The sequence below is a fragment of the Grimontia sp. THUN1695 genome, from assembly GCF_059704325.2.
This window is the reverse complement of the sequence record NZ_AP046577.1, coordinates 2,710,559-2,825,901: the sequence shown is the minus strand read 5'-3', so window position 1 is coordinate 2,825,901 and position 115,343 is coordinate 2,710,559. Positions and strand designations below refer to the sequence as shown.

Sequence of the window (115,343 nt, the reverse complement as noted above, 5' to 3'; positions counted from 1 at the left end):
CAAACCGCTGGCGCAACTGACCCAGTTTCTCGCCACCCAGTCCGGGCAGAGCGGGATCGTGTATTGCAACAGCCGTAAACGGGTCGAACAGGTGGCGGAAAAGCTGATGGGCAGCAACATCCGCGCTGCGGCCTATCATGCCGGGATGACTACCGATCAGCGCGCCTGGGTGCAGGAAGCGTTCCAGCGGGATGATGTGCAGATTGTGGTGGCAACCGTGGCATTTGGTATGGGTATTAACAAGCCCAACGTGCGCTTTGTGGTCCATTACGATATTCCGCGTAATATCGAATCCTATTATCAGGAGACAGGGCGTGCCGGGAGGGATGGCCTGCCGGCAGAGGCGATACTGTTTTATGACCCCTCTGATATTGGCTGGCTGCACCGTTGCCTTGAGGAAAAACCGGATGGCGAACAAAAACGGGTGGAAAGCCACAAGCTCAATGCGATGGGCGCATTTGCAGAAGCCCTGACCTGCCGTCGTCTGGTGCTGCTGAACTATTTCGGTGAATACCGCAACGAGCCTTGCGGCAACTGCGATATCTGCCTTGACCCGCCAACCCTGTTTGATGGCACTGAGCAGGCGCAAAAAGCGCTGTCCTGTGTGTATCGCGTGAACCAGAACTTTGGTATCGGCTATACCGTTGAAGTGCTGCGCGGAATGCAAAACCAGCGTATTAAGGAGCACGGACACGACAAAATCAGTACCTATGGCTTAGGAAAAGAATTCAGCCATGAGTACTGGGTCAGCATTTTCCGCCAGCTTATCCACCGTGGTTATCTGGTGCAGAACATTGCCCGAAGCTCGGTGCTGCAACTGACCGAAGAAGCCCGTCCTGTGCTGCGTGGTGAGATTGCGCTGGAGCTTGCCGTGCCAAGGCTGGGACTGTCTGCGCGCAGTAAAGCTGACAAACTTGGCAAGCGTAACTACGACAAGAAACTGTTCGCCAAGCTCCGCAAGCTGCGTAAAGCGATTGCCGATGAAGAAGACATCCCGCCGTATGTGGTCTTCAATGATGCCACCCTGATTGAAATGGCTGAGATGATCCCAACCTCGCAGGCAGAGCTTCTGGCGGTCAACGGTGTTGGCCAGCGTAAGCTTGAGAAATACGGCAATGTGTTTCTGGATGTGATTGAAGATCACATCACTCTTAACCATGACGAGACACGCTATGGATAACCCGACATTCCGCCTTTCGCATCTGGATGCGGTCGCCGGGCGTCTGGTGCTGGTCGCCGATACTCTCGATGCTGACAACGCAGAGCAGCATTTGCAGGCGCTTTGCCAGATGCTGGATGCCAGCGTGAAGGAAAAACAGACTGATGCAGATTTGCTCAGCTGGCTGATTGATTTTGAAGGTGTGGCCCTTGTGCTCCGCGCCGGGCATTACAGCGCCAGTGTCTGGCTGGAAACACTGGGCGATGAAGGTCAGGACGAGTTGGTTTTCCTGCATAGTTGGCTGAAGAAACAACTGGCTGGCTAGTCCGCCTCAGGCGGTTGGCAACCACAAAATTTGCTGTATAATTCGCCACCTTCTCAGGCGTCAGATCACCGTATCTGGCTGATTAGTAATTTGGGTTCCCTCACCCCCAATGACAAAAAGGTTCACAATGAGCACTTTTACACCCGCGCAGCAGCGCAACGCCCTCTCTTACCTCGTGGTTTTCCACCTGGTGATCATTGCATCCAGTAATTATCTGGTTCAGTTACCTTTTACCGTTTTTGGTTTTCACACCACGTGGGGAGCATTTACGTTTCCATTTATTTTCCTGGCCACGGATCTGACCGTCCGCATCTTTGGTGCTGCCCTTGCACGTCGAATTATCTTCGCGGTGATGGTGCCCTCCCTGCTGATCTCCTATGTGTTGTCAGTGTTGTTTTATCAGGGGGAATTTCAGGGACTGGGTCACCTGAATGAATTTAACCTCTTCGTTGCACGTATTGCGGCAGCAAGCTTTATGGCATACCTGCTGGGGCAAATCCTCGATATTCACGTGTTCAACCGTCTGCGCCAGACCAGACAATGGTGGGTCGCACCGAGTTGTTCCACCCTGTTTGGTAATGCGATAGATACCCTGGCATTTTTTGCCATTGCCTTCTACAACAGCCCGGATGCCTTTATGGCAGAAAACTGGGTGGAAATTGCGTTGGTCGACTATGCCTTCAAACTGGTGATTAGCCTTGGCCTGTTCGTGCCTATGTACGGTGTGTTGCTGAACTATATTGTCAGCCGCATTACAAAGGTGAACAACGTGGCTGAAACCAACCCGGTTTAAGCGACAAGCACGATAAAATAAACAGAGGGAAAGAGAGCCGGTCGGAAGGCTGGCTTTTTTACGTTTTCTATACTGAAAAAACGGCGTTCCGGCGCGAACCATTTTAAGGACAACCCCATGATTATTCGGGAAGGGACATTGGCTGAGGCCGTGAGCGTGCTTGGCCAGATAGAAGAATTTGCCCGTCAGGAAACACAGGATTCCATCAAAAAACGTCTCGGTGACAAACCTTCGCTAATACTGGTGGCAGAGATTGAGGGTGAGCTCTGTGGTGTCAAAATTGGCTACCAACTGGATGAAACGTGTTTTTACAGTTGGCTGGGAGGTGTGACCCAGTCAGGCCGTCGCCGTGGCATCGCGCAGGCACTGTTAAATACCCAAGAGCAATGGGTAGCAAAACATGGCTATACCAGCCTGCGTGTAAAATCACGCAACTGCTTCGCCGGTATGCTGTGCTTGCTGTTGAGTAACCATTACCAGATTGAGCATCTGGAGAAAAAAGAAACCTTGGCGCAATATCGCCTTCATTTTGTGAAAAAGATCACACCTGTTGAATAAAGACAAAAAATAAACAAAATATCGCTTGTCAAATAATAATGAGAATGATTATTATTTGAATTGTTCAAAGGCAAGTAAGGAGCTTGCTGCTGGACACACGACATTGCTCACATTGCTTCCAGTATATGTTTTTGCATAAGACTGTTTATATTTCGCAGTCATACCTGATGCAGGCGACGCCTCTCCCGAAGCGTCGCTTTTTTCTTTCTTGTCTTCCAGGTTTGTCTAAGCCAGTTCAACCAGCTTGGTTACCAGTTTGCTGATCCCGGCGTTGGCTTCGCTGATAGACGTCGCCAGCATATAGGCAGGCGTAGATAACAGGCGACGGCTCTGGTCGAGTACAAAATCATCAACCGGACAGTCAATATGCTCACCTCCCATGGCGTTAAATGCCTGGGCAACGTGTGGATCGTTGCCAATCGTGCCTTTGGCGCCTGGGCCATACACTTTAGGGATAAGCACAGGGGATATGCAGATATAACCCGCTGGTTTTTCCGCATTGGCGAAGGCTTTACACACTCTCAGCACCTCTTCTTCAATCTCCATCTCACCGCCCGCGGTAGCGAACGAGCTGAGATTCTTCGCAACGCCAAATCCGCCCGGCAACAGCAGGGCGTCAAACTCGTTGACATTGAGCGTTGACAGGGGGTGGATATTACCACGGGCAATGCGCGCCGCTTCCTGTAACACGTTGCGTGTGTCGCCAGAGGTTTCTCCGTCAGCATGGTTAATCACATGGTGTTGTTGAATATCTGGCGCGAAGCAGTGCCAGCTGGCCCCGGCCTGTTCAATCGCCAGCAGGGCCAATACAGATTCATGAATTTCTGCCCCATCGTAAACACCACACCCAGCCAGAATGACTGCCACTTTTTTCATAAATGTGTCCTCATCATCGTTTCCCAGACAGACGATAGCCTGAAATCCAGTCTGTTTGTTGGTTCAATCCAGAGTAGTTTATGTACAAATTGGTGGTGATTTGAATCTAACCGGATCACATCATCACACATCTGCATCTAATAATTGTTCTGGATAACGCGATCAATAGATGAATTTCTTTTTCCACAATCGATGATCAACGATCGATCCTGATCATGATCAATGACTTAGGTTTAACTATATAAATTTAAAAGAATTAAATTATTTTTTCGAGAGTGTATTGAAACCGACTTACAGCAGTAAAAATAAATACCAACAAACTTATCCACAACGATATTGGCGTAATACCTTGTGTATGAGGTTTATTCACAAGGTACTTAAGAGAGAGCAGAAAGCAGTTGAAAGGGAAATAAAACCCAAGCGTTTATCTTGGTCTTTCTGTCCTTTGCCTTGAAATCTCGGGTTAACAGTTTTGGGAAGTCATGGCATCCTAACCCATCAATCATTTACCGGTTAGCTTATAACGTTATGGCGACGACTCCTGATAACCCGTTGATCCTGGTCGACGGCTCTTCGTATCTTTACCGCGCGTACCACGCTTCTCCCAACCTGACCAATGCCAAAGGCGAACCGACCGGGGCGGTTTATGGCGTGGTCAATATGCTACGCAGTCTGGTGAAGCAGTATCCACAATCGCACGTGGCAGTCATTTTTGATGCCAAAGGCAAAACATTCCGTGATGACATGTATGCGGAATATAAAGCGCATCGTCCACCGATGCCGGATGATCTGCGTAGCCAGATTGCGCCGCTGCATGAGATCATTGAAGCCATGGGTTTCCCCATGCTGGTGATCGAAGGGGTTGAGGCCGACGATGTGATTGGTACCCTTGCTGTGCAGGGGTCGAAAGCCGGTATGCCTATCCTTATCAGCACCGGTGACAAGGATATGGCGCAGCTGGTAGATGACAACATTACCCTGATCAACACCATGACCAATGTCATCATGACCCCGCAGGGTGTGCACGACAAATACGGTTTTGGGCCTGAGCACATCATCGATTATCTGGCGCTGATGGGTGACAAAGTGGATAACATCCCAGGCGTGCCGGGTGTAGGAGAGAAAACGGCCACTGCCCTGATTGCTGGCATCGGTGGTCTTGATGATATCTATGCCAATCTCGACAAGATCGCCGATCTTGGTTTCCATGGTTCAAAAACCATGGCCAAGAAGCTCGAAGAGAACAAAGAAAATGCCTATCTCTCTTACCAGCTTGCCACTATCAAGCTGGATTGTGAGCTGCCGTTCAAACCAGAAGAACTGACCAACCGTGAGCCGGATAATGAAAAACTGGTGGCGTTGTTCACTGAGTTGAATTTCAAACGCTGGCTGGCCGAAGCACAAAATGGCGGTGCCGGTGTGACAGCCTTGTCAGAAAAAGCGGCTTCTGGCGCAACTGCAGCAAAATCCGCCGAAAAAGCTGATGTAGTGTTTGAAGCGGCAGCAATCGACCGCAGCCAGTACGACACTATCCTGACTGAAGAAGCGTTCCAGCGCTGGATGGAAAAGCTGAAAAACGCGGATGTGGTGGCGTTTGATACGGAAACTGACAGCCTGGATTATATGGAAGCCAACCTGGTCGGTGTCTCTTTTGCGGTTGCAGAAGGTGAGGCGGCTTACCTGCCTCTGGCCCACGACTATCTGGATGCCCCGAAACAACTCGACCGGGATTGGGTGCTGGCAGAAATAAAACCATGGCTGGAAGATGCCGGTGCGCTGAAAGTCGGCCAGAACCTGAAATATGATGCGAGTGTATTGGCCCGTTATGACATCGCAATGCGCGGTATTGCTTACGATACCATGCTGGAATCCTACGTGTTCAACAGTGTGGCCGGTAAGCATGATATGGACAGTCTGGCGCTTCGCTACCTGCAACATAAGTGCATCAGCTTTGAAGAGATTGCCGGCAAAGGCAAAAAGCAGCTGACTTTCAACCAGATTGAGCTGGAGCAGGCTGCCCCTTACGCGGCAGAAGATGCGGATGTGACGCTGCGTTTGCACAATGCCTTGATGGCACAACTCAACAATGACGAAAAACTGAAAGTCATTTTCGAGCAATATGAAATGCCACTGGTGCCGGTGCTTTCGCGCATGGAGCGCCATGGGGTTTTGATCAGCGCTGAAATGCTGGCGCAGCAATCCCAGGAAATCGCGGTGCGTTTGGATGTGCTTGAAAAAGAAGTGTTTGAGTTGGCCGGAGAGGAGTTCAACCTAAGCTCACCGAAACAGCTTCAGGTGATTTTGTTTGAAAAGATGGGCCTGCCTGTTATCAAGAAGACACCGTCAGGCACGCCATCAACCAACGAAGAAGTGCTTCAGGAATTGGCACTTGATTACCCACTGCCAAAACGTATTTTGGAATACCGTGGCCTGGCGAAACTGAAATCCACGTACACCGACAAACTGCCGAAGATGGTCAAACCGGCCACTGGCCGCGTACATACGTCTTACCATCAGGCGGTGACAGCAACCGGTCGTCTATCATCAACCGATCCTAATTTGCAGAATATCCCCATCCGCAACGAAGAAGGGCGCCGCATCCGTCAGGCCTTTATTGCGCCAGAGGGCAAAACCATTTTGGCTGTCGACTATTCGCAAATCGAACTGCGTATCATGGCGCATCTGTCCGGTGATGAAGCCCTGATTGACGCATTCCGTCACGGCAAGGATATCCACGCAGCGACAGCGGCAGAAGTGATGGGCATTGATATCAGTGATGTCACCCCGGAAATGCGCCGCCGGGCCAAAGCCATCAACTTTGGCCTGATTTACGGCATGAGTGCGTTTGGCCTCGCCAAGCAACTGGGTATTCCCCGTGGTGAAGCGCAGCAATACATGGAACGCTACTTTGAACGTTATCCGGGCGTGCGCCAGTATATGGAAAACACCCGTCTCCAGGCCGCTGAGCAGGGATACGTAGAGACTATCTTTGGTCGCCGCCTGCATTTGCCTGAAATCAAATCCAGTAATGCGATGCGCCGTAAAGGTGCTGAGCGTGCGGCAATCAATGCGCCGATGCAAGGAACAGCTGCTGATATCATTAAACGCGCTATGATTCTGGTGGATGCATGGATACAGCAACAACCAGAAGGCCGGGTTGCCTTGATCATGCAAGTACATGATGAACTGGTGTTGGAAGTGGATACCGAACACCTTTCTGATGTTGAGCAACAAGTGTGTAAGCTGATGGAATCGGCGGCATTACTTGAAGTCCCCTTGGTTGCAGACTCCGGAAGTGGGGAAAACTGGGACCAGGCCCATTAAATCTGGCTGGTTAAAGCCATTTTCCCACAGGTATACTTATATTCTATAGAAAAAAAAGCCTGTATTTACAGGCTTTTTTATTCATAAAATGAAACTGTATGCGTATATGAAATGTTCATTTTATAAATTGATGAAAAAAAACTACGTAAGGGGTTTTCTTCATCGATCATTTGATATACAGTAACAGTCGTAGGGTACAGAGGTAAGATGTTCTATCTTTCAGACCTTTTGTTTCACGTTATTGGATTTAGCTGATTCAGCAGCCCCGGTTGACAATTGTTGGCCGGGGCATTTTTTATTGGGATTTTTCTACACTCGCTTACGTCTTGAGTATTTCAATTAAATCCAGTTAATACAGCATGTTGAGTTTGTATTGTCTATGAGGACTATTTTCATTATATCATTTTAGAGTAATTACTTTAATTTGGTGAGATTGATATTATAATGACCACTGCTTCTTGTTCTTGATGTGCTAGGGGGGCTGTATTGCACCTTACGACAGGCTCCCCCCACATTCTTTCTGACCGGATTGAGATCTCATTCCGGTCTTTTTTATCTCACTCATTCTGTAATTCAATTCCAAAAATATTGGTGCTTAAAAACATATCGCATGTTTGATTTTTCTTTATGAAAAATAAGTTTTGTGAATGTTTTTAAACATAATAAAAATCAATATGTTGAATGAGTAATAACTCTGGCTGACGGTTAATTCAGGCAAATCTAACGATGGTTTTCAGCATGGGAACTTGCAGGGTGGGGGAAATTCGTTGACACTAATTCTATAACGATTAAAAAACCTCCTATTTCTCTCCCGTTACCCCACCTGCATGGTGGGGTCTTTATTTTTACAATGTTATTGATTGTCTTGTACGCTGTTGTCCTGGGCGTCTTCGATAACAGGCTGCGCTGGATGATACCAGGAATCCAGCTTCTGACGGAGTTTGTCGACGCCGATGCCCTTGAGTGAAGAGAACAGCTCAACCTCTACATCGCCGCCAAAATCTTTTGCTGCTTCACGCACCTTCAGCAGCTCCGCTTTCCGTGCCCCGCTTTTCAGCTTGTCGCATTTGGTCAGCAGTGCCAGCACTGGAAGTTTGCAATCCACCGCCCAGAAAATTAAATCCTGATCCAGCTCTTTGAGTGGATGGCGGATATCCATCAGTACCACCAGACCTTTGAGTTGATCACGTTTTTGCAAATACTCACCGAGTGATTTTTGCCATTTCTTTTTCATTTCCAGAGGCACTTGTGCATAACCGTAACCTGGCAGGTCAACGATGTGACAACCTTCGTCCACTTTAAACAAGTTGATCAATTGTGTGCGCCCCGGCGTTTTACTGGTTTTAACCAGGTTTTTTTGATCACAAAGCCGGTTAATTGAACTAGATTTACCTGCATTGGAGCGACCTGCAAACGCGACTTCAATTCCGGTATCCGGTGGTAAATGCCGGATATCTGGGGCACTGGTAATAAAGTGGGTCTTTCGATAGTTGAGTGAAGGATTCACTGTTAACTCCGTCTCGACTTTATGTAGTCGACTGATTACTTTTATGTGAAATTGTGTAAAATGACCGTGCTCGGTTTTTGCTCGATAATTGTATCATGATGGCGTGGGCATCGTGGTATTGGAAGCTTGATAATTATAAATGGAATGTCATGAAGATATTAGCGCTACTACTCACTTTATTCGCAAGCTTTACTGCCTTTGCTCAAGGCAATGCAGAAGCAGGTAAAGCAAAATCAGTTACTTGTGCCGCATGCCATGGTGCCGATGGTAACAGCGTCATTCCCGCCAACCCAACTCTGGCAGGCCAACATGAAAAATACCTTCTAAAACAGCTTAAAGAGTTCAAGCTGGGTATGACTACTGGTGGTGAACAGGGACGGAACAACGCGATAATGGCGGGTATGGTGGCTGCACTTTCGGAGCAGGACATGGCAGATTTGGCAGCGTTTTACGCATCTCAGACAGCAAAACCAGGTTCTACACCGGAATCTGCTATCGAAATAGGCGAAGCGCTTTATCTTGCTGGAAACCAAGAGAGAGGCATTGCAGCCTGTATAGCATGTCATGGCCCGCGTGGAAACGGCACCTCGCTATCAGGTTTCCCTAAAGTTTCCGGTCAACATGCTGATTACGTGAAGGCACAGTTGACGGCATTTCGTGATGGTCAGCGTAACAATGATCTCAATGGCATGATGCGCATTGTGGCAGCCAAACTGTCTGACAAAGAAATCGATGCGATTTCTAAATATGTGGGTGGTCTACACTAACAGCAGGTTGTGCAATAGAAAATGCATTCCGCAAGTGTATAAAAAGGTAGCGTTGGTTACCTTTTTTCGTTTCGGATTCGCTATTTTTCCTATCCCTTTTGTAAGCGTTCGACTATTGCACTCACAGACAGTAGATGAAAAATTTGCCGGATTTTTGTTCTTTGTCTTATTTTTCAAAAAGATAAATATTTGGTGTGGCAATGGTCTGTTTAAATTGTGAATAGCAGCCTGTTTTGAACTCGGTGAAAGCGTATACTTAATTCTGTCAGCAGGAGAATGACAGGGAAAAGGACCATCAGGACGATGACGCAGGGTTGCGGCAGGATTCAAATGGAGTTTGGCTGGGATAAGCCTTGGTAACCAGGAAGTTATATCGTCAGGAAGACGTATTGTGTGAAGGATTCACACGAGTATGGACCCTCTTCAGGAAGGAAGTCAGGACACACACCAGGACGGTGATGAAGACAGGACGTTACGAGTTAAACGCTCAAATAAAAATGGCAGGACGCCCAGGCACAAACGGACCTTTGTTCACCGGGAAGTGGTGTTACTGTTAGGGATGAAAACGGTAAATCCGTTCATTAGAACGCTATAGAGCGATAGGCTGTGCCTGTCGCTTTTTTCTTATTCAACTTTCTGCTACATTTCCGCCATTCAATTTGGTGTGAACTCCCCATGTCCCTTGAGTGCCCTCTTTGTGAATCAGCAGATATCACTGATTTCGAGCAGGATAAACGTCGCCGTTACTTCCGTTGCCAGCGTTGCTCACTGGTCTTTGCTGACCCCAACAGCCTGTTATCTGCTGAAGAAGAGAAGGCGATTTATAATCAGCATGAAAATGTGGTGGACGACCCAGGTTACCGACACTTTCTGAGCCGTATCGTGACGCCGCTTGGTGAAAAACTCGGGGATGTACCTTTGCAGGGGTTAGACTTTGGATGTGGCCCTGGCCCAGCACTGGCAGCCATGCTGCGGGAGGCTGGTCATGACATGGCGATCTTCGATCCCTATTTCTTTCCGGACGACGGGGTGTTGGAAAGGACCTATGACTTTGTTACCTGCACCGAAGCGATTGAACATTTTTACTTGCCTCACAGGGAATGGAGACAATTACTGGGCCTGGTCAGGCCGGGAGGCTGGTTAGCCATCATGACCAAGCTTGTTATCGATGCCGATGCATTTAAACGTTGGCATTACAAAAATGACCCAACCCACGTGAGTTTTTTCAGTCGCGAAACGTTCTGCTTTTTGGCCGAACGTGATGGTCTTGACGTGGACTTTGTTGGTAACGACGTAATTTTACTGAGGAAGAAAAACGAATGACCCGCAAGAAAAAAGCCCGCAAAGTTGGCTCTGAAGGTCCAGCACAATACAAAGAAAAAGCGCTGAGCAAAGAAGACATTGCCGCACTGGCCCGCAAACGCAAGAACAAACGCAAAGGGCTGAAAGCCGGCTCACGCCATTCTGAGGGTAAAACCGCACAACAGCGTCAGGCGCAGGCTCAGCGTGATCCGCGTCTTGGCAGCAAAAAGCCGGTTCCCCTGGTGGTGGAGACCAAGCCACATCCGAAATCAGCAGAAGGCAAAAAGGCCCGTCGCCTGAGTGCAGAGCAAGAACTGGAGATGCTGGAAAATGATGCACAACTGAATGTGCTTCTGGACCGTATTGAGAACGGGGAAAGCCTTGGCGCCGGTCTACAACAGTATGTTGATGAGAAACTGGACCGCATTGAGGTACTGATGAAACAGCTTGGCCTGCTTGACGAGGATGAGCCGGAAGAAGAAGCCCCGAACAAAAACAAGCGCCGTGGCGATGACGATCTGCTGGCGGAGTTTGAAAACCTCAAATTTGAACAGGAGTAAGTGTTGGAGACTCTTCCTACCGGTGTTGTAGCACTGGGTGTTGCAATTATTCTCGGACTTGCAGCGTATGCCGGCTGGTTGCTGTCGAAGCTTCGTCAGCAAACCCATATGCAGGAAAAGGCGATGGAGACGGCGATTAAACAACGCAATGAGAAGATCATTGAAAGTGTTGATGTCATTGCTATGGCAACCCTGCAAGAGCAGTGTGACCTGTCAGAGGCTGCAATTCGCCTCTATATGATCATGGATCACCTTCAGGGAGAAAAACGTGTGGAATTTCCAGAGCGCTTCCCTGCGCTGTATGAGCTCTATAACGTGGTAAAAGACATGCCGCGCGGCGATGATCGTAAGAAAATCGAAAAGCGCGAGCGCATGCGCCATGATATGGAACGCCTGAAGGCAGAAGCCCGATTGCAACAGGCCATTCATACTGAGCTTGAGGAAATCCTTGCGTTTACCGGTGCCAAAATGACACCGGTACATACCCTGTCGAGCTGAGTATTCAGTTTCAGGGTAAGATCTGACCAACACTTTTCCCGCTTATTGTGCGGGAATCATTCTTAGCAGCCGGAGAGTGTGGCAGTATTACATTGCTACCATCGTCCGGTTGTTTATTTTGGCGGGAACACACATGTCTAAGCAGCAAATTATCTGGGATCAGGCACTGATTGAGAAGTACAACTACTCAGGGCCACGTTATACCTCTTACCCCACCGCACTGGAATTCCATGAGGTCTTTACCGCGGCCGAGTTTGACATGGCGTGTACCCAGTACCCAGACCGCAACCTGTCACTGTATGTGCATATCCCATTTTGCCATACCCTTTGCTACTACTGTGGTTGCAACAAGGTGATCACCCGGCATGCGCACAAGGCTGACCAGTACCTCGATGCCTTGGAGCTGGAAATCCGCCAGCGTGCATTCCTGCTGGGTGACAGAAATGTCACCCAGTTGCACTGGGGCGGCGGGACACCCACTTTCCTGAGCAAAGCGCAAATCTCCCGCCTGATGTCTCTGTTGCGTGAAGAGTTCCGCCTTAATGCCGATGCCGAAATCAGTATTGAAGTCGATCCGCGTGAAATTGAACTCGATATGCTGGATCACCTGCGCAGCGAGGGGTTCAACCGCCTGAGTATCGGTGTGCAGGATTTTGACAAGACAGTACAAAAAGCGGTGAACCGGGAGCAGGACGAGGCATTTATTAAGGCCATGGTGGAACGTGCCAAGGCGCTTGGTTTCCGCTCTACCAACCTCGATTTGATTTATGGCCTGCCACACCAGAACAGTGAGACCTTTGCCAAAACACTGGAACAGGTGCTGACCATGCAGCCGGGCCGTTTGTCTGTATTTAACTATGCCCACCTGCCTCAGCTTTTTGCTGCGCAGCGCAAGATCAAAGAGGTCGATTTACCATCACCTCAGGAAAAGCTGGCGATGTTGGAACAGACCATCAATACCCTGACAGGTGCAGGCTACCAGTTTATCGGTATGGATCACTTCGCCCTGCCAGATGATGAGCTGGCGGTGGCGCAGCGTGAAGGTGTCCTGCATCGTAACTTCCAGGGGTACACCACCCAGGGCGATTGTGATTTGTTGGGATTGGGTGTGTCAGCAATTTCTATGATTGGTGACTGCTACGCCCAGAACCAGAAAGAGCTGAAAAAGTACTACCATCAGGTCGACGAGCAACGTCATGCACTTTGGAAAGGGGTGATGCTGGACGGCGATGATCTGCTTCGCCGTGAAGTGATTAAGTCACTTATCTGTAATTTCACGCTCAACAAGCGCGCCATTGAACAAGCGTTTGACCTCAGCTTTGACAGCTATTTTGCTGAAGATCTGTCATTGCTGCAGTGCTTTGTTGATGACGGCCTGGTAACAGTGGATGACGATACCATTCAGGTGACCCTGAAAGGGCGTCTGTTGATCCGCAACATTTGTATGTGCTTTGACACCTACCTGCGTGACAGGGCGCGCCAGCAACAATTTTCCCGGGTGATTTAACCCTCTGCCCAGATGACCAAAATGAAAAAAGCCGCATCTTGCGGCTTTTTTCATGGCTGGGAGTTAGGCACCGCTGCCGATGCTGAAAATGGCCAGCACCACAGCCAGTGCTGCTGCGGCCAGTTGTCCTGGGCTTGCGGCAACCAATTCATTTGCGGTAAAAAATACGTCGAACATGATACTTTTATTCGTATGGCTGATTAACTACGAGCTGCTGCTTTGGCTTTCAGCTCGGCTTTGTCGCTGTCAGACAGGAATGCGATTTCTATTCCATTCGTCTGAAGCTGGGTGATTTGTGCTTGGCTCAGGCCTGCCTGTGGTGCCGCAACTTCGTATTCGTAAGGCAGTTCGATACCGGACACTGCAGGGTCGTCAGTGTTCAGGGTGGCCAGGATACCTTCCGCCAGAAACGCCTTCACCGGGTGCGCTTCCAGTGAGGCTACGGTACTGGTCTGCATGTTCGAGGTCAGGCATGACTCAATACCGATGCGGTTTTTTGCCAGATGTTCCATCAGAGATGGGTCTTCAATGGCTTTCACGCCGTGGCCTATACGGGTTGCGCCCAGCTCGTTAATTGCCTGCCACATGCTTTCTGCACCGGCGGCTTCACCGGCATGGACAGTCACATTCAGGTCCGCTTTACGCACTTTGGCAAAGTGTTCCTTGAACTGATGCCCCGGTTGACCCAGTTCATCACCGGCTAAATCAATCGCGACCAGATACTCTTTCAGTGCCAGCAGTGCATCCAGCTCCTGCATGCAGGCATCGATGCCAAATGTGCGGCTCATGATACCGATAAGGTTGGTTTTTACACCAAAATCCCGGCTTCCTGCCTGAACGCCGTCAATCACGGCTTCCACCACGCCTTGTATTGGCAATTGGTGTTTCATTGCCATGTAATAGGGGGAGAAGCGCAGTTCCGCATAATCAATGCGCGCGTTGAGGGCATCTTCTACGTTCTCGTACGCGACGCGGCGTACCGCATCCAGATCGCCCAGTACCGCGACACCCCAATCCAGTTTGGACAGGAAGCCAACCAAATCCGGTTCGCTAGACATGACCTGAACATGTGGGCGCAGAGCAACAATGGTATCCGCAGGAAGTGACATACCGAATGCCTGACCCAGCTCCAAAATGGTGTTAATGCGAATATTGCCATCAAGGTGACGGTGAAGATCCGTCAAAGGAAGGTGGGTTGCGATCATGTGAATATCCTTAAATCAACTTTTGGCAAGTATAAGGGCTATTAATAGACGCGTCAGTAGGGGGAAATAGGGAAACCGCCTAAAAAGGCGGTTTCAGACTGCTGACAAAGCCCTGGCCATTTGGCTGGGGCTTTGATCTAATAAGGGATAAGCAAATCAATCATGGATGTGGTGACATGCTTAAAGACCCTGGCCCTCAGCAATATGAATTCGAGATGGTGACACTCGAACAGTTGGTTCCCAAAAACCATCTTGTTCGCAAAATCGATGCTGCCGTCGACTTTGAGTTTATCCGCGACGAAGTCGCCCATCTCTACTGCCACAACAATGGCCGTCCTGCGATAGACCCCGTTCGCCTGTTCAAAATCCTGCTCCTAGGCTTCCTCTTCGGTGTTAAAAGTGAACGCCAGCTCGTCAAAGACATCGAGGTCAATGTCGCTTACCGCTGGTTCCTTCGCATGTCACTCACTGAAAAGGTGATTGATGCGTCCACCTTGAGCCAGAATCGCCGCCGTCGCTTCAATGATACCGACGTGTTCGAACGCATCTTCATCCGTATCGTCGAACAGGCGATGAGCAAAGGTATGGTCGAGGGACGCGTCTTGTTTACCGACAGCACTCACCTGAAAGCCAATGCCAACAAGCGTAAATACCGTAACGAACTGGTGAAACAAAACGTCAGTGCTTATGCCGAGCTGTTAGATGAAGCGGTTGACGCTGACCGTGCAGCAGAAGGAAAACGCCCACTCAAACCGAAAGATGGTCACATTGAGAAAAACACCAAAGTCAGCACCACCGACCCAGACAGCGGGTTCATGACACGGGACCAAAAACCACAGGGCTTCTTCTACCTTGACCATCGCACCGTCGACGGCAAACACGGCATCATCCTCGACACCCATGTCACGCCAGGCAATGTGAATGACGCCCAACCGTATATCGCCCGTCTGGATACCACGTTAGCGCGCTTTACGCTCTCGCCTGTTGCCGCCGGGCTTGATGCCGGTTACTTCACCGCGACTATCTGCCATGAACTGGAGCAGCGCCAAATCCTGCCGGTGATGGGATACCGCCGGCCGCACCGTACGAAGAATCCTATCAAGAAAAAGCACTTTCATTACGACAAAGAGACGGACCGCTATCTCTGTCCTCAGGGACAGGAGCTGGTTTACAAGACCACCAACCGTCAGGCATACCGCGAGTATCACTCTGACCCACAGATATGCAAAACCTGTCCGCTGCGCGATGATTGCACCAAGAGCAAGAATCACAAACGGGTGATAACCCGGCACCTGTTCGAGAAATCGGTAGAGAATGCCAATGCCTTGAGGCTGACAGCCTGGGGAAAGAAAGTGTACCGACGACGGGCAGAGACGGTGGAGCGAAGCTTCGCAGATGCCAAACAACATCATGGCCATCGCTATGCGAGGTTCCGTGGTCTGTTGAAAGTACAAATCCAATGCTGGTTGGCGGCAGCAGCGCAAAACATCAAGAAGATAGCCTTACTGGAGGCTTATCTTCGAAAAATCGGGCTCAATACACGGCAAATAGTCCAGATAGTGACGCAATTTAGCGTCTATGGGCTAAAAGCAGCCTGAACATAACAATATGGAAAAATAGCGCGATCGCGGCCTTCGGCCGCTAACAAAAGAAAACCCCGCTTGAAAAAGCGGGGTTAGTCAGCAATCTGAAACCGCCTAAAAAGGCGGTTTTGAGGTATGTGTTAACCTGTGCTGTTTAAAATGCGAACAGCGTTGGGGTTTCTAGTGCATTTGAAGTTCTTTGAGTTTGCGGGTCAAAGTATTACGTCCCCAACCCAGCAATTTCGCGGCTTCCTGTTTATGGCCCCGAGTGTGATTCAGGGCCTCACGCAGTAAAATGCGTTCAAACTCCGGCAATGCTTCCTGCAGCAGATTGTCATCGCCATTATTGAGTGAGCATCTTGCCCAGCGGGACAATGCTTGTTGCCAACTGTCACCATCACCATGGTTTTCGAGGGTTTCTGGTTGCATCAGCTCTGGCGGTAAATCTTCAGGCAAAATTTCTTTACCACTCGCCATGACGGTCAGCCAGCGACAGGTGTTTTCCAATTGGCGAACGTTCCCGGGCCAGGCGAGACCAGACATTAAGTCCAGCGTGGTCGGATGCAGGGACTTCACTTCGATATTAAGCTCATCAGAGGCACGCTTCAGGAAGTGTTTGGCCAGTTGGCCGATATCCTGACGGCGTTCACGCAGTGGTGGCAGGTGAACCCGGATCACGTTCAGGCGATGGAACAGATCTTCCCGGAAGCTGCCTTCTGCTACCAGTTTTTCCAGATTCTGGTGGGTGGCGGCGATAATACGGACATCCACGTTGATAGCCTGGTGACCACCGACGCGGTAAAACTGACCGTCTGCCAGTACGCGTAGCAGGCGGGTCTGGATATCCAGCGGCATGTCACCGATTTCATCGAGAAACAGGGTGCCGCCGTTGGCTTGTTCGAAACGCCCCTGACGGATGCTGTTGGCACCGGTAAAGGCCCCTTTTTCATGGCCGAAAAGCTCTGACTCAATCAGGTCTTTGGGAATCGCTGCCATATTCAGAGCAATAAAGGCGTTGCTGGCCCGTGGGCTGTGGCGGTGCAGGGCATGGGCAACCAGCTCTTTGCCAGTGCCGGACTCACCATTGATCAACACGGAGATGGACGAACGGGAGAGGCGACCGATGGCGCGGAACACCTCTTGCATCGAAGGGGCCTCGCCGATAATTTCTGGTGCTGCCTCCATCGTTTCTTTGGGGGAACGCTGGCGTTTTTGCTCCTGACTGTGAGCGACTGCACGTTCAACCAGCGCCACGGCTTCATCAATATCAAACGGTTTGGGCAGGTACTCAAACGCCCCTTTCTGGTAGGCGCTGACCGCAGCATCCAAATCAGAGTGGGCGGTCATAATGATCACCGGCAACATGGGGTATTCGGTTTGCAGGCGGTTTAACAGGGTAAAACCGTCAGTGCCTGGCATACGGATGTCGGAAACCAACACATCCGGCACCTCCCGGTTTAAGGCATCCAGCACGCTGTCGGCATCAGCGAAGGTTTCACAGGCGAGTCCTGCCGCGCCCAAGGTACGTTCGAGTACCCAGCGGATTGAGCTGTCATCGTCGACGACCCAGATTAATCCTTTGCTCATGTTCTCCCCTTTAGCGACGGATTGGTAACAAAATGGTGAAGGTAGTGCTGCCGGGCCAGCTATTGACATAAATTTTCCCCTGATGCTGGTCTATCAGATTGCGGGTGATGGAAAGCCCAAGTCCGGTACCGCCCGGGCGACCTGATACCATAGGGTAGAACAGGGTGTCCTGCAGTTCCGGGGCAATGCCGGGGCCGTTATCGGCAATATCAATGCGCGCTGCAAGACGGTGCCGTTTACCGTTGATCACCACCTGGTGATCGGTACGGGTGCGCAGCACAATTTCCCCGTTGGGGGTATCGGCAAGAATTTGGGCAGCATTACTCACCACGTTGAGAATGGCCTGCTCCATCTGCTCAGGATCCATGTCAATGTCCGGCAGGCTAGGGTCATAGTCACGCTCGACGGTTACGGTATCGGCACTGAGTGCCACCAACTGGCGCACTTTCTCCAGGATAACGTGAATGTTTTCTTTCTGGCGGTGACCAGGCCGTTGCGGGCCCAGAAGGCGGTCAACCAGGTTTCTCAGCCGGTCGGCCTGCTCAATAATAATGCGGGTATATTCACCAAGGCTTGGGTCTGGCAGCATCTTTTCTAACAGTTGCGCCGCACCGCGAAGGCCGCCCAGCGGGTTTTTTATTTCGTGGGCGAGACCCCGAACCAGCTCTTTGGCTGCCTGTTGCTGCGCCTGTTGCTGGAGCTCTTTACTGATTTGCTGCTGGTGCCCGATGGCCTTGATTTCAATCAGCATCGAAGGACTGCGTGCCCACATCAGGGGGCTGGCACTTAATTCCACTTTTCGCTGCCTGCCATCTACAACTAGGGTCACGTCGCTGTCGGTTAACCCTTGACCGTTTGCCAGGGTTTCCCTCACCAGAGCCAGATCGATAGAGCAATGCTGGAGTAAATCCGGAAGGGGATGCTCGAGCAAACGTCGTGTGCTCAAACAAAGCAGTTGCTCTGCTGCAGGATTGGCATAGGTCACAACAAGATCGTTGTCGAGTACCAATACTGCGGTGATCAAGTTGTCCATGACAGTTTCAGTCAGTGTGGCCACATTATCTTCCTTTGTGGTTGCACTAGTTTGGTGCAGGCTAGTTTACCTGATAGTGCGTTGTTGTGCAGTGTTGAAAAGGAGCTGCCTACAACAGCATTGCCAGATAGCGTTTCTACCCATGTTATCTGGGGCTTGGTTTAGCCGGAGGAAGGGTTTTCTTTACCTTCGCCCGGTGCAGATACACGGTCACTGAGTGGGATGCTGCAATTACCTTGCCATTTTCTAGCAGTTGCACCTTTATGGTGTGAGCTCCGCGATCGACATTTTTCAGTGTCAGGGACGCGTCTTTGGATGATGGCTGTTTTTTCCCATCCACTACTGCACGGACGGATTGGTTTTTGCCCAACGGCAGATCGGTAGAAAGGTGGAGTGTGATAGTGCCTTGGTTATGACGGACAGTGGCTTTGTCTGCCGGGGAAAGCAAGGAGACGCGACTAGCCTGTACTGGCTTCTCAGGCGTGGCTGGCATATCTGGTGCATCAGGCGCGTCCGGAGCAAAAACCTCTGGTGCATTCTGGCTTGGCAATGGCACAGTGCCGATTTCTACGTCAAGCTCCAGGCTGACAGATGGCGGTACATCGCTGAAATGTAGGGTGCCGTTTTCATCGACCCAGCGATAATAATCGCCAGCACTGGCTGTGGCAGACAGTGTTCCCATAAGAAGCATTCCGGTAATGCGCATGGTGACTCCCGAAACAGTGGATGGCGAAGATACCAGACACCTATTTTCCGTGAGGCAGACTTCCAGACAACAGAAAAAAGGCCCGCCTGTGAGCGAGCCCTTTGATTTTCTCTGAAATTCGTTGAGTTACACGGAGTAATACAATTCGAATTCCAATGGGTGAACTGCCGTGTTTACGCGTTCAACGTCCTGGGATTTCAGTGCGATGTAAGAATCGATGAAGTCATCAGAGAATACGCCGCCAGCTGTCAGGAACTCACGGTCCTCATCCAGGCATTGCAGTGCTTGCTGCAAAGACTCTGCTACTTTTGGAATCTCAGCCGCTTCTTCTGCTGGCAGGTCATACAGGTCTTTGTCCATGGCATCGCCAGGGTGAATTTTGTTCTTGATGCCATCAAGGCCTGCCATCAGCATAGCGGCGAAGCACAGGTATGGGTTTGCGGCTGGGTCACTGAAGCGAACTTCGATACGACGTGCTTTCGGGCTTGGTACCACAGGGATACGGATAGACGCAGAGCGGTTACGCGCAGAGTATGCCAGCATAACAGGGGCTTCGAAGTGAGGAACCAGACGCTTGTACGAGTTGGTTGATGGGTTCGCAAAGGCGTTGATCGCACGGGCATGCTTGATGATACCACCGATGTAGTACAACGCAGTGTCAGATAGACCGCCGTACTTGTCGCCTGCAAACAGGTTCTGGCCGTCTTTTGCCAGCGACTGGTGAACGTGCATACCAGAGCCGTTGTCACCAACCAGCGGTTTCGGCATGAAGGTTGCTGTTTTACCGAATGCGTGGGCAACGTTATGGACAACGTACTTGTAGATTTGGATCTCATCGGCTTTGGTTGTAAGGGTGTTAAAACGGGTTGCGATTTCGTTCTGACCCGCTGTCGCCACTTCGTGGTGGTGGGCTTCAACAACTAGGCCCATCTCTTCCATCACCAAACACATTGCGGAGCGGATGTCTTGTGATGAGTCAACGGGTGCAACCGGGAAGTAGCCGCCTTTCACACCGGGACGGTGGCCTTTGTTACCGCCTTCGAAATCAGCACCTGTGTTCCATGCGGCCTCAACATCATCAATCTTGAAGAAAGACCCTGACATGTCAGTAGAGAATTTCACGTCATCGAACAGGAAGAACTCTGGCTCAGGACCAATCAGAACCGTGTCGGCGATGCCGGTAGAACGCATGTAGTCTTCTGCGCGTTTGGCGATAGAACGAGGGTCACGGTCGTAGCCTTGCATCGTCGCTGGCTCAAGGATGTCACAGCGGATGTTCAAGGTTGACTCTTCTGTGAAGGGATCCAGTACAGCAGACGCTGCATCAGGCATCATCACCATGTCTGACTCGTTAATGCCTTTCCAACCTGCAACAGAAGAACCGTCGAACATTTTGCCTTCTTCGAAGAAGTCCGCATCGATCTGGTGCGCTGGGATTGAGATATGCTGCTCTTTACCTTTGGTATCGGTGAAGCGCAGGTCAACAAACTTAACTTCGTGCTCTTGGATTAAAGCGAGTACGTTTTCTACTGACATGTGAATAAACCTCCGGTGTCATGGTTCTCTAACTTGGCGAAGAAGCACCTTGCGCTTCACCAAAAATGGGTTTGACTCCACTGAAGCGAAAAGTGTGCCAATTTTAAAATCCCTGTCATGATGTGCTGTTAAACGAGAATGACATAAAAAAGTGCCATCTCATGATCACTCATGGTGCGTACGCGCACCATAATGGTGCATGCAAGGGATTGTATGCCAATCCATTCAGCAGCGGTTATGCAGTGTTGTCAACGAATGATAGTGCCTAAGAAAAAGACAATGTTGGCGCTGTGAGGTCGATCGAAAGCTGAAGAAAGAAAGGACGATGTATCGCCAACAAAGCGGTACGGATAGCCGTTTTGTTTTGCGCACTGTTGTGGCGCAAGATCTGTCCGCAGGCGGGGAAGGTTAAGGGATTGGGGGAAACTTCCCTGCCTTGCTTTTGAGTGTTGGCAAGGTGGTGGGGTCAATATAAATCGATCCCAAGTCACATATTTCGTGGGTTTTCAATAAAAATCTGGTAAATTACGGCCGGATTTTAATCAGTGGCGGTGAGCGCTTTCGGCAAAACCGGAGCTTTTGGCGGCACATCTTTTTTGAGTGAAAGAGAACCCATGTCTACTTTGCAGATAGATAAACTGAGAAACATCGCGATCATCGCGCACGTTGACCACGGTAAAACCACCCTGGTTGACAAACTGCTTCAGCAGTCTGGCACCCTGGAAACCCGTGGCGAGCACGAAGAACGCGTCATGGACTCGAACGACATCGAGAAAGAGCGTGGCATTACCATTCTGGCGAAGAACACCGCGATTAACTGGAATGATTACCGCATCAACATCGTAGATACCCCAGGGCACGCCGACTTCGGTGGTGAAGTGGAGCGTATCATGTCGATGGTTGATTCTGTGCTTCTGATCGTTGACGCCGTGGATGGTCCAATGCCGCAGACACGCTTCGTGACACAAAAAGCGTTTGCGCACGGTCTGAAGCCTATCGTTGTTATCAACAAAATCGACCGCCCAGGTGCGCGTCCTGACTGGGTGATGGATCAGGTCTTTGACTTGTTTGATAACCTGGGCGCAACCGACGAGCAACTGGACTTCCAGGTGGTTTATGCCTCAGCGCTTAACGGCTGGGCGACCTTGGAAGAAGGTGAAACCGGCGAGAACATGGAGCCGCTGTTCCAGGCGATCGTTGATAACGTATCTGCACCGGATGTGGATATTGATGGCCCACTGCAAATGCAGATCTCCCAGCTGGACTACAGCTCTTACGTAGGTGTTATCGGTGTTGGCCGTGTGACCCGTGGTTCGGTGAGACCTAACCAGCAAGTGACCATCGTGGGTGCTGACGGCAAAACCCGTAACGGCAAAGTGGGCACAGTGCTGGGTTACCTCGGCCTTGAGCGTCATGATGTTGAAGTGGCCACTGCCGGTGACATCATTGCAATCACCGGTCTGGGTGAGCTGAAAATCTCTGACACCATCTGTGACGTCAACGCCGTTGAAGCGCTGCCGGCACTGAGCGTTGATGAGCCGACTGTGACCATGACCTTCCAGGTCAACACTTCACCATTTGCAGGCAAAGAAGGTAAGTTCGTGACCTCACGTAACATCCTTGAGCGTCTGCAGAAAGAGCTGGTACACAACGTGGCCCTACGTGTGGAAGAAACTGAAGACCCGGATAAATTCCGTGTATCAGGCCGTGGTGAGCTTCACCTGTCTATCCTGATCGAAAACATGCGTCGTGAAGGCTTCGAGCTGGCGGTGTCGCGTCCTGAAGTGATTATCAAGGATGTAGACGGTGAGAAACACGAGCCGTTTGAGACTGTGACCATTGACGTACTGGAAGAACATCAGGGCGGCGTGATGGAGAAAATCGGCCTGCGTAAGGGTGAGCTGACTGACATGTCGCCAGACGGCAAAGGCCGTGTGCGCATGGACTTCATTATGCCATCTCGTGGCCTGATCGGCTTCCAGACCGAGTTTATGACTCTGACGTCTGGCTCTGGCCTGATTTACCACACGTTTGATCACTATGGTCCAATGAAGCCAGGGATGATTGGCCAGCGCCAAAACGGTGTGTTGATCTCGAATGCGACCGGTAAGGCTCTGACTTATGCGCTGTTCAACCTGCAAGAGCGTGGCCGTCTGTTCGCTGAGCACGCTGATGAAGTGTACGAAGGCCAGGTGATTGGTATTCACAGCCGCTCTAACGACCTGACAGTGAACTGTCTGAAAGGTAAGCAGCTGACCAACGTACGTGCATCCGGTACCGATGATGCGCAGGTGCTGACGCCTGCTATCAAGTTCACCCTTGAGCAGGCGCTGGAGTTTATCGATGATGACGAGCTGGTGGAAGTGACGCCACAAAGCATCCGTATCCGTAAGAAGCTGTTGACGGAAACTGACCGTAAACGCGCTAGCCGTGGCAGCAAATAACGTCCGGTTTCAGTAAGACGAATCAGCAGAAAGAAAAAAGCCTCCATTTTTTGGAGGCTTCAGATTGCTGACTAACCCCGCTTTTTCAAGCGGGGTTTTCTTTTGTTAGCGGCCGAAGGCCGCGATCGCGCTATTTTTCCATATTGTTATGTTCAGGCTGCTTTTAGCCCATAGACGCTAAATTGCGTCACTATCTGGACTATTTGCCGTGTATTGAGCCCGATTTTTCGAAGATAAGCCTCCAGTAAGGCTATCTTCTTGATGTTTTGCGCTGCTGCCGCCAACCAGCATTGGATTTGTACTTTCAACAGACCACGGAACCTCGCATAGCGATGGCCATGATGTTGTTTGGCATCTGCGAAGCTTCGCTCCACCGTCTCTGCCCGTCGTCGGTACACTTTCTTTCCCCAGGCTGTCAGCCTCAAGGCATTGGCATTCTCTACCGATTTCTCGAACAGGTGCCGGGTTATCACCCGTTTGTGATTCTTGCTCTTGGTGCAATCATCGCGCAGCGGACAGGTTTTGCATATCTGTGGGTCAGAGTGATACTCGCGGTATGCCTGACGGTTGGTGGTCTTGTAAACCAGCTCCTGTCCCTGAGGACAGAGATAGCGGTCCGTCTCTTTGTCGTAATGAAAGTGCTTTTTCTTGATAGGATTCTTCGTACGGTGCGGCCGGCGGTATCCCATCACCGGCAGGATTTGGCGCTGCTCCAGTTCATGGCAGATAGTCGCGGTGAAGTAACCGGCATCAAGCCCGGCGGCAACAGGCGAGAGCGTAAAGCGCGCTAACGTGGTATCCAGACGGGCGATATACGGTTGGGCGTCATTCACATTGCCTGGCGTGACATGGGTGTCGAGGATGATGCCGTGTTTGCCGTCGACGGTGCGATGGTCAAGGTAGAAGAAGCCCTGTGGTTTTTGGTCCCGTGTCATGAACCCGCTGTCTGGGTCGGTGGTGCTGACTTTGGTGTTTTTCTCAATGTGACCATCTTTCGGTTTGAGTGGGCGTTTTCCTTCTGCTGCACGGTCAGCGTCAACCGCTTCATCTAACAGCTCGGCATAAGCACTGACGTTTTGTTTCACCAGTTCGTTACGGTATTTACGCTTGTTGGCATTGGCTTTCAGGTGAGTGCTGTCGGTAAACAAGACGCGTCCCTCGACCATACCTTTGCTCATCGCCTGTTCGACGATACGGATGAAGATGCGTTCGAACACGTCGGTATCATTGAAGCGACGGCGGCGATTCTGGCTCAAGGTGGACGCATCAATCACCTTTTCAGTGAGTGACATGCGAAGGAACCAGCGGTAAGCGACATTGACCTCGATGTCTTTGACGAGCTGGCGTTCACTTTTAACACCGAAGAGGAAGCCTAGGAGCAGGATTTTGAACAGGCGAACGGGGTCTATCGCAGGACGGCCATTGTTGTGGCAGTAGAGATGGGCGACTTCGTCGCGGATAAACTCAAAGTCGACGGCAGCATCGATTTTGCGAACAAGATGGTTTTTGGGAACCAACTGTTCGAGTGTCACCATCTCGAATTCATATTGCTGAGGGCCAGGGTCTTTAAGCATGTCACCACATCCATGATTGATTTGCTTATCCCTTATTAGATCAAAGCCCCAGCCAAATGGCCAGGGCTTTGTCAGCAGTCTGAAGCCTCCATTTTTTGGAGGCTTTTTTATAACCAATAGGTTACCTGACAAACTTATCGTAGGCGAACAACAGGATTAACGCGCCGACGGTCGCCATGACAATACTGCCAATGCTGAGGCCCCCTGCGGTGCCGATCCCCAGCAAGGTACTGACCCAGCCACCGACAACAGCACCGGCAATACCCAGCAGTATGGTCATGATGAGGCCACCTCCATCGTTGTTTCCGGGCATGATCCATTTTGCCAGAATACCGGCCAGTAGCCCGAGAATGATCCAGGAAATAATGCTCATGTGTTCTCCTCCACGTTGAGAGACGGCTTCACATTGCTGAATGCCAGTCACTAACTGCCTGAATACACATTACGGCAGTTTGTCTCATAACATCTGTTTCAACCTCAAGAAAAACATTGAGATATGCTTGGCTTTCCCTAGGAGCAATAGATCCTAGTTTTTCAGGGTCGCCAGGAAGCGTTCAGATTCGCTAATAGCCACTTTCATGTCTTTGATGGCACGGTTAATTTCAAGTTCCAGACTGGCAAACTCCCCTTTTAGTGCACCGATGGCTGCGGCATTGAGGTTATGTTTCAGGTACAAGGTGTTATCGCGTAGTGTATTCAGTACGGGTTCCATTTTGCTTTCTGCCTTTTTCATCGCTGACAGCATGTGTTGGTATCCACGCTCCGTTTGTTTGAGTTTGCGTTCACTTTCGCGTCTCAGGCTGGCACTGGAATACAGGGAAAGCTCTTCGCGCCATTCGCTGAACAGGGCGTCGGAAACATCTTCGACCGCTTCAATGCGTTCACGGACGTTTTCTACGGCAGCCTCGCTGTCTTCATACTGTTCATTGATGGTGTCGTACATGGCTTGCAACTCGCCACCGTCGAAGTGCGTCAGTGCCGTGAGGGCATCCAATGCACTGGTAAACTGTTCGCTGGCTTCCTGTTGCGCATCAGATGCTGCTTCCACGCGGTTTGCCATGATGTCGCGTTTATGCACGCCAACTTTTTCCATGGTGGCATAATAGGCGGACTGGCAGCCTGCCAGTGTGAAGATCAGAAACAGGGTCGAGATCAGGCGCACGGTAAACTCCTCGTCGCTATCGTGTATGATTAACGTTTCAAATAGAGACTATGGTTGAAGCAGTGGAACGACTCAAGTATTTATTGCCCAGGGCAGGGCAAATTATATTCGATTTCTCAAGGCACCTTATCCGCCGTATTGTTCACGATCGCCTCACTGTGACAGCCGGTTATATGGCCTATGTCACGTTGTTGTCTCTGGTCCCTTTGATCACTGTGGTATTGTCGGCGCTTTCGCTGATCCCGGGGTTTGCCGAAACCGGCGACCAAATCCGCACCTTTGTGTTGCATAACTTTGTGCCTGCTTCCGGGGATGCATTAGAGCAATATCTTAACGAGTTTGTTGCCAATGCCGGTAAAATGACGGCGGTGGGGGTGGCCTTTCTGTTTGTGGTCGCCCTGATGCTGATTTCTGCCATCGATAAAAGCCTTAATTACATCTGGCGGGTGAAAAAAAAGCGCACACCAGTGGTGTCGTTCTCCATTTACTGGATGGTGTTAACATTGGGGCCGGTGCTGGTGGGCAGCAGTCTGGGTGTCAGCTCTTACCTGGGATCGCTGAACCTGATGGCAGTGGAAGGGGCGGATGTGTTGTCGCCAACCCTGCTAAAACGGTTACCGTTTCTGCTTACCGCGTTGGCATTCCTTGGTCTTTATACTCTGGTACCCAACTGCCGGGTGAAGATTGGCCATGCCTTTTCCGGTGCTATTACCGCCGCGTTGCTGTTTGAGTTCAGCAAAAAGGGCTTTGCCTTCTATGCCTCCAATTTCCCGTCCTACGAGCTGATATATGGTGCATTGGCAGTGGTTCCCCTGTTGTTTGTCTGGGTCTATCTCAGCTGGTGCATAGTGCTGGTGGGAGCAGAAATTACGGCGGCACTGGGTGAGCGAAACATCTGGGATACCGGCCCGGATACCGAACAAAAACAACTTAATGATAATTAAGATAATAAGAAAGGAGCTGCTATGATTGCGCTTATCCAGCGAGTCAGCGAAGCCAGTGTTGTGGTCGACGGCAAGACCGTGAGTGCGATTGGTAACGGGCTGTTGGTACTGCTGGGTGTTGAAAAAGGTGACGACGATAAAAAAGCGCACCGCCTGCATGAGAAAGTCCTCGGTTACCGCGTTTTCGAAGACGAAAACGGGAAAATGAACCTCAATGTGCAGCAAGTCGGTGGCGAAGTGTTGGTCGTGTCCCAGTTTACACTGGCTGCTGATACCAATAAGGGCATGCGGCCCAGTTTTAACGGTGCGCCGACAGCAGACGCCGATCGTTTGTATCAACAGTTCACGCAATATTGCCGCGAAAGCGGTGTCAAAACAGAAAACGGTATATTTGCTGCGGACATGAAAGTGAACCTGGTCAACGACGGCCCGGTGACATTCTGGCTGCAAGTGTAATGACCCGGCAGGGTTGATGAGGAGAGAAACGGGATGTTTCGGTTAATCACCCCCACCAAGGATGATGAGCTCAACACATATTTCCACTTTCGGTGGAAGATGTTGCGTGAGCCCTGGCGTCAACCGGAGGGCTCAGAGCGTGATGCTTATGATGGCGTTGCTCATCACCGGATGATTGTGGACAGCAAAGGCGAGCCGATTGCGGTTGGCCGTTTGTACCTGACCCCGGATAATGATGGTCAAATCCGCTACATGGCCGTCGCGCCCGGATATCGTCAGCGGGGCCTCGGGGCTCTTATCCTGATGACGCTGGAATCTCTGGCACGTCAGGAAGGGGCAAAGCGGCTGGTGTGTAATGCCCGCGAAGAGGCGATCGGTTTTTACAGCGCCAACGGCTTTGTTAACCAGGGAGAGCTCAGTGAAGAGCGTGGCCCTGTGCGCCACCAGCAGATGCTAAAGCCCCTTGACCCGATGTCGGATGTGGTGCGCCGTCCTGAATGGTGTCAGGAGCTCCAGCAGCGCTGGCAGCAGCAGATCCCAATCAGTGACAAGATGGGGATCAATATCAGCCAGTTTACCGGCTACCGTTTTGAACTCTGCGCGCGGCTTAATGCCAACCTTAATCCCCATGATTCCATGTTCGCCGGCAGTGTGTTCAGTATGGCGACCCTGGCAGGCTGGGGCATGGTGTGGCTGTTGATGAAAGAGCGCCAGCTCTCTGCAAGTATTGTGCTGGCTGACAGCCATATCCGCTACCGTCGCCCGATTGTAGAGCGTCCGCGCGCCGTGGTTTCCCTCGATGGGTTGAGTGGCGATCTGGATCGGCTGGAAAATGGCCGCAAGGCGCGGGTGAAACTGGAAGTGACGTTTTACAGCGGTGAGGATGTGGCCGGCACATTTACCGGCACCTACGTGCTGTTGCCGGAAAAAGATCCGGCTGCCGATACTATCGAAAGCCAGACCTTACTGTTCGGTTAACTCCCATCAATGTCTGATTGATGGATTCACTGGGTGTTATGGCTAAGTGCCCCTTCGCCGGTGACTAAATCCCAGCTGCCGGACAGCGTGGAGGTTTTGCCATCCTGTACCAGACTGACCGGTGACAGCGAAATCCGTCCACGGTCGGCGTACACTCCAATCTCCCCGACGCTGACTGCCATTTGCCCGGTTTCTTCGTTCCCCTCTTGCCCTCTGGTAAACAGCGTCATGACCCGCTGGCTGAATGACTGTCCCGGTGAGACGGTAAGCACTGTGCGGTGCGGCACGGCCGTTAGCTTGCCAGACAGGCTATAGGCCAGGCTGTCGCGATCGCCGCCGAGCCCTGACAGGGAAACGTCCACATCATGCTCGCCTTCCAGCGGCAGGCTCAGCCCCAGCCAGCGTTGGTAGAGGGAGGAAGGCAGGCTGAGCCCAGTTCCCTCCAATTTCCAGGGTCGGCTTGGATTCGTGAGATTAACGCTGGCGTTGGCTGCAAGCTGCCCTTGCTGGAAAGTCAGGCTGAGTGGGTTAAGTTGCCACACACCGTTTTCCACTTTCATGGCCACATAAGGGGACGAAACCGGGATACGGTTGATGCTGGCTGTCTTGGCGCTGCCGGTCAGCTCTCCAAGCCACATACCGTCATGGCTGGCTTGCCTGAGCAGCAGGTCTTTTCCCTTGAGATTCATCCCGATGATTTGCAGCGGGAACGCCGGATTTGGCACCGTCACATTGGTGTGCCTGACAGACAGGCTGCCAACGCGGATATTGTCAAAGCGCTTCCATTGTGCAGAGAGTGCTGCTGATAACGCTTGCTCAGGCTCGAGTGTCAGTCCGTTAAGGACAAGTGAACGCAGTGATAATGATGCCGGTGTGATGTCCCCGGCAAAAGAAATGTACCCTTGATCATCCACGTTGGATGAAAAGGCGCCCACTTCGATGCGGGAAGGAGAGAGCGACAGGTCTGCCAGTACGTCTGTCAGCAGCCAGGTATCGTAGTGAATCAGGTTAGCGTTGAAAGACAGCAACGAAGAGGCATCATTGGCGGCCCAGACCAGATTGCCATCATGCAGGTTGATGGCCTGCACCGAGAGGTTGAGGTGTTCCAGTGTCAGGCTATCCAGTGATGCGCTGACATCGAGTAAATCGAGCCGGTTGATCACAATGTCATAGTTGTCACTCAATGGTTTCCACATTGCAATCAGGTTTGACAGGTTCACTGAGGGCTCGATGCGGGCATCGCTCACTATCAGCTGGTGTAGCGTCCATTGGCGGTTTTCCAGTGTCGCACTGCCAGTCACAGTGCCAAATTCGCTGTTAAACGACAGCCCCCAGATTTCCCATTTATCGTCAGTCAATTCGCTGTCAAGCAAGAGGTTTGACAATGTCTGGCCTTTAAACGCAACGGCGGGTGCGGAAAACTGGAATGGTCCTTGCCAGCTGCCCCATTTTTCGTCGCTGTTGCGCCAGTTTGATATCTGGATACTTGCGTGGTCAACGCGCAGGTTGTCGCCATAATAGCTGACATCATCCAGCGCCAGATGCTTGATGGTGAGGTTTTTGGGGAGGGCTGCTTTGGTGCTGAGGTCTATCTTTGCACCACGGATCACCGCACTTTGCAGGGTGAAAGTGCCCTCAATTGCATCCCAAAGCGAAAGCGTCGCCGATACATATCCAGCCTGATAAATGGTGTTATTGGTTTCCTGATCAATGAGCGTTGGTGTATTCAGCGCCAGAGAAAACGGGGTCAGAAGATCGTAGTCCAGTGATTCGGCACGCAGGGTATAGTGCGTGAATGTACTGACGGCTTTCTGCATCAAAGGCAGGCCGTAATGTGTGCTGAGTACAGTAAGAAGCGTACCCAATGCAACCAAGGTGATAATGACAAGTGAGGCAAACAGCTTGGTGAGCAAACGCATTTGGCGATGTTCTCTTTTGGGTTATCTGATGCGTAGTAATAGGCAGCATGTTACGCCGCGATGCTATTGAGGTTGGCGTAAAAATCAACGTTATTCAAGCAGTAATATGCTTCAACGCCAGAGCAGTAAAGAAATTTAGAGATTGTACGGCAAACCGGGGAGTAAAAAGCCCCCGGAGCTGGGGGCTTGGTATTGTCATGTTTGTGGCTTAATCGAGCTGTGGACCGGCGTTCACCAGCGCTTCACCTTCTGGGGTGTCGGTGTATTTTGCGAAGTTGTCGATAAAGCGCTTGGCCAGATCTTCCGCTTTACTTTGCCATTGCAGCGGGTCAACGTAGGTATCACGCGGGTCAAGGATATCCGGGTCAACATCGTGCAGTTTCACTGGCACTTCCAGATTGAAGATAGGGATCACTTTGGTTTCAGCTTCTTCGATCGAACCATCCAGAATTGCATCAATGATCGCGCGGGTGTCTTTGATCGAAATACGCTTGCCTGAACCGTTCCAGCCGGTGTTGACCAGATAGGCTTCTGCACCTGCCGCTTCCATGCGTTTCACCAACACTTCCGCATATTTGGTTGGATGCAGCGTCAGGAATGCGTTACCAAAACAGGCTGAGAAGGTTGGTGTTGGCTCAGTGATACCACGTTCAGTACCGGCCAGTTTGGCGGTAAAGCCTGACAGGAAGTGGTACTTGGTTTGTTCAGGCGTCAGCTTGGAGACCGGTGGCAACACACCGAAGGCATCGGCAGACAGGAAAATCACCTTGTTGGCATGACCGCCTTTGGATACTGGCTTCACAATGTTTTCAATGTGATAGATCGGGTAAGAAACGCGGGTGTTTTCGGTTTTTGAACCGTCATCGAAGTCGATAGAACCGTCTTTACGCACCGTCACGTTTTCCAGCAGTGCATCGCGGCGGATAGCGTTATAGATGTCAGGTTCCGCGTCTTTCGACAGTTTGATGGTTTTCGCGTAGCAGCCGCCTTCAAAGTTGAACACACCGTTGTCGTCCCAGCCGTGTTCATCATCGCCGATAAGGGCGCGTTTTGGGTCGGTAGACAGGGTGGTTTTCCCGGTGCCTGACAGACCAAAGAAGATCGCCACATCACCATCCTGTCCCATGTTGGCAGAGCAGTGCATGGAGGCGATATCTTTGAGCGGCAGGAAGTAGTTCATCATGGCGAACATGCCTTTCTTCATCTCGCCGCCGTACCAGGTACCGCCGATGAGCTGCATACGCTCGGTCAGGTTAAAGACCGTGAAGTTTTCGGAGTTCAGACCATGCTCCTGCCACTTCTCGTTGACGCATTTTGCGCCATTCATCACTACGAAATCAGGCTCAAAGTTTTCCAGCTCTTCTTCTGTTGGGCGGATAAACATGTTTTTCACGAAATGTGCCTGCCAGGCCACTTCCGTGATCACGCGGATGCTAAGGCGGGTATCTGGGTTGGCGCCGCAGTAACCATCAACGACAAACACGCGTTTGCCTGACAGCTGGCGGGTGACGAGGGCTTTTAGGTCATCCCAGACGTGCTGATCTATCGGTTTGTTGTCGTTGGCGCCTTGATCTGACCACCAAATGGTATCCTTGGTGGTGTCGTCGCGCACAATGTATTTGTCTTTGGGAGAACGACCGGTAAAAATCCCGGTGTCAACAGCCACAGCGCCTAACTCGGTAACCGTGCCCCTTTCATAGCCTTCCAGCTCTGGCTTGGTTTCTTCGATGAAAAGTTGCTCGTAAGTAGGGTTTCGAACAATTTCCTTAACATCGTGTAAGCCGTGTTTTGATAAATCGATACTATTTGCAACCTTTTTTTCGACGTTCATGACAGTCATAGGTGCTCCTTGGGTAAGATGTAATGTAACTGTCGTCCATGCTAGCAACCTGAATTGGCCAATTCAGGGAGTTAACTCAAAAAACAACCATAAAAAAATTAATGGCTTGTAACAGCCTTAATTAGCCTGTGCTTAATATTACCGCTATGTTGCGCATGTGTGCCACATGGTTGTGGTTAATATTTGTGCAAAAATAAGAGGTGGGCGTGTCGTGTACTTCTTTGGCGAAATTAGGACGTTTTGAATAGAAAACCGGCATGATAGCCGGTTTTTTGTGGGGTCTTTGACCGTTAATTATCAAAGAAAATTATCAGTGAATGGTTTCTGAAGAGGGACCGTTTTGATCAAAAATTGCTGTAATATCAACAGAGTCGAATTCGTAATCTGTCCCGCAGTAGTCGCAGTGAAGTTTGATGTTTCCGGTCTCTTCGACCATTTTTTCCACTTCCTGACGATCAATCGCAGCAATCGCTGATGCGCTGCGTTCGCGCGAGCATGAACACTTGAATGTCACACTTTTTGGCTCGTAAACTTTTACTGTTTCCTGATGGTAAAGGCGGTATAACACTTCTTCCGCTTCCAAGGTAAACAGTTCTTCGTTTTTCACGGTTTCGGTCAGTTGCGCCAGGTGATCGAAATCATCTTCTTTACCCTGGCCGTCCGGCAGGATTTGCAGCAACATACCTGCGGCTTTTGCCTGGCCGTCTACCTCACCGGTACGTAGCCACAGTCGGGTTTTCAGTTGTTCTGAGCGGGTAAAATAGTCTTCCAGGCAGGCTTCCAGTGTGTCACCTTCCAAGCCCACAATACCCTGATAACGCTCTCCCTGCTCAGGCTCGATGGTGATCACGATGTGACCTTTACCCATCAGCGCTGGCAAGGTGCCACTTTCCGGCAGGGTGTCGTTATTCCAGCGCGCCGTACCGCGCATAACCTGATTGTGGTTTCCGTTGATCACAACCAGTGATACAGGGCCATCTCCCTGGATTTGTACCGTGATACTGCCTTCAAATTTCAGGGTTGCTGTCAGCAGGCTGGTTGCGACCATCAGTTCACCCAGCAGGGCTTTGATCGGTGCCGGATAGTCTTTGCTGCCGGTCAGCTGTTGGAATGAATCTGAAAGTTGAACCAGTTCGCCGCGTACAGAGACGCCATCGAACAAGTAACGGTGCAGACTGTCTTGTGCCATGGGATAACTTCTCCGGCGTTAATCGTTACTGTGTCTAAATTTGAGGATATCGCGTCGCTGCTTCTTGTCAGGACGACGATCTGGACTTGGGTTATGTGCGTGAAGCTGTCGCTCAAGGTTACGTTGTTCCCTGCGGGACGCGCTTTCATCGGTTTCCCGGTAGAGTGCCTGTGCTTCTGGCGCGCCACGGCGCTGTTCACTGAGTTTCACGACGATCACGGTTTTTTCGTCAAACCCTTGTCTGAGTTTGATTTCGGCGCCGACTTCCACCAGTTTGCTTGGTTTGGAGCGCTGACCATTGTAATGGACTTTACCGCCATCAATCATGTTTCTGGCCAGTGTGCGGGTTTTGTAGAAACGCGCTGCCCACAGCCATTTGTCCAGCCGTACCTGCAAATCTTGGTTAACATTGTCGTGTCTTGAGCCCACTACACACTCCTTTACATTCGAGTGGCTAAACTTACCATGTTTCGTTAATCCGATCAGCATCACAATTAGCGCTCTTTTATGGTGCCCAATCGTTTAACTTTCAAGCCGCAATGGAATCATTCAGACAAAAATGGCTTCTCTCTTATCGGCAAAGCTAAGGAAAACGGGTAAATTGGTGACCTTATTCATCACTCTTACACTCGAGTGCTAAAAGCGGCAATTGACTGAATGGCAGTGAAATGCCGGTATTGGTAACAGGAAAAGCATGTCTGCGAATTTTGGGATAAAACGCTTACCCACGTGGGTGCAATTACGACTTGGCAAATCCTTTCCCGCCAACCTTGCTAAATGGGTGACTCGGGTACTGGTATTGATACTGGCCTGGACGCTGGGGCGTTTGGTGTGGTTTTGGGTATCGGATACGGTACCTGATATGCCTGCCAGTTTGCCGGTGATCAGTGCGGGCATGAATGTCCAGAAACCGGCCTATCGCATCGATCAGTTGGTTAACCGTCACTTTTTCGGCCGCTACAGTGCCAGTGCGCCTGTCGAGAAAAAGCCGGAACCTGTTGTGGATGCGCCCCGAACCCGCCTCAACCTGACGCTGGTTGGTCTGGTTGCAAGCTCTGATCCCCAGCGTGGCTTGGCGGTTATTGATAACCGTGGCTCGCAAAAAACCTACGGTATTGGCGAAGCTATTGAGGGAACGCGGGTTATCCTGCGTCAGGTACTCAGTGATCGCGTCATTCTTCGCAATAACGGACGGGATGAAGCCCTGATGCTGGCCGGGGTGGATGACAACACATCAGGGTCTGCACCTGTCAGGAGGCCATCATCGCCACGGAATGCTCCGCAAAACACCGGACAGGCTGATCTCAGCAATGTGAAAGCGGAAATCATGAACAATCCGCAATCCTTGCTTAAATACATCACACTCTCTCAGGAAAGAAACGATGAAGGGCTGGTGGGCTACCGCCTGGGTCCTGGCAGTGATAGCCGTCTGTTTGAACAAGCTGGTTTGCAGAGTGGGGACGTTGCGGTGGGTATTAATGGCGCGGATTTAAGCAACCCGGCAGAGATGAACCGTATCTGGCAAAGTTTGTCTGATGCGTCAGAAATCAATCTCACCGTCTTGCGTGATGGTCAGTTGCACGAAATATATATCAGTCTGTAAGCGGACTGAAAACGGAGAACAAAGTGAATACGTGGAAGAAACGTAAATCAACCTGGTTGCTGGCCGGTGTGCTTGCTATGCAGAGCGTCGGTGCGTGGGCGACAGAATTCAGTGCCAGTTTCAAGGGAACAGATATTCAGGAGTTTATCGAGATTGTTGGACGTAATCTCGAAAAAACCATCATCGTTGACCCGTCTGTACGCGGTAAAGTCAATGTTCGCAGCTACGACGTGCTGAATGAAGATCAATACTACCAGTTCTTCCTCAACGTGTTGTCTGTGTATGGTTTTGCCGTCGTTGAGATGGAAAACGGCGTGCTGAAAGTGGTGCGTGATAAAGATGCCAAGCAATCGGCCATTCCGGTGGTGGGTGACGATAATATCCAGGGTGATGCGGTGGTGACCCGCGTCGTGTCAGTAAAAAATGTCTCTGTACGTGAGCTGTCGCCCCTGTTGCGCCAACTGATTGACAATGCCGGTGCCGGCAACGTGGTGCACTACGATCCTGCCAACGTTATCATGATCACTGGTCGTGCTGCGGTGGTGAACCGTCTGGCAGACATCATTGAGCGTGTTGACCAGGCCGGAAACAAAGAAGTGGATGTGGTTCACCTTAAGCATGCTTCGGCCTCTGAAATGGTACGCATTGTCGAAAGCCTCAATAAACAGGGCGATGGCAAAAATACCCCCGAGTTGCTTCAGCCGAGTTTTGTCGCTGATGAGCGCACCAATTCCGTGCTTATCTCCGGCGAGCCACAGGTGCGTGACCGCATCCGCCGCTTGATCTCTCAGCTTGACCGTGAAATGGCAACGGTGGGCAATAACCGTGTGATTTATCTTCGCTATGCTAAAGCGGAAGACGTGGTGGATGTGCTGCAGGGCGTCTCCGAGAACCTGATCGCCGAAAAACAGGGCGGCCAGAAAGCGCTAGGTGCGAACGCAAATAATGTCAAAATCTCCGCACACAAAGGGACAAACTCCCTGGTTATCACTGCGCCACCCGATATTCTGCGTGCGCTGGAAGGCGTGATTGCCCAGTTGGATATCCGCCGTGCCCAGGTGCTGATTGAAGCGATGATCGTGGAAATGTCAGAAAGTGATGGTGCCAACCTTGGTATCCAGTGGGGATCACTGGATGGCGGCGGTATTCAGTTTGGCAATACCGGCGTGCCGATCACCAATTATCTGGCGGCGCAGGAGAAAGCCAAGGATAAAACCACCACTGAAACCCGTTTTGATCGCGACAATATTCCCGTTGAGGTGCCTATCACCGAATCTGGCGACCCAACCGCGATTGCGGAAGTATTGGGCGGTGTCAGCGGGCTGGCAGCAGGGGTGGTTCTCGGTGACTGGACGGCACTGGTGACGGCTGTGTCAAGCAACAGTGATTCCAACATCCTGTCATCCCCCAGCCTGATGGTGCTGGATAATGAAGAAGCGTCGTTCATCGTGGGTGAGGAAGTGCCCGTTGTCACCGGCTCTACTACCGGCTCAAACAACGACAACCCGTTCCAGACTGTGGAACGTAAAGACGTGGGTGTCAAACTCAAGATCACCCCACAAATCAACGAAGGAGATTCCGTACAGCTCAACATTGAACAGGAAATCTCCAATGTGCTGGGGGCCAGCGGTGCAGTCGATATCCGTTTTGGTAAGCGCCAACTGACCACCTCGGTATTAGCGGCTGATCAACAAATGATTGTACTGAGCGGCCTGATTGATGAGCAGACCAATGAGAGTGAGCAAAAGGTACCGCTGCTTGGCGATATCCCACTATTGGGTCACCTGTTCAAGTCAACCTCATCGGGTAAAACCAAACGTAACCTGATGTTGTTTATTAAGCCGACCATTATCCGTACCGGCCTTACTGCAGATGGCATCACACAGCGCAAGTACAACTATATCCGTGCAGAGCAGATTTTCCGGGCACAAGAAGAAGTCAAACTGATGCCGGGCGTTAAAACACCGGTATTGCCAGAGTTTGGTTCAGATGTGACGTTGCCAGCAGAGGTGCGGGCGATCATGGCGGAGCTGAGGTAACGCCATGGAAAAGCAGTCCCCAGAAATGGAAACTGAACAGAGTCAGGCCATGGATATACTGTCTGAGGTGGCAAACATGTCGGTGACCCGTTTGCCATTTGGTTTTGCCAAGCGCCATGGTGTGGCGATTGAGTGTACCGATAAGGGTTATCTGCTCTACTATCGTGACCAGCCCAAACCTGCTGTACTCAATGAAGTACGTCGGGTGTTGGGGCAGGGGTTTATCCCCATTCAACTGCGCACCGAAGATTTTGAACCCAAGCTGACCGAACTCTACCAACGTGATTCATCGGAAGCGCAACAGCTGATGCAGGACATTGGTGCAGACACTGATGATTTCTTTGCGTTGGCAGAAGAGCTGCCACAAAGCGAAGACTTGCTGGAGTCAGAAGACGATGCCCCGATCATCAAACTGATCAATGCCATGTTGGGTGAGGCCATCAAAGAAACGGCATCTGATATCCATATCGAAACCTTTGAGAAAACCCTGTCCATTCGTTTCCGTGTGGATGGCGTACTTCGTGAGGTGTTGAGCCCAAACCGTAAGCTGGCCCCCTTGTTGGTTTCACGCATCAAGGTGATGGCGCGTCTTGATATTGCAGAGAAGCGTGTGCCACAGGATGGCCGTATTTCGCTGCGTATCGGTGGCCGGGCGGTAGATGTGCGGGTGTCCACCATGCCGTCATCCCACGGCGAACGGGTAGTACTTCGTCTTCTGGATAAAAACGCCACCCAGCTGGATTTGGAAAGCCTTGGCATGACCCGTCATGTGCATGATAATTTCCAGCACCTGATCAAACGCCCACATGGCATCTTGCTGGTGACCGGACCTACCGGCTCCGGTAAATCCACCACCCTGTATGCAGGATTGACGGAGCTTAACAGCGCCGAGCGCAATATTCTCACTGTCGAAGATCCGATTGAATTTGATATCGATGGTATTGGTCAGACCCAGGTCAACACCAAAGTCGACATGACCTTTGCCCGCGGACTACGCGCCATTTTGCGCCAGGACCCGGATGTGGTGATGGTGGGTGAGATACGTGACCTTGAAACGGCACAAATCGCGGTGCAGGCCTCATTGACCGGCCACCTGGTGATGTCAACCCTTCACACCAACACGGCCGTGGGGGCGGTGACCCGCCTGCGGGACATGGGTATTGAACCGTTTCTGGTGTCGTCATCCCTGTTAGGGGTGTTGGCACAGCGGTTGGTTCGCACCCTTTGTCCTGATTGTAAAGCGCCTTATGACGCAGATACCCAGAGCAAGCGTTGGTTTGATCTCGACGAACATGAACCGTTGACCCTTTATAAAGCAACAGGTTGTGAGAAGTGTAATCACAAAGGGTATCGGGGCCGTACCGGTATTCATGAATTGTTGGTGGTCGATACCCAGGTGCAAGAGCTTATCCACAATGAAGCGGGAGAGCAGGCAATAGAACGTTATATTCGCCAAACGACGCCGAGTATCCGGGATGATGGCCTGATGAAAGTGCGTCAGGGTATCACCACGCTTGAAGAAATACTGCGTGTGACACGGGAGGGCTGATGGCAGCGTTTGAATACAAAGCGTTGAATGCCAAAGGCCGGACTGTCAAAGGCGTGATTGAAGCCGACACGGCCCGTCAGGCACGCCAGCTGTTGCGAGAAAAACAGCTGGTGCCGATGGATGTGGCGCAAACACATGAGAAAGAACAGCAAAAGCACTCCTCCCCTGTTGGCTTTAAACGCGGGATCAGTACCAATGAACTGGCACTGATCACCCGTCAGCTGGCGACGCTGGTACAGGCCGCGATGCCGCTTGAAGAGTGCATCAAGGCCGTGGCTGATCAGACGGAAAAGCAGCGTCTGAAAAACATGCTGACCGGGGTACGTGCCCGTGTTGTTGAAGGCTATACCCTCTCAGACAGCCTTGGCGACTATCCCCATGTGTTTGATCAGCTTTTCCGCGCCATGGTAGCGGCAGGGGAAAAATCCGGTCACCTTGGCCCGGTGCTTGAGCGCCTTGCCGATTACGTGGAAAACCGGCAACAGGTCAAAAACAAACTGATCCAGGCCATGGTCTACCCCATGGTGCTGACCGTGGCAGCGATTGGTATCGTGGCCTTCCTGCTGGCGACCGTGGTGCCGGATATTGTCGGTCAGTTTCTGCAAACCGGCGCTGAGCTGCCAAACATTACCCAGGTGCTGCTTGCTGCCAGTGATTTTGTTACCCACTGGGGCTTGCTGGTGTTAGTGGTGGTTATTGCCTTGTTTGTGCTGGCAAAAATCATGCTCCGAAGTGAAAAGCGCCGGCTTGCGTGGGACAGAAATGTGCTTAATATGCCGGTCATCGGGCGGGTAGCGCGAGGCCTGAATACTTCTCGCTTTGCCCGTACTTTGTCGATTTGTACGTCCAGTGCTATTCCATTGCTGGATGGAATGAAAGTGGCCGCGAATGTGATGACCAACACCTGGGTCAAGGCCCGCGTGCTCGAAGCGTCAGACCGGGTACGTGAAGGCTCAAGCCTTCGTATTTCGCTCGAAAAGTCCAAGCTGTTTCCTCCCATGATGCTGCACATGATTGCCAGTGGTGAGCGAAGCGGTGAACTGGAGCAGATGCTGACCCGTGCAGCAGACAATCAGGACAGGGACTTTGAATCCCAGGTGAATATTGCACTCGGTATCTTTGGCCCGGCACTGATTATTGCCATGGCCGGTATCGTGCTGTTTATTGTTGTGGCAACCCTCATGCCCATTATCCAGCTCAACAATATTGTGGGCGTGTAACCCAAACTCGCTGCCAGGCAGCGTTTTTTCAGGAGAGATAGAAAATGCAACGTCGTCAACAGGGCTTTACCCTGCTGGAAATCATGGTTGTGATCGTCATTTTGGGTGTACTGGCGAGTTTGGTGGTACCAAACCTGCTGGGTAACAAAGACAAAGCCGATCAGCAAAAAGCGGTGACAGACATCAGTGCACTGGAAGGGGCGCTGGATATGTACCGTCTGGACAACAGCGTGTACCCCACCACCGATCAGGGTCTGGATGCACTGGTTTCCAAGCCAAGCTCTTCGCCAGAGCCCCGTAATTACCGTGAGGGTGGTTACATCAAGCGTTTGCCACAAGATCCATGGGGCAACGAGTACCAATACCTGAATCCCGGAGAACATGGCACGGTAGATATCTTTACCCTGGGTGCGGATGGCCAGGAAGGGGGAGAAGGTGTGAACCAGGACATCGGTAACTGGAACATGCTGGACATTAAATAATTGATGAAAAGGGGGCGCCCGTCCGGGTTTACATTGCTGGAAATTCTGCTGGTGCTGCTGTTGCTGTCTATCAGCGCCGTGATTGTGGTGCCCAACCTTCCCCAAAACAGCAGTGATGATGCCAAAGAAGAAGCACAGCGTTTCTATCAGTTGATCCAGCTTTGGACGGAGCAATCCCTGCTGACCGGGCAAACCTTCGGTCTGAACGTCGACAAAGACGGCTACCAGCTGCTCCGCCTGACCCACGATGACTGGGTGCCGGTGGAAAAAGGCCGCAATGTGACATCAGTAACCTTGCCGCCGGCGTTGGAACTGGATCTGGAAGTGTCCGGTTTTGTTGCCGAAGAGGATCGCCTGTTTGATCGCGAAAACCTGTTTGACGACGAGATGTTTGCTGAAGAGGAGAATCAGCCTCCCCAGCCGCAGGTGGTGTTGATGGGAAATGGGGAAATCATTCCGTTCACCCTGACGTTTATCGCGGATAAAAAACGCCTCTGGCAGGTGACAGGCAACGATGTGGCAACGTTTGAAGTGAAAAACTTGAATGAGGATAAAGAGTGAGAACGCATCGCGGCTTTACCCTGATTGAAGTGCTGGTGGCGATGGCGGTGTTCGCTGTGGCAGCCATGGCCGTGCTGAATGCGACCGGTCAACATGTGAACTCGCTGGGCGCGCTGGAAGAGAAAACGTTTGCGTCTATGGTGGCAGACAACGAGCTGGCGCTGTTTGTGTTGGACGGAAAAAAACTGTCTTCGGCCAAAAATGGCAGCTCGGAGCTTGCGGGACGCACATGGTTTTGGACCCTCAAACCCGTGGCAACTGCGGATAACCTGCTTCGCGCCGTGGATATGATTGTCTGGAAAAATGAAACCAGACAACACGCATTGGTCACCGTGAGGACGTATGTACCGGCAGAGTAAGGGCAAAGGCACCAATCAAGGCTTTACCCTGATTGAGGTACTGCTGGCGCTGATGATTTTCGCTACCCTGAGCGTAGCGACGAACCAGATTTTTCGTAATGTCATCAACAGTAATGTCCAGACCGAAGAAGTTGGGAATGCGCTCAAAAGTTTGCAGCGTACTCTGCTGATCATGGACAGTGATTTTCGCCAGATGCTGGCACGCCAGTACCGCAATGGCAGTGATGAGACGAAGGAAGCGCTGCTTGAGTTTGGTGATGATGTGCTGGACTCAGAATCGCAGGGTATCCGTTTTGTCCGCGGTGGCTGGATTAACCCGCAACAGCTGTTTCCCCGCGGGGAAGTAGTGAAAGTCGGTTACCGTATTCAGGATGAAACCTTAGAGCGTATCCGCTGGATGTATCCGGACAACAGCTCGGCACTGGAACCGGCTGCCATGCCTTTGATGGAAGGGGTCACCGGATTGCGCTTTGAGGTATTGGGTGATGATGGCTGGAAGACCGAGTGGGAGGCGCCGCTGTCCATGCCAAGGGCCATTCGGGTGACACTGGACACCGAGCGTTATGGTGAACTGACCCGTATTTATTTGCTGCCCGGACAGACACTGCCACCTTCAGTGGGAGAGACATCATGATGAGGCGTCAATCCCAACGCGGTGTCGCGCTGCTGGTGGTGTTGTTTATTATGGCACTGATGACCACGGTAGCAGTGAGCATGTCCAACCGGATGTTTGTCAATTTTAACCGGACTGAAAGCCAGGTGCGTTATCAGCAGGCCTATTGGTATGCCCAGTCAGTCGAAGCGCTGGCACGCTATGGTATAGAGCAGAGCATTGACAGTGACGATACTGTGACCCTGAGCCAGCCATGGGCTGTGCGCGATCAGGTCTATCCTCTTGAGGGGGGGCAGGCGACCGGCAATGTGTATGACAAACAGGCCTGTTTTAACGTCAATGGGCTTCGTAACATCAAACCGACAGCAAATGGCACTAACCCCAAACTGGTGGCGTCACTTCAGCAGTTGATTGAATCACAGGGTATTGACAGCCTTGAGGCGGAAACCGCAGCGGCAGCGACCTGGGAATACATTGACGGCAACACCAACGTGCAGTCGCCGTTGGGGGTTGAAGACAGCGAGTATGAAGCGCGCACGGTACCACATTTGATACCCAATAGTTTTATGGCGGACATTTCAGAGTGGCGTGCGGTGAATGGCGTCACCCAGGAAATGTTTGATAAGGTCAGCCCACTGCTTTGTGCGATTCCCAGCGATAAGCTGGTGGTAAACGTCAACACGCTGACGGAGGAACAGGCACCGATTTTGAGTGCCATTTTCCATCCCAACCTCTCTGAGGAGCAGGCAAAAACATTGATCAATGGCCGTAACGCCATTGATGGTTGGCAAGATGTCGCCAGCTTTATGGCTGAGCCAGTATTGGCGGGCATTGATCAAGAAGAACGCGAAAGGTTGCAACAGTTTATCGACGTACGCAGCCGGTATTTTGAACTGGATACAGAGATTACCCTCGACAGCATGACGCTGAGATTGCGTTCCCTGCTGGAGAGGGGTGGCAACGGCGCGGTCACGGTGATCCGCCGTCGCTTTGGAGGAATGAGTGATCGAGATCCTGACAGTCAGGCTTAACAGAGATCCCCACGAGCCGATCCCTTGGCTGGTATGGTCACCCTCTCAGCAGGAAGTGATTGCCTCGGGGGAAGCTGAGCATCTGTCGCAGCTGACAGACTACGCCACCGACAGGGAAGTGATTGCATTGGCTGACAGTGCGGCGATGACATTGACATCCGCGGTGATCCCCGCAGGCAGTGAACGCCAGCTTGGCACTGTCTTACCTTTCCTGCTTGAAGATGAGTTGGCGCAGGATGTCGATCAGGCCCATATCACCTTGCTGGATAAACACGGAGAATCGGCACAGGTTGCCGTGATAGAGCACAAGATCATGCAGCGCTGGATGGATGCCCTGTCTGACGCCAACCTGACCGTTCGTCGTCTGGTGCCGGATTGTCTCTGCCTGCCTTTGCATGAAGACAGTTGCAGTGCCGTTAGCCTCAACCACCGCTGGCTGTTGCGCTTTGGTGAAACAGAAGGCGGCTCGGTGGAAGATGTCTGGCTGCCCGTGTGGCTGCAAAGTTTGGGACAAAGCCGTGGTGAAGAAACATTGCCGACAGTGTTCAGCTATTCCCCCCTTCCTGAAGGTATGGGCGATAACTGGCAGGCTGAGCCCTGTGAGCTGGTGATGCTATTACTGACCCAGGAAGCGGTAAAAAGCCGTTATAACCTGCTGACCGGGCGATACAAACCGCAAAGCCAGATATACAAATACCTTAAACCATGGCGTGGTGCGGCGATTGCTGCCGGCTTGCTGATGGCGGTCCTCGGCATCGAGCAAGTGGTTAATATTTATCAGATGGACGCACAGGCGGCGCAATACCGTACGCAAAGCGAAGCCAGGGTTCGGGCCTTATTGCCACAAAACCAACGCATTCCCACCACCAGCTATATGCGGCGGATTGTAGAGGCTGAAGTCAACCGTCTCTCCGGTGCCGGTAGCCAAAACGGTATCATGGTCTGGATGGCAGAAATTGGACCGCTGCTGGATGCCGCGCCGTCGATTGAGCTTGATGCGTTGCGTTTCGACCAAAACCGTGGCGAGTTGCGTCTTAATGCCCGTGGTAAAGATTTTGCTGATTTTGAAAAACTGCGTGAAGCGTTGTCCACCATATACAACACAGAGCTTGGTCAGTTGAGCCGCGATGGACAGGCAGTAACTGGTGCGTTTGTTCTGCGGAGGAAATCATCATGAAAGCATTGATTGCCTATTGGCAGGGATTGTCCCGCCGAGAGCAGCGTCTGTTGGGCGTGGCAAGTGCAGTCATCTTGCTGGGCACCCTGTATTGGGGCGTGGTAAGCCCACTTCAGGCTAAAGCGGAACAGGCCGAGCAGCGTCTTGCCAGTGAGCGTAACCTGCTGGGTTGGGTGAATAGCAAAGTGGCTGAAATCGAAGCGCTGCGCCGTACGACAGGAAGCCGCAGCCAGGGCAACGCCTTGCCGCTGAACCAGTCCGTCACCACCACGGTGAAGCGCTACAACCTCGAGATTGTGCGTTTGCAACCGCAGCAGGAAGAGATCCAGGTCTGGCTTAAACCCATGCCGTTTAATGCGTTGATCAGTTGGTTGGATGATCTGTCAGTTAACTATGGTGTGCAGGTGAAGTTCATTGATGTCGGCAAAACGGAGACGCCTGGCGTGGTTGACGTAAAGCGGCTACAGCTGGGAAGAGGGTAAGATGAAACGTGTGATCCTTTGGTTTGTTCTTTTCCTTGTTGTGCTTATTACCAGCGCCATTGTCCATCTTCCTGCCAATCTGGTGGTGAAAAACCTGCTGCAAGTACCGGGTATTTCCTTAAATGGGATCACCGGTACGCTGTGGAATGGCACTGCTGCTGGCGTAAACTGGCAGGGTAGGCCGATGGGTTCGCTCAAATGGCGATTTAACCCACTGAAACTTTTTACCGGGAAAGTCGATGTAGATGTACGCCTTTCCGGAAACGCGGGGTTGTCGGCTCGCGGGAATGTGGGCTACAGCCTCGCAGGCGTTTATGCCAACAACCTGCTGGTCACGACATCAGCCCAGATTATTCAGTCATTTATTGCTTACCCTATACCTGTTACGCTGTCCGGACAGTTTGATTTAACGGTTCGTGACTACCTGTACAGCCAAAACCCGTTTTGTGAAGTGTTGGCAGGGAATCTGGCCTGGTCACAGGGAAATGTGGTCTCCCCCATTGGGACCATTGACCTTGGCGTGGTCGTTGCACAGCTAGCATGTCATGATGGTCAGTTGGTTATCAATGGTGACAGCAAATCTGACGCGATTGAAACAGAATTCAATGTCTCGTTGTCGCCGGGCCAGCGGTACAGCCTTGATGGCTGGTTTGTGCCGGGTAAAACATTTCCGGAAGGCATGAGACGTCAGCTGGGCTTTTTGGGGAATCCAGACAGTGAAGGGCGCTATCGCCTGAGTTTCAGCGGTTAATGCCTTCCCGGGAGAAGTAAGCATGAAAAAGCACATTCCACCTGAAATTTTAGATGCCAGGGTTGTGGCTAAATCGCGCCTGTTTCAGATTGAAGCCCTGGATTTAGCGTTCAGTAACGGTGAAAAACGCACCTACGAACGGATGAAGTCGAGTGGCCGCAATGCGGTGATGGTGGTGCCGGTGACAGAAAACGGCGATTTACTGTTGGTGCGTGAATACGCTGCCGGAACGGAGCGTTATGAACTAGGCTTTCCTAAGGGGTTGATTGATCCGGGTGAAACACCACTGGAAGCCGCAAACCGGGAATTAAAAGAAGAAATCGGTTTTGGTGCCAATCAATTGCGCCCACTGAAAGAAGTGGTGCTGGCACCGTCGTATTTTTCCAGCAAGATGACCCTGATGTTGGCGCAGGATCTTTATCCAGAGAAGCTCGAGGGCGATGAACCCGAGCCGCTGGAACTGGTTCGTTGGCCCGTCGCACAGGCAGAAGAATTATTATCTCACGTCGATTTTGGGGAAGCGCGTAGTATTACTGCATTGCTGTTGGCCATGAGAGCGCTTTCTGGCCATTGATCATTCGGTGACCAAAGAAACGCCAACAAAGTCGTAGTGTGAGAGCCCAAGAGGAGTGTTACATGGAGCTGTCACAACTGCTTCAACCGGTGATAGAGATTGCCCGGGCATCCGGTGAGGTGATTCTGGACATCTATCAGCGCGGTGATTTTGAAAAAAACATAAAAAGTGATGACACGCCAGTGACCAGCGCTGACATGGCTGCCCACGAACTGGTAAAGGCGCGTCTGCAAGCCCTCACCCCTGATATTCCTGTGTTGTCTGAAGAAGACATCAGTATTCCATTGGCTAAACGCGCAAATTGGGCGCGCTATTGGTTGGTGGACCCGCTCGATGGCACCCAGGAATTTATTGCAGGCAGTGGGGATTTCGCGACCATTATTGCGTTGGTAGAGAACAACCAGCCAGTTTTGGGGGTGGTATACGGACCGGTGTCCGGCATTTCTTACTATGCTGCAAAAGGGCATGGTGCATGGAAGGTGACGCCTGATGGTGAAAAGCAGCGCTTGTCGATTCTCAAACATGAAGACGAACTGGCATCGCTTTCTATTGCGATCAGCCGCCGACAGGATATCAAGGCAATTACCGATCGTCTGGAACCAAGCCGTCACTACGATTTAGTGCCGTTGGGTTCAGCAGCGTTAAAATCCTGTCTGGTAGCGGAAGGCGCGGTGGACTGCTACCTGCGCCTTGGCCCGACGGGGGAGTGGGATACTGCGGCAACCCAATGTATTGTTGAAGAAGCGGGAGGACGCATTCTGGATATGACGCTTTCGCCCCTTTCCTACAACGAGCGTGATTCGTTGGAAAACCCTAACTTTATCGTACTGGGGGATACGGATCTGCCGTGGCGGCAGATTGTGAAACTGGAAGGCTAGTTTTGGCGTCACGTTTGACTGAACCCAGACGTAGAAAACGGAGCCGATGCTCCGTTTTTTATACCAATAATTTAATTAAAACAGTCGGTTAAGACCGTTCAATGCCGCCACCCGATAGGCTTCTGCCATGGTGGGATAGTTGAATGTTGTGTTGATAAAGTAATCCAGCGTGTTGCCTTCCCCTTTTTGTTCGAAGATCGCCTGGCCGATGTGGATGATCTCTGCGGCACGTTCGCCAAAGCAGTGGATCCCCAGGATCTCTTTGGTTTCACGGTGGAAAAGGATCTTCAAACTGCCGACATCCATCCCCGCAATCTGCGCCCGGGCCAGGTGTTTGAACTGGGCGCGGCCCACTTCGTATGGTACCTTCGCTGCTGTCAGTTCCTGTTCGGTTTTCCCCACAGAGCTGATTTCTGGAATGGTATAAATGCCGGTGGGGATATGGTCAATCAGGCGGCCTGTTGCCTGACCTTCTGCAATCGCCTGCGCCACGATTCGGCCCTGATCGTAGGCCGCACTGGCGAGGCTTGGGTAACCAATCACGTCACCGACCGCGAAGATATGCTCAACGTCAGTGCCATAGTTGTCGTTCACTTTGAGTTGCCCGCGTGAGTCTGGTTTCAGGCCAACCGCTTTGAGGTTCAGTGAATCGGTGTTACCGGTGCGCCCGTTGGCAAACAGCAGGCAATCTGCTTTCATTTTCTTCCCGGATTGCAGGTGCAGAACCACACCGTCTTTGGTGCCTTCAATCTTCTCGTAGGTCTCATCATTTCTGATCAACACGCCGCTGTTCCAGAAGTGGTAAGAGATTGCATCTGACATTTCATTATCAAGGAAAGAAAGTAGGCGATCGCGGGTGTTGATTAAATCCACTTTAATGCCAAGGCCACGGAAGATAGACGCATATTCACTGCCGATAACCCCTGCACCATAGATAATGACGTGGCGCGGGTCATGTTGCAGCGAAAGGATAGAGTCGCTGTCATAAATCCGTGGATGCTTGAAATCAATATCTTTCGGGCGGTAAGGGCGCGAGCCTGTCGCGATAACAAATTTATCCCCGGTGTATTTATCGACACTGCCATCCGCAGCGGTCACTTCGATCTCATGGGTGCCGCTGAACCTGGCTTGGCCGTGGATGATCGAACAGAGATTGCGATCGTAAAAGCCCTGACGCATGCGTGTTTGCTTGCCAATCACCGACTGGGCGTGGCTCAGGATATCGGAAAAAGTACTGTGTACCTGGCGGTTATCCTGGGTATAAATCGGGCTTTGGTTAAATTCAATAATACGGCTGACGGTATGTCTCAGCGCTTTTGAAGGGATGGTGCCCCAGTGGGTACAGCCGCCGCCAACGGTGTTTTCCTTTTCAATCACCGCCACGCGAAGGCCGGCTTTGGTCAAGCCCATGGCTGCGCCTTCGCCACCGGGTCCGCTGCCTATTACAATGACATCAAAATGGTTAGACGATGTAGGGGTCGTTTTGCTCATGTCCGTACGGCCTTTTGTTTTCGTTATGTAAAGAAATACGTGGGTAGTGTACCCCTGAGTGGGGGCTTCTAGAATTAACACACGCTTATTCAGCGTAGGTGATCACGCAACTTAGTGTAAAACAAACCGTTTATGGTATGAGTTGAATGAACTCCCGTTGATCTGATGCCGCTTTTGGGAAAGTGAAGTATAACCACTGAACTCGGTGTAAAAACCGAGTATAGTTTGCGGTTAGATTTCATGAGGTAAACACTGGCGATGGGAATTAGAGCTCAACAGAAAGAAAAAACCCGGCGAACGCTGATTGATGCGGCTTTCAGCCAGCTCAGCGCAGACCGTAGCTTTTCCAGTCTCAGCTTGCGTGAAGTGGCACGGGAGGCAGGCATTGCGCCCACCTCATTTTACCGTCACTTCAAAGATATGGACGAACTTGGCCTGACCATGGTGGATGAAGGTGGCTTGTTATTGCGTCAGCTGATGCGACAGGCACGCCAGCGCATTGCCACAGAAGGCAGTGTTGTCCGCACGTCAGTGGAAACCTTCATGGAATTTATTGAAAGCAGCCCCAATGTGTTCAGGCTGCTGTTGCGTGAACGCTCTGGTACCTCAGCAGCTTTCCGTGCTGCCGTAGCACGTGAAATTCAACACTTTATCGCTGAGCTGACAGAATATTTCCAGGCGACCGCCGGATCGACCCGAGATGAAGCCTATAATCAGGCAGAGGCATGTGTGACGTTAGTGTTCAGTTCAGGTGCGGAAGCGCTCGATTTGGACAAGCGTGCCCGTGCTGAACTTGCGGAACGTCTGGTGACCCAGCTGCGCATGATTGCGAAAGGCGCTTACTGGTACCGCAAGGAACGCGAACGCAATGCTCTCAAGGATAAGTTGTCTTCAGGCAGGTAAGTGAATATGGAACAGAATCATCAATCAGAGCGTAAATTTCTTCTTCTCGCCGTGGTCGCAGGCCTTTGCGGCAGTGCATCTCTGGCGACGCTTTTCGTCGACAGTGTGGCATTCTCCGCTTTCCCGATTATCGCGTTTGTACTCGCGGTGTACTGCTTCTACCAGCAGCATGTTAACCAACCACTGACTGAAGGAACCCCGATTATCGCGTTCGCCTGCTTCCTGGTGGGTGCGTTTGGTTATTCGGCGTTTGTGCGTATGCAGGTGCCAGAACTGGGAGGAAATTTCTTCTCTATTATCGTCACTATGGTGCTGGCATTCTGGGTGGCGTTTAAAATGGGCTGGCTGGGCAACAGCGGTAAGAAAGAGGAAGCTGCCGCCGAAGAGTAATCGCGGCATGCTGAGACGAACGAAAAAGAGGCGCCATTTCCGGCGCCTTTTACTGTTTATGGATGCTTACTTTCGTTCAAGCAGCACACCCGCTTCCATGTGATGGGTATACGGGAACTGGTCGAACAGGGCGAAGCGCGTGATGCGATGCGTTTCAGACAGAATTTCCAGGTTCTCTTTCAATGTATCCGGGTTACAGGAAATGTAGAGGATACGGTCATAACCCTGCACCATGCGACAAGTGCCCTCATCCATGCCAGAGCGTGGTGGATCAACAAAGATGGTGTTGCAGTGGTAGCTTTTCAGGTCGATGCCCGCCTGTTGCAAACGGCGGAATTCGCGTTTGCCTTCCATCGCCTCAGTGAACTCTTCCGCCGACATCCGGATGATCTGTACATTGTCGATGTTATTTGCCGCAATGTTCCACTGTGCAGATTCCACTGAGGGCTTAGCCAGCTCGGTTGCCAACACGCGGTCAAAGTTTTTCGCCAGCGCCAGTGAGAAATTCCCATTCCCGCAGTAAAGCTCGAGCAGATCGCCGGTGCTGTCCTGAGTGCAGTCAACGGCCCATTCCAGCATCTTCTCTGCCACTTTGCCGTTTGGCTGGGTGAAGCTGTTTTCAACTTGCTGATAAGTCAGAGTGCGATCGTTGACGGACAGTTTTTCCACCACGTAGTCGCGGTCAATCACGATTTTTTGCTTACGCGCACGCCCAATCAGGTTCAGGTTAAACCCTTCGTCATTCAGACGCTGCTTCAGCATGCGTGCATTGGCTTCCCATTCTTCATCAAGCTGGCGGTGGTAGAGCATAGAAACCAGCACTTCACCGCTTAAGGTAGAGAGAAAATCGACCTGGAACAGTTTACGGCGCAGGCTCTCAACCGGTTTGATGGCATCCAGCAGCAGGGGCATCAAATCATTGATGATGCGGCTTGCCTGTGGGAACTGGTCCACACGGTACTTCTGCTTGGTTTCCTGGTTGAACATGATGTAATAGAGATCATCCCCTTCATGCCAGACGCGGAACTCCGCACGCATACGGTAGTGCTTGTCTGGGGACGGAAACACTTCCAGCTCAGGTGCATTGAACGCCTCGAACGCAGACTGCATGCGCGTGATTTTCTCGTCCAGTTGTGCCTGATATTGGGTGGTGTCAATCAGGGTATTGCTCATATTACCTAACCTGCATAACTAAAAATGAGCGCAAATTGTAAGAAGCCGCACCATATTGTCCAGCCTTTTCGCTGACTTTTTCGCCAGCAGGGGCGTAAACCTGCACCTTGGGATACTATTGGCACACATTAACCGAAGCAGGCCTTGTCATGAGCTTTCGAAAACCGAAAAACCGCAAAGAGATTTGTTATCCGTTTATCTACGAAACGGCGCTGACCTGTGACTATGAAATCCACACCGATGAGCTGTGCAGTCTGGTAGGCATGGCACTGGCGACCTTGCCGGACGGCTTTGATGATGTGAGGGAAGATTTGGAAACCCTGCATCCTAAAATCTATCACCTGAATGGCTCAGTGCGCGGTAAGAACGCCATCTTTGAAGAAGACTTGGAATGGTTACATGCCCGATACGACCATTACAACGAACTGAGCCGTGGCCGCATCAACCGCTTTGTTCTGCCGCGAGGCCCGGTGGGTGTGATGGCACTGCACCAGTGCCGAACCGGTGCGAAGAAAACCGTGCGGCTTCTGCACCGGCTGGATGAATCCGGCGTGACGTTTGAGCCAGTGCTGCCACGCTTTGCCAACTTGCTTGCCAACTTCTTTTTTGTCTTGACGGTCTACATCAAGATGAAGCTGGATGTCGAAGAAATCGAGTTCGTCAGTCTCAGCTATTAAAAGCGCTGCCAGCCATATTTCATACATTTCCTGTGTGAGTGAGAGCAATTTCTCAAGAAGCGAATATCAAAAGCGCACCGAGTTCTCTATAATCGGCGCGCTTTCACTCCAGCTGGGAATCCGGTGAGAATCCGGAACTGGCGCGCAGCGGTAAGGAGAAACGAAAGTGACACGGCGAAAGCCAGACACTGCATGTTATTGTGGGAAGTCGTCACCGTAGGCCGTCTCTAAGTCCGAATATCAGCTGGGTCACAATATGGTTTCAGGATCTCCTGACATCATTGGATACACGCGATATTTGGATCTGATATGTCTAAAAAGCTACTTGCAGCAAGCATGCTGCCGTGGGCTGTGTTTGCGCACGCCGAATCTACTACCCCTTCTGTTGATGATACGTTGGTTGTTACAGCTTCCCGATTTGAACAGCCTGTTTCTTCTGTTCTTGCACCAGTCTCTGTGTTGACCCGCTCCGATATAGAAGAGCTTCAGGCCAATAGTTTGGTTGACGCCCTCAAAACCTTACCAGGCATAGAAATTGGCCAAAATGGTGGCCGCGGTCAAACAGCCTCTATTTTTCTTCGCGGTACCAATTCTAACCATGTGTTGGTGCTGGTTGATGGTGTACGTCTTCCACGCACCATGCTGGGAACGATCGATTTCAACATGTTGCCCCTCAATACAGTGGAGCGTATTGAAGTGATCCGCGGCTCAGGTGCCACGGTGTATGGTTCTGACGCGATAGGTGGTGTCATCAATATTATTACCCGTAATGACGCGGAAGCGACACGTTTTAGCATTGGTGGCGGTAGTTTTGGTTCCGCATCTGCTGATGTCGGTGTTACCCGCAAAGTGAATGATAGCTTGTCCGTGCAATTAATGGGCGGCTTGGAGTCAGTTGATGGTTACAACGTTCGTCCTGACATTGCGCCAGCAAATGATAAGCACGGCTTTGAAAGTAAAAATGCGTCTTTGCGGCTGAGCTACGCTCCGCGTGAAAACTGGCGTTCCAATATCATTGGGCGTTGGTATGAGAATGAAGTCGGTTTTGCTGACTATGTGGGTGCAAAAAAATATCTCTGGGTTGAAAGCAAAGCTATTGGTGCGGATACCGGCTTTACATCGGGTAAGTGGAATACTCAGGCGCGCATAGAGTTAGGTGAACAGAAAAATTACGATTTTTCAGAAGGAGCCAGCCCGTCAGATGAAACCCTGACCAGCGATATCCGCCAAGTCTATGCAAGTGTGGCGACGCGTTACCAAGTCAATGAACAATTGGCGGTGACAGGTGGGGTTGACCTAACGTCGGAAAGATACCTGGATGGCAGCATGATTGCTATCGATGTTATTAAAGACAATCCTCGTGAAAATATTGGTGTATTTGGTTTAGCCAATTTCAATGTGACAGACAATGTTTTGATTGAAGGAAGTGTTCGTCATGACGAGAACGATCAGTTTGGTGGTAATACGACGGGTTTGATTGCGGCGAGTTGGAAGATGCATGATGATTACCGCATATTCAGTAGCTATGGCACGGCATTTAAAGCCCCTGGTTTTGATAAACTCTATGGATTTGGAGGGAACGTTAATCTGAAGCCTGAAGAGTCAGAGAATATTGAAATAGGCTTGGAAGGCAATACTTATAATATTGGCTGGAGCCTGAATGGCTACATCAATAATATCGACAATTTGATCACTTACTCTGGTAGTTATCCAACGGGTACAAACAAGAACGTGGAGGAAGCGCGCATCAAAGGCATCGAGTTGATTGCTGATTTTGACCTCGGTCCTGTTTATAACCAAGTGTCACTTGAGCTGCGTGATCCCAAAGACCTGACGAAGAACATGCAGCTGGCGCGTCGAGCAAAAGAAGTGGTTAAATGGCGTACTTCAGTATGGTTAGGTGATGTTCTTTTGGGGACCCAGTATATGTACCAAGGCGAGCGTCCAAATTTCTCGGACGGAAGCGGAGGTATACTAAGTAGTTACTCTGTTTGGGATCTGACCGCACAGTATGACATATCGAATAACATTACCCTAGGCGCGAAGGTCTCTAACCTGTTCGATAAAGAATATGAAACTGCGGGTGATTACCCAGCAGCAGAACGTGCATTCTACGTTAACCTGAACTTCGCGTATTAACCGTGCATTGTAAAAAACCGTCCACGGGCGGTTTTTTACTTTCAGTCAATTATATGAAAAAACGTGTCATTATCAGTTGGTCGACCGGTAAGGATTCAACCCTGACATTATGTCGGCTTCTAAAGAGCGACAGCTATGAGGTGGTAGGTCTTTACACCACGTATGTTGGATGTGAGGTTCCATTCCAGGCGACACCGATAGAGATTGTTAAGGCGCAGGCGGAAAGTATTGGCTTGCCGCTGGTGCTGATCGAGCTAAGTGAAGTTTTTCCGCCCAATGATGTTTATCAAGGTGCGGTTATAGAGGGTATTCGTAACAGCGGCCTGAATGTGGAGGCCGTTGCATTTGGCGATATGTTCTGCAATGGCATCGAAGCATACCGGAGAGGTTATATTGAGCCCCAGGGTTGGGAGTGTGTGTTTCCGCTTTTAGGCGAAGACAGCAAAAGCCTGGCAGAAGAGATTATCCATACCGGAATAGAAACCACATTATCGACCATCGATACCCATCAACTGGATGGCAGTTTCCTTGGCAGGCGCTATGACAAGTCACTGCTTGATGACTTGCCTGTGTCTTGCGACCCTTGTGGTGAAGATGGAGAGTTCCATACCTTGGTTACCAATGCGCCCTGTTTCAAAACGCCGCTGTCGGTAACGGCAATTGGAGAGAAGAGGGAAGGACGTTTTCACCATCTGAGCTATCATCTCGATCGGTGAGCGATTTAAAATTGATGTCATGAGCAGTATGATTGCGACGCTGTCGATAAAGTAAGGTAAACAAGCGTGAAAAGTGTGCTGATTTTTGATTCTGGTGTGGGTGGTCTGTCTGTGTATAAAGAGATAGCCCAATTGCTTCCGGAGCAGCACGTTGTTTATGCCTTTGATAATGCCGCTTTCCCCTACGGAGAGCTCGCTGATGACATCCTTATCCAGCGTGTCTGCGGCATGGTGACATCCCTGTGCTATGAGCGCGATATTGCCTTGGTTGTCATCGCCTGTAATACCGCCAGCACACTGGTTCTCCCTCATCTACGCTCGTTGTTGTCAATACCTGTTGTCGGTGTCGTCCCCGCTATTAAACCGGCTGTAGCCATGAGTAAAACCAAACATATTGGCTTACTGGCAACGCCTGCGACGGTAAACCGCACTTATACCAAGCAGCTGGTGGAAGAGTTTGCGCCTGATTGCCATGTAGAAATGGTGGGCTCAACGGAACTGGTACAAATGGGTGAGGGGAAATTACGTGGTACACCTGTTGATAAAAAAATATTAAAACAAGTCCTGATGCCGTTTATTAATAAAACGGACTGCATTGTATTAGGTTGCACACACTTCCCATTGCTTCGTGACGAAATTGAGGAAATTTTAGGCGACCAGTGTTTGGTCATTGATTCAGGGAAGGCAATAGCAAATCGTGTGGATGCGTTATTAAAAGAAAGAGGCGCATTGAGCACCTCCTTCCGTGATAAAAAGCATTTAGCGTTTAGCAGTGCACCAGTTAAAGATGAGGAAGCACTGAATCATGAATTGGGCAAATTAGGTTTTTCAGCAATTAAGCGCGCTCCGACTTTCTAGGATCATTCGCTTCTCTTACTTTAAGCGTCCTTTCTCCGTATTCGCTGTTATTCAATTCCTCGATAGCACTTTCTGTATCACCGGCCGCCATTACGACGAAACCAAAACCACGTCTCTTACCTGTCCGCTTGTCCTTCATCAGGCGAACGGCGAAAACCTCACCGTATTTAGAGAACAATTCCTTCACATCACTCTCATTAGCCCGATATGGCAGGTTACCTACATAGATAGTTTTACTGGTTGAAGAAGAGGACGCTGAAATATCGCCAGAAGATTTAGTAGAAAAAAGAAAAAGGGTAATACCTGTCGTAATAGCGCCCAGTGCAAAAGCATAACCTGCACTTGTTATCAGGGCTGTGCTGTTAAAAAGCAATACACCCAAGAGTGCGATAGTTGCAGTAATAAGCAAACTGATAGATGTTTTCATAATCGTCAAAAGTAAACGTCGGTTAGAAGAAGTAGCATAAAGAATCGAAAATAATGCTGACTAAAATAAATACAATTGTCAGGCTGATATTACGGATATTGACTTCTTATTGCTAGCAAGTGAATGTGATAGTTGTCTAATGTTGCAATTTATTGTGGATCTTTAAAGTTTAGATTGAATTGTGTTCAGTTGAGAGAAAAAAGAATAAAAACCCTTGCCAATGTGATCCTAGTCTCTATAATGCCGCCTCACCGACACGGAGAGCGGCTTCCAATGTGGAAGTTCCTATCTAAACCGGTACGGCGAAGGCCTTAAAAAACTGAGACGAAAATAAACGCTTGACGCGTTAAAGTAGTTCAGTAAAATGGCCGCCCGCTTCGAAGGGGGAATCACCCTGAGAGGCAAGTCAACAAGGTGTTTTGAGGTTTGTGCAAACCACACTGAAAAATCTCAAAATTTCTTCTTGACTTAATCGCCCGGCAGCGTAAAATTCGCAGCCCTGACGGTGAGAAGCGCAGCTTCTTAAAGTCAACGTTCTTTAACAATTTGACCTATGCAATCTGTGTGGGCACTCGTCATTGATAGACAAAAGATTTATCGATGAAACTGAGTGACCAAAACGAAAGCTCTTCGGGGTTATCGGCACAGTCGATTTATACAGTATTTCATCGAGCCGCCTTTGTTCACTTTTTCAAAGTGAGGAAGGGCAGAAAAGATTCTAATTGAAGAGTTTGATCATGGCTCAGATTGAACGCTGGCGGCAGGCCTAACACATGCAAGTCGAGCGGCAGCGACAATAAAGATTCTTCGGATGATTTATTGGGCGGCGAGCGGCGGACGGGTGAGTAAAGGCTGGGAACCTGCCCTGACGAGGGGGATAACCACTGGAAACGGTGGCTAATACCGCATAATGTCTTCGGACCAAAGAGGGGGACCTTCGGGCCTCTCGCGTCAGGATGGGCCCAGTTGGGATTAGCTGGTTGGTGAGGTAAAGGCTCACCAAGGCGACGATCCCTAGCTGGTTTGAGAGGATGATCAGCCACACTGGAACTGAGACACGGTCCAGACTCCTACGGGAGGCAGCAGTGGGGAATATTGCACAATGGGCGCAAGCCTGATGCAGCCATGCCGCGTGTGTGAAGAAGGCCTTCGGGTTGTAAAGCACTTTCAGCCGTGAGGAAGGTTACGTAGTTAATAGCTGCGTAATTTGACGTTAGCGGCAGAAGAAGCACCGGCTAACTCCGTGCCAGCAGCCGCGGTAATACGGAGGGTGCGAGCGTTAATCGGAATTACTGGGCGTAAAGCGCATGCAGGCGGTCTGTTAAGCAAGATGTGAAAGCCCCGGGCTTAACCTGGGAGTGGCATTTTGAACTGGCAGGCTAGAGTCTTGTAGAGGGGGGTAGAATTTCAGGTGTAGCGGTGAAATGCGTAGAGATCTGAAGGAATACCGGTGGCGAAGGCGGCCCCCTGGACAAAGACTGACGCTCAGATGCGAAAGCGTGGGGAGCAAACAGGATTAGATACCCTGGTAGTCCACGCTGTAAACGATGTCTACTTGGAGGCTGTTGTCTAGAACAGTGGCTTTCGGAGCTAACGCGTTAAGTAGACCGCCTGGGGAGTACGGTCGCAAGATTAAAACTCAAATGAATTGACGGGGGCCCGCACAAGCGGTGGAGCATGTGGTTTAATTCGATGCAACGCGAAGAACCTTACCTACTCTTGACATCCAGAGAACTTTCCAGAGATGGATTGGTGCCTTCGGGAGCTCTGAGACAGGTGCTGCATGGCTGTCGTCAGCTCGTGTTGTGAAATGTTGGGTTAAGTCCCGCAACGAGCGCAACCCTTATCCTTGTTTGCCAGCACTTCGGGTGGGAACTCCAGGGAGACTGCCGGTGATAAACCGGAGGAAGGTGGGGACGACGTCAAGTCATCATGGCCCTTACGAGTAGGGCTACACACGTGCTACAATGGTGCATACAGAGGGCAGCGAGACCGCGAGGTGGAGCGAATCCCAGAAAGTGCATCGTAGTCCGGATTGGAGTCTGCAACTCGACTCCATGAAGTCGGAATCGCTAGTAATCGTGGATCAGAATGCCACGGTGAATACGTTCCCGGGCCTTGTACACACCGCCCGTCACACCATGGGAGTGGGCTGCACCAGAAGTAGATAGCTTAACCTTCGGGAGGGCGTTTACCACGGTGTGGTTCATGACTGGGGTGAAGTCGTAACAAGGTAGCCCTAGGGGAACCTGGGGCTGGATCACCTCCTTAACGATACTATGAATGTGAGTGTCCACACAGATTGCTGCGGTCAAATATGTAAAAGACAGATGTGTCCCATTCGTCTAGAGGCCTAGGACATCGCCCTTTCACGGCGGTAACAGGGGTTCGACTCCCCTATGGGACGCCATTTTTAATCGCACTTTAGAGTGTTGTTAGAAATGGTGCTTCGAAAGAACATCAATGCTCTTTAACAATCTGGAAAGCTGACTAAACAACTTTGTTTCGAAAGAGATAAAGCTTGTTTGTAAAAGTTCTCAAATGTTGACTCTTAAGAGTTAACACCAAACACATTCAAGTGTTCTTGGAATTTGAGTCCGGCGAAATCGTCATCGAACGATGACAAACCTTGGTTGTTTAAAGCTACGAAACCTCTTGGGGTTGTAGGGTTAAGTGACTAAGCGTACACGGTGGATGCCTAGGCAGTCAGAGGCGAAGAAGGACGTGCTAACCTGCGATAAGCCGAGAGAAGACGGTAAGAGTCACGATACTCTCGGATTTCCGAATGGGGAAACCCACTGGCATAAGCCAGTATCATTAACTGAATCCATAGGTTAATGAGGCGAACTCGGGGAACTGAAACATCTAAGTACCCGAAGGAAAAGAAATCAATTGAGATTCCGGCAGTAGCGGCGAGCGACCCCGGACCAGCCCTTAAGCTGATTGTGCGTTAGTGGAAGCCTCTGGAAAGTGGCGCGATACAGGGTGATAGCCCCGTACACGACAACGCACAGTGAGTGAAAACGAGTAAGACGGGACACGTGTTATCTTGTCTGAAGATGGGGGGACCATCCTCCAAGGCTAAATACTCCTGACTGACCGATAGTGAACCAGTACCGTGAGGGAAAGGCGAAAAGAACCCCTGTGAGGGGAGTGAAATAGAACCTGAAACCGTGTACGTACAAGCAGTGGGAGCCTACTTGTTAGGTGACTGCGTACCTTTTGTATAATGGGTCAGCGACTTACGTTATGTAGCAAGGTTAACCGCATAGGGGAGCCGTAGGGAAACCGAGTCTTAACTGGGCGTTCAGTTGCATGACGTAGACCCGAAACCGGGTGATCTAGCCATGGGCAGGTTGAAGATTGAGTAACATCAATTGGAGGACCGAACCGACTAATGTTGAAAAATTAGCGGATGACTTGTGGCTAGGGGTGAAAGGCCAATCAAACCCGGAGATAGCTGGTTCTCCCCGAAAGCTATTTAGGTAGCGCCTCGGACGAATACTACTGGGGGTAGAGCACTGTTAAGGCTAGGGGGTCATCCCGACTTACCAACCCTTTGCAAACTCCGAATACCAGTAAGTAGTATCCGGGAGACACACGGCGGGTGCTAACGTCCGTCGTGGAGAGGGAAACAACCCAGACCGCCAGCTAAGGTCCCCAAGTTATCGCTAAGTGGGAAACGATGTGGGAAGGCTCAGACAGCCAGGATGTTGGCTTAGAAGCAGCCATCATTTAAAGAAAGCGTAATAGCTCACTGGTCGAGTCGGCCTGCGCGGAAGATGTAACGGGGCTAAGCGATACACCGAAGCTGCGGCAGTGTGTTTAGGCACATTGGGTAGGGGAGCGTTCTGTAAGCGGTTGAAGGTGTGCTGTAAGGCATGCTGGACGTATCAGAAGTGCGAATGCTGACATGAGTAACGATAAAGGGGGTGAAAAACCTCCTCGCCGGAAGACCAAGGGTTCCTGTCCAACGTTAATCGGGGCAGGGTAAGTCGGCCCCTAAGGCGAGGCCGAAAGGCGTAGTCGATGGGAAACGGGTTAATATTCCCGTACTGCTGATAACTGCGATGGGGGGACGGAGAAGGCTAGGTGGGCCAGGCGACGGTTGTCCTGGTTCAAGTGCGTAGGTGGGCGAGTTAGGCAAATCCGGCTTGCTATACACTGAGACACGATGTCGAGCTACTACGGTAGTGAAGTCATTGATGCCCTGCTTCCGGGAAAAGCCTCTAAGCTTCAGGTTATCAGTAACCGTACCCCAAACCGACACAGGTGGTCGGGTAGAGAATACCAAGGCGCTTGAGAGAACTCGGGTGAAGGAACTAGGCAAAATGGTACCGTAACTTCGGGAGAAGGTACGCTGCCCGCGGTGAAGTCCCTGGCGGATGGAGCTATGGGCAGTCGCAGATACCAGGTGGCTGCAACTGTTTATTAAAAACATAGCACTGTGCAAACTCGAAAGAGGACGTATACGGTGTGACGCCTGCCCGGTGCTGGAAGGTTAATTGATGGGGTTATCCTTAGGGAGAAGCTCTTGATCGAAGCCCCAGTAAACGGCGGCCGTAACTATAACGGTCCTAAGGTAGCGAAATTCCTTGTCGGGTAAGTTCCGACCTGCACGAATGGCGTAATGATGGCCACGCTGTCTCCACCCGAGACTCAGTGAAATTGAAATCGCAGTGAAGATGCTGTGTACCCGCGGCTAGACGGAAAGACCCCGTGAACCTTTACTACAGCTTGGCACTGAACATTGAGCCTACATGTGTAGGATAGGTGGGAGGCTAAGAAGCGGTGACGCCAGTTGCCGTGGAGCCATCCTTGAAATACCACCCTTGTATGTTTGATGTTCTAACTTGGCCCCATAATCTGGGGTGAGGACAGTGTCTGGTGGGTAGTTTGACTGGGGCGGTCTCCTCCCAAAGCGTAACGGAGGAGCACGAAGGTGGGCTAATCACGGTCGGACATCGTGAGGTTAGTGCAATGGCAAAAGCCCGCTTGACTGCGAGAATGACGGTTCGAGCAGGTGCGAAAGCAGGTCATAGTGATCCGGTGGTTCTGAATGGAAGGGCCATCGCTCAACGGATAAAAGGTACTCCGGGGATAACAGGCTGATACCGCCCAAGAGTTCATATCGACGGCGGTGTTTGGCACCTCGATGTCGGCTCATCACATCCTGGGGCTGAAGTCGGTCCCAAGGGTATGGCTGTTCGCCATTTAAAGTGGTACGCGAGCTGGGTTTAGAACGTCGTGAGACAGTTCGGTCCCTATCTGCCGTGGGCGTTGGAGAATTGAGAGGGGCTGCTCCTAGTACGAGAGGACCGGAGTGGACGAACCTCTGGTGTTCGGGTTGTCACGCCAGTGGCATTGCCCGGTAGCTAAGTTCGGAATTGATAACCGCTGAAAGCATCTAAGCGGGAAGCGAGCCTCGAGATGAGTTCTCCCTGATACTTAAAGTATCCTGAAGGGTTGTTGGAGACGACGACGTAGATAGGCAGGGTGTGTAAGCGCTGTGAGGCGTTGAGCTAACCTGTACTAATTGCCCGAGAGGCTTAACCCTACAACACCCAAGGGGTTTTGGCGGACTCGAAGAGAACACAGAGAATGTGTTGAGAACAGACAGCTTTCCAAGATTTTAATGGGTGTTCCCAGGGCCGAGTTACCCAGGACCGAGAACCCCAATAAAGAATTTGCTTGGCGACCATAGCGTTATGGACCCACCTGACTCCATGCCGAACTCAGAAGTGAAACGTAACAGCGCCGATGGTAGTGTGGGGTCTCCCCATGTGAGAGTAGGACATCGCCAGGCGTCTAATTTAGGTTATTGTGTTTAATACATAGTAATCTGAGTGGAGCGGTAGTTCAGTTGGTTAGAATACCGGCCTGTCACGCCGGGGGTCGCGGGTTCGAGTCCCGTCCGCTCCGCCACTTATTAAGAAGCCCTGCTGGCAATAGCAGGGCTTTTTGCTGTCTGCGTTATTTGATATCTAAAGCTAGATCGTTTTCCTTTCTGCCCTTAAGATTCTCGGAGGCATTCACCTGAAATATGTTCAGATCTTGTTTATAGTTTATGGATGAAGCGAAGCTTGGTCAGCGAAATACGACAACATGTATCTGGGCAAAGAAAAGGATGCGGCTAATTAGGGTCTCGGTGAATCTGATTAGTGAATGAATGGAATGGGTATGAGTAGACATAGTATGTCTTGCATTAAACGTTGAATTCTTCAAGGCGCTTTATGACATGAATGCCAGCATCGCGCATCTCGATACATGCGTTTAGGGTAGTATCATCTGCAATTCCCCGGCATGCTTCCAGGTTGACCCAAACATCAAATCCTCCGCTCTTTTTAAGTTGCAGTGCTGTGGTTTTTACGCAGTAATCAGTAGCGAGCCCACCGACAAGGACTGTTGACACGTTCTTTGCCTTTAACCATTCGATAAGCCCTGTGCTGAGTTTTTCTTGAATGTCATGGAAACAGGCGCCATAAGGATGAAGATCAGGCTCAACCCCCTTCCAAATCACGTGATCGTAATCTGTAATTGCAGGTAATGCAGGGATCGTTTCGAACCCTACAGTCCCCGGGACAGCATGAGAAACCCAAGTCAGATCGGCGTTGGCATGATCTAAAGGTGAGAGCATCTTGTCGTGGTTGTCGACAACCCATACGGCATTAGCGGGATGTGCATCTTTCGTCAGGACGCGAAAATGGGCTTTCCCAGCCTGCTTATTGAGCGCAGGACCAATGTTATCGCCCCCATTAACCGGTAATTCGTTGGGGCAGAGTGGCGTGAAGGTTTTTTGCGGATCAACGTCGATAGATGCAATCACGTTACTTTCCTTAAAGGATCTGGTTGAGCAGATGGTCTGCTTTAATACGTTTGATGCGTTTGAGCAGTTTTTTCACCTGAGGCGGATATGCATCAAGGTTATCAATTTGCTTGTAGCTGCCAATCAGTTGTGTGTGTTCCAGGATCTTTTCGATTTCACGCTGGGCTTCTGTTTCAAGCAGTTTTTGCTTGTCGTGAAGTAAGATGGCATTTTCCAAGTCCAACTTCCAGGCTCGTGGATTAAGGTTATTACCTGTTAGTAGCATGTATGAGCGGTCAACCCAGATACCTTTTAGGTGGAAGCTGTTGTCATCATGCTTCCATAGGTGGATTTTTAGCTGTCGTTTCGCAATGGCTGCTTCATTTCTACGTGCGAAGTTACGCAGATTCATTTCATATAGATAAGGCAACCCGGAAATTGTCTTGAAAGGTTCGCTGGGGGGGATATAAAAATCATTGGCAGTTTTGTCGCCCACGATGATGGTGACATGGACTCCCCGTCGAAGTGCACGCCGGATCTCGCGGGTGACACTGCGTGGCGGGTTGAAGTAAGGTGTGCAAATGATCAGTTCTTCCTCAGCACTGGCGATAAGACGACAGATTTGTATGTTGAGGAGATTTTTTTTCTTACCTAGCCCAACCATAGGTGTCAGGCCTATCTGGTCTTCATTAATAGGTTCGGAGAGAAATTGGTAGCTCGCGTTTTGTAGCCTGGCGCGAAGATCACGAATAGCAGGCTTCAAGACTTTTACGTCAGGGCGATTTGGTTGCGCCAGACATGTCACTGCATCACTGGCGACCAGTGTATTTCCAATAAAGTCAGCCATGCAGTCAGCCAGGTTTTTACTGTTGATGACATGGTAGCGATCGTAACGATAGCGATCGTGTTGTGCCAGATAGACATCATTCAGGCTGGCACCGCTATAAACCACCGTGTCGTCAAAAACAAAGCCTTTTAGGTGAAGGACACCAAATACCTCGCGGTTTCTGACTGGTACACCCAGAACGTCTATTTTATGGGGATATTTCTCTGCGTATTCGCGATAAAGCGCCGCATTGCCATCTGACTTGTCGGCACCAATCAGGCCACGTTGTGCGCGATGCCAGTCGACGAGTACCTTGACATCCAGCGAGGGATTTTTTTGTTTCGCATCGTAAAGCGCATCAAGAATCGTGCGGCCAGCGTCATCATTTTGCAGATAAAGTGCAACCAGATAAATACGGTGTTGAGCGTGGGCTATTTCGTGAAGCAGACGCTCCCTAAAGGTCATCGCATCGAGCAGCGTTTCTAATTGATCTGGACGTTGCGCAATTTTCGGGAGTTGATCGATCAACTGCTTATTGGCAGTAGCTGAAACCATTGTTGCCTCATTCAGTTCGACACTGTGGTCGTGTTAACGCAAATCAAACCCTGTATTGTACCAGAAATCGTACAATTTCTAGTGTTCTTGATGTGTCAGTCATCCCGATTTATCACCAAGATCCCGGGTTGTGTATCATCGGGATAAGATTTTTACCGCTGTTGCAATAGCTTAGGTATCTTCCGTGTAGATCTTCTGGCAATTCACTGACCGCGATAGTGGCAAATCCCACCTTTTCATACATAGCCTTAAGATGGGAGTAAGCCAGACAATAACAGGTTTTCACTTTTATTTGTTGTTTAACAGCAATCAGCAGTGATGTGCCGATGCTCTGTCTTCTCAGTGCTGGGTCTATCAACATACCTGTCAGCAACTGAAAATCACCGAACTGGCGAAACCTCACGGCCCCTTTGAGGCCTGAGATCCCCTCGACCGTCCATATCACTTCATCTTTTTTAGGTTTGCCTGCTGGATAATGGGTCTTGTAAAAGCGCATAACGAGTGGGAAGCGCTGCGGATCTAAGGGGGCGATTCTGTAATTATGCATGGTTACCAAATCACTGTGAATTCAAGGCAGATGGGGTAGTATACGCGGTTAAGACTTTATCAGATTGACGCTACGATCCGAATGAAAACTCTGTCCAATACATCGCTGAAATCTTTTCACACCTTTGGCATAGACATAAACGCCAAGATTATTGTGGAAGCGCAAACGGCGGATGATCTTATCCGCATTTGGCATGATTACGCCAACGAAGCAAAACTCATTGTTGGAGAAGGCAGTAACCTGCTCTTTTGCGAGAACTTCGACGGTGTGGTTGTACTCAATCGCCTGAAAGGGATTGAGGTTGAAGAGACTGAGTTTGACTGGCATTTGCATGTGGCCGGTGGTGAAAACTGGCACCAGTTTGTTCGCTGGACAATTGAAAACGGGATGCCGGGGCTGGAAAACCTGGCACTTATTCCTGGGTTAGTTGGTTCAGCGCCAATTCAGAACATTGGAGCGTATGGGGTTGAACTGAATGAGCGCTGTGAATATGTCGATGTGTTGATGCTGGAAAGCGGCGAAATTGTACGCATGGGAGCGGGTGACTGCGAGTTTGGTTATCGGGACTCTGTGTTCAAACGTGAGCTGAAAGATAAAGCTATCATTGTTGCGGTTGGGCTTAAGCTTTCCAAAATTTGGGTTCCCGTTATTGGTTACGGTGCCCTTAACGATCTCTCCCATAAAGCAGACCTTTCAGCGAAAGCGGTGTTCGAGAAAGTGTGTGAAATCCGTCGTGAGAAATTACCAGATCCAGAGATATTGGGTAATGCTGGCAGTTTCTTCAAAAATCCGGTGGTACCCCGCGAACAGGTAAAAGCCCTGCTTGAGCAGTACGAAAAAATGCCTTCATTTGATGTTTCTGAACGCGAAGTGAAACTGGCGGCGGGGTGGCTTATTGATAAGTGTGGGCTGAAAGGGTACTGCATCGGTGATGCTGCAGTGCACAATAAACAGGCGTTGGTGTTAATCAACAAGGGGAATGCGACCGCAGACAATGTTATCGCATTAGCCAAACATGTGGTGGATACCGTCTATGCACGCTTTGGTGTTCACCTTGAGCATGAAGTGCGATTTATAGGTGCGAGAGAAGAAATCACTCTGGAGGCTGTATGCCAGCACTAGATAACACGCCTCGCCTGGCACTGATTAAACTGCTCGCGGATGGCCAGTTTCATTCCGGTGAAAAGCTGGGCGAATCGCTGGGTATGAGTCGCGCGGCAATCAGTAAGCATATCAAGGTATTGCAGCAATGGGGTGTGGATGTCTTCCGTGTGCAGGGGAAAGGTTATTGTTTGCCTGCTCCTCTCGATCTGCTTGATGAAAAAGTATTGGAGGAAAGATTACAGGTGCCAGGATTTGAACTGATCCCTGTGATTGATTCCACCAATCAATACTTGCTGGACAGAGTAGGGCAAATTCCATCAGGCACAGCCTGTCTGGCAGAGTATCAACAGGCTGGACGCGGCCGTCGCGGCCGGGCATGGTTTTCCCCTTTCGGTACGAATCTTTATCTCTCTCTCTATTGGCGTTTAGATGCTGGTATGGCTGCAGCAATGGGACTTAGCCTGGCCGTTGGTGTTTCTATGGCGGAAACGTTGCAAAAACTTGGCGCAGAGGATGTGAAAGTAAAGTGGCCGAATGACTTGTATTGGCATGACAGAAAGCTCGCCGGCATTTTGGTCGAAATGACCGGGCAAGCCGGGGATGCTGCGCACCTTGTCATTGGAATGGGGCTTAATGTCTCTATGCCTGCTACGGATGAAGTAGACCAGCGTTGGGCGAACCTTAGGGATGCCTGTCAAATACTGCCGGATAAAAATACCCTGGCTGCAGCGTTAATCAATGGTGTGACCGATGCCCTTAAGCAGTACGAAGTGTTCGGCATGGCAGGCTTTGTGGCGCAGTGGGCGCGTTATGATAATTTCCGTGATCGTGCAGTCAAATTATTGCTGGGGGAGCGTGTGGTCAAAGGTATTGCGCGGGGCATCAACGAACAAGGGGCATTATTGCTGGAAACTGACACTGGCATTATACCCTACCTTGGCGGAGAAATAAGCCTGCGCGCTGACGATGGAGTTACTTCCTGACCTTGACAGTTTGTACCGCGTGATTTGCGCCTTTTTGCAGGATCAGCCCTGCGCGTTCACGGGTTGGCAGGATGTTTTCTATCAGGTTTTTACCATTGATCTCTTCCCAAATTCCGGTTGCTGTTTGGACAGCGGCTTCATGGGATAACTTGGTGTAGTGATGGAAGTAAGAGGTTGGATTTTGGAATGCCCCTTTACGGAATGCCATGAACCGTTCGATATACCAGGTTTTCAGCAAATCACTGTCTGCATCAACATAGATAGAGAAGTCGAGAAAATCTGAGATAAACACCCGGTGTGGCTCGTGAGGGTAATCCATGCCGCTTTGCAGGACATTTAACCCTTCAACAATCAGGATATCGGGTTGCTGAACTATTTTGATTTCCTGTGTGATGTCATAGACTAGGTGTGAATACACTGGGGCTTCAACACGCGGCTTACCTGATTTAACGTCAGCAACGAACTGAACCAACCTGCGAATATCATAAGACTCAGGAAAGCCCTTCTTTTTCATTAGGCTACGCGCATTTAATACCTTGTTCGGGTACAGGAAACCATCGGTAGTAATCAGCTCTACCTTAGGGTGTTCTGGCCAGCGCTCGAGCAGAGCCTTGAGCAAGCGAGCTGTTGTGCTTTTACCAACAGCCACACTGCCAGCGATACCGATTACGTAGGGAACGTTGTTGTCTTTTTGTCCCAAAAAGTGTTCCAGCACCTGGGTACGGCTTTTGCGGGCTTTTACATACAGATTCAATAGTCGCGAGAGTGGCAGATAAATGTCACGCACTTCATTCATCGTCAAATGCTCATTAATACCACGTAGCTTTTCGAGATCGGTCTCGTCGAGCGTCATGGGCACTGAATCGCGCAATTCAGACCATTGTTTACGGTCAAATGACAAATAAGGCGTTAGTAAATCACTCATGTTTTTGGTGAATCTGTTTCAATTGAGGAAAGCGACAATACCTTATCCCCAATCATTGTGAAAGTATGATGCCGATTTAAGGATGTGTCATCTAGCTAAAAAGTGGGGCAAATCGATGAATAAATGCACTGCAAGAATGGATTTAGGAAAAATTTTAAAATTACCTATTGCAACGCCAAAAATCATTGCATAGAATGCGCAGCACTTGTCGCCGGCTTAGCTCAGTTGGTAGAGCAACTGACTTGTAATCAGTAGGTCGCCAGTTCGATTCCGGCAGCCGGCACCATAACGACAAAGCAGAACAATTTGGTGGGATTCCCGAGTGGCCAAAGGGATCAGACTGTAAATCTGACGGCTCAGCCTTCGAAGGTTCGAATCCTTCTCCCACCACCATATTTCAGATAGTTTGAATAGCTCTACGAGAAACTGAAAGCGGGCATCGTATAATGGCTATTACCTCAGCCTTCCAAGCTGATGATGCGGGTTCGATTCCCGCTGCCCGCTCCAATCTTAACGTGCTGATATAGCTCAGTCGGTAGAGCGCACCCTTGGTAAGGGTGAGGTCCCCAGTTCAAATCTGGGTATCAGCACCACGCTTTCTCCCCCAAGTTACTTCAAGCCATTTGTCATATACTCAACAAAAAAACATTTGTTGTATGTGTGGTCGTTATGCCACCGAAATACCGTGCTTAGAGGGACTGTCATGTCTAAAGAAAAATTTGAACGTACGAAACCGCACGTTAACGTTGGTACTATCGGCCACGTTGACCACGGTAAAACTACTCTGACCGCAGCAATCTGTACTGTACTGGCGAAAAACTACGGCGGTGCAGCGCGTGACTTCGCATCTATCGACAACGCACCAGAAGAGCGTGAGCGTGGTATTACTATCTCTACTTCACACGTAGAGTACGATACTCCTTCACGTCACTACGCGCACGTAGACTGCCCAGGACACGCTGACTATGTGAAAAACATGATCACCGGTGCTGCGCAAATGGACGGTGGTATCCTGGTTGTTGCGGCAACTGACGGTCCAATGCCACAAACTCGTGAGCACATCCTGCTGGGTCGCCAGGTAGGTATTCCATACATCCTTGTTTTCATGAACAAGTGTGACATGGTTGACGACGAAGAGCTGCTGGAACTGGTAGAGATGGAAGTGCGTGAGCTGCTGTCTGAGTACGACTTCCCAGGCGACGACTGCCCAGTTATTCGCGGTTCTGCACTGGGTGCACTGAACGGTGAAGCTGAGTGGGAAGCGAAGATCATCGAACTGGCAGAAGCGCTGGATTCTTACATTCCAGAGCCAGAGCGTGCGATCGACAAGCCATTCATCCTGCCAATCGAAGACGTATTCTCAATCCAAGGCCGTGGTACAGTTGTAACCGGTCGTGTTGAGCAAGGTGTTATCACTGTCGGTGACGAAGTTGAAATCATTGGTATTCGTGAGACCACCAAGACCACTTGTACCGGTGTTGAAATGTTCCGTAAGCTTCTGGACGAAGGCCGTGCAGGTGAGAACGTAGGTGTTCTGCTGCGTGGTACCAAGCGTGACGAAGTTGAGCGTGGTCAAGTACTGGCGAAACCAGGTTCTATCACTCCTCACACTACTTTCGAGTCAGAAGTATACGTTCTGTCTAAAGACGAAGGCGGCCGTCATACTCCGTTCTTCAAAGGCTACCGTCCACAGTTCTACTTCCGTACAACTGACGTGACCGGTACTATCGAACTGCCAGAAGGCGTTGAGATGGTAATGCCAGGCGACAACATCAAGATGATCGTTACTCTGATCGCGCCAATCGCAATGGACGAAGGTCTGCGCTTCGCAATCCGTGAAGGTGGCCGTACCGTTGGTGCAGGTGTTGTTGCTAAAATCATCGAATAAGATTTGACGACGCACTAGCAAAAAGGGCATCATTTGATGCCCTTTTTCTGCGCCAAACCATTGGATTGAACTTTTTTTCACCGATTTGTCGCAGTGGTTATTGTTTTAGGGATAAGAAAATAAACGATTGCTTCAACCAAACGTGATTTTCCTTATTCCTTTACCTCGCTGACGCGAGGTTGTTGTCGTCTATGAAGTAGACTAGTTACAGGTAGAATGTATGAAAGCGAATGCTGAAGCCCCAACCGGGTCAATGGACACCCTGAAATGGGTTGTGGTCTTTGCCTTATTGGCTGTGGCAGTAGTGGGAAATAGCCTGTACAGTGATATGTCTGTCGTGCTTCGGGCTGCAGCCGTTGTTGTACTAGTTGCTGCTGCTGCTGGTGTCGCTGCACTGACTGCCAAAGGTAAAGCAGCGATCACCTTTGCACGTGAATCACGTATGGAAGTGCGTAAAGTCGTTTGGCCAACCCGCCAGGAAACTTTACAGACCACTCTCATCGTTCTGGCTGTCACTGTCGTCATGGCGCTCATCCTGTGGGGCATCGACGGAATCATGGTCCGTCTGGTCCGCCTAATCACTGGCGTGTGAGGTTAACTACATGAGCGAAGCTCCGAAAAAACGTTGGTATGTTGTTCAAGCGTTCTCCGGTTTTGAAGGCCGGGTAGCAAAATCCTTGAAAGAACATATCAAGATGCACGAGATGGAAGACTACTTTGGTGAGGTTTTGGTACCTACCGAGGAAGTGGTTGAAATGCGCGCAGGTCAGCGTCGCAAGAGCGAGCGTAAGTTCTTCCCTGGTTATGTTCTGGTTCAGATGCTGATGAACGACGAGTCATGGCACCTGGTACGTAGTGTACCTCGTGTGATGGGTTTTATCGGCGGTACGCCAGATCGCCCTGCACCGATTTCTGACAAAGAAGCGGATGCGATCCTGAACCGTCTGGAGAAAGCGAGCGAGTCGCCAGTGCATAAAACCGTGTACGAAGCTGGTGAAGTGGTACGCGTGACCGAAGGCCCGTTTGCGGACTTTAACGGCGTGGTTGAAGAAGTGGATTATGAAAAGAGCCGCCTGAAAGTGTCGGTGTCCATCTTTGGCCGTGCTACACCGGTAGAACTGGAATTTGGCCAGGTAGAAAAAACCTGATCATTTTTTGCACGGGAACAGTTGCTAGGGGCGTGAAATTTGAATACAATTTCGCGCCCTTTTGTTAAACGGGGAGTCTGCTTGCTAAAAGTAGACGTTTGAACCCAAATTTAGGTATTGAATAATGGCTAAAAAAGTAGAAGCTTACATCAAGCTGCAAGTTGCAGCTGGTATGGCTAACCCAAGTCCACCAGTTGGTCCTGCTCTGGGTCAGCATGGGGTTAACATCATGGAATTCTGTAAAGCGTTCAACGCACGTACAGAGTCTATGGAAAAAGGCCTGCCTATCCCAGTGGTTATCTCTGTATACAGTGACCGCTCTTTCACTTTCGAAACTAAGACACCACCTGCGGCAGTTCTGCTGAAAAAAGCTGCTGGCATTAAGTCTGGTTCAGGCCGCCCTAACACTGAGAAAGTAGGTACTGTTACCGACGCTCAGATCCAGGAAATCGCGGAAACTAAAGCGAAAGACATGACTGGTGCAGACATTGAAGCGATGAAACGCTCAATCGCTGGTACCGCTCGTTCAATGGGTCTGGTAGTAGAGGGTTAAGACAATGGCAAAACTGACTAAGCGCATGCGCGTGATCCGCGAGAAAGTTGATGCGACTCGTGAGTACGACATCAACGAAGCTGTTGCTCTTCTGAAAGAACTGGCTACTGCTAAATTCGTTGAAAGTGTAGACGTTGCTGTAAACCTGGGCATCGATGCACGTAAATCAGACCAAAACGTTCGTGGCGCAACTGTACTGCCACACGGCACTGGCCGTGACATCCGCGTAGCGGTATTCACTCAGGGTGCGAACGCAGAAGCGGCAAAAGAAGCGGGTGCTGACGTTGTTGGTATGGAAGACCTGGCTGAGCAAGTGAAGAAAGGCGAGATGAACTTCGACGTTGTTATCGCATCACCAGATGCAATGCGCGTTGTAGGTCAACTGGGTACTATCCTGGGTCCTCGTGGTCTGATGCCAAACCCGAAAGTGGGCACTGTAACGCCTAACGTTGCAGAAGCGGTTAAGAACGCGAAAGCAGGCCAGGTTCGTTACCGTAACGACAAGAACGGTATCATCCACACCACCATCGGTAAGGTTGATTTCGACGCTGACAAGCTGAAAGGTAACCTGGAAGCGCTGCTGGTTGCTCTGAAGAAAGCGAAGCCTTCTTCAGCAAAAGGTGCTTTCATCAAGAAAGTCAGCATCTCTACCACTATGGGTGCAGGTGTAGCGATCGACCAGAACACACTGGACACGAACGCAAACTAATTGCTTGAAGCGACGGATTGCTGTATGATTTGTCGCTTCGAATTCATGGCTAAGTCCGGCTTGCCGGGCTTCGTCCAAGACCGTAGGTGTCAAGTTTTTCGGAACGGAGACTTAATCATTACCTACGTAGACGGTGCCAGAACATGATAGATATATTTCTTTCTTGGATCTGCACCGTAATGACTCTCCTGCTGTGAAGCAGCGAGTGGTGTAAAAACAATCCAGGAGCAAATCCAAATGGCATTAAATCTTCAAGACAAAAAAGCAATTGTTGCTGAAGTCAACGAAGCTGCCAGCGGTGCCCTGTCTGCAGTTGTAGCTGATTCTCGCGGTGTAACAGTTGGCGCGATGACGAATCTACGTAAACAAGCGCGTGAAGCGGGTGTTTACATGAAAGTCGTTCGTAACACACTGGCACGTCGTGCAGTGGAAGGCACTGACTATGAATGTCTGAAAGACGTTTTTGTTGGTCCTACACTGATTGCGTTCTCTACTGAGCACCCAGGTGCTGCAGCGCGTCTTTTCAAAGACTTCGCGAAAGAGAACAAAAACTTTGAAATCAAAGCTGCTGCATTCGAAGGCGCACTGACTGACGCTGAAGTACTGGCAACACTGCCAACTTACGACGAAGCTATCGCACGTCTGATGATGTGCATGAAAGAAGCGTCTGCTGGCAAGCTGGTTCGCACTATCGCGGCTATCCGCGATCAGAAAGAAGCTGCGTAATTCGCATTGCTTTTTACTGGTTGCTAATTAAACTAATTGTTGACTTTAAAGAGAATTGTTATGTCTATCACTAACGAGCAAATCCTAGACGCAATTGCAGAAATGTCTGTAATGCAAGTTGTTGAACTGATCGAAGCAATGGAAGAGAAATTCGGTGTTACTGCTGCTGCTGCAGTAGTAGCTGGCGGCGCAGTTGCTGGTGAAGCGGCTGAAGAGCAAACTGAATTCGACGTAATCCTGACTGCTGCTGGTGCAAACAAAGTTGCAGTAATCAAAGCAGTTCGTGGCGCAACTGGTCTGGGCCTGAAAGAAGCGAAAGCAGTTGTTGACGGCGCTCCAGCTCCTCTGAAAGAAGGTGTTTCTAAAGAAGAAGCTGAAGCACTGAAGAAAGAACTGGAAGAAGCTGGTGCTTCTGTTGAAGTTAAGTAATTATTGCTTAGCTTCCTAGCCTGAAAAGGCTAATGGCTGGTGGCTAAATGGCCACCGGCCTTTTTGCGCTGTAGGGCAGTAGTGAATTTTGCACCCCGTTTAGTCACTGCTGACCATGCAAAAGCATCGGAATTAACCCTCTGATGTTCCTACAGTAAACGGTTGGTTATTAGTTACTGTCCCTCAGTCTGGACAGTTTGGGTCACTTATCAGCGAGCTGAGGAACCCTATGGTTTACTCTTATACCGAGAAAAAGCGTATCCGTAAGGATTTTGGTAAGCGTCCTCAAGTTCTGGACGTGCCATACTTGCTGTCTATCCAGCTTGATTCTTTCGAAAAATTTATCGAGCAGGATCCAGAAGGGCAATACGGTCTTGAAGCTGCCTTTCGCTCTGTCTTCCCGATTCAGAGCTACAACGGCAATTCCGAGCTGCAATACGTTAGCTATCGTCTCGGTGAGCCAGTTTTCGATGTTAAAGAATGTCAGATCCGTGGCGTCACTTACTCTGCACCACTGCGCGTTAAACTGCGCTTGGTAATGTTTGACAAAGATGCACCTGCTGGCACCGTAAAAGACATCAAAGAGCAAGAAGTCTACATGGGTGAGATCCCACTCATGACGGACAATGGTACCTTTGTTATCAACGGTACTGAGAGGGTTATCGTATCCCAGCTGCATCGTAGCCCGGGCGTCTTCTTCGACAGCGATAAGGGTAAAACCCATTCCTCAGGTAAAGTGCTGTATAACGCGCGAATCATTCCATACCGTGGTTCATGGTTGGATTTTGAATTCGATCCTAAGGATTTGCTGTACGTTCGTATTGACCGTCGTCGTAAGCTGCCTGCATCGATCATTCTGCGTGCGTTGGAATATACCACTGAGCAAATCCTTGATTTGTTCTTCGAAAAAGTCGTTTTCGAAGTGCAAGGTAAGTCTCTGGTGATGGAATTGGTGCCTGATCGTCTGCGCGGTGAAACCGCGAGCTTCGATATTGAAGCTGACGGTAAGGTATACGTTGAGCAAGGTCGTCGCATCACAGCGCGCCACATTCGCCAGCTTGAAAAAGACGGCATCAAACAAATTGAAGTTCCTGTTGAGTACATCGTGGGCAAAGTGGCTGCACGTGATTACATTAACGAGGAAACTGGTGAGATCATTGCGGCAGCTAACCAAGAGCTGAGCCTGGAAACCCTGGCGCTTCTGTCTCAGGCTGGCCACAAGAAGATCGAAACCCTGTTCACCAACGATCTGGATCACGGCCCGTACATGTCAGATACCCTGCGTATCGACAGCACGACTGATCGCCTGACCGCGTTGGTTGAAATCTACCGCATGATGCGTCCTGGCGAGCCGCCAACGCGTGAAGCAGCAGAACAACTGTTCGAAAGCCTGTTCTTCTCAGAAGATCGTTACGATCTGTCTGCGGTAGGCCGCATGAAGTTCAACAGTTCTCTGGGCCGTGAAGAAATGACCGGTTCTGGCGTTTTGAGCCATGACGACATCATTGAAGTGATGCGTAAGCTTATCGATATCCGTAACGGTATCGGTGAGGTGGACGATATCGACCACCTGGGCAACCGTCGTATCCGTTCTGTGGGCGAAATGGCAGAGAACCAGTTCCGTGTTGGTCTGGTACGTGTTGAGCGTGCGGTGAAAGAGCGTCTGAGCCTGGGCGATCTCGACAACGTGATGCCACAGGATCTGATTAACGCCAAGCCTATCTCTGCGGCAGTGAAAGAGTTCTTTGGCTCTTCCCAGCTGTCACAGTTTATGGACCAGAACAACCCGCTGTCAGAAGTGACGCACAAGCGCCGTATCTCTGCACTGGGTCCAGGTGGTCTGACGCGTGAGCGTGCAGGCTTTGAGGTTCGAGACGTACACGCAACCCACTATGGTCGCCTGTGTCCAATCGAAACCCCTGAAGGTCCAAACATCGGTCTGATCAACTCGCTTTCCGCGTTTGCACGTACTAACCCGTACGGCTTCCTGGAAACGCCTTACCGCAAAGTGGTTGACGGTAAAGTAACCGATGAAATCGACTACCTGTCTGCGATTGAAGAAGGCCAGTTCGTTATCGCGCAGGCGAACGCCGTGCTTAACGAAGATGGCTCTTTCGCTGACGAACTTATCACTGCTCGCCAGAAAGGTGAATCAGGTCTGCACCCACGTGACCATGTCCAGTACATGGATGTTGCAACCAACCAGGTTGTATCGGTGGCAGCATCCCTGATCCCGTTCCTTGAGCACGACGATGCTAACCGTGCACTGATGGGTGCGAACATGCAACGTCAGGCTGTACCAACGCTGCGTGCTGACAAGCCGCTGGTAGGTACCGGTATTGAGCGTGCGGTAGCGGTTGACTCCGGTGTAACTGCGGTTGCAAAACGCGGCGGTGTTATCCAGTCTGTCGACGCATCACGCATTGTTGTTAAGGTTAATGAAGATGAACTGGTTCCGGGTGAAGCAGGTATCGACATCTACAACCTGACGAAGTACACCCGTTCTAACCAGAACACCTGTATCAACCAACGTCCATGCGTGATGCCAGGCGAGCCTGTTCAGCGCGGTGACGTATTGGCTGACGGTCCTTCGACTGACCTGGGTGAACTGGCACTGGGCCAGAACATGCGTATCGCGTTCATGCCTTGGAACGGTTACAACTTCGAGGACTCCATCCTTGTATCTGAGCGCGTTGTACAGGAAGACCGCCTGACGACTATCCACATTCAGGAACTCCAGTGTGTGGCGCGTGATACTAAACTGGGTAGCGAAGAAATTACTGCTGACATCCCTAACGTGGGTGAGGCGGCGCTGTCTAAGCTGGACGAATCCGGTGTGGTATACATCGGTGCAGAAGTGAAAGGCGGCGACATTCTGGTGGGTAAAGTGACGCCAAAAGGCGAAACCCAGCTGACACCGGAAGAAAAACTGCTACGTGCAATCTTCGGTGAGAAAGCGTCTGACGTGAAAGACTCTTCTCTGCGTGTTCCGAACGGTGTATCCGGTACGGTTATCGACGTACAGGTATTTACCCGTGACGGCGTAGAGAAAGACAAGCGTGCGCTTGAAATCGAAGAAATGCAGCTGAAAGAAGCCAAGAAAGACCTGACAGAAGAGTTCTCGATTCTGGAAGGTGGTCTGGTCGCGCGTGTTCGTGGTGTGCTGGCACAAGCCGGTTACAGCGAAGACAAGCTGGCGAACATGGATCGCCAGACAATGCTGTCCCAGACCCTTGACGATGAAGCATTGCAAACTCAGTTGGAGCAACTGGCTGAGCAGTACGACGAGCTGAAAGCAGACTTCGATAAGAAGTTTGACACCAAGCGCCGTAAGATCACCCAGGGTGACGATTTGGCACCGGGCGTCCTTAAGATTGTTAAGGTTTACCTGGCTGTTAAGCGTCGTATCCAGCCTGGTGATAAGATGGCAGGTCGTCACGGTAACAAGGGTGTTATCTCGAAGATCAACCCTGTTGAAGACATGCCGTACGATGAGAACGGTGAGCCAGTCGATATCGTACTGAACCCACTGGGTGTACCGTCTCGTATGAACATCGGTCAGATCCTGGAAACCCACCTTGGCCTGGCGGCGAAAGGTATCGGTAACAAGATCAACAAGATGATCAAAGAGCAGCAAGAACTGGCGAAATTCCGTGAGTTCCTGCAGAAGGTTTACGATCTGGGTGACACCCGTCAGAAAGTGGATATTTCTGCACTGACAGACGACGAAGTTCGTACGCTGATCGAAAACCTGCGTGACGGTCTGCCAATCGCAACCCCTGTGTTCGATGGTGCACCAGAGCCGGCAATCAAAGAGCTGTTGAAGCTGGGTGACCTACCAGAATCTGGTCAGCTGACCCTGTTCGACGGTCGTACTGGTGAGAAGTTTGAGCGCCCTGTAACTGTCGGTTACATGTACATGCTGAAACTGAACCACCTGGTTGACGATAAGATGCACGCCCGTTCTACCGGTTCTTACAGCCTGGTTACTCAGCAGCCGCTGGGTGGTAAGGCTCAGTTCGGTGGTCAGCGTTTCGGTGAGATGGAAGTGTGGGCGCTGGAAGCATACGGCGCAGCATACACCCTGCAGGAAATGCTGACTGTTAAGTCGGATGACGTGAACGGTCGTACGAAGATGTATAAGAACATCGTCGACGGCGATCACCGCATGGAACCGGGTATGCCGGAATCTTTCAACGTATTGCTGAAAGAAATCCGCTCGTTGGGTATCAACATCGAGCTGGAAGACGAATAAGCCCCGGCTTGTTTGCACTTCCCAGCGTAAAACGAGATGCAGCAATAAGGCTGCATCTCAAATACAAAGGGAATTTCCGGTATCAATATGAAAGTGCAGAGTGTCTGCACTTTTATGGGTCAACTCCTCACAGGAGCCGAATGTGAAAGACTTACTTAAGTTTCTGAAAGCACAGCACAAGACCGAAGAATTTGATGCAATCAAAATCGGTCTTGCTTCACCAGACATGATCCGTTCATGGTCATTTGGTGAAGTGAAAAAGCCAGAAACCATCAACTACCGTACCTTTAAGCCTGAGCGTGACGGTCTGTTCTGTGCACGTATCTTTGGCCCGGTAAAAGACTACGAATGTCTTTGTGGTAAATACAAGCGCCTGAAGCACCGTGGCGTGATCTGTGAAAAATGTGGTGTAGAAGTTACTCAGACCAAAGTGCGCCGTGAGCGTATGGGTCACATTGAGCTGGCTTCACCCGTAGCCCACATCTGGTTCCTGAAATCACTGCCAAGCCGTATCGGCCTGCTGATGGACATGCCTCTGCGTGACATCGAGCGTGTTCTGTACTTCGAATCATACGTTGTGATCGAACCAGGTATGACCGATCTTGAACGTGGTCAGATGCTGTCTGAAGAACAGTATCTTGACGCGCTTGAGCAATGGGGTGATGAATTCGATGCCCGCATGGGTGCCGAAGCAGTGAAAGCGTTGCTGGCGAACATGGATCTGGCCGCTGAAGCTGAACTGATGCGCGAAGAGCTGGAAGAAACCAACTCTGAAACCAAGCGCAAGAAAATCACCAAGCGCCTGAAGCTTGTTGAAGCATTCCTGCAGTCTGGAAACAATCCTGAGTGGATGATCCTGACTGTGCTTCCAGTTCTGCCGCCGGATCTGCGTCCGCTGGTACCACTGGATGGCGGTCGTTTCGCGACCTCAGATCTGAACGATCTGTACCGCCGTGTTATCAACCGTAACAACCGTCTGAAGCGCCTGCTGGATCTGGCTGCACCTGACATCATCGTACGTAACGAAAAACGTATGCTGCAAGAGTCAGTTGACGCCCTGCTGGACAACGGTCGCCGTGGTCGTGCCATTACTGGTTCGAATAAGCGTCCTCTGAAGTCTCTGGCAGACATGATCAAAGGTAAGCAAGGTCGTTTCCGTCAGAACCTGCTTGGTAAGCGTGTAGACTACTCTGGCCGTTCGGTAATCACCGTGGGTCCATACCTGCGTCTGCACCAGTGTGGTCTTCCTAAGAAGATGGCACTTGAGCTGTTCAAACCCTTTATCTACGGCAAGCTGGAAGCGCGTGGTCTGGCGACCACCATCAAAGCGGCGAAGAAAATGGTTGAGCGCGAAGAAGCGGTGGTTTGGGATATCCTGGATGAAGTTATCCGCGAACACCCAGTACTGCTGAACCGTGCACCGACACTGCACCGTCTGGGTATCCAGGCGTTTGAACCCGTGCTGATTGAAGGTAAAGCAATCCAACTGCACCCACTCGTTTGTGCGGCATATAACGCCGACTTCGACGGTGACCAGATGGCTGTTCACGTACCTCTGACACTGGAAGCACAGCTTGAAGCGCGTGCCCTGATGATGTCGACTAACAACATCCTGTCTCCTGCGTCCGGTGATCCAATCATCGTACCTTCTCAGGACGTTGTACTGGGTCTGTACTACATGACCCGCGACAAGATTAACGCAAAAGGTGAAGGCCTTTACCTGTCCGGTCCTGCGGAAGCGGAAAAAGCTTATCGCACCGGTAATGCTGAACTACATGCACGCGTTAAAGTCCGCATCAAAGAAGTACTGTTCGACGAGCTGGGTAACCGCTCTGAGAAAGTTGAGCTGGTGGACACCACGGTTGGTCGTGCTATGTTGTGGCAAATCGTGCCTGAAGGCCTGCCATACAGCATTGTTAACCAGGCGCTGGGCAAGAAGCAGATCTCTGCACTGCTGAACACCTGTTACCGTAAACTGGGCCTGAAAGACACCGTTATTTTCGCTGACCAAATCATGTACACCGGTTTCGCTTACGCGGCACTGTCTGGTGTTTCTGTTGGTATCGACGACATGGTGATCCCACAGGCGAAATACGACCTGATCGAAGCGGCAGAAGCTGAAGTTGCTGAAATTCAGGAGCAGTTCCAGTCTGGTCTGGTAACGGCTGGCGAACGCTATAACAAAGTTATCGATATCTGGGCGGCAGCAAACGAACAAGTTGCTAAAGCGATGATGGATAACCTGTCTTACGACACCGTGATTAACCGTGACGGTGAAGAGGAAGAGCAGAAGTCGTTCAACAGCGTTTACATGATGGCCGACTCCGGTGCGCGTGGTTCTGCGGCACAGATCCGTCAGCTGGCGGGTATGCGTGGTCTGATGGCGAAACCGGATGGTTCGATCATCGAAACGCCAATCACCGCGAACTTCCGTGAAGGTCTGAACGTACTCCAGTACTTCATCTCGACCCACGGTGCGCGTAAAGGTCTGGCAGATACCGCACTGAAGACAGCGAACTCCGGTTACCTGACCCGTCGTCTGGTAGACGTAGCACAAGACGTAGTAGTAACCGAAACCGATTGTGGTACCTCAGAAGGTATCAACATGATGGCGGTTATCGAAGGTGGTGACGTTAAAGAAGCACTGCGTGAGCGTGTTCTGGGCCGTGTGGTTGCAGAAGACGTGCTTAAGCCGGGTACTGATGAAGTACTGGCGCCACGTAACACTCTGCTTGACGAGAAGTGGTGTGACATCCTGGAGCAAAACTCTGTAGACCAGGTGAAAGTGCGTTCTGTTGTAACCTGTGAAACCGACTTCGGTTGTTGTGCACACTGCTACGGTCGCGACCTGGCACGTGGTCATCTGGTTAACCATGGTGAATCAGTGGGTGTTATCGCGGCACAGTCAATCGGTGAACCAGGTACCCAGCTGACGATGCGTACGTTCCACATCGGTGGTGCGGCATCACGTGCGGCAGCAGAAAGCAGCATCCAGGTGAAGAACAACGGTTCTATGCACCTGCACAATGCGAAATTTGTTACTAACAACGCTGGTAAGCTGGTGATCACATCGCGTGCTTCTGAGCTGACTATCGTTGATGAGTTTGGCCGTACCAAGGAAAGCTACAAGCTGCCTTACGGCTGTGTGCTGAGTAAGCTAGATGGCGATGCTGTTAACGCGGGCGAAACCGTGGCTAACTGGGATCCGCACACCATGCCAATCATCACGGAAGTGGAAGGTCGTATCCAGTTCGTTGATATGATTGACGGTATCACCGTTCAACGTCAAACCGATGAACTGACCGGTCTGTCTTCGATGGTGGTTCTGGATGCGGCTGAGCGTACTTCTGCGGGTAAAGACATGCGTCCTGCTGTGAAGCTGATTGATGCAGCGGGCAACGACGTGATGATCCCTGGTACTGAAATGCCAGCACTGTACTTCCTGCCGGGTAAAGCAATCGTCCAGTTGGATGATAATGCCATGGTAGGTATCGGTGACACACTGGCACGTATTCCTCAGGAATCTGGCGGTACCAAAGATATCACCGGTGGTCTGCCACGCGTTGCAGACCTGTTCGAAGCACGTAAGCCGAAAGAGCCAGCGATTCTGGCTGAGATCTCAGGTGCCGTTTCCTTCGGTAAAGAAACCAAAGGTAAACGCCGCCTGATCATCACGCCAGCTGAAGGCCAGCCTTACGAAGAGATGATTCCTAAGTGGCGTCAGCTCAACGTATTTGAAGGTGAGAAGGTTGAGAAAGGTGACGTCATTGCTGACGGTCCAGAGTCTCCACACGACATTCTGCGTCTTCGTGGCGTGCGCGCGGTAACTGAGTACATCACCAACGAAGTACAAGACGTTTACCGTCTGCAGGGCGTTAAGATTAACGACAAGCACATCGAAACTATCGTTCGTCAGATGCTACGCAAAGTGACTATCCTGTCTGCCGGTGACTCTGAGTTCCTGGAAGGCGAGCAGGTTGAGTACTCTCGCGTGACTATCGCGAACCGTATGCTGGAAGCAGAAGGCAAACAGCCTGCAACCTTCGAGCGCGATCTGCTGGGTATCACCAAAGCGTCTCTGGCTACCGAATCGTTCATCTCTGCGGCATCGTTCCAGGAAACGACCCGCGTTCTGACCGAAGCGGCAGTATCAGGCAAGCGCGACGAACTGCGCGGCCTGAAAGAGAACGTTATCGTTGGTCGCCTGATCCCTGCGGGTACCGGTTTTGCTTACCACAAGGCCCGCCAAGCGCGTCGCAATGTGGTAGAAGAGCCAGTTGCACCGCAAATCGATGCTGAACAGGCATCCCAGGATCTGGCTGCGCTGCTCAATGCAGGCCTGAGTGACGATAACTAATTCCTCGCTAACTTGATATTATAAAAGGCATCCTTCGGGATGCCTTTTTTGTGCGCCAGGGGAATGCCATATCACCCACTCATCCTGAATTGGAGAATTGGGTGGAAGTCAGATTTGGCTGCGATCAGGGAAGCATTCGTTCTCTGTTTCCCCTCGCACTTCTTTACCATCACATCATTCCATTCTGTTAAGGTGATAATATGAACCTTTTAGCTTTGTTTGATATCAATAACACCTTGGTACATATTCCGTTAGGCGTAGGTGGCTATGCGATGTCTTGGATCGAAGCCATTGCTGCTGTGTTTGGGCTACTATGTATCTGGTTTGCCAGCAAAGAAAAAACAATTAACTACCTGTTTGGTTTGATAAATGTTTCCTTGTTTGCTGTTATCTTCTACCAGATCCAGCTTTATGCCCTTCTTCTCCTGCAGGTGTTTTTCTTCTGTGCCAACGTGTATGGTTGGTATGCTTGGACTCACCCAATGGCAAATGGTGAGCGCCTGAAAGTACGTTGGCTAGAGAAAAGCAAATTGATGGTCACTGTCTTGGTGAGTGTGGTCAGTGTCGCCTTGATGACGCTATATATTGATCCTGTCTTTTTTGCACTGGCAAACGTGGCCGTTGATGGGTTGAATCTTTTCGGTGCTGATCTGGCGCATCCAGCGTTACAACCTGACGCTTTTCCATTCTGGGATTCAGCGGTCACTGTATTGTCTGTGGTGGCGCAAATCCTGATGACACGTAAGTACGTTGAAAACTGGATTCTGTGGGTAGTCATCAACATTATCAGTGTTGGCTTGTATGCGGCGCAAGGTGTTTATGTATTGTCATTACAATACGCAATCCTGCTCTTTATCGCGATGAATGGTACCCGGGAATGGATACAGCTGGCAACGCCTCGTGCTGGCACCTTTAAGGAAAAAGAGGTGTAAGATCCATAAAACGAGATCGTATATCGGTATAGATAAAATCAGATTTTTGAGCGGGCGTGATATATAAAGCAGATGTTTCAGAAGGCGTCGCAGATTATACAGACAGCGAAGATGTGCTAAAAGCAGATGATGGCCTTCATCGTCTTAAATACCCTTACCGTTCAATGAAATCTTGATATGTAGCCTGCCAATTGTTGTTGCAATCTGGCAGGTTTACGCCTGCGTTACCCACCAGTTGGAATACAGGGTAAAGGGTTTTATGCCTTGGGAGAAATGGAAAGGCTGTTTGCAATCAGCTGGATCAACTTGTCTTCTTTTTCAAAGCGCATTTCCATGATTTCGCCCACCATTGAGATATCATTATCAAAGCCTGCGAAGTTATCGTCATCCAGAACAAAATCACTGTACTTGTCATTAAAGTTCAGTAACGGCTCAGTGGTTTCTACGATATGGAAATACAGGTTATCGATCTCTTCGTTGGTCGAAAAACCAATTGTTTTCCAGTGCTCCATCACCATGTCATAGATTTTGAAGTGGCCAGCGGAAATATAATCCACCAGTGCCTCACAGAAACGGTTCAATTTTTCTTCGGTAGGCAGACAATTTTTTTTGCTGCCGGAAAGACCAGCAACTTTACAATACTGGACCAACAATTCCTGTCTTAACGTTAACCAGTAGTCGATCACATCACTGTAGCCGCCCCACTGTTGTTGCGTTTTTTCAAGTTTGTTTAGCATGACCACGTTCCTCATGATCAGCGCACCTGAGCGCGTTTATAGGATTACAGCCATATCATTCAGGCCATCAATTGTCTAACATCAGGTTACTGAATTTAGAGTGCCCCAAATTGTCTGGCTAAGCAAGGATCGAAGTTGTGTTATGTCTGATCAAAAAGATCTTGTATACCTGTGTTGTGTAACTGATGGGAAACTATGGCAGATCGATCACAAGCTTCCACTTATCCCAAAAAATCAATTGGATAAATGCGTTGAAGCAAGCTACGTAATTGGTTGTTATGAAGGGCATCCTGTTGTGTATGCAGATATGCATCGTTGTGCGCTTGATACTGAGTTTGATGGGTTGAGAAGCCTGCTTCATTTACCTGCCACGTTATTCAATCTCGCAGGTCGTGCAATCCAACTGGATTATATGCGTCAGACTCAAAAATTTTGCAGTCACTGTGGGGATCCAAATCACTTTGAAGCTTCCTACCCAGCGATGGTTTGTCCATCTTGCGATACAGTGCACTACCCAAAGATATCGCCGTGCGTGATTGTGGCAGTGAAAAAAGGAGATCACATCTTACTGGCACATCATCCCCGCCACAAAAATGGCATGTACACTGTCTTGGCCGGTTTTGTAGAGATGGGGGAAACGCTGGAGCAGTGCGTGGCGCGCGAAGTGAAAGAAGAAACAGGGATAGAGGTTTGTAATATTCGCTATTTCGATAGCCAGCCTTGGGCATTTCCGTCCAACCTGATGGTGGGTTTTATTGCTGACTATGCCGGTGGTGACATTAACCCTGACTATGAAGAACTGACGGATGCGCGTTGGTTTAGTGCCGATAATCTTCCGCTGGTGGCACCGAAAGGCACCATTGCCAGACGTCTGATTGAGGCGTGTGTATCAGCCGCAAGTACCAGCAGGTAGCAGGCAAAAAAAGCCCGCCGTAGGGAGGCGGGTAAGATGCGATTATGGGTAGTGTCTATCAGACATTTTGTTATTTATGTATTTTTTAACATGTCATTAATTTTCCGGCAAATAGACGGTATCACTGGAGATGATATTTTTGATCGCCTCCACAAAGGGTGTCTTTTGTTGTCCTTAGAGGGTGGTACAATAGCGTTAACCCATTTGCAGGATATAGACAATGACAGAATTAAAGAATGACCGTTATTTGCGCGCGTTGTTAAAAGAGCCGGTAGATTACACCCCGGTATGGATGATGCGTCAGGCTGGCCGCTACCTGCCTGAGTATAAGGCAACCCGCGCGGAAGCTGGCGACTTTATGTCATTGTGCAAAAATGCCGAGCTGGCGTGTGAAGTTACCTTACAGCCGCTGCGCCGCTATGATCTGGATGCAGCTATCCTGTTCTCTGATATCCTGACTGTCCCCGATGCGATGGGCCTGGGTTTGTATTTCGAAGCCGGTGAAGGCCCGAAATTCGAGCGCCCAATCACTTGTAAGGCTGACGTGGAAAAAATCGGTTTGCCGGATCCGGAAGGTGAACTGCAATACGTGATGAATGCCGTGCGTACCATCCGTAAAGGGCTGGAGGGCAAAGTGCCGCTGATCGGCTTTTCCGGCAGCCCATGGACGTTGGCGACATATATGGTAGAAGGCGGCAGCTCGAAAGCCTTTACCAAAATCAAAAAGATGATGTACGCCGAGCCTCAAACCCTGCACCTGTTGCTGGATAAGCTGGCAGACAGCGTGATTGAATACCTGAATGCGCAAATCAAAGCGGGCGCGCAATCGGTAATGGTATTTGACACCTGGGGCGGTGTATTGACGCCACGCGACTACAACGATTTCTCATTGCAGTACATGCATAAGATTGTTGATAGCCTTATCCGCGAAAACGATGGACGTCGCGTGCCAGTGACCCTGTTTACCAAAAACGGCGGTATGTGGCTGGAGAAAATCGCGGCAACCGGTTGTGATGGTGTGGGTCTGGACTGGACCGTTGACATGGCAGACGCCAAGCGCCGTATCGGCGATAAAGTGGCGCTGCAAGGCAACATGGACCCATCGATGCTGTATGCCTCATCGGCGCGTATCCGTCAGGAAGTGGCCACCATTCTTGAAGGTTTTGGTAATGGTTCTGGCCATGTATTCAACCTGGGTCACGGCATTCACCTGGATGTGCCACCTGAAAATGCAGGTGTGTTTGTCGATGCGGTACACGAGCTTTCTAAACCGTACCACCAATAACCGAATTTCATCACTGTCAGGGCCAGCGTTTGCTGGCCTTTTTCTTTCTCCTATGCTGTACAAGGTTCGTCGGGAATTTTGCTTAAAAAGCTGAACACTCCATTAAACTGTTTAATAAACAATGAATTATTTCTGGCTTGCTTTGGATTGATAAAGTTCGTGCATCAAAAAGCTGTTTATTGGATAAAAAGCTGATCAATGCGATTTCTTAGCATCGGCAGGATTTCCGTATCGAACCACGGATTCTTCCTGAGCCAGAGATTATTACGGGGAGAGGGATGGGGCAGTGCTATAAATTCCGGTGACCAGCAGGTGTTGGCTTTCACCGTTTCGGTCAGGGTTTTGGGTTTGTCTTTTAAGTAATAACGCTGCGCATAATCGCCAATCAACAGGGTGAGCTGGATGTCAGGCAGCAGGGAGGTAATCGGTGAGTGCCACATCGGTGCACATTCAGGCCTCGGTGGCAGATCGCCGGAATGGCCGCGGCCCGGATAACAAAACCCCATAGGCATAATGGCCACCTGTTTTGGGTTGTAGAACGTTTCCTTCTCCATTTGTAGCCATTCGCGCAGGCGATCGCCACTGGGATCATTCCACGGAATACCGGTTTTATGCACCCGTGTGCCCGGTGCCTGACCGATAATCAACAATCTTGCTGATGGTGCGGCTTGTACCACCGGACGTGGGCCTAAAGGCAAGTGCGCGCTACAGTGGCTGCAATCACGGACCCTGTCCAGCAACAAGGCGAGTGGCTTGTCTGTCATCAGTATCCCAGTGAAAAATCCATCACAAAGTTCAGTGGCTCGCCGTCCCGCCAGCGTTTGTAGTTTTCCACGAAGATGCCAAACACCTGCTCAGGGACGCTTTCGGCAGAGATATGTGGCGTAACGGTGATAGAAGGATGTTTCCAGAAAGGATGTGCGGCATCAAGCGGTTCGTGCGTGAACACGTCCAGCACCGTATGACGGATATGCCCTTGCTCAATCGCTTTCAGCAGGCCTTCTTCTTCCAATACCGAGCCGCGACCAACGTTAAATAAAACCGCCTGGTTGCAGGCTGACAGGATATGTTGGCTGAGTAAGCCTTTGGTGTCCGGTGTGGAAGGCAATACCGAAACGATGACATCCGCCGTGGATAGGGCCTCTGTCAGCCGTGCTGTTGTCAACACCTCATCAAACGGTACAACAGGATTGCCTGAGCGGCTGACGCCCATGACCTTCATGCCAAAGTGGCGGGCGGTGGAGGCCAGGTGTGCGCCGATTGAGCCTGTACCCAGAATTACCATGCATTTGCCCGCCAGTCCCTGATAGGGAATGGGGGACCACTGTTGTTTGTGTTGTGCATCAAGGTATTGGGGAAAGTGGCGGGTGAGGGCCAGAAGCTGTCCGAACACATATTCTGACATCAAGGGGCCGAAAATACCCCGAACATTGGTCAACAAGTAGTCGGTTTTTGGCTTGGCGAGCAAGGCGTCACAACCGGCAAAAGTAGATTGCAGCCACTTGAGATTACGCGCGTTTTCCAGCTTGGGAGCCAGTTTAGGGGGATCGGCCAGGATAATGTTGGCTTTTTCTACATCGTCAGTGAGGACCAGATCCGGCAAGGCGGCATCCTCAAGCAGTGCCAGATAGCGTTCCTGCTGCGCGGAGCAAAGATAAAGTTGGTTCACACCTGTTCCTTTTTTACATGGCAGTTATCAAGTAAACTTGCGCAAAATTTCATTCCGGCGTAGTCCGCCGGTAACCACTGTAGACGGCAGACCATGTTACAAAACCCGATCCAGCTGCGACTCGAGAAACTTGATTCCTGGCAGCATATCACTTTTATGGCGGCGCTGGTGGAGCGCATGTATCCCAATTATGCGGTGTTTTGCCAGCAAACGGCGTTTGCTGATCCGCAAGCTTTCCGGCAGTTGCTTGATGCAGTGTGGGAAGTGCTGACAGTAAAAAACGCCAAGATCAATTTTGAGCGTCAGTTGGAAAAACTGGAAGCGCTGATCCCGACCACCGAGGAATTTGACCTCTATCTGGTGTATCCGGCGATTGATGCCTGTGTGGCGATGTCAACCTTGATCCACACCCTGCTTGACCGCGATCTTATGATGGAGTCTGTACTGAAAATCAGCCAACAATCTGTGGCAAGCGTAGCGCAACTGGAAGAAGCGCAAACCGGCATTGAAGTGACCAATGAAAACCAGAAAGAAGTGGAATCCGTGTGTGCGGAGTGGGATGTGCAGTGGGCCATCTTCCGTGCACTGAGAGAAGCTAAAGAACGTGATGTGGAAATGATCCGTGGTATCCGAAACGAACTGCGCGGAGAAGGGATCAGCAATCTGGGGCTGTCAATTTAAAGTTGCTACGTAGATGAGCGGAATGAAAACGGGCCTGATGATGGCCCGTTTTCCTGTTCTTACTTCTGCGCTTTTTCGTCACTTGGCATGTCAGGTGCACTCTCGTCTTTCTCTGGCGTTTCCTGAGAAGCTTCCCCGGTTACCGCTTTTTCGACGTCTGCCGCTTTCTCTGCCTCGTCTTCGTCGTCATCGTCATCTTTACTCTCAATCACGCCGTGGGTTTCTTTCCAGTCTTCCCAGCGCTCTTGAGCCAGCGCTTGCATGTTTGAGGTGGTGTCAGCCTCGTCGAGGATCTCTTTACCCACCAGATGCTCAAAGATATCTTCCAGGGTGATGATGCCTTGAACATCACCATATTCATCCACAATCAATGCCAGTTGTGAGCGTTGCGCCATCAGTCGGTCAAACGCTTTTGTGACAACAGTGGAATCGAGAACCACGGGAATAGGACGCATCAGGGTGCCCAGCTGCTTTTTGCCCTTACCGTGCTGGCTCGCAGAGAAGAGCTCAAGGCGGTGCACAAAGCCCATGATGTTATCGCGAGATTCAACATAGATCAGCGGGCGAGAAAACGGCGTGTCGTGGTGCTCACGCAGGAAATCTTCGATAGTCATGGTTGAATCAACACGAAACAGTACCGGGCGCGGTGTCATCAGTTTTGTCACTGGTACGTCACGCAGATTCAGCAGGTTGGTCAGCATGGTGGATTCGTCATCCGCCAGTTCGCCACTTTCTTTTGCCAGCATTGCCATGGCGGAGATTTCATCACGTAGCTTGGGTTGCTCTTTACCGTGCGCCAGACGGCGGGTTAATTGTTCTGACGCCCAGACAAACGGGGTCAACGCCCATACCATCCAGCGAAGTATGGTGGCCGCACTTGGTGCTAACTGACGCCAGTAGGTTGCGCCGATGGTTTTCGGCACAATTTCTGACAGCACCAGTATTGCCAGGGTCAGGACACCAGAGAACACCCCCAGCCAGGCATCACCAAACACTTTGGCAGCTTGAGCACCGGATGCTGCCGCACCCACGGTATGGGCAATGGTGTTCAGGGTCAGGATGGAGGCCAAAGGACGATCAATGTCCTCTTTCAGTGTAGAGAGACGGCCTGCAGCAGGGTGACCTTGCTGTCGCATTTGGGCGAGATAACTCGGGGTAATACTCAAAAGCACGGCTTCGAGTACCGAACAGATAAATGAGACACCGATAGACAGTGCCACAAACATGATTAGCAGGATCATTGTTTTCCAGCGTTAATGTAATAAACAGGACTAATACTAGCGTGAAAGATCGGGTCTGAGCGCAGTAAATACAAGAGTTGGAGCGAAAATATACCCCATATTTTGTGAGGATGCGCTCACTTTGTGGTTAAAGACTCTGCAGACAGTCACTTGTAGTGCCACAAACCTTTGCCAGCCGGGCTTCTTTTGAATTAGAGTTCACTTGTCTCAAGAAAACCTAAGAAGGGAAGACCTAATGAACAAGACCAACTTGATCGACCTGATTGCTGAAAAAGCAGACCTGTCTAAAGCACAAGCTAAAGCAGCTTTAGAAGCGACTCTGGCGGGTATCGAAGGTGCACTGAAAGACGGTGACCAGGTTCAATTGATCGGTTTCGGTACGTTTAAAGTTAACCACCGTGCTGCGCGCACAGGCCGTAACCCACAAACTGGTCAGGAAATCCAAATTGCAGCGGCAAACGTTCCTGCGTTTGTTGCGGGCAAAGCGCTTAAAGACGCAGTGAAGTAAGTTATACTCCGCCAAAGCAATTTCTTGTTTTGGCGGATATTTATGCGTGTAAGGGCATCTCTCCTCGTTTTCTCTCTTTTTTTGACTTTGGCGGGCTGCAGCTCGACAGAGATCCTTCAACCTTCTGTCCAAACCGTAACAGCCACCGTGCAGGGTAACACCACCCGTATTTTCTGGCTCGATGAACACCAACGTTTTCCTGAAACCCTCACTGAACTTGTCATCATGGGTGAGCATGGGCAGTACTCATCAGAATATCGCTGGCGAAAAGGCGTGGTGCGTGAAATCCTGCGTGAAGGAAACACCCTGATTGACGGTGAACTGAAGCATCAATGGGTATTGATTCGCTACGACTCTGAAGGTCAGGCGGTGTATCAGCAATACCGCCTGAATGGCGTTTTGTTGCCCATTCGAAGCACAGAGCTGGTTCGCTATTACCAACAGGCTCAAAAGGCGCTGGAAACCGCCCAGACGCTTGGAAATAACAAAAAATACTTCTTTCAGGGACACGGGAATCAAAGGGAGTTTGAAGAGTGTGGGACCGGTGATGTAAAAACACTTAAATTCGCCGTTGCTTTTCCTGAAGATGTCCAGCAACGCCTGAGACAGGAAGACATTTTCATTGCTGCGGTTGGCACGGTAGAGGGAGACATCAATACCGTGGAAACCATGATTGTCCTGGGTGACGGCAGCGTGAACTGTTTCGAAATGCCCCGTTTGACAAGGGATAAACCTCTGAATGAAAAAACGCGCCCGTAGGCGCGTTTTGACATTCTGAACAGCCGATTACTCGCCCTGTTCACGGGCAATGGCACGATAGCCAATATCATTGCGGTAGAACATACCATCCCAACTGATTTGTGATGCCAGCTCATAGGCGCGTTGCTGTGCCTCAGACACCGTTTCACCCATGGCAGTTGCACACAATACGCGCCCACCTGCGGTAACCACCTTGCCGTCTTTTTCTGCCGTCCCTGCATGGAAGACTTTCGCCGCATTCAGCTCAGCCGTTGGCAGGCCGGAAATGACATCCCCTTTGTTGTATGATGCTGGGTAGCCGCCTGCCGCCAGCACTACACCAATGGATGCACGTGGATCCCACTTGGATTCGACTGTGTCGAGCCTACCGGCAATCGCTGCTTCACAAAGTTCAACCAAGTCTGATTGCAGGCGCAGCATGATAGGCTGCGTTTCCGGGTCGCCGAAACGGCAGTTGTACTCGATGACTTTCGGTGTGCCATCTGCCATCACCATCAGGCCTGCGTATAAAAAACCTGTATAGGGATGCCCTTCCGCTGCCATACCGCGCACGGTGGGGAAAATCACTTCGTTCATCACACGGTCATGGATTTCCGGTGTGACGACCGGTGCCGGGCTGTATGCCCCCATACCGCCTGTGTTAGGACCTGTGTCGCCATTGCCCACACGTTTGTGATCCTGGCTGGTAGCCATGGGCAGTACGTTTTCACCGTCTACCATCACGATGAAGCTGGCTTCTTCGCCATCGAGAAACTCTTCAATGACAACACGGCTGCCAGCTTCGCCGAAGGCGTTGCCTGCCAGCATGTCACGGATTGCGTTTTCTGCTTCTTCAAGGGTCATCGCCACGATAACCCCTTTACCTGCAGCCAGACCGTCTGCTTTTACCACGATGGGTGCGCCTTTCTCTCGTACATATGCGAGTGCAGGTTCAATCTCAGTAAAGTTTTGGTATTCCGCAGTCGGGATTTGGTGCCGGGCGAGGAAATCTTTAGTGAAGGCTTTTGACCCTTCAAGCTGCGCTGCTGCTGCTGTTGGGCCGAAGATGGGCAAACCTGCCTCTTGGAATGCATCCACGACACCAATCACCAATGGTGCTTCCGGCCCCACAATGGTGAGAGCGATGTTTTTCTCTTTGGCAAATGCCACCAGCGCTGTAATGTCTTCAACACCAATCGCCACATTTTCAAGCTTGGGCTCCAGTGCTGTGCCAGCGTTTCCCGGCGCCACATAAACTGTGTTTACTTTTTCTGACTGTGCCACTTTCCACGCCAAGGCGTGTTCACGGCCACCGTTACCAATAACCAATACGTCCATATTCAATCCTTCAATCAAGGCAGCCCAGCATGCATCTGGGCTGTGAGAAATACTCAGTGGCGGAAGTGGCGCATGCCAGTAAAGATCATGGCCATACCGTGTTCATCGGCAGCGGCAATCACTTCGTCATCACGCATGGAGCCACCAGGTTGGATCACACAGGTGATACCTGCTTCTGCGGCGGCGTCAATGCCGTCACGGAAGGGGAAGAATGCGTCAGACGCCATCACGCTGCCAGCGACCTCCAGGTTCTCATCAGCGGCTTTTATACCGGCGATTTTGGCAGAATAAACGCGACTCATCTGACCTGCACCCACACCAATGGTCATGTTGCCTTTGGCGTAAACAATGGCGTTGGATTTTACGTACTTCGCCACTTTCCAACAGAACAGGGCATCACGCAGTTCTTCTTCAGAAGGCTGGCGCTTGGAGACTACTTTTAGGTCATTGTGAGATACCATGCCTTGGTCGCGATCCTGTACCAACAGGCCGCCATTCACGCGCTTCACATCAAATCCGGTGGTTCGCGTGTTCCACTCGCCACAAGCCAGCAGTCGAACATTTTTCTTTGCACTGATCACGTCTGCAGCTGCATCGGATACGCGGGGTGCAATGATGACCTCCACAAACTGGCGGTCAACAATCGCTTGTGCCGTTTGTGCATCCAGTTCACGGTTAAAGGCGATGATACCGCCAAATGCCGATGTTGGGTCGGTCTTGTAGGCGCGGTTATACGCGTCGAGGATGTTTTCACCCAGCGCGACGCCACAGGGGTTGGCGTGTTTGACAATCACACATGCCGGCTCGACAAACTCTTTTACACACTCCAGCGCGGCGTCAGTATCGGCGATGTTGTTGTAAGACAAGGCCTTACCCTGAAGCTGAGTTGCCGTTGCCACTGAAGCTTCTTCCGGGTTGGCTTCGATATAAAACGCCGCTGCCTGGTGGCTGTTTTCGCCGTAGCGCATGTCCTGCTTTTTGATGAATTGTTGGTTGAACGTACGTGGGAATTTTGATGCGTCGTCACCTTCCTTCCCGTCTTTATCAAGCGTGTGATAGCCATAAGAAGGCACCATGGTACCGAAGTAGTTGGCGATCATGCCGTCGTACGCGGCAGTGTGTTCGAAGGCGGAAACGGCGAGATCAAAGCGGGTTTTCAGGGTCAGCGAGCCGTGATTCGTTTCCATTTCTGCCAATACGCGGTCATAGTCAGATGCGTTTACCACGATGGTCACGTCTTTATGGTTTTTTGCGGCAGAACGTACCATAGTCGGGCCGCCGATATCGATATTTTCAACCGCATCTTCCAGTGTGCAGCCCTTTTTTGCCACTGTTTCTGCGAATGGATAGAGGTTAACCACTACCATGTCAATGGGTGAGATGCCGTGCTCATCCATAACCATATCGTCTGTTTCTCGGCGACCCAGAATGCCGCCGTGGACTTTCGGGTGTAAGGTCTTTACGCGTCCATCCATCATCTCTGGAAAACCGGTGTACTCAGACACCTCAGTCACTGCCAGGCCTTGTTCAGCCAACAGCCGGGCAGTTCCGCCAGTCGACAGGATTTCGACCCCTTTTTCTGCGAGCGCTTTGGCAAATTCTACAATGCCGGTTTTATCAGATACGCTAATCAATGCGCGACGAATAGGACGAGCGTTTTCCATTACTATTATCTCTTTAAATGTGGGGGATAAGATATTTGGCAAAACCGCCGCAAGAGAGCCGCTTTGCCAAATACCCGTTACGGCGAAGCCTTGGTTGAATCGGCGCATATTCTAACCTAAATTATTGACGCAATCGATTGCTTTTGTGTTTTGATCACAAAAGTACGCGAGAAGGAAAGGATGAAGATGTTACAAATCGGACAGTTAGCCAAGCATACAGGTGTTTCAGGCGACACGCTGCGTTTCTATGAGAAAGTGGGACTGCTGCAGCCGTCTTCGCGCAGTGAAGCAGGCTATCGCCTTTATAACCAAGAGGCGGTATCGCGTGTTCACTTTATTATCAAAGGCAAACGCATCGGTTTGACGCTGGAAGAGATCCAGGAGTTGCTGGAAATCCGTTTGGAAGCGACCCAACACAGCTGCGCGGAAGTGAAGGGCATCACCCAGAAAAAGCTTGATGAACTGGATCAGAAAATTGCGGAATTAACCGAGATCCGCGCTGCGCTGAAAAAGATCAACGATGCCTGTTGTGGTCATGTTGATGACGATGCCAGTCATTGCTCGATTCTGGAAGCACTGGCGTCAGAATCGTCATAAAGCAGGCTTCCTGAGTGAGCGAAGCGCCATGCTCAACCCTGATACTAAAATAAGCATTGGGAACATGATAAGAGTGTGGTAGCGTCAGGGAAAGTGAAAGGATAGGTTCTCCTGACGCTAGGGCATTGAAATACAAGTACCTGGCGACAGTAGGGGCGCCACAAGTGAGTTAAGGACAAAGATGTTAAAGGTAAACGACTATTTTGATGGGGGCGTAAAGTCCATCAGCTTTGAAAACAAAGGCCCGTTGAGCGTGGGTGTGATGGAAGTGGGAGAGTACACTTTCGGCACGGCTGCGCCGGAGCGTATGCATGTGGTCAAAGGTGAACTGATCGTGAAGCTGCCGGGTCATATTGAATGGGAAACCTACGGCGCGGGTGATGACTTCGAAGTGCCTGGCGATTCGTCATTCCAGGTGAAAGTGGAGCAAACCACCGCATATTTCTGCGAATACCTGTAAGTTGCCACTCATATCAAACAAAAAAACGCCAGCGCGGCGTTTTTTTGTTTATGGCCTGGTATAAAAGGCTTGTGAAAAAGCCAGAATGCAAAAAAGGCAAACCACTTGAAAGGGTTTGCCTTTTTCGTCAGAAACTTACGTTCGGATGATTAGTTCATGCCGTACTTTTTCAGTTTCTTGCGCAGAGTACCACGGTTGATACCCATCATGGTTGCTGCGCGGGTTTGGTTACCGCGGGTGTATTGCATGATGGTGTCCAGCAGTGGTTGCTCAACTTCTGCCAGCACCAGCTCGTACAGGTCGTTGACTTCCTGGCCATTCAACTGCGCTAGGTAGTTTTTCAGGGAGGCTTTTACTGAGTCACGCAGTGGCTTCTGGGTGATTTGATCTTGTGAAGTCACAGTAGTCACTGTCAATGCTTCTGAAGTCAGGTTTTGTTCGAACATACTCTGTCAGCTCTTCTCGTATTTATGCAACGTTTTCGAAGTAATCTTGCAGCGCATCGATCTGCCCTTGAGCGTCTTCGATTGCGTTGAAAGTCTGGCGAAAATCGCCAATTTGATCATGTTCTTTCAGGTACCAGCCCACGTGCTTACGCGCGATTCGCAGTCCTTTAAGATCACCATAAAACTGGTGAAGCTCCTGAACATGACCCAACAAAATAGTTTTGACCTCTTCCAGTGGCGGTGCGTCTAATGCATCACCCGTGGCAAGGTAGTGTTGGATTTCACGGAAAATCCAGGGACGCCCCTGTGCCGGGCGACCTATCATCAAAGCGTCTGCGCCTGTGTAATCGAGCACAAATTTGGCTTTCTGAGGCGAATCGATATCCCCGTTGGCAATCACTGGGATAGAGACAGCGTCTTTCACCGCTTTAATGCTGTCGTACTCAGCTTCCCCTTTGTACATGCAGGCACGCGTGCGGCCGTGAAGGGCCAGTGCCTGAATGCCGCAGTCTTCAGCCATTTTGGCGATCTGGACACAGTTTTTGTTGTCCGGATCCCAGCCTGTCCGGGTTTTCAGGGTGACGGGGACGTCAACCGCAGAAACCACTGCTTTTAGGATTTGCTCGATGATATCCGGCCGGGTCAGCAGTGCAGAGCCAGCCAGTTTCTTATTGACCTTTTTTACCGGACAACCCATGTTGATGTCGACGATCTGTGCGCCGTTTTCAACACAGAAGCGTGCGGCTTTTGCCATCAGAGCCGGTTCAGCACCGGCTATCTGCACAGAACGGATCCCTTTCTCATCGAGATGGACCATCCGGTTTTTTGATTTGGCGGTGTGCCACATCGCCGGATTGGAAGACATCATTTCACTTACCGCCATGCCAGCCCCGTAACGCAAGCAAAGTTCGCGGAAGGGTCTGTCAGTCACACCGGCCATAGGAGCGACGATAAGGTTGTTTTCCAATTTGTAGGGTCCGATCTGCAAGGCAATACCTTCTATGTCAGCAAGGGCGCGCATTTTACGCATTTTTTCCCGATCTGAAAAGGCCAATATTTGAGCGTTTTAGCTTGATTTTTCAAAAAGCCAGATAATTCAGATTTTTAGTGCGAAAAATGGCCAATTATCACTGGGTTAGGCCCTGTGTGCAGTAATACGGCACCACTCTTCCTGCTCGACAATCGCATCCACATTGAGCTCATCGCGGTAGCAGTCCGCGACTGATTCTGCCTGGCTATCCAAGACACCGGACATTGCCAGTACACCCTCTGGGGCGATCAGGCTTTTGATGACAGGAGAGAGTTCGCGAAGCGGGCCAGCCAGAATGTTGGCGACCACCACTTCTGCCTGCAGGTTTTCCGGTTGATCCTTCGGCAGGTACAACTCGAGGCGATTGGCGACGCCATTGCGCTCTGCATTGGCTTTTGACGCCTGGAGCGCTTGTGGGTCGATATCAATACCAATAACTTTCTCTGCCCCCAGCAGCAGCGCAGCCAGCGATAGGATACCGGAACCACAACCAAAGTCGATGACTGTCTTACCGGTCAGATCCAGCCCGTCCAGCCATTCAAGGCAAAGTGCGGTAGTAGGGTGGGTACCGGTACCAAAGGCCAGACCCGGATCCAGCATGATGTTAACGGCCTCCGGATCGGGCGCTTCGCACCAGCTTGGGCAAACCCACAGGCGCTTGCCAAAACGCATAGGCTTGAAGTTGTCCATCCAGGCACGTTCCCAGTCTTTGTCTTCCAGTTGTTCAATTTTGTGCGTGAAGTTCTCACCCAGCAGCGGACTGTTTTTCAGGATAGCCACAACGGCATCCATGTCAGTTTCTGCATCATACAGTGCAACGATATCGGTTTCGCCCCACAGTCGGGTTTCACCTGGCATAGGTTCAAACACCGGGGTGTCTTTGGCGTCAAGGAAAGTGACCGATAATGCGCCCGCTTCTTCTATCAGCACATCACCGATGGCTTCTGCGGTTTCTGCGGTAGCGTTCAGTTTGATTTGAATCCAAGGCATGGTTCTTCACTTCTTCGTTTAACGACGATTTCAGGGGGCGGAGTCTAGCATAAAAAGTAGTCAGCCCACATAGCCTTAGCACGGTGAGGGTTAGGAAGGGGAGAAAAAGGGCAGCAGATGCTGCCCAGAGAGAAGTTTATACAGTCGCAGGATGGGCGTTCCTGTGCTGCAAACTGCTGATCAGAAGGAAAGCGACCAGACTGATAGCCAGTGATGGCACAATCGCGTGCACGCCCTCCATGTCCGGTTTGAACGTAGAAAGTACAGCATAGCTGCCAAGCCCTGTGATCATAGAAGCCAGCGCGCCAGCAGCAGTGGCTTTTTTCCAGTAAAGCCCCAGCACCAGTGGCCAGAGGAAGACGGCCTGCATGCCGCCAAAAGCGAGCAGGTTCAGCCAGATGATCATATCCGGCGGGTTGGTGGCGGCGATAAACACCAGCAGAGAGAAAATACCCGTTACCCACAGGGAAAGCTTGGGAAGCTTGCTTTCGGTATCGGGGGCATGGGCTGCGTTGGGATTGATGTAATTCAGGTACAAATCTCTTAGCAATGTCGCCGAGGCCTGAATGAGCTGGGAGTCGATAGTTGACATGATTGCCGCCATCGGCCCTGCCAGGAACACACCGGCGACCACTGGCGGCAGTACCGTCATCATCAGGGTGGGCATGATTTGGTCCGGGTTGTCGATTTCCGGCACAATCGCGCGTCCCAGTGCGCCTGCCAAATGCATGCCCAGCATCAGGAATGCCACCATGGCAGTGCTGATGACCATGCCTTTGTGCAGGGACTGGCTGGATTTGTACGACATGCAGCGTACGGCGGCATGGGGTAAGCCAATAACGCCGAAGCAGACCAACACCCAGAAGCTCAGCATAAAGGGTTCAGACAGGAAGTTGTCCGGGCCATAGGGGGTCACAAGTGCCGGATCAATAGCATGGAGTCGGGTGATCATCTCTCCCAGACTGCCACCGGCATGGATGATGCCTACCAGTAGCGCGAGGGTGCCAATGATCATCATGATGCCCTGCACGGTATCGGTCATCACCACGGCGCGGAATCCGCCGATGGTGGTATACACACCGACAGTAAAGGCAAACAGTATCAAGCCATGGGTGTAGGAAAGTCCTGTGACTGTCTGAAGCAGCCGCGCTCCACCCACAAATTGCACGACCATGGTACCGAAGAATGCAAGCAGCAGCGCAAGGGAGGCGAAGATAACTACCGCGCGGTTTTTATAACGTGCGTACAGCATATCATTAAGGGTCAGTGCATTATGCCGGCGGGATTCTATGGCAAATTTCTTGCCGAGCACGCCGAGTGTCAGCCAGGCTGCGGGAAGCTGGATCATGGCCAGAAGCACCCAGCCAAGTCCCATTGTATACGCAGCACCTGGCCCCCCAATAAAGGAACTGGCACTGGCATAAGTGGCTGCAAGGGTCATCGCCAGGACAAAGCCACCCATACTGCGGTTGCCAAGCAGATACTCATTGAGGAAACCGCCACTGCGATCGCCTTGCCTGCGGGAATAAAGTGCCAGGGCAAAAACAGCAACCAGATACAGTGCGATAGGAATGAGAAGCGGGCTATTCATTGGACGAGTCCTGTTCGATATCGAGCGGCATGTCCTTAAAAAGGTATTTCACCATCAGTGCGCACAACAGGGTAAATACCAGGGGGCCGATGACACAGGCCAGTAAAAACCACAGTGGCAGGCCGAAATAGAGTGTCGGTAGGGTCTGTTCCATGCCTTCCGGGGCCAGGATATAGGCAAATCCGTACCACCATGCAAAATAGGCGAGTGCAAGGGCTATCGCCCATTTGGCTTCCTTGTGAGCCTGGCGGTAGCGGTGGCTGAGTGTTTTCATTGGTAGTCTCCGAAATGGCTGAGTGTTATGACTCAGTGAGACAGTCTGTTGATAAGGTGCCTATTGTGACAAAAGAGCCGAAAATGTAACAGGAATATGCATCATCCTCTTCAGTTTTGTTCTTTTCGGGGCGTTGAAAATAAAAAGGCTGCGCAAGCGCAGCCTTCTGACGTGCCCGACAGGATCACTTCTGCAGGCCCAGTTTCTTCTCTAGATAGTGGATGTTTGCACCACCGTGCTGGAAATTCTCATCTTTCATGATTTCCAGCTGAAGAGGAATGTTGGTTTTGATGCCATCAATAATGGTTTCCCGCAGTGCGTTACGCATACGCGCAATCGCGACGTCACGGTTCTCACCAAAGCAAATCAGTTTACCGATCATGGAATCGTAGTGTGGCGGCACGGTATAGCCTGAATACACATGTGATTCCCAACGCACGCCCATACCGCCTGGTGCGTGGAAACGGGTGATTTTTCCTGGGCTTGGCAGGAAGCGCTCAGGGTCTTCAGCGTTGATACGGCATTCAATCGCGTGGCCACGGATCTGGATATCATCCTGGGTGAATGACAGAGGCTGGCCTGCCGCAATGCGAAGCTGCTCTTTGATCAGGTCAATGCCGGTGACCATCTCGGTTACTGGGTGTTCAACCTGGATACGGGTGTTCATCTCAATGAAGTAAAACTCGCCATTTTCGTACAGGAATTCGAACGTACCCGCGCCGCGGTAACCGATTTCAATACATGCACGGCAGCAACGCTCACCGATGTATTTACGCATTTCTGCAGTAATACCCGGCGCCGGTGCTTCTTCTACCACTTTCTGGTGACGGCGCTGCATTGAACAGTCGCGCTCACCCAAGTGAATTGCGCCACCCTGGCCGTCAGCCAGTACCTGCACTTCAACGTGACGTGGGTTTTCCAGGAATTTTTCCATGTAAACCATGTCGTTGTTGAATGCGGCTTTGGCTTCTGCGCGGGTCATGGCAATGGCATCGGTCAGCTCTGCTTCAGAGCGCACCACACGCATACCACGACCACCACCACCACCGGATGCCTTGATGATCACCGGGTAGCCAATACGTTTTGCGAACGCCTTGTTCTTCGCTGCGTCATCATCCAGTGGGCCGTCAGAACCCGGTACACAAGGTACGCCCGCTTTTTTCATTGCGTTGATGGCAGAGACTTTGTCACCCATCAGGCGGATAGTTTCAGCACGTGGGCCGACGAAAATAAAGCCAGATTGTTCAACCTGCTCAGCAAAATCAGCATTTTCAGACAGGAAACCGTAACCCGGGTGGATAGCGACCGCGCCGGTCACTTCCGCCGCACTGATAATACGCGGGATATTCAGGTAGCTTTCTACGCTTGAAGCCGGGCCGATACAGATAGATTCGTCTGCCAGCAGTACATGCTTCAGATCGCGATCGGCGGTCGAGTGAACAGCAACGGTTTTGATGCCGAGCTCTTTACACGCACGAAGGATGCGAAGCGCAATTTCACCGCGGTTAGCGATGACAATTTTATCTAACATAGCTGCCCTCGGTTACTCGATGATGACCAAAGCCTGGTCAAACTCTACGGCTTGGCCGTCTTCACACAGGATAGCTTTCACCACACCTGCTTTGTCTGCCTGGATTTGGTTCATCATTTTCATCGCTTCAACGATGCACAGGGTATCGCCAACATTCACTGACTGGCCTACCTCAACAAATGCTTTCGCGTCAGGGCTTGGTGAACGGTAGAAGGTGCCTACCATTGGAGACAAGACTTTATGACCCGCAACGTCTGCTTCAGCCGCTGGTGCTTCTGTTGCTGGCGCCGCCGCAGGCGCGGCTGGTGCTGCAACAGGCGCCGGAGCCGGTGCTGCATAAACCTGGGTGGCAGCAACGGGTGCGGTTGCACGGCTGATGCGTACTGATTCTTCACCTTCAGAGATTTCCAGCTCAGCAATGCCAGATTCTTCAACAAGCTCAATCAGTTTTTTGATTTTACGAATATCCATGATGTCTATCTCTTTGAAATTATTGTTCAGTTGTCCCCTGATTGCAGCCGGCTCGCCGCTGCCCTCAGGGCAAATTCATAACCTTCAGCACCCAGACCGGCAATCACACCTTCTGCCTTATCGGAGAAGTAAGAGTGATGGCGGAAAGGTTCACGGGCGTGAACGTTGGAAAGGTGCACTTCAATAAAGGGAATACCGACGGCGAGTAACGCATCGCGCAGGGCGACACTGGTATGGGTAAACGCCGCCGGGTTGATGATAATAAAATCAACCTTTCCCATCGCCTGATGAATCGTTTCAATCAGGACGTGCTCCGCATTGGATTGCACGTGTTCGAGCTGAATATTGAAAGATGCAGCAAGTGTTGTTAGATCGGCAACAATACGATCTAACGATGTCTGTCCATAGTGGCCAGGTTCACGAACCCCAAGCATGTTGAGGTTGGGTCCGTTGAGAAGTAAAACTGTACGATTTGTCGTCATGTTGTTCGCTTCGTTCCTATTCTTGTTGCGAAAAGACGGTAAGTTTTTCTTTTCAGCCCAGACGATATGAGAACCCGGAAAATGGCACTCCCGCCATTTGCTGAAACGCAATTATAGAGAATTCACTGCAAATGGCAGCAAAATACTGGTCTAATCAGACAAAATATGACATTCCTGCGCTTGTGTGACGTTGTTATGACAGGGATTTCGTGACAATAGTTCACAAATTGGCCAGTTCAGGATAAGGATCTGTTAGGCGGATCTCATCGTGATGGTTGAACTTGTGGGTCGTGGGGGAAGGTGCTGTGTTAGCATCAAGACGTAAAAAAGGCCGCGTAGCGTTGCGGCCTTGGCATGTGTTGGTGGTTTAGACCACGCTTGATTTTTCAGCGATCAGTTTGTCCACCACGCTTGGATCGGCCAGGGTTGACGTGTCACCCAGGCTGCCGGTATCGCCGGTGGCAATCTTACGCAGGATGCGGCGCATGATTTTGCCCGAACGGGTTTTTGGCAGCGCGTCTGTCCAGTGAATGAAATCCGGCGTTGCGATAGGGCCGATTTCCTTACGTACCCAGTTTTTCACTTCTTTGGTCAGCTCTGCACTTGGCACTTCACCGGCATTGAGTGTGATGTAGGCATAAATCGCCTGGCCTTTGATGTCGTGTGGTACACCAACAATCGCCGCTTCTGCAATCTTGTCGAAGGCCACCAGTGCCGATTCAATTTCTGCCGTCCCCATGCGGTGACCGGAAACATTCAGAACGTCATCCACACGACCCGTGATCCAGTAGTAACCGTCTTCGTCACGGCGCGCACCGTCACCGGTGAAATACATGCCTTTGAAGGTTGAGAAGTATGTTTGCTCGAAGCGCTCATGGTCACCGTAAACCGTACGCATCTGACCCGGCCAGGAATCCAGCATCACCAGATTACCTTCAGTAGCACCCTCAATGATGTTGCCCATGTTATCCACCAGTGCAGGCTGGACACCAAAGAATGGACGGGTTGCTGAGCCTGGCTTCAGTGCGGTCGCACCTGGCAATGGAGTGATCAGGATGCCGCCGGTTTCGGTCTGCCACCAGGTATCTACGATGGGGCATTTGCTGTCACCAATGGTTTTGTAGTACCACTCCCAGGCTTCAGGGTTAATCGGTTCACCCACAGAACCCATGATGCGCAGTGAATCACGCTTGGTGCCTTCAATGGCTTCATTGCCTTTAGCCATCAGGGCACGGATGGCGGTAGGCGCGGTGTAAAGGATGTTGACCTGATGCTTGTCGACCACTTCGCTCATGCGGGCGGTTGATGGGTAATTAGGCACACCTTCAAACAGGATGGTTTTCGCCCCGTTGGCGAGCGGTCCGTAGATCAGGTAGCTGTGACCGGTGATCCAGCCTACATCGGCGGTACACCAGAACACTTCGCCTTCCTGGTAATCGAAGACGTATTTGAAGGTCATGGTGGCATAAACCAGATAACCGCCGGTGGTGTGAAGGACACCTTTTGGTGTGCCGGTTGAACCTGAGGTGTACAGGATGAACAGCGGATCTTCCGCATTCATTTCTTCGGGTTCACAGTTGCTGGATACCACGGCTGTGGCTTCGTGCCACCACACATCACGCTCTGAATTCCACTCAACGGCGTTACCGGTACGCTGGTAAACAACCACTTTATCCACTGACGTGACTGATGGGTTTGCAAGTGCCGCGTCCACATTTTGTTTTAAGGGCACGGAGCGGCCGCCACGAACACCTTCATCGGCAGTAACAACCACTTTGGCATTGGAGTCGACAATACGGCCAGCCAGTGCTTCCGGCGAGAAACCACCGAAAACGATGGTATGGATTGCGCCGATACGGGTACATGCCAGCATGGCGATGGCGGCTTCCATGACCATAGGCATGTATAGGCAAACGACATCGCCCTTGCGCACGCCCTGGCCTTTCAGGGCATTGGCAAACTTACACACTTCGGTATGCAGTTCTTTATAGGTCAGGGTTTTGTCGTCGCTCGGGTCGTCGCCCTCCCAAATCAGGGCGACCTGATCGCCTTTGGTGTCAAGGTGGCGGTCAATACAGTTAGCGGATACGTTGAGGGTGCCGTCTTCGAACCACTTGATGTTGACGTGGCCGGTGTCAAACGAGGTGCTTTTCACCTTGGTGAAGGGCTTGATCCAATCTACGATCTTACCGTGCTCACGCCAAAAACCTTCCGGGTTGACCACTGATTGTTGGTACATTTCACGGTAGGTATCGTTGTTTGCGTGTGCGTTTGCTTCAATTTCCGGCATGACCGGATGCAGGTGAACCTCACTCATTATCTTTCTCCTTGTGTTCCTGCATGATGCCGCCTGGCATCGTAAAATGTTCGACCACAGCAAAGTAGAATATAGGGTATGGTCTGGCGGTCTTGTCCCAATAAGGTCGGTTAGTTAGGGGTTCTCGACAATTAGACTTTAGGATGAAGAGGCCGTTTTCTCTGGGTTTTGTGACTATTCAACGCTGACAGTGAGGCGTTGCTCTCATTTATAGGCAGCGACATGCAGCCGGTTGAGGGACAGTTAGCCATAAGTGGGTATTGAGACATCGCCGTACTTTAGTCGTATATAGATAAGGGCAGCACTGATGGCGTCGTCGAGAGCATCATGTCGGCCAGACAGTGGCAGTCCCAGATGGTGTCCGATTGCTTCCATACTCAAATCGTAATAAGCATTGGGCAGGATCTGCTCCAGCTTGCGACGGTAGATATCACTGACTTCAATGGTGCTGTTTGGCAGTTTGAAGCCCAGATGCTTCCGGGTGTAGCGATCGAGAATGGTTTTGTCGTAATGGATGTAATAGCCGACGATGGGGCGGTTACCGGCAAATTCAATCAGTGCCTGTATGGCTTCTTTTTCCGTGACACCATCATGTAAATCCTGATGCCGGATGCCGTGTATTTTCACTGATTGTTCTGTCAGGGAGTGGGGTGCGCGCAGGGAAAGGGTGAGTGGGTCGCTGGTGACAATGGTGTTGCCGCGGATTTTGGTTGCCGCAATGGTTACCAGCTCGGCTTTTTGTGGGTCAAGGCTGGTGGTTTCACAGTCCAGCGCGACCATCTCTTCATTGGAAGGAGAGGTAAACAGCGGCGCATATTGGGTATCTCGCCATTTATACTTCAGCCAGAGCCGTTCCAGCGGGTTCATGCTAATCCCTTACCTGATAGTGGGAGGCCAGACGCTCCTTGAATTTTTTTACTACGCCCAGGCAATCTCTGAGTAAATCCCGTTCGGTACGTGACAGCTGAGTCACATCCAACAGATTCCCTGTGCTGGCACCGCTGTCGAGTTGTTGTTTCAGACGAACTTTGACGAACAGTTTGAGTGCTTCGGAGAGGTTATTGGCGGTTTCCTGATCCAGGGCCTTGCACTTTGCGAGGGCATCGAGTCTTTCAAATGTGTTGGTTTCGGTCAGGCCATTTTCGAGTGCCAGGGTGCGGACACCGTGAACCAGCGGGAAGATGCCACCTTTTTTTACATCCAATCCTTCTTTGTTTGCTTTCAGGCCACCGAAAAAGGTCAGGGGAACCCGGAAGGCGAGGCAGGGGCGAACAAAGGTATTCAGTGTCAGCATGTTATGTTTCATGGTGGCATGAAGCTTTGCCATCACAGGCTCCAGCAGGGCTTTGTTGCCGGCAACGGCATGGCTGTCGGCAAAGATCGCCAGGTCCATCAGGGAGCGTTCATCAGAGATTTTGCTCAGCGAGACCATCTCTTTTATCCACTCGGACTGGGTCTTCACCCAACGCGGGTTATTGACCATTACGTTGCCGGGACAAGGTGGATAACCCAGACGGCTGAGGACGTCACTGAACCTTACCATATAGTGCCGCACATCTGGCCAGTTGGCGTCATCGGCGAGGATGAGACCATTGTCCTGATCGGTTTTCAGTATCTGCTCGCCCCGTCCTTCTGAGCCCATCACAAACAGACAGCATTTCTTGTGAAAGGCTTCCGGAATAGTCAGGCGGAAGGCTTTCTCGATGATTTGCTCATTCACGGCTGAGATCAATTCCATCACAAACTGGGTGTGGATACCGTTGTTGGTGAGATTGGCCACCAATTGTTGCTGGTTATTGGCCGCCAGGGTCAGCTCTTCAATCGAGTGGGCGCGGTTGATTTGTAGTGTCAACACGTGGGAGTGGGTGGAAAACAGGCTCAGCACCTGGGTCATGTCGAGCATGCCGACCGTTTTCCCATCTTCTGTTACCCGTACCCGTTTAACCCGGTCGCGGGTCATCAGGATCATCACATTAAAGAGGTAATCGCCCATTTCCACGCTGATCACCGGAGATGTTGCGATATCGCCTACCGCTGTATCGAGCGAGCAGCCGTTTTCCACCAGGGCATGCAGCAGGTTGGTCCGGGTGATAATACCGATGTCATGTGGTTTACCTTCCAGTGCCACCAGTGCGCAATCCTGACGTGCCTGACGAAGTTGCAGCGTGGCATCATGAATCGTGGTGGCATGGGGCAGAGTCATGATTGGCTGGATGTTGCTCTCATCGACCTGTGTCAGAATAAATTCTGCCAGATTTTGCTGTTGTTGCGCTTGTTCCAGCATGCGTTTTCGCCGGCTGAAGCTGGTGTTGAAGTAGTCCGCAAATGAGGGGTTTTCATGGTAAAGCGCCATAAACAGCGCTTTGGGCAACACATAACACAGGGTATCTTCAACCACGTGGTATCGGTGATGAGCATGGCCTTTGAGCAGGGCTCGGGCATCGAACAAGTCGTCTTTGATGTATTGTGCCTGCACTTCCTGGGTGTCTGGGTTGATTTCCTGTACCCGGCCTTTGATGACGATATACAGTGCCTCATTGGACTGACCTTTTTCAATCAGGACATCACCACGGCGGTAGTAGGCGACATCCAGTGACGATAATAGGGACTTGGCCTGTTTGTCGTCGAGGCGGTCAAACGGGGGGGATGAAGTATCGAACGGTTCAGGCATGGCGGCACACTCCGTGTTATTGTTCACGCACATAACGTGTCTGTCCTTGTTTTCAGTTTGTCGCACGGGCTTGCACCTTGCCAGCCGACTTTAGTCTATTGTCAGTTATCTCTTTACGTAACGAAGTGGCCTTGCAGCCACATGAAAACCGTACTGTAAGTTTGTGGGAATCGCTGTCAAAATAGCACTCCTCGTTATGGCTGAAGGATGCGCCTGTATGGGTTACCCCCGTCCCACTCCCTTTCATTGGTTATCTGTTTATTACGGCACCTATTTCTTTGCCTTTGGGGTCTATCTGCCTTTTTGGTCGGTCTGGCTAGCCTGGTTGGGACTCTCTGCCGATGAGATTGGTATCGTGATCGGCGCTGGGGTGATGACGCGCTTTGTGGTGAACCTGACCCTGACCCCAAGGTTTCACTTGCCTGAGCACCTGCTTCCTGCTGTGCGCTGGTTATCTTTTATTGCTGCCGTGATTGGCTTTTTGCATTTGATGGCCACGCCAGATCTTTTGTGGCTGACAGTCTTGTCCGTCGCCATCAACAGTGTGATTGGTCCAGCTGTTCCGGTGTCTGATGCACTTGCCAACCATTACAACCGCCGAAAACTGGTGGATTATGGGCGGGCACGGCTCTGGGGATCGCTGGCGTTTGTTATGGGCTCTATGATGGCAGGCACACTGGTGGACAGCGTTGGACCGCAAACCATTGTGCCTCTTGCCGCCAGCGCCTTGCTGCTCACCTGGGGCTGGAGCCTGCTTTCGCCGCGTGACCTGCCGGTAAAAGAGAAAACGCAGGCTATCGCCAGGCCACCTCTGCGTCGGGTGCTCCGTTCCAGACCTGTATTGATGTTTCTCGTGATTGTTTCTCTGATCCAGGGCAGCCATGCCGCTTACTACGCGTTCAGTGCCATCCACTGGACGCAGGCCGGTGTAGCAGATGTCGTTGTCGGTTATCTCTGGAGCTCTGGTGTGGTGGTGGAAGTGATGATGTTCGCCCTTGCGGGCAGGCTGTTTGGTCACTGGCAGGTCTATGCTTTGTTCCGCCTGGCTGCACTGGCGGTGGTGTTACGCTGGTGTTTGACTGCATGGAGCACCGAGCTTGGCGTGTTATTTTTTGCCCAGTCGCTGCATGGCATCACGTTCGGTGTGGCCCATATCGCCGCTATGCGTTATATCCAGCAACAGAGCAGCGATAAGATCATCGCATTGCAGGCGCTGTACAGTGCGATTCCGATGGGGGCTGTGATGGCGTTGTTGACCGTTGTCAGCGGGGAGTTGTATGAGCGGTTTGGGGGACACAGTTTTTATGTTATGGCGCTGCTTGGGTTGCCGGTATTACTGCTTACCCTCAGGGCTGAACCGGCGACTGAAGCCGTAAATCACTGAATTTGCTGTGGGCTGAGAGAGCTTGCTCACGGAGATACGTCGCCGCGTTGTTGTACAACCAAGGGCATGATAAACAGAGCCTAATCACACATTAATCATGGAAGAGATAATGTCGGCTGGATGGATAGTGGTGCCTGTGGCACTGGCATACCTTGGCGTTCTGTTTCTTATTGCCTGGTACGGCGACAGCCGTCCGCGCTGGCTGCGTGGCTGGCGGCCCTACATCTACAGCCTGTCTATCGCGGTGTACTGCACATCCTGGACCTTCTTTGGCACCGTGGGGCAGGCATCAAGCCAGCCCTGGTCATTCCTGCCGATTTATCTTGCCCCTATTCTGGTGTTTACCATTGGCTGGCGCTTCCTTGCCCGGATCATCCTGATCGCCAAACGTGAGCACATCACTTCCATTGCGGATTTTATTGCCGCCCGCTACGGGAAATCTCAGGGGTTGGCGGTGATGGTGACCGTGATTGCCGTGGTCGGTATCTTGCCTTATATCGCGTTGCAATTGCGTGGTATCACCATGGGGCTGGATGTGATTGCGCCGGATATTGGTGAAGGCGCAGGTCTCAACGAAGGACAAATTGCCTGGCTGGTGTGCATGTCGCTTGCCATGTTTACTGTGCTGTTCGGCACCCGCCATATTGATTCCACCGAGCACCACCGGGGCATGATGATGGCGGTGGCCTTTGAGTCGATTGTAAAATTGGTGGCGTTTCTGGCTGTCGGTTTTTTTGCCGTCGGCCTGTTGCTTGACGCGCCGGGTGAACTGCCGACATTGAAAGAAGCCAATGTGGTGGGCGCACCGGATTGGGGGGCATTGCTGGTTCATACCCTGCTGACCATGGCCGCCATTATCTGTCTGCCACGCCAGTTCCATACTATGGTAGTGGAAAATGCCCGGGCGCAGGATCTGCACACCGCGCGTTGGGTTTTTCCGGTTTATCTGCTGTTGATGGGCATGTTTGTCCTTCCTCTGGCCTATGCCGGACAGGTTTTCCTGCCGGATGTGTCGGCCGATACCCATGTGATCCAGCTGCCGCTGTTTACCGGCAATGAAGGGATTGCCCTGCTGGCTTTCCTTGGCGGGGCCTCCGCGGCAAGTGGCATGGTCATCGTGTCGACCATTGCGCTGGCTATCATGGTGTCGAACGATCTGGTGCTACCACAGTTGCTGCGCCGTATGCGGGTATCTAACCGCAACTTTACCCAGTTTTCTGGCCTGTTGCTTAATGTGCGCCGCGCACTGATTTTCCTCCTGCTTATCGGGGCCTGGGGGTTTTATCAACTGATCCTTGAAGTGCCTTCACTGTCAGCCATTGGCTTTCTGTCCTTTGCTGCTATCGCCCAGTTTGCTCCGCCACTGGTCGCGGGTATTTACTGGCGTCAGGCCAACAAAAAAGGTGTGTATGCCGGGCTGATTGCCGGCTTCGTGGTCTGGTTAATGACTCTGATGATGCAAACTGGCATGTTGGCAGGGAATGAAGACACCAACCTGGTGCTCTGGATCCTCGCTCCACCAGCTATCCCGTTCTTTGCCTCACTGAGCCCGGTCAACTGGGGCATGGTACTCAGCATTATGGCCAATAGTGTCTGCTTTGTGGTGGTGTCGATGGCGACCCGTCCGTCCCTCAGTGAGCGTTTGCAGGCAGCAAGCTTCGTCGGTACGCCGCTGCCGGAAGGGGATGACTCGAGCCTGTATCAGAGCCGTGTGACCGTGGCAGAGCTTGAAATGCTGGCTGCCCGTTTTGTTGGCCGGACCCGTATGCGCCAGACATTCCGCACGTTTGGTGAGCAACGCGGAGAAATGCTGTTACCGCAACAGCAGGCGAGTGCGGCGCTGATCCGCCATACCGAACGGGTGTTGGCGGGTGTATTCGGCGCTTCTTCCGCCAAGCTGGTGCTGACTTCTGCGCTGCAAGGGCGCAACATGCAGCTGGAGGAAATCGCTACCATTGTTGATGAAGCGTCTGAGCTTTTTGATTTCAGCCGTGGCCTGCTACAGGGGGCGATTGAGCATATCAGCCAGGGGATTTCTGTGGTGGACAAACAGCTCCGGCTGGTGGCGTGGAACCAGCGTTATGTCGAGCTTTTCGACTTTCCCCCGGATTTAATCCAGGTCGGCAGGCCGATTGCAGACGTGGTGCGTTACAACGCCGAACGTGGCCTGTGTGGCCCGGGTGATATCGAAGAACATGTGAAAAAACGGGTTGGTTATTTGCGTAAAGGCTCTTCGCATACGTCCTCCCGTGTCCATCCGGACGGACGGGTGATTGAGGTGCAGGGCAACCCGATGCCAGGTGGTGGGTTTGTGATGAGTTTTACCGATATCACTGCTTTCCGTGATGCCGAAGAGGCGCTCAAGCAATCCAATGAAACCTTGGAAGCACGGGTTGTTGAGCGGACCAAAGAGCTGGAAACGCTCAACCGTCGCCTGATCAGTGCCACCGCCAAGGCGGAGCAAGCCTCCCAGTCGAAAAGCCGCCTACTCGCGGCAGTAAGTCATGATTTGATGCAACCGATGAACGCTGCGCGCCTGTTTGCTTCTTCGCTGAGCGAAATGGCAGAAGAAAAAGAAACCCAGAAGATGGCCGGACATATCGAGAGTGCGTTAGGGGCAGCCGAAGATTTGATTGGTGACTTGCTGGATATCTCCCGTATTGAATCAGGAAAAATGAAGGCAAAAATCACCGATTTCGAATTAGATGAGGTCTTTTCAACCCTGGCGGCAGAATTTGGTGTGATTGCCAATCAGCAGGGAGTAGATTTTCGCGTTCAACCAACCGGGCTTCGAATCCGCTCTGATCGCCGTTTGCTTCGCCGTGTTCTGCAAAATTTCCTTACCAATGCGTTTCGCTATAACCCGGATGGCAGGGTGTTGCTGGGCGTGCGTCGTCACGGCACCCAATGCCGCATCGAAGTGTGGGATAACGGGCCGGGTATTCCCCAAGACAGGCAGATGGACATTTTTAATGAATTTACCCGCATCGATCGCAAGGGGGCAGAGCTCGGGTTAGGTCTGGGGTTGGCGATCGCGCGCGGGATCAGCCGGATCCTCAATCAGCCTCTCAGTCTCCGCTCATGGCCCGGGCAGGGGACCGTATTTTCGATTACTGCCCCGATCGCGTCTGCGCCTCAGGTTTGTGACACTGGCATTGAGACTGAAGAAAAGCATAAAAATAGTGAGCCTTTGGCTGGGGTTCAGGTGCTATGTGTCGATAATGAAAGGGACATCCTTGCCGGAATGGAAAGTCTGTTGTCACGTTGGGGGTGTCAGGTTGAGGTGGCAGAAGATCTCGATGGCGTGGTCGCACTGTTGGAAGGAGGGTTCAGTCCCGATGCCATTCTCAGTGACTATCACCTTGCCCCTTCGTTAACAGGGCTGGATGTATTGCAACGTTGCCGCGCTATGCTTGGCAACAAATTTGTCGGCGCTGTGATCACCGCTGACAGAACGCAGGAAACACGGACATTGGTGCGTGAATTGGGCTTTGGTTATATTGCCAAGCCGGTGAAGCCACTGAAGCTGCGTGCGTTGCTTCAGCAAGGAGAAAGCTGATATGGAAGCGTTTATGATTCCCAGGCTCGATACCGAAGTCGGTTTGGTGCGGGTAGAAGGCACCTGGGATCCGTTGACCGGGGACATCCAGTTAGTGGACATTGATCAGATGGGCACGGATGGCTGGGTCGATGTCACGTTCTGGTTGTCAGAGCAAGAACACGAAGCGAGAGTGGCAGAAATACTGATCGCTGCCAAGCTTTATCTGGTGACCCAATAAGCCCAGGAAGGAAAGAGCCGCTTATTGCTGCTCTTCATTCAACAGGGTCTTATATTCCACAAAAACTGTCGTGGTCTCGCCATAGTAAAGCGTACCGTCAGATTTGACGACCAGATGAATTTCGCTGTCCTCTGACATAGGTGCCGGCAGGTCAACCCACCATTCTTTGTTATTCGTGCCGTTGATGTCCATATCAACCGGATTGGAACGGTTTCCTTTCTGTTGGATCAGGCTGATTTTTGCACCTTCCAGCGGATATTCCGATGTCAGCTTCAATACAACTTCACTGTCAGTCAGGCTCTCTGAGCGGAGTTTGAGTTTGAAGTCTCCGTTTTCAAGTGAACAGATACCACTGGTGTAACGGCAGTTGGAATTGGCAGCGAGTTTGTAGGTTTGTCCTTCTTTTGCTGCATGGGGTTTCTCACTGACCGCCAAATCCACACCAAAATAGGCGATTAAGGCCAGGATGGGGGCAACCAGCATTGCGGCAATAACGTGTTTGTTTTTTAACATGGTAAAGAGTTCGTTCTCGTCCTTGGGCTAAGGGGTAACATACCACAAGGCAGTGTTTACCCGAGGAGAAAAAAAGCCCCTGAGCAGGGCTTTTTCGCGTTAACGTGACGCTCTTATCGAAGTGCTCAGCGTCAAAGATTAATGGTCTTGCGCTTCGCCCGCACCGCCCGGGATACGTACGTGCTCAACCAGATCTTTAACGTGTTGTGGTGTTTCTTCAGTGACGCGTGAAACGACCATTGCAACAGCGAAGTTCACCACGGCACCGATAGCACCAAATGCGTTCGGCTCAATGCCCAGGAACCAGTTGCTGCCCCAGCTTTCCAGGTATTTCCAGTCCGCAATAAACAGGATGCCTTTGTGCTGGAAGACGTAGAACAGGGTGATGGTGATACCTGCAATCATACCGGCAATCGCCCCTTCCTTGTTGATGGTCTTCGAGAAGATACCCATCATCAGTGCAGGGAAGATGGACGATGCAGCCAGACCGAAGGCGAGGGCAACCGTACCGGCAGCAAAGCCCGGTGGGTGCAGGCCGAGGTAGCCAGCAAAGGCAATGGCGACACCCATGGCAACCCGGCTTGCCATCAATTCATTCTTCTCTGAAATATCCGGTCTGAATACCCCTTTGAGCAAGTCATGCGATACTGCGGACGAGATAGCCAGAAGCAGACCCGCAGCCGTTGACAGTGCTGCTGCCAGACCACCTGCTGCAACCAGCGCGATAACCCAGTTTGGCAGTTTGGCAATTTCAGGGTTTGCCAGCACCATGATGTCACGGTCAACTTTCAGCTCGTTGGTTGAAGCGTCGGAGGTGTAGTTGATCTTGCCATCGTTGTTCTTGTCATCGAAGCCAAGCAGACCGGTTTTCTCCCAGTTCTTAAACCAGGCTGGACGCTCGTCATATGCAAGGTGCTGACCTGGCGCTGGGTTAACCGTGTCCATCAGGTTCAGGCGTGCCATCGCAGCAACGGCTGGTGCGGTGGTGTACAAAATAGCGATGAAGAACAGTGCCCAGCCCGCAGAGATGCGCGCATCACGCACTTTCGGTACCGTAAAGAAACGGATGATAACGTGAGGCAGACCTGCAGTACCGATCATCAGGGACATGGTGTAAACGAACATGTTGAGGGTGTCACCACGCACCGATGTGGTGTATTCACTAAAGCCAAGTTCGGTCACTACCTGATCCAGCCTGTCGAGCAGGTAGGTGTCTGTGCCTGATATGGTGCTGCCAAGGCCAATTTGTGGCAGTGGGTGGCCGGTCAGTTGCAGCGAGATAAAGATCGCAGGAACTGTGTATGCCAAGATAAGTACGCAGTACTGTGCAATCTGGGTATAGGTGATGCCTTTCATGCCGCCAAGTACCGCGTACATGAATACGATTGCCATACCGATGTAAAGGCCTGTTGCATAGTCCACTTCCAGAAAGCGGCCAAATGCCACGCCTACCCCTTTCATCTGGCCGATAACGTACGTGACCGATGCGATGATAAGACAGATGACGGCAACCACACGCGCGGTATTCGAGTAGAAACGCTCACCGATGAATTCAGGCACAGTGAACTTACCAAACTTGCGCAAGTAAGGTGCCAGCAGCAGTGCCAGAAGCACGTAACCGCCTGTCCAGCCCATCAGAAATACCGAACCGCCGTATCCCATAAAGCCAATCAGGCCGGCCATTGAAATAAACGACGCTGCTGACATCCAGTCAGCGGCTGTTGCCATGCCGTTTGCGACTGGGTTTACACCACCGCCTGCAACATAGAACTCTTTGGTCGAACCTGCGCGGGCCCAAATTGCGATCCCAATATAGAGAACGAATGTGAAACCTACGACAAGGTAAGTAACGGTTTTCAAATCCATGATTACTGCTCCTTACTCGTCATCATCGACGCCAAACTCTTTGTCGAGTTTGCGCATCTGGAAAGCGTAAATAAAAATGATGGCCAAGAAGGTATAAATTGACCCCTGTTGTGCGAACCAGAAGCCCAGCTTGTAGCCGCCGATACGAATTTCATTAAGTTGCTCTACAAATAAGATGCCGCATCCAAACGACACCACGAACCAAACTGCCAGCAGATAAATCATCAACCTGACGTTTTTTTGCCAATAGGCTTTGGCGTTATCTTGTTTTTGTTCCTCAGACATCACCATCTCCTTGAGTGACGAGTTAACGGATTGTTACGCTTCGACAATAGCAGCCAAGTGACTGGGAAACACTGCAACTTTAGTCGAGCGAGAGATGGGTCTAACTGTCTGCTATTAGTGAATTTCTGTGATTTAAGACAAGGAAACTGCTTGTTAATAAAATGTTAAGCTAGACAAAGGTCTAATAGGCTTTCGGCTAAGGAGATAGTGAGCGATTGTTACTGTTCAAAGTGCGGAGTGTAAGGTTTGTAATTGGTGTGGTGATAAAGTGCCAGAGATCGTGCAGAGAGAAAAAGACATGCATAGATGTTGACTGTCCAATGGATCTGCCCATACAGGACTGATTATGCGTTGGGGTCCATTTGTTGAAGGAGAATCACTGCCTGCGTGCGGTTTTTAACCCCCAGTTTACGGAAAATGGCTGTCATGTGGGCTTTGATGGTGGCTTCGGACACATCCAGCTCATAGGCAATTTGCTTGTTCAACAGGCCATCATTAAGCATGTTGAGCACTTTGTATTGTTGGGGGGTGAGGGACGAAATCTTGTCCATCAGGGACTCTTCGTCGCCATTATCACTGAAATCGATACCGGGTGGAAAACAGGTATCGCCTTCCAGCACATGGTTGAGGCTGTTGATCAGTTCCCGCATGTCACTGGATTTCGGAATGAAACCCATAGCCCCATTGGCTTTGACCTGGCGGATCACACAGGTTTCTTCGTTGGCAGAAATGACCACAATGGGCAGTTCAGGGTACTGGACGCGAAGGTGGATAAGGCCGGACATACCGTTAGCACCGGGCATTTTCAGATCCAGTAGCAGCAAATCGATATCGGGTTCTTTTTCCAGCAGGGCCGTCAGGCTGTCGAGGGAGTCTGCTTCCAGCAAATTGGCACCACTGATAGCCATATGCACGGACTGAAACAGTGCATTGCGGAATAAGGGGTGATCGTCAGCGATGACAATGGTGTATTGAGCGTCCATGGCAATGTCATTAATACCTATTTAACAAAAACGCTACCACCCGGGTGAGGATTGATCAATTTGCATAAGTAGGAAGTAAGAGCTTGATCCCCCACCATTTGTAGGCAATGTCGGGGGGATCAAGTTTGTGTGCAATTAGCCCTGTTTGTTAATCAACTGATTTTGTTCAAGATGTAACATAAAGGGTTTGGCTTCCATAAAACCGGTCAGACGGGCTTTAGGAAGAGGAGTTCCGTGAGCATCCCAGAAATCAATTGTAGGCAAACCCAGCACGTTGAGTGCTGTCAGCATCTTGATGTCCTGCGGACGGTTGTCAGTGACGTCTGCCTGAAGCAGCACAAAGTTTGTCAGCGCCGGTGCAACGTTGGCATCGTGAAACGTATATTTCTCGAATTCCTTACATGCCACGCACCAGTCAGCATAGAAATCCAGCATTACCGGTTTGCCTGCCAATTTAGCGGCAGCCAGCTCTCGGTTTAGATCGTCGATGTTATCAATCTTGATGAATTCAACCAACGGCACATCGGCCTTTGCCTGAGAGGTGAACATGGTGGTGTTATAGGTATACACCGCGCCGCTACTCAGTCCGAGAATCGCAATGATCCCCAGTGCGCTGGCCAGTTTTCCCGGTTGTAATGTACGGCTGATATGATACACCCAGCTGAGCGAGATCAACATCCACGTAGCCCACAGCCACACGCTGATCGTTTCCGGCAACAAGCGCTCCAGCAG

Annotated in this window: 101 protein-coding genes, 6 tRNA genes, 3 rRNA genes and 1 riboswitch (2 of these 111 running past the window's edge); of the genes, 67 read left to right on the top strand and 43 right to left on the bottom strand. The window is 51.0% G+C overall.

Features of this window, described 5'->3' with window-relative positions:
- The 4 genes from recQ to AC6IB1_RS16290 all read left to right on the top strand — a co-directional run.
- Positions 1 to 1,180, top strand: the 3' portion of a protein-coding gene (gene recQ, locus AC6IB1_RS16305) for an ATP-dependent DNA helicase RecQ (RefSeq protein WP_497567510.1). Its footprint begins 671 nt before the window's first position; the window shows 1,180 of its 1,851 coding nt (coding positions 672–1,851); its start codon lies beyond the left edge, outside the window; the stop codon is at positions 1,178 to 1,180.
- Positions 1,173 to 1,484 (top strand): DUF3630 family protein, encoded by a 312-nt coding sequence (locus tag AC6IB1_RS16300; RefSeq protein WP_497567509.1) that lies wholly within the window; start codon positions 1,173 to 1,175, stop codon positions 1,482 to 1,484. Before recQ ends, AC6IB1_RS16300 begins: the two co-directional genes overlap by 8 nt.
- A gap of 127 nt (positions 1,485 to 1,611) precedes the next feature.
- Positions 1,612 to 2,277, top strand: coding sequence for a 7-cyano-7-deazaguanine/7-aminomethyl-7-deazaguanine transporter (locus AC6IB1_RS16295; RefSeq protein WP_497567508.1), 666 nt, complete (start codon positions 1,612 to 1,614; stop codon positions 2,275 to 2,277).
- A 117-nt stretch (positions 2,278 to 2,394) separates the two neighbouring features.
- Positions 2,395 to 2,835, top strand: coding sequence for a GNAT family N-acetyltransferase (locus tag AC6IB1_RS16290; protein WP_497567507.1), 441 nt, complete (start codon positions 2,395 to 2,397; stop codon positions 2,833 to 2,835).
- A gap of 225 nt (positions 2,836 to 3,060) precedes the next feature.
- Here the strand turns inward: AC6IB1_RS16290 and elbB are convergent, their stop codons facing one another.
- Complete coding sequence (gene elbB, locus AC6IB1_RS16285; protein WP_497567506.1) at positions 3,061 to 3,711, bottom strand: isoprenoid biosynthesis glyoxalase ElbB; 651 nt, start codon at positions 3,709 to 3,711, stop codon at positions 3,061 to 3,063.
- A 528-nt stretch (positions 3,712 to 4,239) separates the two neighbouring features.
- Between elbB and polA the strand changes: the two genes are divergently transcribed.
- Together polA and spfP are read left to right on the top strand one after the other, a co-directional pair.
- The gene (polA, locus tag AC6IB1_RS16280) at positions 4,240 to 7,035 is read left to right on the top strand and encodes a DNA polymerase I (RefSeq protein ID WP_497567505.1); all 2,796 of its coding nucleotides are present in this window, start codon (positions 4,240 to 4,242) and stop codon (positions 7,033 to 7,035) included.
- A gap of 207 nt (positions 7,036 to 7,242) precedes the next feature.
- The gene (spfP, locus tag AC6IB1_RS16275; RefSeq protein WP_438356882.1) at positions 7,243 to 7,290 is read left to right on the top strand and encodes a small protein SpfP; all 48 of its coding nucleotides are present in this window, start codon (positions 7,243 to 7,245) and stop codon (positions 7,288 to 7,290) included.
- Positions 7,291 to 7,888: 598 nt separating this feature from the next.
- Here spfP and yihA read toward each other — a convergent pair.
- Positions 7,889 to 8,542, bottom strand: coding sequence for a ribosome biogenesis GTP-binding protein YihA/YsxC (gene yihA, locus AC6IB1_RS16270; protein WP_497567504.1), 654 nt, complete (start codon positions 8,540 to 8,542; stop codon positions 7,889 to 7,891).
- A 149-nt stretch (positions 8,543 to 8,691) separates the two neighbouring features.
- On the opposite strand from yihA, the gene AC6IB1_RS16265 reads away from it, so the two are divergent.
- The 5 genes from AC6IB1_RS16265 (at position 8,692) to hemN (ending at position 13,176) form a co-directional block, all read left to right on the top strand.
- The gene (locus tag AC6IB1_RS16265) at positions 8,692 to 9,309 is read left to right on the top strand and encodes a c-type cytochrome (protein ID WP_497567503.1); all 618 of its coding nucleotides are present in this window, start codon (positions 8,692 to 8,694) and stop codon (positions 9,307 to 9,309) included.
- 675 nt (positions 9,310 to 9,984) lie between these two features.
- Entirely contained in the window at positions 9,985 to 10,632 is a 648-nt protein-coding gene (locus tag AC6IB1_RS16260; protein ID WP_497567502.1) for a class I SAM-dependent methyltransferase, read from the top strand.
- Positions 10,629 to 11,171 carry a Der GTPase-activating protein YihI gene (yihI, locus tag AC6IB1_RS16255; protein ID WP_497567501.1) on the top strand — a complete coding sequence of 181 codons (543 nt, stop codon included), beginning with the start codon at positions 10,629 to 10,631 and terminating at the stop codon, positions 11,169 to 11,171. The genes AC6IB1_RS16260 and yihI overlap by 4 nt, the downstream gene beginning before the upstream one ends.
- Positions 11,172 to 11,669, top strand: a complete 498-nt coding sequence (locus AC6IB1_RS16250) for a DUF2489 domain-containing protein (RefSeq protein ID WP_497567500.1) — start codon at positions 11,172 to 11,174, stop codon at positions 11,667 to 11,669.
- Positions 11,670 to 11,802: 133 nt separating this feature from the next.
- Complete coding sequence (gene hemN, locus AC6IB1_RS16245; RefSeq protein ID WP_497567499.1) at positions 11,803 to 13,176, top strand: oxygen-independent coproporphyrinogen III oxidase; 1,374 nt, start codon at positions 11,803 to 11,805, stop codon at positions 13,174 to 13,176.
- 200 nt (positions 13,177 to 13,376) lie between these two features.
- On the opposite strand, the gene add is transcribed toward hemN, so the two are convergent.
- Complete coding sequence (gene add, locus AC6IB1_RS16240) at positions 13,377 to 14,381, bottom strand: adenosine deaminase (RefSeq protein ID WP_497567498.1); 1,005 nt, start codon at positions 14,379 to 14,381, stop codon at positions 13,377 to 13,379.
- Positions 14,382 to 14,557: 176 nt separating this feature from the next.
- Between add and AC6IB1_RS16235 the strand changes: the two genes are divergently transcribed.
- A complete protein-coding gene (locus tag AC6IB1_RS16235) occupies positions 14,558 to 15,979 on the top strand; it encodes an IS1182 family transposase (RefSeq protein ID WP_497567121.1) in 1,422 nt (473 codons plus the stop codon).
- Between the two features lie 165 nt (positions 15,980 to 16,144).
- Here AC6IB1_RS16235 and glnG read toward each other — a convergent pair whose 3' ends face one another.
- From glnG to glnA, 4 genes are all read right to left on the bottom strand, one after another.
- Positions 16,145 to 17,551 (bottom strand): nitrogen regulation protein NR(I), encoded by a 1,407-nt coding sequence (gene glnG, locus AC6IB1_RS16230; protein ID WP_497567497.1) that lies wholly within the window; start codon positions 17,549 to 17,551, stop codon positions 16,145 to 16,147.
- Positions 17,552 to 17,561: 10 nt separating this feature from the next.
- Positions 17,562 to 18,608 carry a nitrogen regulation protein NR(II) gene (gene glnL, locus AC6IB1_RS16225; protein WP_497567496.1) on the bottom strand — a complete coding sequence of 349 codons (1,047 nt, stop codon included), beginning with the start codon at positions 18,606 to 18,608 and terminating at the stop codon, positions 17,562 to 17,564.
- Between the two features lie 121 nt (positions 18,609 to 18,729).
- Positions 18,730 to 19,290 (bottom strand): DUF4124 domain-containing protein, encoded by a 561-nt coding sequence (locus tag AC6IB1_RS16220; RefSeq protein ID WP_497567495.1) that lies wholly within the window; start codon positions 19,288 to 19,290, stop codon positions 18,730 to 18,732.
- A gap of 126 nt (positions 19,291 to 19,416) precedes the next feature.
- Complete coding sequence (glnA, locus tag AC6IB1_RS16215) at positions 19,417 to 20,826, bottom strand: glutamate--ammonia ligase (RefSeq protein WP_005500910.1); 1,410 nt, start codon at positions 20,824 to 20,826, stop codon at positions 19,417 to 19,419.
- A 614-nt stretch (positions 20,827 to 21,440) separates the two neighbouring features.
- On the opposite strand from glnA, the gene typA reads away from it, so the two are divergent.
- The gene (gene typA, locus AC6IB1_RS16210) at positions 21,441 to 23,270 is read left to right on the top strand and encodes a translational GTPase TypA (protein ID WP_497567494.1); all 1,830 of its coding nucleotides are present in this window, start codon (positions 21,441 to 21,443) and stop codon (positions 23,268 to 23,270) included.
- A 152-nt stretch (positions 23,271 to 23,422) separates the two neighbouring features.
- Here the strand turns inward: typA and AC6IB1_RS16205 are convergent, their stop codons facing one another.
- From AC6IB1_RS16205 to AC6IB1_RS16195, 3 genes are all read right to left on the bottom strand, one after another.
- On the bottom strand, positions 23,423 to 24,844 hold the full coding sequence (locus AC6IB1_RS16205) for an IS1182 family transposase (protein ID WP_497567121.1): 1,422 nt from the start codon (positions 24,842 to 24,844) through the stop codon (positions 23,423 to 23,425).
- 121 nt (positions 24,845 to 24,965) lie between these two features.
- Positions 24,966 to 25,217 (bottom strand): GlsB/YeaQ/YmgE family stress response membrane protein, encoded by a 252-nt coding sequence (locus tag AC6IB1_RS16200; RefSeq protein ID WP_497567493.1) that lies wholly within the window; start codon positions 25,215 to 25,217, stop codon positions 24,966 to 24,968.
- 153 nt (positions 25,218 to 25,370) lie between these two features.
- Positions 25,371 to 26,006, bottom strand: a complete 636-nt coding sequence (locus AC6IB1_RS16195) for a DUF2959 domain-containing protein (protein WP_497567492.1) — start codon at positions 26,004 to 26,006, stop codon at positions 25,371 to 25,373.
- 50 nt (positions 26,007 to 26,056) lie between these two features.
- Here AC6IB1_RS16195 and AC6IB1_RS16190 point away from each other — a divergent pair, with 50 nt between their 5' ends.
- The 3 genes from AC6IB1_RS16190 to AC6IB1_RS16180 are packed head-to-tail and all read left to right on the top strand — an operon-like array spanning position 26,057 to position 28,384.
- Entirely contained in the window at positions 26,057 to 26,950 is an 894-nt protein-coding gene (locus AC6IB1_RS16190; protein ID WP_497567491.1) for a virulence factor BrkB family protein, read from the top strand.
- Positions 26,951 to 26,971: 21 nt separating this feature from the next.
- Positions 26,972 to 27,406 (top strand): D-aminoacyl-tRNA deacylase, encoded by a 435-nt coding sequence (gene dtd, locus AC6IB1_RS16185; RefSeq protein WP_497567490.1) that lies wholly within the window; start codon positions 26,972 to 26,974, stop codon positions 27,404 to 27,406.
- 33 nt (positions 27,407 to 27,439) lie between these two features.
- Positions 27,440 to 28,384: a bifunctional GNAT family N-acetyltransferase/hotdog fold thioesterase gene (locus AC6IB1_RS16180; RefSeq protein ID WP_497567489.1), complete on the top strand. Its 945-nt coding sequence runs from the start codon at positions 27,440 to 27,442 to the stop codon at positions 28,382 to 28,384.
- A gap of 26 nt (positions 28,385 to 28,410) precedes the next feature.
- On the opposite strand, the gene AC6IB1_RS16175 is transcribed toward AC6IB1_RS16180, so the two are convergent.
- From AC6IB1_RS16175 to hslR, 4 genes are all read right to left on the bottom strand, one after another.
- Positions 28,411 to 30,303, bottom strand: coding sequence for an AsmA family protein (locus AC6IB1_RS16175; RefSeq protein ID WP_497567488.1), 1,893 nt, complete (start codon positions 30,301 to 30,303; stop codon positions 28,411 to 28,413).
- Positions 30,304 to 30,511: 208 nt separating this feature from the next.
- Positions 30,512 to 32,143 (bottom strand): phosphoenolpyruvate carboxykinase (ATP), encoded by a 1,632-nt coding sequence (gene pckA, locus AC6IB1_RS16170; protein WP_497567487.1) that lies wholly within the window; start codon positions 32,141 to 32,143, stop codon positions 30,512 to 30,514.
- 310 nt (positions 32,144 to 32,453) lie between these two features.
- Positions 32,454 to 33,332: an Hsp33 family molecular chaperone HslO gene (gene hslO, locus AC6IB1_RS16165; RefSeq protein WP_497567486.1), complete on the bottom strand. Its 879-nt coding sequence runs from the start codon at positions 33,330 to 33,332 to the stop codon at positions 32,454 to 32,456.
- Positions 33,333 to 33,350: 18 nt separating this feature from the next.
- On the bottom strand, positions 33,351 to 33,761 hold the full coding sequence (gene hslR / locus AC6IB1_RS16160) for a ribosome-associated heat shock protein Hsp15 (RefSeq protein WP_497567485.1): 411 nt from the start codon (positions 33,759 to 33,761) through the stop codon (positions 33,351 to 33,353).
- A gap of 265 nt (positions 33,762 to 34,026) precedes the next feature.
- Between hslR and gspC the strand changes: the two genes are divergently transcribed.
- From gspC to cysQ, 14 genes are all read left to right on the top strand, one after another.
- Positions 34,027 to 34,935, top strand: a complete 909-nt coding sequence (gene gspC, locus AC6IB1_RS16155) for a type II secretion system protein GspC (protein ID WP_497567484.1) — start codon at positions 34,027 to 34,029, stop codon at positions 34,933 to 34,935.
- Positions 34,936 to 34,958: 23 nt separating this feature from the next.
- Positions 34,959 to 36,974 (top strand): type II secretion system secretin GspD, encoded by a 2,016-nt coding sequence (gspD, locus tag AC6IB1_RS16150; protein WP_497567483.1) that lies wholly within the window; start codon positions 34,959 to 34,961, stop codon positions 36,972 to 36,974.
- A 49-nt stretch (positions 36,975 to 37,023) separates the two neighbouring features.
- Entirely contained in the window at positions 37,024 to 38,523 is a 1,500-nt protein-coding gene (gene gspE, locus AC6IB1_RS16145) for a type II secretion system ATPase GspE (protein WP_497569161.1), read from the top strand.
- Positions 38,523 to 39,743 (top strand): type II secretion system inner membrane protein GspF, encoded by a 1,221-nt coding sequence (gene gspF / locus AC6IB1_RS16140; protein WP_497567482.1) that lies wholly within the window; start codon positions 38,523 to 38,525, stop codon positions 39,741 to 39,743. The genes gspE and gspF overlap by 1 nt, the downstream gene beginning before the upstream one ends.
- A gap of 44 nt (positions 39,744 to 39,787) precedes the next feature.
- On the top strand, positions 39,788 to 40,225 hold the full coding sequence (gspG, locus tag AC6IB1_RS16135) for a type II secretion system major pseudopilin GspG (RefSeq protein WP_005500878.1): 438 nt from the start codon (positions 39,788 to 39,790) through the stop codon (positions 40,223 to 40,225).
- Positions 40,226 to 40,228: 3 nt separating this feature from the next.
- The gene (gene gspH / locus AC6IB1_RS16130; RefSeq protein ID WP_497567481.1) at positions 40,229 to 40,786 is read left to right on the top strand and encodes a type II secretion system minor pseudopilin GspH; all 558 of its coding nucleotides are present in this window, start codon (positions 40,229 to 40,231) and stop codon (positions 40,784 to 40,786) included.
- On the top strand, positions 40,783 to 41,145 hold the full coding sequence (gene gspI, locus AC6IB1_RS16125) for a type II secretion system minor pseudopilin GspI (RefSeq protein WP_497567480.1): 363 nt from the start codon (positions 40,783 to 40,785) through the stop codon (positions 41,143 to 41,145). The genes gspH and gspI overlap by 4 nt, the downstream gene beginning before the upstream one ends.
- Positions 41,129 to 41,779, top strand: a complete 651-nt coding sequence (gene gspJ, locus AC6IB1_RS16120; RefSeq protein WP_497567479.1) for a type II secretion system minor pseudopilin GspJ — start codon at positions 41,129 to 41,131, stop codon at positions 41,777 to 41,779. The genes gspI and gspJ overlap by 17 nt, the downstream gene beginning before the upstream one ends.
- Positions 41,776 to 42,789, top strand: a complete 1,014-nt coding sequence (gene gspK / locus AC6IB1_RS16115; RefSeq protein WP_497567478.1) for a type II secretion system minor pseudopilin GspK — start codon at positions 41,776 to 41,778, stop codon at positions 42,787 to 42,789. Before gspJ ends, gspK begins: the two co-directional genes overlap by 4 nt.
- Positions 42,761 to 43,966, top strand: a complete 1,206-nt coding sequence (gene gspL, locus AC6IB1_RS16110) for a type II secretion system protein GspL (protein WP_497567477.1) — start codon at positions 42,761 to 42,763, stop codon at positions 43,964 to 43,966. The genes gspK and gspL overlap by 29 nt, the downstream gene beginning before the upstream one ends.
- Complete coding sequence (locus tag AC6IB1_RS16105; RefSeq protein ID WP_497567476.1) at positions 43,963 to 44,448, top strand: type II secretion system protein M; 486 nt, start codon at positions 43,963 to 43,965, stop codon at positions 44,446 to 44,448. The genes gspL and AC6IB1_RS16105 overlap by 4 nt, the downstream gene beginning before the upstream one ends.
- Position 44,449: 1 nt before the next feature.
- Positions 44,450 to 45,199, top strand: a complete 750-nt coding sequence (locus tag AC6IB1_RS16100; RefSeq protein ID WP_497567475.1) for a type II secretion system protein N — start codon at positions 44,450 to 44,452, stop codon at positions 45,197 to 45,199.
- A gap of 22 nt (positions 45,200 to 45,221) precedes the next feature.
- A complete protein-coding gene (nudE, locus tag AC6IB1_RS16095) occupies positions 45,222 to 45,773 on the top strand; it encodes an ADP compounds hydrolase NudE (RefSeq protein ID WP_497567474.1) in 552 nt (183 codons plus the stop codon).
- Positions 45,774 to 45,835: 62 nt separating this feature from the next.
- A complete protein-coding gene (gene cysQ / locus AC6IB1_RS16090) occupies positions 45,836 to 46,651 on the top strand; it encodes a 3'(2'),5'-bisphosphate nucleotidase CysQ (RefSeq protein ID WP_497567473.1) in 816 nt (271 codons plus the stop codon).
- 75 nt (positions 46,652 to 46,726) lie between these two features.
- On the opposite strand, the gene sthA is transcribed toward cysQ, so the two are convergent.
- The gene (gene sthA / locus AC6IB1_RS16085; RefSeq protein ID WP_497567472.1) at positions 46,727 to 48,142 is read right to left on the bottom strand and encodes a Si-specific NAD(P)(+) transhydrogenase; all 1,416 of its coding nucleotides are present in this window, start codon (positions 48,140 to 48,142) and stop codon (positions 46,727 to 46,729) included.
- A gap of 258 nt (positions 48,143 to 48,400) precedes the next feature.
- On the opposite strand from sthA, the gene fabR reads away from it, so the two are divergent.
- Together fabR and AC6IB1_RS16075 are read left to right on the top strand one after the other, a co-directional pair.
- Positions 48,401 to 49,045: an HTH-type transcriptional repressor FabR gene (gene fabR, locus AC6IB1_RS16080; RefSeq protein WP_497567471.1), complete on the top strand. Its 645-nt coding sequence runs from the start codon at positions 48,401 to 48,403 to the stop codon at positions 49,043 to 49,045.
- 6 nt (positions 49,046 to 49,051) lie between these two features.
- Positions 49,052 to 49,435 carry a YijD family membrane protein gene (locus AC6IB1_RS16075; protein WP_005500843.1) on the top strand — a complete coding sequence of 128 codons (384 nt, stop codon included), beginning with the start codon at positions 49,052 to 49,054 and terminating at the stop codon, positions 49,433 to 49,435.
- 66 nt (positions 49,436 to 49,501) lie between these two features.
- On the opposite strand, the gene trmA is transcribed toward AC6IB1_RS16075, so the two are convergent.
- Positions 49,502 to 50,608, bottom strand: coding sequence for a tRNA (uridine(54)-C5)-methyltransferase TrmA (gene trmA, locus AC6IB1_RS16070; RefSeq protein WP_497567470.1), 1,107 nt, complete (start codon positions 50,606 to 50,608; stop codon positions 49,502 to 49,504).
- Between the two features lie 149 nt (positions 50,609 to 50,757).
- Here trmA and AC6IB1_RS16065 point away from each other — a divergent pair, with 149 nt between their 5' ends.
- From AC6IB1_RS16065 to murI, 4 genes are all read left to right on the top strand, one after another.
- A complete protein-coding gene (locus AC6IB1_RS16065; RefSeq protein ID WP_114994828.1) occupies positions 50,758 to 51,285 on the top strand; it encodes a cobalamin adenosyltransferase family protein in 528 nt (175 codons plus the stop codon).
- A gap of 62 nt (positions 51,286 to 51,347) precedes the next feature.
- Positions 51,348 to 51,548, top strand: a riboswitch (cobalamin riboswitch).
- Between the two features lie 46 nt (positions 51,549 to 51,594).
- A complete protein-coding gene (locus tag AC6IB1_RS16060; protein ID WP_497567469.1) occupies positions 51,595 to 53,424 on the top strand; it encodes a TonB-dependent receptor domain-containing protein in 1,830 nt (609 codons plus the stop codon).
- A gap of 53 nt (positions 53,425 to 53,477) precedes the next feature.
- Positions 53,478 to 54,140: a Dph6-related ATP pyrophosphatase gene (locus tag AC6IB1_RS16055; RefSeq protein WP_497567468.1), complete on the top strand. Its 663-nt coding sequence runs from the start codon at positions 53,478 to 53,480 to the stop codon at positions 54,138 to 54,140.
- Between the two features lie 66 nt (positions 54,141 to 54,206).
- Positions 54,207 to 54,998, top strand: a complete 792-nt coding sequence (gene murI, locus AC6IB1_RS16050) for a glutamate racemase (protein WP_497567467.1) — start codon at positions 54,207 to 54,209, stop codon at positions 54,996 to 54,998.
- Here the strand turns inward: murI and AC6IB1_RS16045 are convergent.
- Positions 54,976 to 55,425: an RNA recognition motif domain-containing protein gene (locus tag AC6IB1_RS16045; protein ID WP_497567466.1), complete on the bottom strand. Its 450-nt coding sequence runs from the start codon at positions 55,423 to 55,425 to the stop codon at positions 54,976 to 54,978. The genes murI and AC6IB1_RS16045 overlap by 23 nt on opposite strands.
- Before the next feature lie 719 nt (positions 55,426 to 56,144).
- Here AC6IB1_RS16045 and AC6IB1_RS16040 point away from each other — a divergent pair.
- The 5 genes from AC6IB1_RS16040 to AC6IB1_RS16020 all read left to right on the top strand — a co-directional run bounded on the left by AC6IB1_RS16040 (position 56,145) and on the right by AC6IB1_RS16020 (position 61,350).
- Positions 56,145 to 57,696, top strand: a 16S ribosomal RNA gene (locus AC6IB1_RS16040).
- Positions 57,697 to 57,759: 63 nt separating this feature from the next.
- Positions 57,760 to 57,835 (top strand) — tRNA-Glu (locus tag AC6IB1_RS16035).
- 257 nt (positions 57,836 to 58,092) lie between these two features.
- Positions 58,093 to 60,982 (top strand): 23S ribosomal RNA (locus tag AC6IB1_RS16030).
- A 133-nt stretch (positions 60,983 to 61,115) separates the two neighbouring features.
- Positions 61,116 to 61,231: ribosomal RNA gene (gene rrf / locus AC6IB1_RS16025) — 5S ribosomal RNA — on the top strand.
- Together the 16S, 23S and 5S rRNA genes with 2 tRNA genes alongside form the textbook arrangement of a ribosomal RNA operon.
- A 42-nt stretch (positions 61,232 to 61,273) precedes the next feature.
- Positions 61,274 to 61,350 (top strand) — tRNA-Asp (locus AC6IB1_RS16020).
- A gap of 280 nt (positions 61,351 to 61,630) precedes the next feature.
- On the opposite strand, the gene AC6IB1_RS16015 is transcribed toward AC6IB1_RS16020, so the two are convergent.
- The 3 genes from AC6IB1_RS16015 to AC6IB1_RS16005 form a co-directional block, all read right to left on the bottom strand.
- Positions 61,631 to 62,251 carry a nicotinamidase gene (locus AC6IB1_RS16015; RefSeq protein ID WP_497567465.1) on the bottom strand — a complete coding sequence of 207 codons (621 nt, stop codon included), beginning with the start codon at positions 62,249 to 62,251 and terminating at the stop codon, positions 61,631 to 61,633.
- Between the two features lie 10 nt (positions 62,252 to 62,261).
- Positions 62,262 to 63,611, bottom strand: a complete 1,350-nt coding sequence (gene pssA / locus AC6IB1_RS16010; protein WP_497567464.1) for a CDP-diacylglycerol--serine O-phosphatidyltransferase — start codon at positions 63,609 to 63,611, stop codon at positions 62,262 to 62,264.
- 112 nt (positions 63,612 to 63,723) lie between these two features.
- Positions 63,724 to 64,158 (bottom strand): GNAT family N-acetyltransferase, encoded by a 435-nt coding sequence (locus tag AC6IB1_RS16005; protein ID WP_497567463.1) that lies wholly within the window; start codon positions 64,156 to 64,158, stop codon positions 63,724 to 63,726.
- An 81-nt stretch (positions 64,159 to 64,239) separates the two neighbouring features.
- Here AC6IB1_RS16005 and murB point away from each other — a divergent pair, with 81 nt between their 5' ends.
- Together murB and birA are read left to right on the top strand one after the other, a co-directional pair.
- Positions 64,240 to 65,280, top strand: a complete 1,041-nt coding sequence (gene murB / locus AC6IB1_RS16000) for a UDP-N-acetylmuramate dehydrogenase (protein ID WP_497567462.1) — start codon at positions 64,240 to 64,242, stop codon at positions 65,278 to 65,280.
- The gene (gene birA, locus AC6IB1_RS15995; protein WP_497567461.1) at positions 65,268 to 66,245 is read left to right on the top strand and encodes a bifunctional biotin--[acetyl-CoA-carboxylase] ligase/biotin operon repressor BirA; all 978 of its coding nucleotides are present in this window, start codon (positions 65,268 to 65,270) and stop codon (positions 66,243 to 66,245) included. Before murB ends, birA begins: the two co-directional genes overlap by 13 nt.
- Here birA and coaA read toward each other — a convergent pair.
- Positions 66,235 to 67,170, bottom strand: coding sequence for a type I pantothenate kinase (coaA, locus tag AC6IB1_RS15990; RefSeq protein WP_497567460.1), 936 nt, complete (start codon positions 67,168 to 67,170; stop codon positions 66,235 to 66,237). The two genes, birA and coaA, sit on opposite strands and share 11 nt — an antisense overlap.
- A gap of 210 nt (positions 67,171 to 67,380) precedes the next feature.
- Here coaA and AC6IB1_RS15985 point away from each other — a divergent pair.
- From AC6IB1_RS15985 to pnuC, 14 genes are all read left to right on the top strand, one after another.
- Positions 67,381 to 67,456 (top strand) — tRNA-Thr (locus AC6IB1_RS15985).
- Positions 67,457 to 67,478: 22 nt separating this feature from the next.
- A tRNA-Tyr gene (locus AC6IB1_RS15980) sits at positions 67,479 to 67,563 on the top strand.
- A 39-nt stretch (positions 67,564 to 67,602) separates the two neighbouring features.
- A tRNA-Gly gene (locus tag AC6IB1_RS15975) sits at positions 67,603 to 67,677 on the top strand.
- 10 nt (positions 67,678 to 67,687) lie between these two features.
- A tRNA-Thr gene (locus tag AC6IB1_RS15970) sits at positions 67,688 to 67,763 on the top strand.
- Between the two features lie 110 nt (positions 67,764 to 67,873).
- Positions 67,874 to 69,058 carry an elongation factor Tu gene (tuf, locus tag AC6IB1_RS15965; RefSeq protein WP_005501217.1) on the top strand — a complete coding sequence of 395 codons (1,185 nt, stop codon included), beginning with the start codon at positions 67,874 to 67,876 and terminating at the stop codon, positions 69,056 to 69,058.
- A gap of 220 nt (positions 69,059 to 69,278) precedes the next feature.
- The gene (secE, locus tag AC6IB1_RS15960; RefSeq protein ID WP_005501214.1) at positions 69,279 to 69,650 is read left to right on the top strand and encodes a preprotein translocase subunit SecE; all 372 of its coding nucleotides are present in this window, start codon (positions 69,279 to 69,281) and stop codon (positions 69,648 to 69,650) included.
- 10 nt (positions 69,651 to 69,660) lie between these two features.
- On the top strand, positions 69,661 to 70,206 hold the full coding sequence (nusG, locus tag AC6IB1_RS15955; RefSeq protein WP_005501213.1) for a transcription termination/antitermination protein NusG: 546 nt from the start codon (positions 69,661 to 69,663) through the stop codon (positions 70,204 to 70,206).
- A 124-nt stretch (positions 70,207 to 70,330) separates the two neighbouring features.
- Positions 70,331 to 70,759 (top strand): 50S ribosomal protein L11, encoded by a 429-nt coding sequence (rplK, locus tag AC6IB1_RS15950; RefSeq protein ID WP_005501212.1) that lies wholly within the window; start codon positions 70,331 to 70,333, stop codon positions 70,757 to 70,759.
- A gap of 4 nt (positions 70,760 to 70,763) precedes the next feature.
- Positions 70,764 to 71,468 (top strand): 50S ribosomal protein L1, encoded by a 705-nt coding sequence (rplA, locus tag AC6IB1_RS15945; protein ID WP_497567459.1) that lies wholly within the window; start codon positions 70,764 to 70,766, stop codon positions 71,466 to 71,468.
- Between the two features lie 237 nt (positions 71,469 to 71,705).
- Entirely contained in the window at positions 71,706 to 72,194 is a 489-nt protein-coding gene (gene rplJ, locus AC6IB1_RS15940; RefSeq protein WP_005501210.1) for a 50S ribosomal protein L10, read from the top strand.
- A gap of 60 nt (positions 72,195 to 72,254) precedes the next feature.
- Positions 72,255 to 72,623, top strand: a complete 369-nt coding sequence (gene rplL, locus AC6IB1_RS15935) for a 50S ribosomal protein L7/L12 (protein WP_005501201.1) — start codon at positions 72,255 to 72,257, stop codon at positions 72,621 to 72,623.
- A gap of 229 nt (positions 72,624 to 72,852) precedes the next feature.
- Positions 72,853 to 76,878, top strand: coding sequence for a DNA-directed RNA polymerase subunit beta (gene rpoB / locus AC6IB1_RS15930; RefSeq protein WP_497567458.1), 4,026 nt, complete (start codon positions 72,853 to 72,855; stop codon positions 76,876 to 76,878).
- Positions 76,879 to 77,020: 142 nt separating this feature from the next.
- Positions 77,021 to 81,235, top strand: coding sequence for a DNA-directed RNA polymerase subunit beta' (rpoC, locus tag AC6IB1_RS15925; protein WP_497567457.1), 4,215 nt, complete (start codon positions 77,021 to 77,023; stop codon positions 81,233 to 81,235).
- 200 nt (positions 81,236 to 81,435) lie between these two features.
- The gene (gene pnuC / locus AC6IB1_RS15920) at positions 81,436 to 82,167 is read left to right on the top strand and encodes a nicotinamide riboside transporter PnuC (RefSeq protein ID WP_497567456.1); all 732 of its coding nucleotides are present in this window, start codon (positions 81,436 to 81,438) and stop codon (positions 82,165 to 82,167) included.
- Between the two features lie 257 nt (positions 82,168 to 82,424).
- On the opposite strand, the gene rsd is transcribed toward pnuC, so the two are convergent.
- The gene (rsd, locus tag AC6IB1_RS15915; protein WP_497567455.1) at positions 82,425 to 82,904 is read right to left on the bottom strand and encodes a sigma D regulator; all 480 of its coding nucleotides are present in this window, start codon (positions 82,902 to 82,904) and stop codon (positions 82,425 to 82,427) included.
- 142 nt (positions 82,905 to 83,046) lie between these two features.
- On the opposite strand from rsd, the gene nudC reads away from it, so the two are divergent.
- A complete protein-coding gene (nudC, locus tag AC6IB1_RS15910) occupies positions 83,047 to 83,817 on the top strand; it encodes an NAD(+) diphosphatase (RefSeq protein ID WP_497567454.1) in 771 nt (256 codons plus the stop codon).
- A gap of 220 nt (positions 83,818 to 84,037) precedes the next feature.
- Positions 84,038 to 85,102, top strand: a complete 1,065-nt coding sequence (hemE, locus tag AC6IB1_RS15905) for a uroporphyrinogen decarboxylase (RefSeq protein ID WP_497567453.1) — start codon at positions 84,038 to 84,040, stop codon at positions 85,100 to 85,102.
- A 176-nt stretch (positions 85,103 to 85,278) separates the two neighbouring features.
- Here hemE and AC6IB1_RS15900 read toward each other — a convergent pair whose 3' ends face one another.
- Positions 85,279 to 85,866: a uracil-DNA glycosylase family protein gene (locus AC6IB1_RS15900; protein ID WP_497567452.1), complete on the bottom strand. Its 588-nt coding sequence runs from the start codon at positions 85,864 to 85,866 to the stop codon at positions 85,279 to 85,281.
- Positions 85,866 to 86,771, bottom strand: a complete 906-nt coding sequence (locus tag AC6IB1_RS15895) for a D-2-hydroxyacid dehydrogenase (RefSeq protein ID WP_497567451.1) — start codon at positions 86,769 to 86,771, stop codon at positions 85,866 to 85,868. The genes AC6IB1_RS15900 and AC6IB1_RS15895 overlap by 1 nt, the downstream gene beginning before the upstream one ends.
- 93 nt (positions 86,772 to 86,864) lie before the next feature.
- On the opposite strand from AC6IB1_RS15895, the gene AC6IB1_RS15890 reads away from it, so the two are divergent.
- Positions 86,865 to 87,452 carry a YjaG family protein gene (locus tag AC6IB1_RS15890; RefSeq protein WP_497567450.1) on the top strand — a complete coding sequence of 196 codons (588 nt, stop codon included), beginning with the start codon at positions 86,865 to 86,867 and terminating at the stop codon, positions 87,450 to 87,452.
- A 59-nt stretch (positions 87,453 to 87,511) separates the two neighbouring features.
- Here the strand turns inward: AC6IB1_RS15890 and AC6IB1_RS15885 are convergent, their stop codons facing one another.
- Positions 87,512 to 88,693, bottom strand: a complete 1,182-nt coding sequence (locus AC6IB1_RS15885; RefSeq protein WP_497567449.1) for a CNNM domain-containing protein — start codon at positions 88,691 to 88,693, stop codon at positions 87,512 to 87,514.
- 235 nt (positions 88,694 to 88,928) lie between these two features.
- Between AC6IB1_RS15885 and hupA the strand changes: the two genes are divergently transcribed.
- Complete coding sequence (gene hupA, locus AC6IB1_RS15880) at positions 88,929 to 89,201, top strand: nucleoid-associated protein HU-alpha (protein ID WP_002542017.1); 273 nt, start codon at positions 88,929 to 88,931, stop codon at positions 89,199 to 89,201.
- Between the two features lie 42 nt (positions 89,202 to 89,243).
- Positions 89,244 to 89,960 carry a DUF1481 domain-containing protein gene (locus AC6IB1_RS15875; protein WP_497567448.1) on the top strand — a complete coding sequence of 239 codons (717 nt, stop codon included), beginning with the start codon at positions 89,244 to 89,246 and terminating at the stop codon, positions 89,958 to 89,960.
- A 27-nt stretch (positions 89,961 to 89,987) separates the two neighbouring features.
- On the opposite strand, the gene purD is transcribed toward AC6IB1_RS15875, so the two are convergent.
- Together purD and purH are read right to left on the bottom strand one after the other, a co-directional pair.
- A complete protein-coding gene (gene purD / locus AC6IB1_RS15870; protein ID WP_497567447.1) occupies positions 89,988 to 91,277 on the bottom strand; it encodes a phosphoribosylamine--glycine ligase in 1,290 nt (429 codons plus the stop codon).
- A gap of 53 nt (positions 91,278 to 91,330) precedes the next feature.
- Positions 91,331 to 92,941: a bifunctional phosphoribosylaminoimidazolecarboxamide formyltransferase/IMP cyclohydrolase gene (gene purH, locus AC6IB1_RS15865; protein WP_497567446.1), complete on the bottom strand. Its 1,611-nt coding sequence runs from the start codon at positions 92,939 to 92,941 to the stop codon at positions 91,331 to 91,333.
- A gap of 180 nt (positions 92,942 to 93,121) precedes the next feature.
- Here purH and zntR point away from each other — a divergent pair, with 180 nt between their 5' ends.
- Positions 93,122 to 93,538 (top strand): Zn(2+)-responsive transcriptional regulator, encoded by a 417-nt coding sequence (gene zntR, locus AC6IB1_RS15860; protein ID WP_497567445.1) that lies wholly within the window; start codon positions 93,122 to 93,124, stop codon positions 93,536 to 93,538.
- Positions 93,539 to 93,719: 181 nt separating this feature from the next.
- Positions 93,720 to 93,998: a pyrimidine/purine nucleoside phosphorylase gene (gene ppnP, locus AC6IB1_RS15855; protein WP_497567444.1), complete on the top strand. Its 279-nt coding sequence runs from the start codon at positions 93,720 to 93,722 to the stop codon at positions 93,996 to 93,998.
- A gap of 149 nt (positions 93,999 to 94,147) precedes the next feature.
- Here ppnP and fis read toward each other — a convergent pair whose 3' ends face one another.
- The 11 genes from fis to AC6IB1_RS15800 form a co-directional block, all read right to left on the bottom strand.
- A complete protein-coding gene (fis, locus tag AC6IB1_RS15850; RefSeq protein ID WP_002542007.1) occupies positions 94,148 to 94,444 on the bottom strand; it encodes a DNA-binding transcriptional regulator Fis in 297 nt (98 codons plus the stop codon).
- A gap of 22 nt (positions 94,445 to 94,466) precedes the next feature.
- A complete protein-coding gene (gene dusB / locus AC6IB1_RS15845; RefSeq protein WP_497569160.1) occupies positions 94,467 to 95,432 on the bottom strand; it encodes a tRNA dihydrouridine synthase DusB in 966 nt (321 codons plus the stop codon).
- A 147-nt stretch (positions 95,433 to 95,579) separates the two neighbouring features.
- Positions 95,580 to 96,464 (bottom strand): 50S ribosomal protein L11 methyltransferase, encoded by an 885-nt coding sequence (gene prmA / locus AC6IB1_RS15840; protein WP_497567443.1) that lies wholly within the window; start codon positions 96,462 to 96,464, stop codon positions 95,580 to 95,582.
- Positions 96,465 to 96,600: 136 nt separating this feature from the next.
- The gene (panF, locus tag AC6IB1_RS15835; protein ID WP_497567442.1) at positions 96,601 to 98,055 is read right to left on the bottom strand and encodes a sodium/pantothenate symporter; all 1,455 of its coding nucleotides are present in this window, start codon (positions 98,053 to 98,055) and stop codon (positions 96,601 to 96,603) included.
- Positions 98,048 to 98,329, bottom strand: coding sequence for a YhdT family protein (locus AC6IB1_RS15830; protein ID WP_497567441.1), 282 nt, complete (start codon positions 98,327 to 98,329; stop codon positions 98,048 to 98,050). Before AC6IB1_RS15830 ends, panF begins: the two co-directional genes overlap by 8 nt.
- Positions 98,330 to 98,513: 184 nt before the next feature.
- Positions 98,514 to 99,860 carry an acetyl-CoA carboxylase biotin carboxylase subunit gene (gene accC / locus AC6IB1_RS15825; protein WP_005501092.1) on the bottom strand — a complete coding sequence of 449 codons (1,347 nt, stop codon included), beginning with the start codon at positions 99,858 to 99,860 and terminating at the stop codon, positions 98,514 to 98,516.
- 12 nt (positions 99,861 to 99,872) lie between these two features.
- Positions 99,873 to 100,331, bottom strand: coding sequence for an acetyl-CoA carboxylase biotin carboxyl carrier protein (gene accB / locus AC6IB1_RS15820; protein WP_005501090.1), 459 nt, complete (start codon positions 100,329 to 100,331; stop codon positions 99,873 to 99,875).
- Between the two features lie 26 nt (positions 100,332 to 100,357).
- Positions 100,358 to 100,813 (bottom strand): type II 3-dehydroquinate dehydratase, encoded by a 456-nt coding sequence (gene aroQ / locus AC6IB1_RS15815; protein WP_497567440.1) that lies wholly within the window; start codon positions 100,811 to 100,813, stop codon positions 100,358 to 100,360.
- Positions 100,814 to 101,180: 367 nt separating this feature from the next.
- Positions 101,181 to 103,130 (bottom strand): acetate--CoA ligase, encoded by a 1,950-nt coding sequence (gene acs, locus AC6IB1_RS15810; protein ID WP_497567439.1) that lies wholly within the window; start codon positions 103,128 to 103,130, stop codon positions 101,181 to 101,183.
- Positions 103,131 to 103,373: 243 nt separating this feature from the next.
- Positions 103,374 to 103,997, bottom strand: coding sequence for a 3'-5' exonuclease (locus AC6IB1_RS15805; RefSeq protein ID WP_497567438.1), 624 nt, complete (start codon positions 103,995 to 103,997; stop codon positions 103,374 to 103,376).
- A 1-nt stretch (position 103,998) separates the two neighbouring features.
- Positions 103,999 to 105,801 (bottom strand): DUF294 nucleotidyltransferase-like domain-containing protein, encoded by a 1,803-nt coding sequence (locus AC6IB1_RS15800; protein WP_497569159.1) that lies wholly within the window; start codon positions 105,799 to 105,801, stop codon positions 103,999 to 104,001.
- Between the two features lie 217 nt (positions 105,802 to 106,018).
- Here AC6IB1_RS15800 and AC6IB1_RS15795 point away from each other — a divergent pair, with 217 nt between their 5' ends.
- The 3 genes from AC6IB1_RS15795 (at position 106,019) to AC6IB1_RS15785 (ending at position 110,964) form a co-directional block, all read left to right on the top strand.
- Positions 106,019 to 107,185: a 3-phenylpropionate MFS transporter gene (locus AC6IB1_RS15795; protein ID WP_497567437.1), complete on the top strand. Its 1,167-nt coding sequence runs from the start codon at positions 106,019 to 106,021 to the stop codon at positions 107,183 to 107,185.
- 109 nt (positions 107,186 to 107,294) lie between these two features.
- Positions 107,295 to 110,744: a PAS-domain containing protein gene (locus tag AC6IB1_RS15790; protein WP_497567436.1), complete on the top strand. Its 3,450-nt coding sequence runs from the start codon at positions 107,295 to 107,297 to the stop codon at positions 110,742 to 110,744.
- A 1-nt stretch (position 110,745) separates the two neighbouring features.
- The gene (locus tag AC6IB1_RS15785; RefSeq protein ID WP_005501060.1) at positions 110,746 to 110,964 is read left to right on the top strand and encodes a hypothetical protein; all 219 of its coding nucleotides are present in this window, start codon (positions 110,746 to 110,748) and stop codon (positions 110,962 to 110,964) included.
- 21 nt (positions 110,965 to 110,985) lie between these two features.
- On the opposite strand, the gene AC6IB1_RS15780 is transcribed toward AC6IB1_RS15785, so the two are convergent.
- The 5 genes from AC6IB1_RS15780 to AC6IB1_RS15760 all read right to left on the bottom strand — a co-directional run.
- On the bottom strand, positions 110,986 to 111,477 hold the full coding sequence (locus AC6IB1_RS15780; protein ID WP_497567435.1) for a hypothetical protein: 492 nt from the start codon (positions 111,475 to 111,477) through the stop codon (positions 110,986 to 110,988).
- A 138-nt stretch (positions 111,478 to 111,615) separates the two neighbouring features.
- Positions 111,616 to 113,343 carry a sodium:solute symporter family protein gene (locus tag AC6IB1_RS15775; protein ID WP_497567434.1) on the bottom strand — a complete coding sequence of 576 codons (1,728 nt, stop codon included), beginning with the start codon at positions 113,341 to 113,343 and terminating at the stop codon, positions 111,616 to 111,618.
- 12 nt (positions 113,344 to 113,355) lie between these two features.
- Entirely contained in the window at positions 113,356 to 113,628 is a 273-nt protein-coding gene (locus AC6IB1_RS15770; RefSeq protein WP_005501054.1) for a DUF4212 domain-containing protein, read from the bottom strand.
- A 344-nt stretch (positions 113,629 to 113,972) separates the two neighbouring features.
- A complete protein-coding gene (locus AC6IB1_RS15765) occupies positions 113,973 to 114,611 on the bottom strand; it encodes a response regulator transcription factor (protein ID WP_497567433.1) in 639 nt (212 codons plus the stop codon).
- A gap of 135 nt (positions 114,612 to 114,746) precedes the next feature.
- Positions 114,747 to 115,343, bottom strand: partial view of a protein-disulfide reductase DsbD gene (locus AC6IB1_RS15760; RefSeq protein WP_497567432.1) — the 3' end only. 1,236 nt of this gene lie beyond the right edge of the window; 597 of the gene's 1,833 nt are visible here — the last part of the coding sequence; its start codon lies off the right edge, out of view — the gene reads right to left on this strand; it ends in the stop codon at positions 114,747 to 114,749.

Coding starts and splice junctions, on each gene's coding strand:
- AC6IB1_RS16300 (WP_497567509.1), top strand. CDS start 1,173: ATGGATAACCCGACATTCCGCCTTTCGCATCTGGATGCGGTCGCCGGG.
- AC6IB1_RS16295 (WP_497567508.1), top strand. CDS start 1,612: ATGAGCACTTTTACACCCGCGCAGCAGCGCAACGCCCTCTCTTACCTC.
- AC6IB1_RS16290 (WP_497567507.1), top strand. CDS start 2,395: ATGATTATTCGGGAAGGGACATTGGCTGAGGCCGTGAGCGTGCTTGGC.
- elbB (WP_497567506.1), bottom strand. CDS start 3,711: ATGAAAAAAGTGGCAGTCATTCTGGCTGGGTGTGGTGTTTACGATGGG.
- polA (WP_497567505.1), top strand. CDS start 4,240: ATGGCGACGACTCCTGATAACCCGTTGATCCTGGTCGACGGCTCTTCG.
- AC6IB1_RS16265 (WP_497567503.1), top strand. CDS start 8,692: ATGAAGATATTAGCGCTACTACTCACTTTATTCGCAAGCTTTACTGCC.
- AC6IB1_RS16260 (WP_497567502.1), top strand. CDS start 9,985: ATGTCCCTTGAGTGCCCTCTTTGTGAATCAGCAGATATCACTGATTTC.
- yihI (WP_497567501.1), top strand. CDS start 10,629: ATGACCCGCAAGAAAAAAGCCCGCAAAGTTGGCTCTGAAGGTCCAGCA.
- hemN (WP_497567499.1), top strand. CDS start 11,803: ATGTCTAAGCAGCAAATTATCTGGGATCAGGCACTGATTGAGAAGTAC.
- add (WP_497567498.1), bottom strand. CDS start 14,381: ATGATCGCAACCCACCTTCCTTTGACGGATCTTCACCGTCACCTTGAT.
- AC6IB1_RS16235 (WP_497567121.1), top strand. CDS start 14,558: ATGCTTAAAGACCCTGGCCCTCAGCAATATGAATTCGAGATGGTGACA.
- glnG (WP_497567497.1), bottom strand. CDS start 17,551: ATGAGCAAAGGATTAATCTGGGTCGTCGACGATGACAGCTCAATCCGC.
- AC6IB1_RS16220 (WP_497567495.1), bottom strand. CDS start 19,290: ATGCGCATTACCGGAATGCTTCTTATGGGAACACTGTCTGCCACAGCC.
- glnA (WP_005500910.1), bottom strand. CDS start 20,826: ATGTCAGTAGAAAACGTACTCGCTTTAATCCAAGAGCACGAAGTTAAG.
- typA (WP_497567494.1), top strand. CDS start 21,441: ATGTCTACTTTGCAGATAGATAAACTGAGAAACATCGCGATCATCGCG.
- AC6IB1_RS16205 (WP_497567121.1), bottom strand. CDS start 24,844: ATGCTTAAAGACCCTGGCCCTCAGCAATATGAATTCGAGATGGTGACA.
- AC6IB1_RS16200 (WP_497567493.1), bottom strand. CDS start 25,217: ATGAGCATTATTTCCTGGATCATTCTCGGGCTACTGGCCGGTATTCTG.
- AC6IB1_RS16190 (WP_497567491.1), top strand. CDS start 26,057: ATGGTTGAAGCAGTGGAACGACTCAAGTATTTATTGCCCAGGGCAGGG.
- dtd (WP_497567490.1), top strand. CDS start 26,972: ATGATTGCGCTTATCCAGCGAGTCAGCGAAGCCAGTGTTGTGGTCGAC.
- AC6IB1_RS16180 (WP_497567489.1), top strand. CDS start 27,440: ATGTTTCGGTTAATCACCCCCACCAAGGATGATGAGCTCAACACATAT.
- AC6IB1_RS16175 (WP_497567488.1), bottom strand. CDS start 30,303: ATGCGTTTGCTCACCAAGCTGTTTGCCTCACTTGTCATTATCACCTTG.
- pckA (WP_497567487.1), bottom strand. CDS start 32,143: ATGACTGTCATGAACGTCGAAAAAAAGGTTGCAAATAGTATCGATTTA.
- hslO (WP_497567486.1), bottom strand. CDS start 33,332: ATGGCACAAGACAGTCTGCACCGTTACTTGTTCGATGGCGTCTCTGTA.
- gspC (WP_497567484.1), top strand. CDS start 34,027: ATGTCTGCGAATTTTGGGATAAAACGCTTACCCACGTGGGTGCAATTA.
- gspE (WP_497569161.1), top strand. CDS start 37,024: ATGGATATACTGTCTGAGGTGGCAAACATGTCGGTGACCCGTTTGCCA.
- gspF (WP_497567482.1), top strand. CDS start 38,523: ATGGCAGCGTTTGAATACAAAGCGTTGAATGCCAAAGGCCGGACTGTC.
- gspG (WP_005500878.1), top strand. CDS start 39,788: ATGCAACGTCGTCAACAGGGCTTTACCCTGCTGGAAATCATGGTTGTG.
- gspH (WP_497567481.1), top strand. CDS start 40,229: ATGAAAAGGGGGCGCCCGTCCGGGTTTACATTGCTGGAAATTCTGCTG.
- gspJ (WP_497567479.1), top strand. CDS start 41,129: ATGTACCGGCAGAGTAAGGGCAAAGGCACCAATCAAGGCTTTACCCTG.
- gspK (WP_497567478.1), top strand. CDS start 41,776: ATGATGAGGCGTCAATCCCAACGCGGTGTCGCGCTGCTGGTGGTGTTG.
- AC6IB1_RS16105 (WP_497567476.1), top strand. CDS start 43,963: ATGAAAGCATTGATTGCCTATTGGCAGGGATTGTCCCGCCGAGAGCAG.
- AC6IB1_RS16100 (WP_497567475.1), top strand. CDS start 44,450: ATGAAACGTGTGATCCTTTGGTTTGTTCTTTTCCTTGTTGTGCTTATT.
- nudE (WP_497567474.1), top strand. CDS start 45,222: ATGAAAAAGCACATTCCACCTGAAATTTTAGATGCCAGGGTTGTGGCT.
- cysQ (WP_497567473.1), top strand. CDS start 45,836: ATGGAGCTGTCACAACTGCTTCAACCGGTGATAGAGATTGCCCGGGCA.
- sthA (WP_497567472.1), bottom strand. CDS start 48,142: ATGAGCAAAACGACCCCTACATCGTCTAACCATTTTGATGTCATTGTA.
- fabR (WP_497567471.1), top strand. CDS start 48,401: ATGGGAATTAGAGCTCAACAGAAAGAAAAAACCCGGCGAACGCTGATT.
- AC6IB1_RS16075 (WP_005500843.1), top strand. CDS start 49,052: ATGGAACAGAATCATCAATCAGAGCGTAAATTTCTTCTTCTCGCCGTG.
- trmA (WP_497567470.1), bottom strand. CDS start 50,608: ATGAGCAATACCCTGATTGACACCACCCAATATCAGGCACAACTGGAC.
- AC6IB1_RS16065 (WP_114994828.1), top strand. CDS start 50,758: ATGAGCTTTCGAAAACCGAAAAACCGCAAAGAGATTTGTTATCCGTTT.
- AC6IB1_RS16060 (WP_497567469.1), top strand. CDS start 51,595: ATGTCTAAAAAGCTACTTGCAGCAAGCATGCTGCCGTGGGCTGTGTTT.
- AC6IB1_RS16055 (WP_497567468.1), top strand. CDS start 53,478: ATGAAAAAACGTGTCATTATCAGTTGGTCGACCGGTAAGGATTCAACC.
- AC6IB1_RS16045 (WP_497567466.1), bottom strand. CDS start 55,425: ATGAAAACATCTATCAGTTTGCTTATTACTGCAACTATCGCACTCTTG.
- pssA (WP_497567464.1), bottom strand. CDS start 63,611: ATGGTTTCAGCTACTGCCAATAAGCAGTTGATCGATCAACTCCCGAAA.
- AC6IB1_RS16005 (WP_497567463.1), bottom strand. CDS start 64,158: ATGCATAATTACAGAATCGCCCCCTTAGATCCGCAGCGCTTCCCACTC.
- murB (WP_497567462.1), top strand. CDS start 64,240: ATGAAAACTCTGTCCAATACATCGCTGAAATCTTTTCACACCTTTGGC.
- birA (WP_497567461.1), top strand. CDS start 65,268: ATGCCAGCACTAGATAACACGCCTCGCCTGGCACTGATTAAACTGCTC.
- coaA (WP_497567460.1), bottom strand. CDS start 67,170: ATGAGTGATTTACTAACGCCTTATTTGTCATTTGACCGTAAACAATGG.
- tuf (WP_005501217.1), top strand. CDS start 67,874: ATGTCTAAAGAAAAATTTGAACGTACGAAACCGCACGTTAACGTTGGT.
- secE (WP_005501214.1), top strand. CDS start 69,279: ATGAAAGCGAATGCTGAAGCCCCAACCGGGTCAATGGACACCCTGAAA.
- nusG (WP_005501213.1), top strand. CDS start 69,661: ATGAGCGAAGCTCCGAAAAAACGTTGGTATGTTGTTCAAGCGTTCTCC.
- rplK (WP_005501212.1), top strand. CDS start 70,331: ATGGCTAAAAAAGTAGAAGCTTACATCAAGCTGCAAGTTGCAGCTGGT.
- rplA (WP_497567459.1), top strand. CDS start 70,764: ATGGCAAAACTGACTAAGCGCATGCGCGTGATCCGCGAGAAAGTTGAT.
- rplJ (WP_005501210.1), top strand. CDS start 71,706: ATGGCATTAAATCTTCAAGACAAAAAAGCAATTGTTGCTGAAGTCAAC.
- rplL (WP_005501201.1), top strand. CDS start 72,255: ATGTCTATCACTAACGAGCAAATCCTAGACGCAATTGCAGAAATGTCT.
- rpoB (WP_497567458.1), top strand. CDS start 72,853: ATGGTTTACTCTTATACCGAGAAAAAGCGTATCCGTAAGGATTTTGGT.
- pnuC (WP_497567456.1), top strand. CDS start 81,436: ATGAACCTTTTAGCTTTGTTTGATATCAATAACACCTTGGTACATATT.
- rsd (WP_497567455.1), bottom strand. CDS start 82,904: ATGCTAAACAAACTTGAAAAAACGCAACAACAGTGGGGCGGCTACAGT.
- nudC (WP_497567454.1), top strand. CDS start 83,047: ATGTCTGATCAAAAAGATCTTGTATACCTGTGTTGTGTAACTGATGGG.
- hemE (WP_497567453.1), top strand. CDS start 84,038: ATGACAGAATTAAAGAATGACCGTTATTTGCGCGCGTTGTTAAAAGAG.
- AC6IB1_RS15900 (WP_497567452.1), bottom strand. CDS start 85,866: ATGACAGACAAGCCACTCGCCTTGTTGCTGGACAGGGTCCGTGATTGC.
- AC6IB1_RS15890 (WP_497567450.1), top strand. CDS start 86,865: ATGTTACAAAACCCGATCCAGCTGCGACTCGAGAAACTTGATTCCTGG.
- AC6IB1_RS15885 (WP_497567449.1), bottom strand. CDS start 88,693: ATGATCCTGCTAATCATGTTTGTGGCACTGTCTATCGGTGTCTCATTT.
- hupA (WP_002542017.1), top strand. CDS start 88,929: ATGAACAAGACCAACTTGATCGACCTGATTGCTGAAAAAGCAGACCTG.
- AC6IB1_RS15875 (WP_497567448.1), top strand. CDS start 89,244: ATGCGTGTAAGGGCATCTCTCCTCGTTTTCTCTCTTTTTTTGACTTTG.
- purD (WP_497567447.1), bottom strand. CDS start 91,277: ATGGACGTATTGGTTATTGGTAACGGTGGCCGTGAACACGCCTTGGCG.
- purH (WP_497567446.1), bottom strand. CDS start 92,941: ATGGAAAACGCTCGTCCTATTCGTCGCGCATTGATTAGCGTATCTGAT.
- zntR (WP_497567445.1), top strand. CDS start 93,122: ATGAAGATGTTACAAATCGGACAGTTAGCCAAGCATACAGGTGTTTCA.
- ppnP (WP_497567444.1), top strand. CDS start 93,720: ATGTTAAAGGTAAACGACTATTTTGATGGGGGCGTAAAGTCCATCAGC.
- fis (WP_002542007.1), bottom strand. CDS start 94,444: ATGTTCGAACAAAACCTGACTTCAGAAGCATTGACAGTGACTACTGTG.
- prmA (WP_497567443.1), bottom strand. CDS start 96,464: ATGCCTTGGATTCAAATCAAACTGAACGCTACCGCAGAAACCGCAGAA.
- panF (WP_497567442.1), bottom strand. CDS start 98,055: ATGAATAGCCCGCTTCTCATTCCTATCGCACTGTATCTGGTTGCTGTT.
- AC6IB1_RS15830 (WP_497567441.1), bottom strand. CDS start 98,329: ATGAAAACACTCAGCCACCGCTACCGCCAGGCTCACAAGGAAGCCAAA.
- accC (WP_005501092.1), bottom strand. CDS start 99,860: ATGTTAGATAAAATTGTCATCGCTAACCGCGGTGAAATTGCGCTTCGC.
- accB (WP_005501090.1), bottom strand. CDS start 100,331: ATGGATATTCGTAAAATCAAAAAACTGATTGAGCTTGTTGAAGAATCT.
- aroQ (WP_497567440.1), bottom strand. CDS start 100,813: ATGACGACAAATCGTACAGTTTTACTTCTCAACGGACCCAACCTCAAC.
- acs (WP_497567439.1), bottom strand. CDS start 103,130: ATGAGTGAGGTTCACCTGCATCCGGTCATGCCGGAAATTGAAGCAAAC.
- AC6IB1_RS15805 (WP_497567438.1), bottom strand. CDS start 103,997: ATGAACCCGCTGGAACGGCTCTGGCTGAAGTATAAATGGCGAGATACC.
- AC6IB1_RS15800 (WP_497569159.1), bottom strand. CDS start 105,801: ATGCCTGAACCGTTCGATACTTCATCCCCCCCGTTTGACCGCCTCGAC.
- AC6IB1_RS15795 (WP_497567437.1), top strand. CDS start 106,019: ATGGGTTACCCCCGTCCCACTCCCTTTCATTGGTTATCTGTTTATTAC.
- AC6IB1_RS15790 (WP_497567436.1), top strand. CDS start 107,295: ATGTCGGCTGGATGGATAGTGGTGCCTGTGGCACTGGCATACCTTGGC.
- AC6IB1_RS15785 (WP_005501060.1), top strand. CDS start 110,746: ATGGAAGCGTTTATGATTCCCAGGCTCGATACCGAAGTCGGTTTGGTG.
- AC6IB1_RS15780 (WP_497567435.1), bottom strand. CDS start 111,477: ATGTTAAAAAACAAACACGTTATTGCCGCAATGCTGGTTGCCCCCATC.
- AC6IB1_RS15775 (WP_497567434.1), bottom strand. CDS start 113,343: ATGGATTTGAAAACCGTTACTTACCTTGTCGTAGGTTTCACATTCGTT.
- AC6IB1_RS15770 (WP_005501054.1), bottom strand. CDS start 113,628: ATGTCTGAGGAACAAAAACAAGATAACGCCAAAGCCTATTGGCAAAAA.
- AC6IB1_RS15765 (WP_497567433.1), bottom strand. CDS start 114,611: ATGGACGCTCAATACACCATTGTCATCGCTGACGATCACCCCTTATTC.